Consider the following 112,810-nt stretch of genomic DNA (forward strand, 5'->3'; position numbering starts at 1 on the left):
GCCTGCTCAGCCGGTCGCCACCTCACCGGCCAGCCGGTTCATCTGCGGCGGCGTGAGCAGCAGACGGAAGCAGCTGCCGCCGCCGGCCACGCGCACGTATTCCAGCGACGCCTGGTTCGCTTCGGCCATCTGCCGGGCCAGGTACAGGCCCAGCCCGGTGCCGTATTCGTGGGTGGTGTAGAACGGCTCGAAGATCTGCGCGGCCACCTTCGGCGCGATGCCGGGGCCGCGGTCGGTCACTTCCAGGATCGGCTCGCCGTGCTCGCCGTTGCGCACGATCACCATCACCCGCGCCGGTTCGCCGGGCAGGCGGCCGTAGCGCAGCGCGTTCTGCACCAGGTTCCACATCACCTGCTGCAACTGCTGCGGATCGGCCATCGCCGCCACCGCGGTGGCGCCGCCCACCACCACGCGCAAGGTGTCGTTGCCGATGTCGTTGCCGAGCTTGTATTCGTCCACGAAGCCCTGCGCCCAGCGGCCCAGGTCCAGCGTTTCGGGCCGCGAGCGCTCGCGCCGCGACAGCTGCAGGATGTTCTCGATGATCTCGTTGAGCCGCACGCAGTGGTTGTTGATGATCTCCACCATGCGCTGGTCGGAGCTGTCCATCTTCTCCGACTCGGCCAGCAGCTGCGCCGAATAGCGGATCGCCGCGAGCGGGTTCCTGATCTCGTGCGCGATCGATGCGGACAGGCGCCCCAGCGAGGACAGCGTGAGCTCCTCCGCGCGGCGCGATACCAGCGAGGTGTCGTCCAGGAAGATCAGTACCAGCGAGTCGTCGTTGGGCGCCAGGCGGGAGAAGCGCGGCACCACCTCGGGCACGCCGTCGGCAAGCTGGGTGGCGGTCTCGTCCAGCTTGCCCGAGGTCATCCAGTGGTACAGGCGGCGCGACAGCTCCGGCGCCAGCCGGCCCAGGTCGCGCTGGTCGGCGCTGGGGTTGCCCAGCAGCATCCAGGCCGATTCGTTGATCTGGTGGATGCGGTTGGCGTCGTCCACCAGCAGCACGCCGGTCTTCATGCGGCGGATGATCAGCTCGTTGACTTGCGAGAGGTTGGCCAGGTCGGTGCTGCGCTGCTCGGCCAGCGCTTCGCTGGCACGCAGCTGGCGGCCCAGCACGTGGCAGAGCGTGGTGATCGCGAAATAGGCCAGGCCGAACAGCGCCGATTCCAGCAGGTTGCGGTCGCCGACATTGCTGCCGGGATGGGCCAGCAGCGCGTGGGCGAGCAGGCCCAATGTGGCCAGCGCGGCGAAGAAGCTGGACAGCCGCAGCGACAGGATCAGCGCGCCCACGCCCAGGTTCACCGCCAGCATCATCGCGATGCCTATGCGTGCATAGTCGATCGCGCTGAGCGCCAGCACCGCGGCGGTGATGTCCACCACCAGCCAGATCGACACGGTCACCTTCGCGTACGGCACGCAGCGCCCGGTCAGCGCCAGCGCCGCGATGGCGAACAGCAGGTAGGGCAGGGTGACCAGCAGGGCGAGTTGCGGCGAGGCCAGTGGCTCGCCGCCGATCTGCATCGGGGCGAACGCCAGCCCGATGTACATCAGCGCCTGGATCAGCCTGAACGCATTGAGGAACAGCATCTCGTGGCGGATCGCCGCCGGAACGGCACGCGGGGCGTTGAGCTGCGGCAGGACGGTGCTGGACACGGTGTACGGCACTCTGGGACGGTCACGGCGGAGTATAGGTAAAGGATCGCCTTCCCGAGAACTTCGGCCCGCCGGACCGGCTGCGGCGCCCCGGCAGGCGGGCGGCTGCGCGGTTCCGCCGCACCGGCGACAGGACTCGCCGCGGGCCGGTTCCGGGGCCGCCTCTTTCCATCGGGGGCCGCTTCCGCGAAAATGGGCGGCCGTTTCGCGCGGTTCCCGCCTTGTCGGGACATCGCCGCGTGCATCGCAAGCCGGCAGCGTCCGCGCCGTCCGACTCCCTCGCAAGCCCGCGCCGCGTCCCTTCCGCGCGAGGCCGTTTTCCCCGTTCGCTCGAGGCTATCGAATGAATTTCCACGAATACCAGGCCAAAGAACTGTTCGCGCAGTACGGCATCACCGTACCGCCGGGCAAGGTCGCCAACTCCCCCGATGCCGCCGTCGACGCCGCCAAGGCGCTAGGCGGTTCCCAATGGATGGTCAAGGCGCAGATCCACGCCGGCGGCCGCGGCAAGGCCGGCGGCGTCAAGTTCTGCCGCAGCCTCGACGACGTGCGCGCCGCCGCCAAGGGCATGCTGGGCACCAAGATGGAGACCTACCAGTCGGCCGGCCGGGCGCTGCCGGTGAACCTGGTGCTGGTCACCGACGCCACCGACATCGCCAAGGAGCTCTACCTCTCGGTGCTGGTCGACCGTGATTCCAAGGCCGTCTCCTTCATCGCCTCCAAGCACGGCGGCGTGGACATCGAGCAGGTCGCGAAGGACACCCCGGAGGACATCCACACCATCGTGGTGGACTTCGTGGAAGGCCTGCAGCCCTACCAGTGCCGCAACCTCGGCTTCGCGATGGACCTCAACGCCAAGCAGGTCGGTCAGCTGACCAAGATCATGCTGGGCCTGTACAAGCTGTTCAACGAAAAGGACCTCTCGCTGGTCGAGCTGAACCCGCTCGCCATCCTCGTCGACGGCAACCTCGCCGCGCTGGACGGCAAGGTGAACTCCGACGACAACGCCGAGTTCCGCCACCCGGACCTGGCCGCCATGCGCGACCTCACCCAGGAAGACGCCGCCGAGGCGGCCGCGGTGCAGAACAACCTCAACTACGTGACGATGGACGGCACCATCGGCTGCATGGTCAACGGCGCGGGCCTGGCCATGGCCACCATGGACGTGATCAAGCTGGCGGGCGGCGAGCCGGCCAACTTCCTCGACGTGGGCGGCGGCGCCACCAAGGAGCGCGTCACCGAAGCGTTCAAGCTGATCACCTCGTCCGACAAGGTGAAGGCCATCCTGGTCAACATCTTCGGCGGCATCGTCCGCTGCGACATGATCGCCGAGGGCATCATCGCCGCGGTGAAGGAAGTGGGCCTGAAGATTCCGGTGGTGGTGCGCCTGCAGGGCACCAACGTGGAACAGGGCCGTGCGCTGCTGGCCAACTCCGGCCTGGCGATCACGCCGGCCGACGATCTCAACGACGCGGCGCAGAAAGCCGTGGCCGCCGCGAAGTGAGGAGCGATAAGCAATGAGCGTTCTCGTCAACAAGAACACCAAGGTGATCGTGCAGGGCTTCACCGGCCAGCAGGGCACCTTCCACGCGCAGCAGGCGCTGGACTACGGCACCCAGGTCGTCGGCGGCGTCACCCCCGGCAAGGGCGGCAGCGAGCACATCGGCCTGCCGGTCTTCAATTCCGTGTCCGAGGCCGTCGACCAGACCGGCGCCGATGCGTCGGTGATCTTCGTGCCGCCGCCGTTCGCGGCCGACTCCATCCTGGAAGCCGTCGATGCCGGCATCCGCGTGATCGTGGCGATCACCGAGGGCATCCCGGTGCTGGACATGCTGCGCGTGAAGAACGTGCTGCAGCAGCATCCGGAAATCGTGCTGATCGGCCCGAACTGCCCCGGCGTGATCACCCCGGGCGAGTGCAAGATCGGCATCATGCCGGGCCACATCCACCAGCCGGGCAAGGTCGGCATCGTGTCGCGCTCGGGCACGCTGACCTATGAAGCCGTGTTCCAGACCACCAACGAAGGCCTGGGCCAGTCCACCTGCATCGGCATCGGCGGCGACCCGATCAACGGCCTCAACTTCATCGACTGCCTGAAGCTGTTCCAGGACGATCCGCAGACCGAGGGCATCATCATGGTCGGCGAGATCGGCGGCAGCGCCGAGGAAGACGCCGCCGAGTTCATCGGCGAGTACGTCAAGAAGCCGGTGGTCTCCTTCATCGCCGGCGCCTCGGCCCCGGCCGGCAAGCGCATGGGCCACGCTGGCGCGATCATCTCCGGCGGCAAGGGCACGGCGGCGGCGAAGTTCGCCGCGCTGGAGAAGGCCGGCGTCACCACGGTGAAGTCGCCGGCCGACCTCGGCAAGACGCTCGCCAGGCTGATGAAGAAGTAATCGGATCCGTCCGATCGATGCGAGAAGGGCCGCCTCGTGCGGCCCTTCTTGTTTTCGGCTCCTACGGGCCCGCGCGTGCAGGGCGCAGGCCCCGCTGCGCGGCAAGCAGCAGGGCGTCGGTGATCTTGGCCAGGGTGGCCGAGCGGATAGCCCAGTGCTGCCAGTACAAGGGCACGTCCAGCCAGCGCCCCGGCGCGATCGCCTGCAGCGTGCCGCGGTCGAATTCCTGCGCCAGCATCGATTCCGGCGCCATGGCCCAGCCCAGGCCCAGTGCCGCGCCTTCCACGAATGCGGTGGACGAGGGCAGGTAATGCATGGGCGGGTTCAGCCGGGCGCGCGTCACGCTGCGCATGAAGCGTCGCTGCAAGGCGTCCTTGCGATTGAACACCAGCATCGGCGCCGCCCCCAGCGCGGCGGCATGCAGGCCGTCGGCGAAATGCCGGGCGACAAAGTCCGGAGCGGCGATCGGCAGGTAGCGCATCACGCCCAGCTTCTGCACCGTGCAGCCCTGCACGGGGCGCGCATCGGCGGTGACCGCGCCGAGCACGGAGCCGTCGCGCAGCAGGTCGGCGGAATGGTCCTGGTCCTCCACCCGCACGTCGAACAGCAGCCCGTTGCGCCGGTGGGGCCCGGCCAGCGCTCCTAGGAACCACGTGGCCAGCGAGTCCGCGTTGACCGCGATGGCTACCGTGGCCGGCGCGGCATGCGCGGGGCCGACCGCGAAATCGTCCAGGGTCTCGGCTTCGAGCAGGCGCATCTGCTGCACGCTGCGCAGCAGCCGCTCGCCGGCAGGCGTGGCCCGGCTGGGCGACTGGCGCAGCACCAGCACCTGACCCAGGCGGTCCTCCAGCGCCTTGATGCGCTGGGAAATGGCCGAGGGCGTCAGCGAGAGCCGCCGCGCCGCGCCTTCGAAACTGCCTTCATCGAGCACGGCGACGAAGGCGGCAAGCTGGGGATTGAGCAGGCTCACGGGCGCCCCTCCGAAATTCAGAAGAACTTAATCGAGTTAAGAAGATTTAGTTTTACTGATGCAGACGGCTATTCGAAAGTGGCCTCCCTTCCGCGGGATTCGCCCATGCAACTGACTGCCTACCTGGCCGGACTCGGCACCGGCGCCGGCCTGATCGTCGCCATCGGGGCGCAGAACGCGTTCGTGCTGCGCCAGGGCCTGCAGCGCCTGCATGTCGGTGTAGTGGTGCTGGTCTGCGTACTGGCCGACATCGGGCTGATCGCGCTGGGCGTGGCCGGCATGGGGCTGGCGGTAAGGCAGCAACCCGGCTTGCTGCAGGTGCTGCGCTTCGTGGGTGCGGCCTTTCTCGCCGGCTACGGCCTGCTGGCGGCGCGGCGAGCTTGGCGAGGCGAAAGCGGCCTGCGCCCGGCCGATGCGGCGGCAGGCGGGCGTGGCCGCACGGTGCTGGCCTGCCTCGGCTTCACCCTGCTCAACCCGCACGTGTACCTGGACACCGTGGTGCTGCTCGGCAGCCTGTCCACCCATTACGACGGCGGCGGCCGCTGGTCCTTCGCCGCCGGCGCGGGCACGGCCAGCCTGCTGTGGTTCACGGCGCTCGGTTACGGGGCGCGGTTGCTGCTGCCGGTGTTCCGCAGTCCTTCCGCCTGGCGCGCGTTCGACGTGCTCGTGGCGGTGCTGATGTGGGGGCTGGCCCTGCTGCTGCTACGGCAACCGATGGCCTGACAGCGGCGACACCGGCCATCTGGAGAGGGATGCGGCGAGGCATTCGGGACCGCTTGTGCGGGCGGCGATGCACTACCATTTCCACCCCGACCCAGTTCCCCATCAAGAGCTTGATCCATGGCTGTCCTGAGACTGGCGCTGGCCCAGCACGATTTTCCGGTCGGTGCGGTGGCGGCGAATGCCGCGAAGATGGGCGACCTGATGGCGCAGGCCCGCAGCGGCGGCGCCGAACTCGTGGTGTTCCCCGAACTGGCCCTCTCTGGCTATCCGCCGGAAGACCTGCTGCTGCGCCCCAGCTTCCTTGCCGCCTGCCAGCAGGAACTGGAGGCGCTGGCGGCCGGGACGAACGGCCTGGCCGCACTGGTGGGCTTCCCGCACAGCGAGGGCGAGGTGTACAACGCCGCCGCGCTGCTGCGTGATGGGCGCATCGCGCAGGTTGCGCACAAACAGGCGTTGCCGAACTACGGCGTGTTCGACGACAAGCGCTATTTCCGGCCCGGCCATGCCAGTGCGGTGACCACGCTGGCCGGCGTGCGCATCGGCCTGCTGATCTGCGAGGACGTGTGGCGGCCCGAGCCTGCGGCCGCCGCGGCGCGTGCCGGCGCCGAGCTGATCGTGGTGGTCAACGCCTCGCCGTGGGACGACGCCAAGCAGGCCGAACGCGAGGCGGTGCTGATCGCGCGTGCGCGGGAGACCGGCTGCGCCTTCGTCTACCTCAACCTCGTCGGCGGCCAGGACGAGGTGGTCTACGACGGCGGCTCGCTGCTGGTGAACGGCGACGGCACGGTCGCCGCCCGCGCGCCGGCCTTCGTCGACGCGCTGCTGTGGGCCGAGTTCGATCCGGCCACCCGCACGCTGCAGGCCGAGATCTGGCCGGAGCCCGGCGATACCCGCGCCGAGGCGGTGCTATACGCCGCGCTGGTGCGCGGCATCCGCGACTACATCGACAAGAACGGTTTCCCCGGCGTGCTGCTCGGCTTGTCCGGCGGCATCGATTCCGCGCTGACCCTGGCGCTGGCGGTGGACGCGCTGGGTGCGGATCGCGTCACCGCGGTGATGATGCCGTCGCGCTACACCTCGCAGCTGTCGCTGGACGGCGCGCGCATGCAGGCCGAACGCCTGGGCGTGGACTACCACGTGATCGATGTGGAGCCGGCGGTGGGCTCCTTCATCCGCGCACTTGCACCTGCCTTTGCGGGCAAGGCGGCCGACACCACCGAGGAAAACCTGCAGTCGCGCAGCCGCGGCGTGATGCTGATGGCGCTGTCCAACAAGCACGGCCGCCTGTTGCTTGCCACGGGCAACAAGAGCGAGATGGCGGTGGGCTACTGCACGCTGTACGGCGACATGTGCGGCGCCTATGCGCCGCTGAAGGACGTCTACAAGATCGTGGTGTACCGGCTCGCGCGCTGGCGCAACGCGCAGGCCGGCGGCGAGGAGGCGATCCCGCAGGCGGTGATCGACCGCCCGCCCTCGGCCGAGCTGCGCGACAACCAGACCGACCAGGACTCGCTGCCGCCCTACGAAGTGCTGGACGCGATCCTCGCGCGTTTCATCGAGGGCGAGCAGTCGCAGGCCGAGATCATCGCGGCCGGTTTCCCCGCCGACGTGGTGCACCGGGTGGTGCGCCTGGTGCTGGTCAACGAATTCAAGCGTCGCCAGTCGGCTCCGGGCCCGCGCGTCACCACCCGCGCGTTCGGCCGCGAGCGGCGCTATCCGATCACGTCGGGGTGGCGCTGAAGCAGAAAGCCGGTGCCTGATTCATTGAGGCCGCAAGCGGCCTCAATGATGGCGCGCGAACGGCACCATCTTGCGCCAGATGGATACCTCGTGCGGCCACTTCGCATCCTTCAGGTAGGGATGGTCGGGATAGTTCAGCGCCAGCACCTGGCGCACCTGGGCCGCCTGCTTGTCCTGCCCCAGCGCGAGGTAGCTGCGGGTGAGGATGGCCAGCGCATCGCCCGTCTGGGGCGCCTGCTGGTAGTGCTCGATCACGTACTGCGCGCGGTCGGCCGCGCCGATGTAGACGCGGTTGAACAGGTAGAACTCCGCCACGTTGATCTCGTACTGCGCCAGCACGTTGCGCAGGTAGATCATGCGCTGGCGCGCGTCGGCCGAGTAGGCGCTGTTCGGGAACCGGCGCGACAGCTCGGCAAAGTCGTCGAAGGCCTGCAGGTTGTAGGCCTGGTCGCGGCGCGACTGCGCCTTCTTGTCGCGGGAGACGCGGTCCATGAAGCCCGTGGTACGGTCGAAGTTGATCAGGCCGCGCAGGTAATAGGCATAATCCACATGCCGGTTGGCCGGGTACGTCTTGATGAAGCGGTTGATCGTCGAGTAGGCGTCATCCGACTGGCCGTCCTTGTACTGCGCGTAGGCCAGCTCCAGCTGGGCCTGCTCGTTGTAGTCGCCGGACGGAAAGCGGGCGATCAGGCGCTGGTAGGCCTTGATGGCCGCCGAATAGTCGGCGTTCTCCAACGAGGTGTGCGCGTTGTTGTACAGGGCGTCCACCGGCATCGTGTCGATGTTGTCGCGCTTGTGGCCGAACAGCGAGCAGGCGCTCATCGTCAGCGCCAGGGCAAGCACGGCAAGCGTCCTGAGGCAGAACCGGGTGGTCATCGGCAGCTTGAGCGAGTCGATAGTTGGACGCATGTAGAGGATTCAGATGTTTGAGCGAAAAGGCATGATAGCCGAAACCGGCGCCACTCCGCGGCCTGCCGCCGCCCGCCACGCGGGGGACGGTGCATGACCGCGATACGCCACGAAGCCCGGGTACCGCTGGCGGCGTCCGGACGGAGGTTCGACCAGGCGCTGGCCGAGTTGTTCCCCGACTACTCGCGCTCGCGCCTCACCGCCTGGATCAAGTCCGGCGCGGCTACCTTGGACGGCACCACCGCGCCGCCCCGCCAGCTGCTGCGCGGCGGCGAGCACGTGCGGCTGGAGGCCGAGCTGGAGGCCGAGGTGGAAAGTGCGCCCGAAGCCATCGCGCTCGCCATCGTGCACGAGGACGCGCACCTGCTGGTGCTGGACAAGCCGGCCGGCCTGGTGGTGCACCCCGGTGCCGGCAATCCCTCCGGCACCCTGCTCAACGCGCTGCTGCACCACGAAGCGAAGCTGGCCGAACTGCCGCGCGCCGGCATCGTGCACCGGCTGGACAAGGACACCTCCGGCCTGATGGTGGTGGCGAAGACCCTGCCCGCGATGACCGCGCTGGTGGAGATGCTGTCGCGCCACGACGTCGAGCGCCAGTACGAGGCCGTGGTGCTGGGCAGCATGGTTTCCGGCGGCACGGTGGACGCGCCGATCGGCCGCAGCATGGGCGATCGCCTGCGCCAGGCGGTGCGCGACGAGGAAAGCGGCAAGCATGCCGTGACCCATTACCGCCTGCGTGAGCGTTTCCGTGCACACAGCCTGATCCAGTGCAACCTGGAAACCGGCCGCACCCACCAGATCCGCGTGCACCTCACCCATATCGGCCATCCGCTGGTGGGCGACCCGCTCTACGGTGGCGGCCTGAAGCTGCCCAGGCGTGCCGCGCCGGAACTGGCCGCCGCGCTGCGCGGCTTCCGCCGCCAGGCCCTGCATGCCGAGCGCCTGGCGTTCGAGCACCCGGTCACCGGCGAGGCCCTGGCCTTCGACGCCGAGCGCCCGGCCGACATGACCGCGCTGATCGCCGCCTTGCGCGACGACCTCGCCGCCCACGGCCACGACGGCGACTGAGCCGCCGCGGGACTCCCGCTCCCGCGCGCAGTGGGCTTGCCGCCGCGGTACGTGGCCCGCGTCCCTTCCCTGCACGCGGGGGTACAGGGCTCGATCTCCCTGTCTCGCCACGATTCGCCCGAGCTCCGCCGCCGCGAGTATGCGAAGCTTGCTGCTCCCCAGCCCCACCCGCGCGTCGAAGGACATGACCGATACCTGGATCTTTCCCGACTGGCCGGCGCCCGCGCGCGTGCGCGCGGCGGTGAGCACCCGCGAGGGCCCCGGCGTCTCCGCGCCGCCATTCGGCCGCTTCAACCTCGGCCTGCGCAGCGGTGAGTCCGCCGAGGTGGTGGGCAGCAACCGCAGCGTGCTGCAGCAGGCCCTGAACCTGCCCAGCGCGCCGCGCTGGCTGCAGCAGGTGCACGGCACCACGGTTGCGGAACTCGGCCCGCTGCCCGGCAACGCCGAACCGCAGGCCGACGCCGCGGTCTCGCGCATTCCCGGCACCGCGCTCGCCATCCTCACCGCCGATTGCCTGCCGGTGCTCTTCTGCGCCGATGACGGCAGCGCTATCGGCGCCGCCCACGCCGGCTGGCGAGGCCTCGCCGCCGGCGTGCTGGAAGCCACCGTCGAACAGATGCAAATCGCGTCCCCGCGCCTGCTGGCGTGGCTGGGGCCGTGCATTGCCGGCCCATCCTACGAAGTGGGCGATGAAGTGCGTGCCGCCTTCGTGGACCAGTCGACCGCGGCCGCCGCCTGCTTCGCGGCGACGCGGCCCGGACACTGGCACTGCGACCTCGTCGCCTTGGCACGGCAGCGGCTGGCGGCAGCCGACATTGCGCGCGTGCACGGTGGCGGGTTCGATACCTTCGCCGATCCGCGGTTCTATTCGTATCGGCGGGAGGGGGTGCGGAGCGGGCGCTTCGCCAGTCTGATCTGGCTGGCGGGCGGATGACTTCCGGCGCTTCGCTGCGTTTGCTGCTTTGTCTTTCCTGCGAAAGCAGAACTTTGGTGTCTTTGACCTCCCTGCGCGACAGATCGCAAAGGCGGGTATTCGCCCACGGCAGAGCAGTTTCGGACGCCTGCCGGCGCCCGAGCTACTCTCTCTTTGCGTGCTCAAAGAGAAAGTAGCCAAAAGAAAGAGCACCCCGGTTGGCACTTGCCGTCCATCCATGGACGGCAAGTGCGTGAGGCGGGGCCGGGCTTTTCGAGCGGGCCTCCTGCCCGCGCGAGAAGGCGAGCCCCTCCCTGGTCTCGCCCGTTGCGCGGCCTTCTCGTCCCCGCCTCACCGCCGCCCAGGGGCCCCGGAAGAGCAGGCGCGCATCGTGCGCGCCAGAAGCAAAAGCGCCGCAGCCCTGCAGCTCCTCGCTTCGCTTTGCTCTGCCGGTTGCTTCTGCGCGCCAGGAGCGTGCAGCTCTACCCGGGGCCCCCTTATGGCGCTGCGGGGTGGGCGAGGGAATGTCCGAAGGATGGCCCGCAAGGATGTGGGTCAGTTTTTCGCCGGCACAGGAAGTGCCGTCGAGAAACCCCCGTAGCCCGCCCGCGCACCCGGAAGGCAGGATGCCTGGAGGGCGCGCCATCGGGGTGTCGTTTCCTCTTGGTTACTTCTCCTTGACTCCGGACATCCTGCCCCCGCCCTTCGGGCCGGCTTCGCCGTTCGCACGCGCTCCTGCGCGTGCGTGGACAAGCAAAGGAGAGGTAACTCGGCCACCGGCAGGTGGACGAAACCGCTCTGTTCCTTGCGGCACGCACTCGAAACCGCCCTGTCGTTCCCTCAAGCGCGAACGCTCGCAAACCCATCCTGCATTTCGCCGCGCCACGCACCGCACGTAGGCCGGCACCCGCCGGCCATGAACCCTTGACGCCCGCTAGCCACCCCGCCTGCTTGAATCGCCGGGCGCCGTCCGCATTTCCCTGCCAGTGGCGGCGCAGCCGCCAAACCTTTGTGGGGATCGTTACCGATGCGTATGGACAAACTCACCTCGCGTTTCCAGCAGGCGCTGGCCGACGCGCAGTCGCTGGCCGTCGGCCGCGACCACAACATGCTGGAACCCGTCCACGTGATGGCGGCGCTGCTGAACCAGCAGGGCGGCTCGACCGCGCCGCTGCTCACGCACGCGGGCGTGAACGTGCCGGCGCTGCGCCAGCGCGTGAACGAGCTGCTCGACCGCCTGCCCAGGGTCAGCGGGCAGGAAGGCAATATCAACGTGGGCAACGACCTGAACCGCCTGCTCAACCTCACCGATAAGCTGGCGCAGCAGCGCGGCGACCAGTTCATCGCCAGCGAGCTGTTCGTGCTGGCAGCGCTGGAGGACAAGGGCGAGCTGGGCGCGGCGCTGAAGGCGGCCGGCACCACCAAGGCGAACCTGGAAGCCGCGATCGAGCAGGTGCGCGGCGGCGAGAAGGTGCAGAGCGAGAATGCCGAGGACCAGCGCCAGGCGCTGCAGAAGTACTGCATCGACCTCACCGAGCGCGCGGAGTCGGGCAAGCTCGATCCGGTGATCGGCCGCGACGAGGAGATCCGCCGCACCATCCAGGTGCTGCAGCGGCGCACCAAGAACAACCCGGTGCTGATCGGCGAGCCCGGCGTGGGCAAGACCGCCATCGTGGAAGGCCTGGCCCAGCGCATCGTCAAGGGCGAGGTGCCCGAGGGCCTGCGCGACCGCCGCGTGCTGGCGCTGGACATGGGCGCGCTGATCGCCGGCGCCAAGTTCCGTGGCGAGTTCGAGGAGCGCCTGAAAGCCGTGCTCAACGACCTGGCCAAGAACGAGGGCCAGATCATCCTGTTCATCGACGAGCTGCACACCATGGTCGGCGCCGGCAAGGCCGACGGCGCGATGGACGCGGGCAACATGCTCAAGCCCGCGCTGGCGCGCGGCGAGCTGCACTGCATCGGCGCCACCACGCTGGACGAATACCGCAAGTACATCGAAAAAGACGCCGCGCTGGAGCGCCGCTTCCAGAAGGTGTTCGTGGGCGAGCCCTCGGTGGAGGACACCATCGCCATCCTGCGCGGGCTGAAGGAGCGCTACGCGGTGCACCACGGCGTGGAGATCACCGACCCGGCCATCGTCGCCGCCGCCACGCTGTCCAACCGCTACATCACCGACCGCCAGCTGCCGGACAAGGCGATCGATCTGATGGACGAGGCGGCCTCGCGCATCCGCATGGAGATCGACTCCAAGCCGGAGGAACTCGACCGCTTGGAACGCCGGCTGATCCAGCTGAAGATCCAGCGCGAGATGCTGAAGAAGGAAAAGGACAGCGAGTCGAAGCAGCGCCTCGCCGACCTGGAAACCGACATTGCCAGGCAGGAGCGCGAGTTCTCCGACCTCAACGAAGTGTGGAAGTCGGAGAAGGCCGCGCTGCAGGGCACCACCAAGGTGAAGGAGCAGATCGAGGCCGCGCGGCTGGAGCTGGAAGCGGCGCAGCGCCGGCAGGACTACGCCACGATGAGCGAGATCCAGTACGGCCGGCTGCCGGAACTGGAGAAGCAGCTCGCCGCCGCACAGGCCGCGGAGCAGAAGGGCGAGTTCAAGCTGGTGCAGGACAAGGTTACCGCCGAGGAGATCGCCGAGGTGGTGGCGCGCTGGACCGGTATCCCGGTGTCGAAGATGCTGGAAGGTGAGCGCGAGAAGCTGCTGCACATGGAGGAGGACCTGCACAAGCGCGTGGTGGGTCAGGACGAGGCCGTGCGCGCGGTGTCCGACGCGGTGCGCCGTGCGCGTGCGGGCTTGTCCGATCCCCACCGGCCCAGCGGTTCCTTCCTGTTCCTCGGTCCCACCGGCGTGGGCAAGACCGAGCTGTGCAAGGCGCTGGCCGAGTTCCTGTTCGACACCCAGGACGCGATGGTGCGCATCGACATGAGCGAGTTCATGGAGAAGCACTCGGTGAGCCGGCTGATCGGCGCGCCCCCGGGCTACGTCGGCTACGAGGAGGGCGGCTACCTTACCGAGGCGGTGCGTCGCCGTCCGTACAGCGTGATCCTGCTCGACGAGGTGGAGAAGGCGCATCCGGACGTGTTCAACATCCTGCTGCAGGTGCTGGACGACGGCCGCCTCACCGACGGCCAGGGCCGCACGGTGGACTTCCGCAACACCGTGATCGTGATGACCTCCAACCTCGGCTCGCAGCTGATCCAGGAGCAGGCGGGGGACTCGGAAGCGGACTACCTGCAGATGAAGGCCGCCGTACTCGGCGTGGTGCAGGCGCACTTCCGTCCCGAGTTCATCAACCGCCTCGACGAGCTGGTGGTGTTCCGCCCGCTGGAGAAGAAGCAGATCCGCAAGATCGCGTTGATCCAGCTCACCGCGCTGGAGAAGCGCCTCGCCGAGCGCCAGTTGAAGCTCGAGATCAGCGAGAGGGCGCTGGACCTGCTCGGCAACGTGGGCTTCGACCCGGTGTACGGCGCGCGGCCGCTGAAGCGCGCGATCCAGCAGCAGCTGGAGAACCCGCTGGCGAAGGAGATCCTCGAAGGCCGTTATGCGCCGGGCAGCGTCATTGCGGTGGATGCCGCCGGCGGACACCTGGTGTTCCAGTCGGCTTGACCTGGTGGAAACGAAGAACCCCGGCGGTGCCGGGGTTCTTCGTCGCGTTCCTTGCGGGGCTGCCCCGTCACCAGCTGTAGCGCACCTTGCCGTAGGCGTAGGCGCCGTTGTAGCCGAACGGCGAGAACGTGGAATAGGGCAGGGTGCCGTTGTTGGTGTTGTTGGGGATGTTCTTGTCGGGATGGATGTTCAGCGCGTTGTCCACGCCCAGGGTGAAGGTCCAGTCCTGCCAGCGGTAGCTTCCCGACAAGTCGAAGATCCACTTGGGGCTGAAGGTCTGGTCGACGACGCCCTTCGCGGGCTTGTAGCTGGCCAGGCTGCTCACGTAGCTGGTGTAGCGGCCGTAGCGGGTCAGCGTGCCGTTGACGCTCCAGTTGCCCACCGTGTACAGCTCGTTCCATATCAGCTTGCTGCGCGGCGAGGAGTTGGCCAGGTAGCCCTCGATGTCCTGGCGGTTGAGGCGCACGAAGTTGACGCCCAGGTTGCTGAGCACCGCCGGGTTCGGCTTGACGCTGGTGACCTTGTTCTGGTTGTAGTTGGCGGTCAGCGTGCTGGTCAGCGTGCCGGCGCTGCCGAAGTCGGACACGTAGCTGCCCACGAAATCCACGCCGCGCGTGCGCGTGTTGCCCGCGTTGGTGAAATAGTTGACGCTGCTGTAGTTGAGGTTGCTGATGCCGTTGGCCGCGAGATAGCTGACCACGGTGGGCGACGTGGTGGAGATGGCGCCGGACAACGCGATGCGGTTGTCGATGGTGATCTGGTAGACATCCAGGCTGAGATTCAGCGTGTCGGTGGGGTTCCATACCGCGCCGAGGGTGAAGTTGCGCGACTTCTCCGGCTTCAGTGCCTCGGCGCCGAGCAGGGTGGCGATCTGGCTTCCCACCGGCACCAGGCCGCTGTTGTAGATGCCGGCCGGCAAGCCCGCCGAGTTGCCGTTGGCGAAGTACAGCGACGAGGTCTGCGAGAAGTATTCCTGGCCCAGCGCCGGCGCGCGGAAGCCGGTGGAGGCACTGCCGCGCAGCGCGAAGCTGTCGGTGAAGTCGTAGCGCGCCGACAGCGAGCCCGAGGTGGTGTTGCCAAAGTCGGAGTAGTCCTCGTGGCGCACCGCCAGCGAGGCGCCGAGCTTGTCGGTGAGGTTGGTTTCGAAGTCGAGGTACTCGGCCACGTCGTGGCGCGCGGCATTCACGGCGTTGACGGGCTGCCAGCCGGCGAAGCCCTGCGCGCCGCCTGGCGTGCCGGAGGTGCCCACGTACCAGGAGGCCAGATCGCCCGGGCTGATCTGGTAGCTCTGGCGCAGGTATTCGGTGCCGAAGGCCACGGTCACCGGGTTCGGCAACCAGCCCGGACGGAGGTCCTTGGCGATGTCGATGTCGAACGACTGCTGGTTGGCCTTGAGGATGCCGTCATGGAAAACCGCGGGCGAGGTGCCGAAATCGTGGAAATAAGCGAAGTTCATGCTGTTCTGCGTCTCGTAGGAGACGCGATTGCCGCCGGCGTTGGCCGAGACGTCCCAGCGCCAGCCGTCCAGCGTGCCGCGCAGGCCGGCCACCAGCGACTGGTCGAAGGAGTCGGCGTTCTCCAGCGGCAGGAAGCCGTCGGGATACATCGAGGCCATCAGCGGGCTCCTCGGCGACGGCGAGTTGAGCCCGTAGCGGAAGAACGCCGGCGAGATGCTGTTGCGGCGGCCGTAGTGGCCGAAGGCGTAGAACTGGACGTCCGGCGTGATGTCGTACTGCGTGTTGAGCAGCACGTTGTTGCTGTGCACCCAGGGGTCACCCTGGCGGAAGTTCACGCCCAAAGCCTGCCAGGCCGGCGAGCGGTTGTCCGGGCCGGCGCGGTTGGTGTTGTCCTCGTTACCGCTCTCCAGCGCGAGGCGCAGCCAGCCGCTGTCGCCGCCCAGCGGAATCCCGAAGTTGGCCGAGCCCAGCCACTGGCGGCCGTCGCCGGCGGAGTACTGGCCACCGCTGACTTCCACGTCGCCGCCTTTGGCGCCCTTCTTCAGGATCACATTGATCACGCCGGCGATGGCGTCGGAGCCGTACTGCGCCGAGGCGCCATCGCGCAGCACCTCGATGTGGTCAATCGCCGAGATCGGGATGGTATTGAGGTCCACCGGCTGCGAGCCGCGACCGATCACGCCGTTGTTCAGCAGGATCGCGCCGGGGTGCCAGCGCTTGCCGTTCACCAGCACCAGCACCTGGTCGGGGGAAAGGCCGCGCAGCTGCGCGGGACGCTGGGTATCGGCGGTGTCCGCCGCCGCCGGGCGCGGGAAGTTGAGCGAAGGGATGATGCGCGCCAGCGCGGTGGGCAGGTCGGTGGTGCCGGTCTGCTGCAGTACCTGGGCGGACACCACGTCGATCGGGGTCAGCGCGCTGCTTTCGGTGCGGTTGCTGGCGCGGGTGCCGGTGACGATCACCGTCTGCAGCTGTTTGGCCTTGGCGGGCGCGGTGGCACCCGTGCTGGTCTGGGTGTTGTCCTGGGCGGCGGCGGTGCCGGCGAGGGCCAGCAGCACGGCGGCCGCCAGTGCGGAAGGAAGCAGGGTGCGATGCGGCTTGTTCATGGTGTCTCCCCGGGGAATGGTTGGTGCGGCGCAACAAGTGCAGGCTAGTGCCATGATCGCAGCTCGTCAACAGCCGTATAGACGTCCAAATGAAACAGCTTGTGCATATCGGGGCACGTCGCGTCGTGGATGCGCAGTTCCCCTGCTGGCCAGCCTGACGCCATTCGCACCCACCTGTCCATGCGCCATGTGGCGCATTGAAAAGGACTGGCGCGACCCGAATAATGGGACGCTGCCGCGTCGCCCGTCCGGTCCGGGTGTGGCGATCCGGCGGTTCCGGAGTGCCCATGCCCATCTACGAATTCGAATGCAGCCAGTGCGGTCACCGCTACGATCGCCTGCAGAAACTGTCGGACGCCGACCCTGTCGATTGCCCCGCGTGCGGCGCGCCCAAGGTGCGCCGGCGCGTCAGCGCGCCCTCGTTCCGGCTGGCCGGCGGCGGCTGGTACGAGACCGACTTCAAGAAGGACGGCGACAAGAAGCGCAACCTGGCAGGCGACGGGGCGGGCGCTCCGGCCCCTGCGCCGGCCGCGGCGCCCGCCCCGGCCCCCGCTCCGGCTGCCGCGCCTGCGCCCAGTCCGGGCGACTGACCGCACAAGCTGAATCGCCGCATGCCGCGGCGTTCGTGCCGCGGTATCCGCCGATCGGCGGCTCGGTTACCGTGGCCACACCACCACGGACACGAGAAGGCCGTCATGCACATCGCGCTGAAGAAGGTGCTGGCTGTCGGCGTCTTGCTGCTCGCTTCGGGGTTCGCCGTGCGCGATGCGCAGGCCCAGCGCTACGGCGATGGCGGGCAGCGGCAGGTCTATTGCGCCAGCAACGACAGCCGCGGTTCGCGCTGCCAGATGCCGTGGCGCGACTCGGTGCTCGCCCAGCAGATGTCCAGGGCGGCCTGCATCGAGGGCCGGACCTGGGGCAGCGATCCCTACAGCGTCTGGATCAAGGGCGGCTGCCGCGGCAATTTCAGTGATGCGCGGGCCTATGGTTGGCGCGACCACGACCACGACCATGGCCGCCACGATCGTGATGACGACCGCGGTGGTCAGGAGGTCTATTGCGCCAGCAACGACAACCGCGGCACACGCTGCCAGATGCCGTGGCGCTATTCGGTGCTGTCGCGGCAGATGTCGGATGCCGCTTGCATCGAGGGCCGGACTTGGGGCAGCGATCCCTACAGCGTGTGGGTGAAGGGCGGTTGCCGCGGCCAGTTCCGCGACGCCCGCGGCGACCGGCCGCGCTGGTAGGCCTGCCGTCGTCGTCTCCGGCGCGCGTCGGCTGGCGCGGCCGAGATGCTAATATTCCGGGCCTTTCTTCCCGTTTCCCTGGGGCCACGGCCCGGAGTTCCAAGCGCATGCGCACGCACTACTGCGGCCTCATCGACGAGTCGCTGCTCGGCCAGACCGTCACCCTGTGCGGCTGGGTCAACAAGATCCGCCTGCAGGCCCACGTGGCCTTCGTCGACCTGCGTGACCACGAAGGCCTGGCGCAGGTGGTGGTGGAGCGCGAGAACGCCGATGCCTTCGGCGTGGCCGGCGAGCTGGGCTACGAATACTGCGTGCGCGTCACCGGTACCCTGCGCAAGCGCCTGTCGGTGAACGACAAACTGCGCACCGGCACGGTGGAAGTGCTGGCAGAACGGGTGGAGATCCTCAACGCCGCGAAGGACCTGCCGTTTGCGTTGCACGAGAATCCGAACGAGGACCTGCGGATGACCTACCGCTACCTCGACCTGCGCCGTCCCGAGATGCAGGCGATGATGCGCAAGCGCATCAAGCTGGTGCAGGCGCTGCGCCGCTACCTGGACGCGCGCGGCTTCCAGGACATCGAGACGCCGATCCTCACCAAGGCCACGCCGGAAGGCGCGCGCGACTACCTGGTGCCCAGCCGCGTGCATCCGGGCCAGTTCTACGCGCTGCCGCAGTCGCCGCAGCTGTTCAAGCAGATCCTGATGATGGCGGGCTTCGACCGCTACTACCAGATTGCGCGCTGCTTCCGCGACGAGGACCTGCGCGCGGACCGCCAGCCGGAGTTCACCCAGCTCGACCTGGAGTTCGCGTTCGTCGAGGAAAAGGATGTGCAGGACTTCGTGGAGGCGCTGATCCGCCACGTGTTCAAGGAAGTGCAGGGCGTGGAACTCGACGCCAGCTTCCCGCGCATGACCTGGGCCGAGGCCATGCGCCGCTACGGCTCGGACAAGCCCGACCTGCGCATCGCGCTGGAACTGGTGGACGTGGCCGAGGCGCTGAAGCAAGTCGAGTTCAAGGTGTTCGCCGAACCCGCCAACGATGCCGCCGGCCGCGTGGCCGCGCTGCGCGTGCCGGGCGGCGCGGCACTGTCGCGCAAGGAGATCGACGGGCTGGCCGAATACGTCGCGAAGTACGGCGCCAAGGGCCTGGCCTGGATCAAGGTGGAGGACCTCGCCAAGGGCCGCGAAGGCGTCAACTCGCCGGTGGCGAAATTCCTCGACGACGCGGCGCTGGACGCAGTGCTCAAGGCCACCGGCGCCGAGTCCGGCGACATCGTGTTCGTGGGCGCGGGCAAGTGGAAGGCCGTCACCGACTTCATGGGGGCGCTGCGGCTCAAGGTCGGCAAGGACCGCGGCCTGGTCGAGGATGGCTGGCGCCCGTTGTGGGTCACCGACTTCCCGATGTTCGAGTACGACGAGGACGAACAGCGCTACGTGGCCCTGCACCACCCGTTCACCGCGCCGAAGATCGACGATATCGCCGACCTGCGCACGCACGCCGCCACCGCGGTGAGCCGCGGCTACGACATGGTGCTCAACGGCAACGAGATCGGCGGCGGCTCGATCCGTATCCATCGCCCGGAGATGCAGAGCGCGGTGTTCGAGCTGCTCGGCATCGGTGCGGAAGAGGCCGAGATGAAGTTCGGCTTCCTGCTCAAGGCGCTGAAGTTCGGCGCGCCGCCGCACGGCGGCCTCGCCTTCGGCATCGACCGCATCGCCGCGCTGATGGCCGGCACCGAGTCGATCCGCGACGTGATCGCCTTCCCCAAGACCACCAGCGCGCAGGACCTGATGACCGATGCGCCGTCGACGGTGAGCGAGACGCAGCTCAAGGAACTGCACGTGCGCGTTGCTGCTGCGGACAAGCTGCACGGTTGATTCGCCGCAGGCCGGGAGCGGCCACGAAAGTCTGGTCTTGGCCTCCGCTCCCTGTTGGGGAGAGGATGGGGGCGAGGGATGCCCCCGCGCGAAAGCCGGCTCGGAGCCCGTTTCGACAAGGATTGTCGCAAGGCAGGCCCCTCACCCCAGCCCTCTCCCCCGGCGGGAAAGTGATCAGCGAAATCCGGAGCCATGACCGAACACGTGATCCTGCTGCACGGCCTGTGGATGCGCGGCTTCGCGCTGGGCATGCTGCATCGCCGGCTGATCGCCGACGGCTACCGCGTACACCGCTTCGACTACCTCAGCGTGGCCTCGTCGCAGCAGCGCATACTGGCGCGGCTGCAGGCGCGCATGAGCGAGTACGCGCCCGATCCGGTGCACCTGGTGGGGCACAGCCTGGGCGGCCTGCTGGCGCTGCGCGCCTGCCTGGACGCGGGTGCGCTGCCGCCGGGGCGCGTGGTCTGCCTCGGTTCGCCGCTCAAGGGCAGCGCCGCGGCGCGTGCCTTCGCCGCGTGGGGGCGCGGCGGCGAGGTGCTGCTGGGGCACAACCGCGATTTGCTGGAGCAGGGCTTCGAGCGCTGGGACGGTCCGCGCGAAGTCGGCGTGATTGCCGGTCGCCTGCCGCTGGGCCTGGGGGCGATGCTGGGCCAGCTGGCTGGCGAGCATGACGGCACGGTGGCGGTGGAGGAAACCCGGCTGCCCGGCGTGACCGACCACTGCGTGGTGGAGGCCAACCACACCGGCCTGCTGTTCTCGCAGGAAGTGGCGCGCCTGACGACCGCATTCCTGCGCGAGGGGCGTTTCGGGCCGGTGGCCGACTGACATCGGCACTGTCGGCTGCGGGCATGACATGCGGTAAAATCGCCTGCTTGTCCTTTTGAACCAAGTCCGGGTACCGCCATGGGTAGAGGTCCGTCCATCGAAGGCCGCAAGAACGCCGAGGACGCCAAGCGCGCCAAGGTGTTCACCAAGCTGATCCGCGAGATCACCGTCGCCACCCGTGCCGGCGTGGCCGATCCCGCCAGCAACCCGCGCCTGCGCGCGGCGGTGGACAAGGCGCTCGCGGCGAACATGACCAAGGACACCATCGAGCGCGCGATCAAGCGTGGCTCGGGTGCCGACGGCGCCGGCGAGGAGATGCGCTACGAAGGCTACGGCCCCGGCGGCATCGCGCTGATCATCGACTGCTTCACCGACAACCCGGTGCGCACCGTGGCCGACGTGCGCCATGCGTTGACCAAGCATGGCGGCAACCTCGGCACCTCCGGCTCGGTGGCGTTCCAGTTCACCCGCTGCGGCGAACTGGCCTTCGCCACCGGCGGTGATGAGGCGAAGGAGGAGAAGGTGCTGGAAGCGGCGCTGGAAGCCGGCGCCGACGACGTGGTGAACGAGGGCGGCGAAAGCACCGTGCTGTGCGCGCCGGAGAACTTCGAGGCGGTGCAGCAGGCGCTGATCGCGGCCGGCCTCAATGCCGAACACGCCGGCGTGGGCATGCGCCCGAACAACCGCGTGGCCGTCAGTGGCGAGGCGCTGGAAGCGCTCACCGCGATGCTGGACAAGCTCGACGGACTGGATGACGTGAGCGAGGTGTACCACAACGCCTTGCTGCCGGCCGAGGCAGGCGCGTAAGCGGCCATACGCCGCGCGCGCCTGCATCCCGTCATGACCCGCATCCTCGGCATCGACCCGGGCAGCCAGCGTACTGGCGTGGGCATCATCGACGTCGATGCCGCCGGCAAGCTCGCGCACGTGTTCCATGGCGCGCTGGCGGTGGCCGGCGAGGCCAGCTTCCCGCTGCGCCTGAAACGCATTTTTGACGAACTGAATGACATCATCGCCGCCCATCGTCCGGACGAGTGCGGCATCGAGCGCGTGTTCATGGCGCGCAACGCCGACTCGGCCCTGAAGCTGGGGCAGGCGAGGGGTGCCGCGATCTGCGCGGTGGTGAGCCGGGGAATCGCGGTGCACGAATACGCAGCGACGGAAGTCAAGCAGGCCGTGGTTGGCAGCGGCCGCGGCGACAAGAGCCAGGTGCAGCACATGATCGGCGTACTGCTCGGACTGAAGGGTCCGATCCAGGCCGATGCCGCCGATGCGCTGGCGATCGCGGTGGCGCATGCGCACACCCGTGCCAGCCTGCAGCGCGTGGGCATACCGCGCACAGCCTGGAGGCGGCGCTGATGATCGGTCGCCTGCGCGGAACGCTGGTTTCGAAGCAGCCGCCGTGGCTGCTGGTGGAAGTGGGCGGCGTCGGCTACGAGCTGGAGGCGCCGATGTCCACCATCTACGACCTGCCGGGGCTGGGCAAGGAAGTGATCCTGCTCACCCATTACGCGCAGAAGGAAGACAGCGTGGCGCTGTACGGTTTCCTGCAGGAGGCCGAGCGCGCGCTGTTCCGCAACCTGCAGAAGGTCTCGGGCATCGGCGCGAAGATCGCGCTGGCGGTGTTGTCCGGCGTGTCCACGAACGATTTCGCGCGGCTGGTGCACGCCGGCGACGTGGTGGCGCTGACCAAGATTCCCGGCATCGGCAAGAAGACCGCCGAACGCATCGTGGTGGAGCTGCGCGACCGCGTGGACGGCATGGCCACGAGCCTGCCGGGTTCCGCATCGGCCGGCGCCCCGCTCGACGCGGCCGGCGAGGCCGCCGTGGCCCTGCAACAGCTGGGCTACAAGCCCGCCGAAGTCACCCGGCTGGTGCAAAAGGTCGCCACCGACGGCGACGGCGCCGAAGCCATCATCCGCAAGGCGCTGCGCGCCGCGCTGGGGAGTTGATCGAAGTGAGTCAAGCATCAGTGCAGGGCGAGGCCGTGCCCGAAACCCGGCGCCGCCTCGCCGCCCTCGCGCTCGGCGCGATCGGGGTGGTCTACGGGGATATCGGTACCAGCCCGTTGTATACCCTGCAGACCGTGCTGGCCGAGAAAGGTATCACCGCCAATCCCCTCGATGTGCTGGGTGGCCTCAGTCTGATGTTCTGGTCGCTGATCATCGTGGTGACGGTGAAATACGTGCTGTTCATCCTGCGCGCCGACAACAAAGGCGAGGGCGGCGTGATGGCACTGATGGCGCTGGCCCAGCGCAGCGTGAAGGGAATCCCCAGGCTGGCCTTGCCGATCGCGGTGCTGGCCATCTTCGGTGCGGCGCTGATGTACGGCGACGGTGTGATCACCCCTGCGATCTCCGTGCTTTCGGCGGTGGAAGGCCTGGAGGTGGCGGCGCCCGGGCTGGAGAGCTGGGTGGTGCCAATCACCATCGTGATCATCATCGGCCTGTTCTGGTTGCAGAAGCACGGCACCGGAAAAATCGGCGTGGTGTTCGGGCCGGTCTGCGTGGTGTGGTTCCTGAGCATCGCCGCGCTGGGTCTGTACGGCATCACAAAGCACCCTCAGGTGCTGGCCGCGATGTATCCCGGCTATGCGGTGGAATTCTTCCAGTACAACCACGCGCGCGCGTTCTTCGTGCTGGGCGCGGTGGTGCTGACCGTCACCGGCACCGAGGCGCTGTATGCGGACATGGGCCATTTCGGCAAGCGGGCGATCCGTCTCGCTTGGCTGTTCTTCGTGCTGCCGGCGCTGCTGCTGAACTATTTTGGCCAAGGCGCCCTGGTGCTGGTCGATCCCAAGGCGGCGGCCAACCCGTTCTTCCTGCTGGTGCCGAAGCCGCTGCTGTACCCGATGATCGCGCTGGCTACGGCCGCCACGGTCATCGCCTCGCAGGCGGTGATCTCCGGCGCGTTCTCGATGACGCGGGAAGCGATCCAGCTGGGTTACGTGCCGCGCATGCGGGTAGTGCACACCTCGCACGAGATGTCCGGCCAGATCTACCTGCCGTGGGTCAACTTCACGCTGATGGTGATGGTGCTCTGCGCGGTGCTCGGGTTCCGCCACTCGACGAACCTGGCCGCCGCCTACGGCATCGCGGTGACCGGCACGATGGTGATCACTACACTGCTGGCGCTGATCGTGGCGCGGTTCCATTGGAAATGGCCCGTCCTTCCCGTGTTGGCCGTGGGCGCCCTGTTCCTCACCGTGGACGTCGCGTTCTTCAGCGCCAACCTGATCAAGGTCGAGCATGGCGGCTGGTTCCCGCTGGTGTTGGGCCTGACCGTGTTCGTGGTGATGACCACCTGGCGCCGTGGCCGCGAACTCGTGGTGCGCGAGATCAAGCAGGGCGGCCTGGCGCTGGCGCCGTTCATCGCGGCGATGCGCGAGCATCCGCCACTGCGCGTGCCGGGCACGGCGGTGTTCCTCACCGCGAACCAGTACGCGGTGCCGCACGCGCTGCTGCACAACCTGAAGCACAACAAGGTGCTGCACGAACGCAATGTGCTGCTCACCGTGGAGGTGCTGGAGACGCCGGTGGCGGACGCCGAGGAGCGCATCCGCATTGATGCGCTTGGTGACGAGTTCTACGGCATCGAGCTGCGCTTCGGCTTCGCCGAGGACCCGAACGTGCCGCTGGCCATGTCGCAGTGCGCGCGCTCGGGCCTGCCATTCGACATGATGGACACCACGTTCTTCCTGTCGCGCGAGACCATTGTGGCGGACAAGCGCCGACCCGGCATGGTGCTGTGGCGCGACAAGCTGTTCGCTTTCATGGCGCGCAACGCGATGCCCGCCACCGCCTTCTTCCAGATCCCCGGCAACCGGTTGATCGAACTGGGTGCGCAAGTGGAAATCTGATCCGCGGGCGGATCAGATTTCCGCTCGCGCACCCGCGGTCCACGGATGGGCCGCACGCACACCGATCGCTTTGCGATCGGTGTGCGGAGGGTGGACGGGCATAGCCCGTCCAGGCGAGCCAAAGACGGGCAGGAGAGCCCGTCTTTGGCTCATAAGCACGGCGCTCTCGCTCTTGCTTTTTGCTCCTTTTTCGGAGTCAGTGCCGCCATAATGGCGACATGACCGACTCCCGCCTCATCACCCCCGTCTCCCAGCTCGACGACGAGGCACTGGAGGCGACGATCCGCCCGCGCCGGTTCGCCGAATACCTCGGCCAGCAGGCGGTGCGCGAACAGCTGGAGATCTACATCGAGGCGGCCCGGAGAAGGGGCGGTGCGCTGGACCACGTGCTGGTGTTCGGGCCTCCCGGCCTCGGCAAGACCACCTTGAGCCACGTGATCGCCAACGAGCTGGGGGTGAGCCTGCGCTCCACCTCCGGCCCGGTGCTGGAGCGCGCCGGCGACCTCGCCGCCCTGCTCACCAACCTGCAGCCCAACGACGTGCTGTTCGTGGACGAGATCCATCGCCTGTCGCCCGCGGTGGAGGAAGTGCTGTACCCGGCGATGGAGGATTTCCAGATCGACATCATGATCGGCGAGGGCCCGGCCGCGCGCTCGATCAAGCTGGACCTGCCGCCGTTCACCCTGATCGGCGCCACCACGCGGGCCGGCATGCTCACCGCGCCCCTGCGCGACCGCTTCGGCATCGTGCAGCGGCTCGAGTTCTACACCGTGGACGAGCTCACTGCGATCGTGCGCCGTGCCGCGAAGATCCTCGGCATCGCCTGCGAGATCGACGGCGCGCAGGAGATCGCGCGTCGCTCGCGTGGCACGCCGCGCATCGCCAACCGCCTGTTGCGCCGGGTGCGCGACTACGCCGAGGTGCGCGCGGGCGGCCAGATCACTCTCGCCGCGGCGCAGGCTGCGCTGGACATGCTGAAGATCGATCCGGATGGCCTCGACGAGCTGGACCGCCGCCTGCTGGGCACCATCATCGAGAGCTTTGACGGCGGCCCGGTGGGCGTGGAATCGCTGGCCGCCGCCCTCAGCGAGGATCGCGGCACGCTGGAGGACGTGGTCGAGCCCTACTTGATCCAGCAGGGCTTCCTGGTGCGCACCGCGCGCGGCCGCATGGCCAGCGCCCGGGCCTGGCGCCACCTGGGTCTGGTCCCGCCACCGCGCCAGGCGCAGGCGGCCGACCTGTTCGCGGGAGGCGGCGCCGATGGCTGAGCGCGCGCCTTTCCGCTGGCCGGTACGGGTGTACTGGGAGGATACGGACGCCGGCGGCGTGGTCTACCACGCCAGCTACCTGCGCTTCCTGGAGCGGGCCCGCAGCGAATGGCTGCGGGCGCTGGGCATCGGCCAGATGGCGTTCAAGGAGGCCACCGGGCTGGCCTTCCTGGTGCGCGAGATGCAACTGGATTTCTTGCGCGCCGCCCTGCTGGACGATGAACTGTCGGTGACGGTGGCTGTCAAGGAACGGCGCGCAGCCAGTATCCTGTTCGGCCAGACGATCGAGCGTGCCGACGGTGCCTGCCTGGTCCGCGCCAGCGTGCGCGTGGCTTGCGTGGACACCCGGCGCATGCGCGCCGTGGCGATACCCGCGGAGCTGATCCTGGAACCTGCCCCCTGACCACCCAGCCGAAGCGGAGTACTCCAAGGCAATGAACGGCGGATTGAACGTTTTCGAGCTGATCGCGGGCTCCAGCCTGCCCGTGAAGGGCGTGCTGCTGATCCTGCTGGTGTTCTCCTTCATGTCCTGGGTGATCATCATCCGCAAGTACGGCCAGACCAAGGCCGCGCTGGAGAATGCGGAAGGCTTCGAGGAGCGCTTCTGGTCCGGCGGCGACCTGGCCCAGCTGTTCCGCGAAGTCAGCCATCGCGGCGCCGAAGGCGGCATGGAGAACATCTTCGAGTCCGGCTTCCGCGAGTTTGCCCGCCAGCGCCAGCGCAAGACCCACGACCCGCGCAGCGTGATCGAGGGTTCCGAGCGCGCGATGCAGGTGGCCGGCACCCGCGAGATCGGCCTGCTCGAACGCAACCTGGAATTCCTCGCCAACGTCGGTTCGATCAGCCCCTACGTCGGCCTGTTCGGCACCGTGTGGGGCATCATGGGCGCGTTCCAGGGCCTGGGCGACATGAAGGACGTCACCATCGCCGTGGTCGCGCCGCACATCTCCGAGGCGCTGATCGCCACGGCGATGGGCCTGTTCGCGGCGATCCCCGCGCAGTGGGCCTACAACCGCTACGCCACCAAGGTGGAGCGAATCGCCTCGCGCTACGACGTGTTCCAGGAGGAGTTCTCCTCCGTCCTGCAGCGGCAGATCCAGGCTGACGACGCAGCCTGAGCGGAGCAGCCGACATGCAGACCTCGCGGCGCCAGCGGCGCTACAAGCTGAAATCCGAGATCAACGTCGTGCCCTACATCGACGTGATGCTGGTGTTGCTGATCATCTTCATGGTCACCACGCCGATGCTGAACTCGAACGTCGACGTCAACCTGCCGCAGGCCAATGCCAAGGCGTTGCAGGGCAAGAAGGACTCGCTGGTCGTGCAGGTGGCGAAGGACGGCACGCTCGCCCTCGTCATCGGCAACGGCAAGCCGCAGCCGGTGGACGAGGCCGATCTCCAGGCCAAGGTCAAGGCCTTCAGGGACGCCAACCAGCAACTCAGCGTGCTGGTGGCCGGCGACACCGCCGGCAACTACGGCGGCGTCTACAAGGTGCTGGCGGACCTGCAGCAGGCGGGCGTCGACAAGGTCGGCCTGATGAGCACGCCTGGCGACGGCTCCGGCCAGGGTCAGGGGTCCCATGGACGACGGTAAGGCGACCCCGCGGGCAGTGGTGCTGTCCGCCCTGCTGCATCTCGGCATCGTGGCGTTCCTGTTCCTCGCGGTGCTGCCGTGCGCCAGCTACGAGGCGTTCTTCAACGCCTTGCACCTGCCGGCGTGGCTGAACCCGATCACCTGCTCCCGTCCGCTGGAGCTGAAGGGGCCAGTGATCGAGGCCACCCTGATCGGCCCCACCGGCAGCCCGCCGCCGAAGGCGGTGAAGACCAAGCCGATCCCGGACACCGTGCCGCCCCCGCCGGCGATACCGCCGCCCGTGCCGCCGCCGGTGGTGCAGCCCAAGGTCGCGCCGCTGCCCCCGCCGCCCGAGCACCCCGACCTCAAGGACCAGGAGCGCGTGGTCGAGCAGGGCCTGCAGCAGGCCGAGGAAAAGAAGCTGCAGGAGGAGAAGCAGCGCCAGCGCCAGGCCGAGCTGGATGCCCAGGCCGCGCAGAAGAAAAAGCAGGAAGAGCTGAAGAAGGTCGACGAGATGCTCGCCCAGATGGACGCGGCCTCGGCACAGACCAAGAAGGCGGACAGCAAGGCGAAACAGGCCAGGCAGCAGCTGGCCGACCTCAAGAACGCCCAGGAGAACGGCCAGGCCGACCTGCCCAACGCCGCCCAGCGGCAGACCGGCAACAACGCCCAGAACAGCAATCTTTCGGACGAATACGCCGCAGCCATTCAGAATGCGGTCACGCCGAATTGGTTAAGGCCGGATAACATGCCGAAAGTTGCGTGCAAGGTTCACATCGTGCAGCTCCCGGGCGGCGACGTGATGAGCGCCACGGTCGATTCCAGTTGCCCGTACGACGAGTCGGGGCGGCGGTCGGTCGAGAACGCCATCCTGCGCACCAAGACCTTGCCGTACAAGGGGTTCGAGAGCGTGTTCCAGCGCAACCTGACCTTCACCTTCATGCCGCAATGATGAGCCCCATGCGCAAACCGATTTCGCTGTACGCCGTTGTCCTGCTGCTCGCGGCGGCGCTGTTCGCCGGCCCGGTGGCCGCCCAGCAGTCCGGGCTCGACATCCAGATCGTCGGCGGCGTGAAGACCGCCACCCCGATCGCGGTGGTGCCGTTCGCCCAGCCCGGCGTGGCGCCGCTGCCCACCGACGTGGCGGACGTGATCCGCAACGATCTCAACCGCAGCGGCAAGTTCCGCTCGCTGGCCAAGAGCGACATCGTGGAGTTCCCCGCCAAGGGCGCGGACATCAAGTTCGCCACCTGGCGCCTGCTCAAGCAGGACTTCATTACCGTGGGCAGCGTCAGCGACGCCGGCGGCGGCATGCTGAAGATCAATTACGAGCTGTGGGACGTGAACAAGCAGCAGAACCTGCTGGCGGCGTCCTACACCGCGCCGGCGGGCGACCTGCGCGGCGTGGCGCACCAGATCGCCGACGCCATCTACCAGAAGATCACCGGCGTGCGCGGTGCGTTCTGGACCCGCATCGCCTACATCACCCAGGTCGGCCTGGGCAACAACACCATGTATTCGCTGGTGGTGGCCGACTCGGACGGCTACAACCCGCAGGTAGTGGCGCGGTCGCACGAGTCGCTGATGTCGCCGGCCTGGTCGCCGGACGGCAAGAAGATCGCCTACGTTTCCTTCGAGAGCGGCAATTCCCAGGTCTACGTGCAGGACCTCACCACCGGCGCCCGCCAGCTGGTGGAGTCGCATGCCAAGGGCATCAATGGCGCGCCGGCCTGGTCGCCGGACGGCCGCAAGCTGGCGGTGGCGCTGTCCTACGTGGGCAACCTCGAGCTGTTCGTGCTCGACGTGGCCTCTCGCCAGGAGACCCGGCTGACCCACAATCTCGCGATCGACACCGAGCCGGTATGGGCGCCGGACGGCCAATCCATCTACTTCACCTCCGATCGCTCCGGCCGGCCGCAGATCTACCAGATTCCGGCCAGCGGCGGCACCGCCCAGCGGATCAGCTTCCAGGGCACCTACAACTCCAACTGCAGCATCAGCTACGACGGCAAGGAACTTGCCATGGTGCAGGGCAACGGGAACGTGTATCGTATTGCGGTGATGGATCTCGGCTTGGGTGGTCAGGTGCATTTCCTCTCGCCGGGACCGCTGGATTTCGGTCCCAGCTGGGCGCCGAACGCCAGCATGCTGTTGTACGGCGCCACTGAAGGTCCACGCGGCGTGCTGTATGCCACCTCGGCTGACGGCATGGTGCGCCAGCGTCTTGCGCTCGCCAATGGCAGCGTGAGCGATCCTGCTTGGGGTCCGTATCGACAGCAATGAATTTTTGACCGTCGCACTCGCGTGCGGCGGTCGGTGCCGGGGACGGTCCGCGAGGGCCGCGCCCGGCGTGTTTTGCCGGCCGCAACGCCTTCGCGCGCCAGGGTCAGCCATTGAGGGCGCGCATCACACGCCGTTGATCTTGCAAGACCAGAATTAACAACAGCCGGCCCACCGGCGATTTCGTCCCGTAACCAGTCCGTCACTGTATGCCGGAACTCAACACGTTTGAAGGAACGTCACCATGAATAAGACCGTTCGCGTCGCCCTGGTCGCCCTGCTTTGCGTTGGCGCGGCCGCCTGTTCCAAGAAGCAGGAAGTCAAGCCGCAGGCTCCGGCCAGCGAGCCCGTTGCCCAGACCCAGCCGGCCGAGACCAGCGGCAAGTACACCCCGGCCGACCTCAACACTGACGCCTGCCTGCGCCAGCGCGTCGTGTACTTCGACTTCGACAAGTCCGAGATCAAGCCGGAGTTCCAGCAGATCATGGCTTGCCACGCCAAGTACCTGCAGGACCGCCCGATGGCCCAGATGCGCCTGGAAGGCAACACCGACGAGCGCGGCTCCAAGGAATACAACCTGGGCCTGGGCGAGCGTCGTGCGAACGCCGTGTCCAGCGCGCTGCAGGCCAATGGCGGTTCCGCCAGCCAGATCAGCGTGATCTCCTACGGCAAGGAAAAGCCGGTGTGCCGCGAGCACAACGAGGACTGCTGGAGCAAGAACCGTCGCGTCGAGATCGTCTACACGGCCGAGTAAGCGATGAAGCATCTGGCCGGCAAACTTGCAGCCAGGATCGGCATGGCGGGCGCAATCGCGTCCGCCATGCTTTTCGTGCTGCCGGTATTCGCGCAGGACTCGCGGCTCAGCCTCGCCGACCGCGTCTCCCTGCTGGAGCAGCGGGCACAGAACAAGGACCAGAGCAGCGCCGCGCTGGTCAACCAGCTGCAGCAGATGCAGTCGCAGCTGCGCGACATGCAAGGCCAGATCGAGGAACTGCAGCACCAGCTGCAGCAGCTCCAGGACAAGAGCAAGGACCAGTACATCGACCTCGACTCCCGCCTGGAACGCCTCGAGGCCGCCAGCAAGGGTGCGGCGCCAGCTTCCGGCAGCAGCGCCCCCGGCGCACCGGCGGCTGCCACCGCCACCGGCGCGGCCGCAACCGCGGGCAGCCCCGCAAGCACGACACCGGCCGCCAGGGCAATGCCCGCCAAGGGCGGGAAGCCGCTTTCCGCCGCCGACAATGCCGCGGCGCAGGCCGCCTACGACGCCGCCTTCAAGACCCTGCGCGGCGGCGACTACGTCGGCGCCTCGCGCGAGTTCCGCAAGTTCATCGAGCAGTACCCGGATCATCCGCTCACCCCGAACGCTTTCTACTGGCTGGGCGAGTCGTACTACGTCACCACCAACTACAAGGTGGCGCTGGAAGCGTTCCAGCACCTGCTGGCGCAGTTCCCGCAGAGCGAGAAGGCGCCCGATGCGCTGCTCAAGGTCGGCTACTGCCAGCTCGAGCTGAAGCAGGCGCCGGCCGCGAAGGCCACGCTCGAGTCCGTGGTCAGCAAATACCCCAGTTCCAAGGCCGCCAGCCTGGCGAAGGAGCGGCTGCGCCGCATCCAGGCCGGTTGAGGGCGTGGCCGTGAGCGACGCCATCACCCGCGCGGCTTCTGCCGCGCCCGCCATCGCCGCCGAGCGCCTGCGCGTCACCGAGATCTTCCATTCGATCCAGGGCGAGGCCGACGCGATCGGCTGGCGCACCGTATTCGTGCGGCTCACGGGTTGTCCGCTGCGTTGCGTGTGGTGCGACACCACGTATTCGTTCCACGGCGGCGAATGGCGCACGATCGACGACATCCTTGCCGAGGTCGCCAGCCATGGCGCGCACCACGTCTGCGTCACCGGCGGCGAGCCGCTGGCCCAGAAGCGCTGCCTGCTGCTGCTGGAACGCCTGTGCGACGCGGGTTATGCGGTCTCGCTGGAAACCTCCGGCGCGCTGGACGTGGCCGTGGTCGACCCGCGTGTGCGCAAAGTGATGGACCTGAAGGCGCCGGATTCCGGCGAAAGCGCGCGCAACCTGTGGTCCAACCTCGACCACCTGCTGCCGCACGACCAGGTGAAGATCGTGCTCGCCAGCCGCGCCGACTACGAGTGGGCGCGCGGCGTGGTGGCGGAGCATGCCATCGACCGGCGCTGCATGGTGTTGTTCTCCCCGGTCTGGGACAAGGTGGCGCCGCGCGAATTGGCCGAATGGATCATCGCCGACCGGCTGCCCGTGCGCTTCCAGCTCCAGCTGCACAAGCTGTTGTGGAACGACGCGCGAGGAAAATAGGGCAAGGAGAGAACGGAGCGGAGCGGGAGAAGGGCGCGTCATGCGCACTCCCGTTTCCCACTCCGCTTCCACCGCGACTTCTGCGCGCTGGGGCCTGTGCCGCCGCAAGCGCTTTCCGGCCGGTGACCGGCCGTACTCCAGTGGATGAATACCATGTCTGAAACACCTCCCCGCAAGGCAGTCGTGCTGGTCTCCGGCGGCATGGACTCGGCCGTCACGGTGGCCATTGCGCGCGAGCAGGGTTACCAGGTGCACGCGCTCAGCGTGGCCTACGGCCAACGCCACGGTTCCGAGCTGGAAGCTTCGGAGCGGGTGGCGAGGATGCTTGGCGCGGTCGAGCACAAGACCGTACACGTCGACCTGCGCAGCATCGGCGGCTCGGCGCTCACCGCCGACATCGCCGTGCCGCTGGACGACGACGCGCACGACGGCGACGGCCACATCCCGGTGACCTACGTGCCGGCGCGCAACACCATCATGCTGTCGATCGCGCTGGGCTGGGCCGAGGTGCTGGGTTGCAGCGACATCTGGTGCGGCGTCAACGCGGTGGACTATTCGGGCTATCCCGATTGCCGGCCCGCCTTCATCGAGGCCTTCGAGCGGCTCGCCAACGTGGCCACCAAGGCCGGCGTGGAAGGTGCGGGCATCCGCATCCATGCTCCGCTGATGCGCATGAGCAAGGCGGACATCGCGCGCGAGGGCGCGCGGCTGGGCGTGGACTTCACAACCACGGTGAGTTGCTACCAGGCCGACGCCGAAGGCCGCGCCTGCGGCCACTGCGACGCCTGCCGCCTGCGCGCGCAGGGCTTTCGCGAGGCAGGCCTGCCCGATCCCACGCGCTACGTCTGAGCCGGTTGTTGCTTGTGCGCCTGCGGCGCAGTCCCTAAAATCGCCAGTCCACTTGCGTGACGGGTCGTTAGCTCAGCTGGTAGAGCACTGGACTTTTAATCCATTGGTCCCGGGTTCGAGTCCCGGACGACCCACCAAGTTTTCTGGAGCGCCCATTGGGCGCTCCTTTTTTCATGGAACGCGCGGCCACGTACGGCTGCAGGTCGGCTTCTCGTGATCGGGGCGGGCGCAGAGTCTCAGCGCGCACCCACCACCAGCGCGGTGAAGTCCTTCACCGGCGCACCGCGCGGTGCCGGAGCGGCCGTCACCAGCCAGACGCGATGGGTGGCCCGGTCCAGCGCCATGGTGCGCGCACCGGCCTGGGTGGACACGTTCGCCACCACGCGGTAATGGTTGGCGTCGTCCTCGTGCACGACGGTCAGCGTGCCGTCGTGGTTGGAGCTGTAGACCAGCCGGGTGGCGGGGTCGAAGCGGGCGGCGTCCGGGCCCTTGCCGATCGCCACGGTGGCGACCTGGTGGCCGTCGGATGCATCGGTGACCACCATCAACCGGTTGTCGCAGACCGAGAACAGGCGGTGCGTCCGCGTGTCGATCGCCAGGCCACTGGGCGAGTCGCAGGGCGCGAGCTTCCACACCGCATCGACCTTGTTCGTTTTCGTGTCGATGCGCGCCAGTTCGTTCTTGTCCTCGAGATTGGCGTACACGTGGCCGCGGCCGTCGCTGACTGCGAACTCGGGACGGCCGGGCAGGGCGATGCCGGCGATGGCCTTGTCGCTGGCCGGGTCGATCACGCTGGCGTTGCCGCTGTGGCCGTTCATGGTCAGCACGTGGCCGCTGGCCGGGTCGAACACGATGGCGTCGGGGCCCTGGCCGCCGATCGGTATGTTGCGCAGGTCCTTCAGGGAGTCGAGATCGATCACGTGGACGCTGTTGGCGGCGCCGTCGCTGACATAGCCGCGCCGCAGCTTCTGCACCAGCGCGACGCCGTGGATGTGCTGCATGCCGGGGATCTCGCCGGCCAGCTTGCCGTCGCGGGTGTCCACCACCATCACGCGGTCGTTGCGGGCGATCAGCAGGTGGTGCGCGACGGGGTCGATGGTGAGGTAGTCCCAGCCGCCGCTGCCGCCCAGCGGGTGACGCTGCAGCACGGCGTAATCCGGCGTGGCGGCGAACGCCGCTGCCGCGGCGGCACTGCCGACGACGAGGAGGAACAACGAGGCGATGGACTTCATGGCGAGCTCCGGCGGAATGGGCTACACAAGCCCGCCAAGCATGCACGCCGGATGATTAGTGAACGCTGTGGCCGCTCAATCCCGCGGGTCCGGCGGCGGCAGCTGCCGCCAGCGCCGGGTAAGGCGTTCGATCGCCAGCGGCAGCAGCGCCAGAAGGGCCAGCGCGCCCATCGGCAGCAGCACCCCGGGTTGCAGGAACAGCCCGGTGTCGAGCGTGCCGTTGCGGCCCAGTGCTTCGCCCAGTCCCGCGCCGATCCAGCATTCGAATACCAGCGACACGGTGCCTCCCAGCCAGCTGGCGCCCAGGAACAGCCACAGCGGGCAGCGCAGCCAGGCCAGGCCCACGGTGACCGCGCCGAACGGCATCACCGGCACGAAACGCAGGAACAGCGTGTAGCTCACCGGATGGCGTTCGAAGCCATGGTGCAGCCGGGCCGCGAACGGCGGCGGCGGCCGCGTGCCGGCGCCGAAGGCGTAGCGGCTGGCGAGGTACAGGATCAGCGAGCCCAGGGTCAGGCCGGCTGAGGAACACAGCGTGCCGTCCACCAGGCCGAAGGCGAAGCCGCCGGCAAGGATGATCACGACGGTGCCTGGGATGCCGGTGGACATCGCCAGCGTGAGCAGACCGATGTAGGCCAGCCGGCTCAGCCAGGGATGTTCGGCGATGTGCGCGTGCAGCTCGTGCTGGTGGGCGACCAGGTGTTGCGGGCTCAGCCGGTCCAGCGCGCCCGAGGCGAACAGCACGATCCCGGCGAGCAGCAGCAGGATCAGCGGCAGGGCGGCGCGTAGGCGTTTCAATACGATGCGCCGCGGGTGCCGTAGCTGGCGAGCACGTCGCGCGCCTGGTCACGCAGGATGTCGCGGCGCACCGCGATACCGCGGCGTGCAAGCTCGCCGATCCAGTCGGCGGGCAGCGGGCCTTCGTCGAATTCGGTGAGTTCCTCGACGTCCTCGGCGCGGGCGCCGATCAGCAGCTCGTCGACGCCGGCCCACACCGTGGCGCCGTAGCACTGGCAGCAGGGCTGGGCACTGCTGGCCAGCGTGTAGCGGCCGCCGTCGGCGTTGAGGCGGAAGCTCGCAAGGCGCTGCTGCGCGCTCATGTAGGCCATCATCTCGGCGTGCGCCACCGAGCAGGTCTGCGGCACCACGCGGTTTACGCCTACCGACACCACCCGGCCATCCGCGTTGAACACCGCGGCGCCGAACGGGCCACCCGGTCCGTGCTCGATGTTGCGGCGGGAGAGCGCGATGGCGAGGCCCACGCGTTCCTCGTCGCTGGCGTAACGGCGGCCGTCGTCCACCAGTTCGGCTATCCACGGCGGCAGGGTGAGATGGATCTGCATCGGCAGGAACATGCTAGAGCCTGTTTACGATCTCCCCATGGCCCGCGCCGGGAGCTTTTTGCGCGCAGGCCAAGGAAGAACGAAGGAGTGGACGTCCGTCCACGACTGAGTGATGACGCGGGCATGTGGGCAAACAGACCCGGCCCTTCGGGTTGCCTTGCTGTGGCCGCCATGCGGCAGCGCGCAGCTTGGCCTGACGGCCAGTCAGGCCGGCGCTACGCGCCACCACCTGGCGACCGCGGCAAGACAATGCGAGCCATGGGGAGATCATAAATAGGCTCTCAGGCCTTCGCCGCCCAGGTGTCGCGCAGGGTCGCCACGCGGTTGAACACCGGTGCGTCGGCGCGATGGTCCATGCGGTCGGCCACGAAATAGCCCAGCCGTTCGAACTGGTAGCGCTGTTCCGGCTCGGCCCGCGCCGCGGCCGGCTCGATCCAGCCCCGCACCACGCGCTTCGCCTCGGGGTTGATGTGCGCGGTCCATGGCTGGCCGTCTTCCTCGGCGTCCGGCGCGGGTACGTTGAACAGGCGGTCGTAGAGACGTACTTCCGCGGCTGCCGCGTGCGGCGCAGCGACCCAGTGGATGGTGCCTTTCACCTTGCGGTCGGCGCCGGGCAGGCCGCTGCGGGACGCGGGATCGAGCGTGCAGCGCAGCGCGGTGACGTTGCCGGCACCGTCCTTCAGCACTTCCTCGCACTTCACGATGCCGACGCCCCGCAGGCGCACCTCGCCGCCGGGTACAAGGCGCTTCCAGCCCTTGGGCGGTGCTTCGGCGAAGTCCTCACGCTCGATCCACAGCGCGCGCGCGAACGGCACCTCGCGCGTGCCGAAGCTCTCGTCCTTGGGGTGGTTCGCGAAGACCAGCGTCTCGGCGTGGTCTTCCGGCAGGTTGGTGATGACGAGCTTCAGCGGATCGAGCACGGCCATGCGGCGCGGCGCCGTCATGTCGAGATCTTCGCGCACGCAGTTCTCGAGGATCGCGTAGTCGATCACGCTGTTCTGCTTGGAGACGCCCACGCGCTCGATCAGCAGGCGGATGCCAGCCGGGGTGAAGCCGCGCCGGCGCAGGCCGCGCAGCGTGTTCATGCGCGGATCGTCCCAGCCGTCCACGTGGTGCTCGGCGACGAGCTGGGCAAGCTTGCGCTTGCTGGTGATGCAGTAGCTGAGGTTGAGGCGCGAGAATTCGATCTGGCGCGGCTTGGCGGGCTTCGCTTCCAGTCCGGCGGCCACCACCGACTGCCACAGTTCCGGATGGTTCGGCAGGTCGACCTTGTCCACGCACCAGTCGTACAGCGGGCGGTGATCCTCGAACTCCAGGGTGCACAGCGAGTGGGTGATGCCTTCCATCGCGTCGGACAGTGCGTGGGCAAAGTCGTACATCGGGTAGATCGGCCACGCGTCGCCGGTGTTCTGGTGGGCGACCTTGCGGATGCGGTACAGCGCCGGGTCGCGCAGGTTGATGTTGCCCGAGGCCATGTCGATCTTCGCGCGCAGGGTGCGGCTGCCGTCGGCGAACTCGCCCGCGCGCATGCGCCGGAACAGGTCGAGGTTCTCCTCCACGCTGCGCTCGCGGTACGGCGAGTTGCGGCCGGGCGCGGTGAGCGTGCCGCGGTGTTCGCGCATCTCCTCGGCGCTGAGGTCGTCCACGTAGGCGAGGCCGTCCCCGATCAGCTTGAGCGCGGCGCGGTAGAACACGTCGAAATAGTCCGAGGCATGGCGCAACGCGTGCCATTCGTAGCCCAGCCAGTGCACGTCGTCCTTGATGCCCTGGACGAATTCCGGGTCCTCCTTGCCGGGGTTGGTGTCGTCCAGGCGCAGGTTGCACCAGCCGTTGAACTCACGGGCGATGCCAAAGCTCAGGCAGATGGCCTTGGCGTGGCCGATGTGCAGGTAGCCGTTCGGCTCGGGCGGGAAGCGGGTGTGGATGGCGACGTGCTGGCCCGTGGCCAGGTCCTCGCGGACGATCTGGCGGATGAAGTCGCGTGGGCCGTCGGCCGCTGCGGCGGCGTTGGCGGACTCGGCGGGGCTGGACGGGCTCGACATCGGGAACGACTCGCGGAAAGGGCGAAAGAATCCGCGAAGTTTACCTTGTCCCTGCCGGCGACCGCAGGCGCTGTCGCCCTGCCTCAGCGCGCCCCGGCTTCCGCCGGATGGACCCACACTTGGTTCCGGCCTCGCTCCTTGGCCAGGTACAGCGCGAGGTCGGCCTGCTTGATCCAGGCCTCCACGTCGGCGTGGCGTGGTCCGACCTCCGCCACGCCGAGGCTGAGCGTGCACGGCTGCACGGCCGAGCCGTCGCCGCGGCCGATCCGCTCGACCCGCTGGCGGATCCGTTCGGCGATCTCGCGGGCGCGCTCGAGGCTGGTTTCCGGCAGCACCACCCCGAATTCGTCGCCGCCGAGGCGGCCGGGCGTATCCACGCTGCGCAGGCTCTCGCGCAGCACCGCGGCCAGCTCCTTCAGCAGGATGTCGCCGGCGGCGTGGCCATGGTGGTCGTTGACCTGCTTGAAACCATCGATGTCGAGCAGGATCAGGGTGGCCGGCCGCTGGTTGCGTAGATAGCGATGCATCTCCCGCGCGGCCGTCTCCAGCCAGTGTGCTCGGTTGGCGAGGCCGGTGAGCGTGTCGGTGCGGTTGAGCTGCTCCAGCAGGCGGTTCTGCTGGCGGATGTGGCGGCCGAACCCGAAGTTCACCGTGCTCAACCAGACCGGGTAGATCACCATCATCGGGAGGCAGGCGGCGATGTCGAACATGTCGCTGGCCGGTTGCCAGGCGAAATCGGTCAGCCACGCGGTCAGCACGCAGGCGGTGACCTGCAGCAGCAGCGAGCGCAGCAGCACTCGCCAGCCGCCGGCGCTGATGCGGTCCATCGCCATCATCGAGGCCAGCATCACGCTGGGCAGCAGGTTGAACCGCATCGCCGCGACCCAGGCGCCGAGCATGACCGAGTCGGCCATAAGGTTGAAGTGCTCGCGCTGCACCGGCCGGGTGGCCCGCACGGCATGCAGCCACGCCAGGTGCGGCCACAACAGGCCGTTGGCGAGGAGCAACGCCCACAGCCAGCCCGGCGCCTGCTGCTGGTACAGCACGGCCGCCACCGGCAGCATGCCCAGCGCCAGCCCCAGCGTGCGCAGGCGATGGGCCAGGCGCACGAACTGCAGGCCTTCGTCCCGTTTCCCCATGGCTTGGCCGCCCCCGCGTTGCCGCGCGGCGCTACCGGCGCCGCTGGCGCGACGATAGAGCAGATGGCCGCCGTGCCGCTACTGGCGGCAGGCGAGGCGCGCCGGGGCTTGCCGTCGGCAGGCCACGGGGCTAGCTTGCGGCTCATGCATACCGTCTACCGCGCGGAAAACCTGTTCGACGCGCACCTGGTGAAGGATGCGCTGGAGCATGCGCAGATTCCCGCCTTCATCGCCGGCGAATACCTCACCGGCGGCGTGGGCCAGCTGCCGGCGCTGGACTATCTCTCGGTGATGGTGCCCGACTCCAGCCTGGGCGCCGCCGAGGGCGTCGTGCGCGAGGTCGAGGCGCGGCTGGCCGAGGCGCGCGAGGCCATGCGCGAGCTGGGCGACGATCCCGGCGATCCGCTGGCCGTGCCCTGCTGAGCCGCGCGTTGTCCGTTACCGCACCCGCTGCGCCGTTGCCGGCGGGCCGCACAGTGTCGCGCATGGCGGCCGGTGCGATGCTGCTGTCCACCACCGGCATTTTCGTGGTGCTGGCGCAGGTGCCGCCCACGGTATCGGCGTTCTACCGCATGCTGTTCGGTGGCGCCATGCTGCTGGGCTGGGTGGCGTCGACGGGGCGCTGGCGACCGGTCGCCCGGCGTGACCTGGCGCTGGCTGCGCTGCCGGCGCTGGGTTTCGCCGGTGACCTGCTGATGTGGCACCAGAGCATCCTGGTGGTGGGGCCGGGCGTGGCGACCTTGCTGACGAATTTCCAGGTGTTCCTGCTGGCCCTGGTGGGCCTGCTGTTCTATCGCGAGAGGCTGGGTCGCTGGTTCCTGCCGGGCTCGCTGGTGGCCCTGGCGGGGCTCTGGTTGCTGGTGGGGGCGCACTGGGCGCTGTTCAGCGCGGCCTACCGGCGCGGCGTGTGGCTGGGCCTCGGCAGCTGCGTCGCCTATGCGGTGTATCTCCTGAGTTTTCGCCACGCGCTGTCCGGGCGCACGCGCCAGTCGCCCGCGCAGTTTCTCGGCCTGATGAGCCTGCTGAGTGCCGTATTGCTGGGCCTGTGTGGCTGGATCCAGGGTGACGCATTCGCGCTGGACACATGGCGCAGTTGGAGCGCGCTGCTGGGCCTGGGCTTCTTCGGCCAGGTGCTGGCGTGGCTCTTGATGGTAGGTGCGATGCCGCGCCTGCCGGCTTCGCTGGTGGGACTGCTGTTGCTGTTGCAGCCGACGCTGGCTTTCCTGCTGGATGTGCTGCTGTTCGGCCGGCCGACCAGCGCTCTCGACTGGCTGGGCCTGACGCTGGCCCTGGCCGGCATCCTGCTCGGTGCCATGCGCCCGGCGCCGGCACCCGCCTGACCACGACTGGAGAGAACGATGCATGATTTCGCCGCCCTGATCCGCGCCGTGCCGGATTTTCCGCAAGCCGGGGTGATGTTCCGCGACGTCAGCCCGCTGCTGGCCGATGCCCGCGGTTTCGCCGACTGCATCGCTGCGCTGGCCGCGCCGTGGCGCGAAGCCGGCGTGCAGGCGGTGTGCGGCATCGAGGCGCGCGGTTTCATCTTCGGCGCCGCGCTGGCGCAGGCGCTGCGGGCGGGGTTCGTGCCGCTGCGCAAGCCGGGCAAGCTGCCGCCGCCGGTGCTGGCGGTGGACTACCAGCTGGAATACGGCAGCGACCGGTTGGAGGCGCGCAGTGATGCGCTGCAACGCGGCGAACGCGTACTGCTGGTGGACGACGTGCTGGCCACCGGCGGTACCCTGGCCGCGGCGCAGATGCTGGTCGAGCGCTTCGGCGCCGAGCTTGCGGGCGCGGCGGTGCTGGTCGAGCTGGAGGCCTTGCGCGGGCGCGAGCGCTGGCGCGGCGGCCAGCCGCTGCATGCGCTGCTTCGTTACTGATCACCCCGCTGCCGTGGACGTCCATGCCCGGCATTGGTGCCGCGAAATGGCGCCGGCCGCGTCGTGAGGAGGCACTGCCGTCGCGCTGACAGGCACTGCCGCCGACGCCGACACACCGGTGGCGCCCGGGCGGCTATGGCGGCGCGGATGGCGACGGCGCGCCCTGTCCAGAGGGCGCGGCGACCGACGTCACGTAGAACAGCTCACAGGCGCCGTCCCCGGTGTCGTCGCGGCTCAGCGAGGTGCGCCAGTGCCAGCCATCGGCGCGGTCGGCATCCACCAGGTAGCCGTCCAGCGCCAGCAGCTGGCCTACCCGCGTGCGTTCCAGCGCACGGCGCACCCCTGCATCGGCTGGGATCAGGTGCATGTTCGCGCTGTGCGTCTCGATCTCGCGGCGCGGGATCGGGAACCGCCGCACGCTCCAGTAGTAGAGGCGTGCGGACTGCGTGATGTCGATCTGCTTCAGCACGGCGCTGTCGGACATGCGCCCCCAGCCCAGCGCGAAATCCTCAGGCACCAGCGCGGCACCGGCGTCTAAGCGGTAATGCTCGGTGGACAGCACCCGCGCGGTGAGGTCGAACCGCGCGCGCGGCAGGAGCGTGAAGTCGCCCACGCGGACCGGCTCCATGGACCCGTCCAGCGGCGTCTGCAGGGGATCGTCCGGCGCCAGCACGCCCGGCGGCGGGTGCAGCGGACGTGCCTGCCGCCACGACCAGCCGCCCCACAGCGCGAGCAGGGTGGCCGCGAGCAGCCAGAGGCGGCGCATTCAGTCGAAGTCCGCGGCCAGCGTGTGGCGCTGCTCGGGTGTCAGCACTGCCTCGACCGGCATCGCCGCCAGGCTGCAGGACAGCGTCACCGGCGCACCTGCTTTCCACGCGGCGACGCGCGCCGCGGCCAGCGGAAAGCGCAGGAAATGCACCGCGGCGGTCTTCTCCTCGTTGCTGCGCTCCATGTCCTCGTCGGCCACCGCGATGCACGGTGCGTGGCCATCCACCGACAGCGCGATCGCATGCTCGATGCCGCGCAGGCGCACCAGCTCTCGCTTGCGCTGCTCCACGTCGTCGTACTCGATCAGCAAGGTGGCCTTGAGGTTGTCGCCGTCTGGGATAAGCGGGTTGTAGGCATCCAGCTCGTCCTGGATACCGGCGGGCTCGAAGATACGTTCGATGCGCAGCATCTCCTGCACCTGGTACTGGACGCTCAGGCGATCCTCGAAGATCAGCGTGAGGTGCCCGCCCAGGTGCACAGTGCGCTGCTTCTTGCGCGCCATCACGCGGGCGCGGAATTCGGCGCGTTCCAGCGCGTAGTTCTCCAGGCTGAGCAGGTCGCCGCGTTCGAGCTTGTCCATGGGAGTTCCCCGGTTTGCTTTTGTCCCCGTCCCTGCGGGAGAGGGTGCCCGAAGGGCGGGTGAGAGTACGGGCGGAGCGAGGCGTTGCCGGTTTTGCCGAACCCTCACCCAACCCCTCTCCCACAGGGAGAGGACTTCAAATGCCGTAGGCCTTGCGCAGCAGGCTGAGCGGATGTTCGGCCTGCGGCTGGTCGCCCAGCCCGTGCGCGATATGGCCGCCGGCCATCGGGCAGTCGCTGGTGAAGTGCGCAGCTTCGGCCTGCGCCACGCGATGCTCCACCGGCCTGGCCAGCTTGCGCGACAGTGCGTAGGTCGCGTGCTTCACGCCGTAGGTGCCGTCGTGGCCGGAGCAGCGCTCGATGGTGACGACCTCGGTGCCGGGCACCAGCTGCAGGATCTCGCGCGTCTTCGGGCCGATCTTCTGCACGCGCTGGTGGCAGGGCACCTGCCAGGCCACCTTGCCCAGCGCCGCCTTGAAGTCGGTCTGCAGCAGGCCGGCCTTGTGGCGCTCGGCGAGGTATTCGAACGGATCGAAGAAGCGCTCGCGTACCAGCGCCACGTCGGCATCGCCGGGAAACAGCAGCGGTAGCTCCTGCTTGAACATCAGCACGCAGGAAGGAATCGCCGCGGTGAAATCCCAGCCCTCGCGCGCCATCCTGGCCAGCACCGGGATGTTGCGCTCCTTGTACTTCTTCACCGTGTCGAGGTCGCCCAGTTCCAGCTTGGGCATGCCGCAGCAGCTTTCCTGCTCTACCAGCTTGCTGGGGATCCTGTTGTGCGCAAGCACCGCGGCGAGTGCCTCCACCACGCCCGGTTCGGAGTGGTCGCAATAGCAGGTGGCGAAGATCGCCAGCCTGCCGCGGGTGCGGCCGGCCGGCTGCGCTTCGCCGGCACCGTCGAGCTGTTTCAGGCGCTTGCGCGCGGTGGGTGCGTGGTACTCGGGCACGCGGGCATCCGCGTCCACGCCCAGCGTCTTCTCCAGCAGCTTGCGCGCGGCCTTGTTGCGGTTGGCGGCGTTGACCACCTCGACCAGCACCGGGATCGAGGCCAGCTTGCCCACGGCGCGCGTGTTGGAAAGGATCTTCGCCGACAGCGGCGCGCCGTGCCCGCGGAAATGCACCGCCTTGGCGCGCAGCATCAGGTGCGGGAAATCCACGTTCCACGGGTGCGGCGGCGTGTACGGGCATTTGGTCTGGTAGCAGAGGTCGCACAGGTAGCACTGCTCGACCACCTTCGGGTAGTTGGCCTTGGCCACGCCGTCGATCTCCATGGTCTTCGACCCGTCGATCAGGTCGAACAGGGTGGGGAAGGCGTGGCACAGGCTCACGCAGCGGCGGCAGCCGTGGCAGATGTTGAACACGCGCTCCAGTTCGGCGTCGAGCGCAGCCTGCTCCCAGAACGCGGGATCGTCCTGGCCCAGCGGGTGGCGGGTGGGCGCTTCGAGATTGCCTTCGCGGCTGCTGTCGACCGGTTCCGACATGATCGCGTCCTTGTCCGTGGGATGCGTGCCCCCCCGTCGCCATCCCCGCTGGCGCGGGGATGACGGACCCGGGTGCCCGGCTCAGCCCAGTTCGCCCAGCGCCTTGGTGAAGCGGTTGGCGTGCGAGCGCTCGGCCTTGGCCAGGGTTTCGAACCAGTCGGCAACCTCGTCGAAGCCTTCGTCGCGGGCGGTCCTGGCCATGCCCGGGTACATGTCGGTGTACTCGTGGGTCTCCCCGGCGATCGCGCTTTTCAGGTTGGCGTGGGTCTCGCCGAACGGCAGGCCGGTGGCTGGATCGCCGCACTGCTCCAGGTATTCGAGGTGGCCGTGGGCATGGCCGGTCTCGCCTTCGGCGGTGGAGCGGAACACCGCGGAGACGTCGTTGTAGCCCTCCACGTCCGCCTTGGCGGCGAAATAGAGGTAACGGCGGTTGGCCATGGATTCGCCGGCAAACGCGTCTTTCAGACTCTGCTCGGTCTTCGAGCCTTTCAGCTTGCTCATGACATCACCTCGTGGCGTCGGGCTGGGAGGGCAATGCGGGAGCGGCCAGTGGTCGCGACCGCCCGAGCGTAGCGCCGCGGCGGGCTTCGTTGAAATTGATTGTGCTTATCAGGACGATCGTTGCCGGCTATCGCGACGCGGCTTTGCGCGCGCGGTCGCCGCAGCCGCCGGCGCGGTCGCGCCATGTGGGTCGAGCAGGCCCTCGGGTAGCTCGCGGAACACGCCGGCGAGCTGCTTGAGGAAGCCGCCCATGGCCGAGCTCTTGCGCCACAGCATCGCGATGCGCCGGCTCGGCGGGTGGCTGCCGCGGAATTCGATCAGCTGCACGTTCGGCGCCTGCGCCACCGGCGGCTTCACCGCCAGCGTGGGCAGCAGGGTGATGCCCACGTCCGCCGCCACCATCTGGCGCAGCGTCTCCAGGCTGGTGGCGCGGAAGCCGCTCTTCTCGCCGGCACCGGCGAGGTGGCAGACCTCCAGCGCCTGGTCGCGCAGGCAATGGCCGTCCTCCAGCAACAGCAGGCTCTGGTCGCCGAGGTCGGACAGCTTCAACGAGGGCCGCCGCGCCAGCGGATGCGATTGCGGCACCGCGAGCAGGAAGGGCTCCTCGAACAGAAATTCCGCGTGCAGACTGTCATCGTGCACGGGCAGCGCGAGGATGCCGGCGTCGAGCCGGCCCTCGCGCAGGCGGCGCAGCACTTCCTCGGTCTTCTCCTCCACCAGCAGCAGCTCCAGCCGCGGAAAACGCTGGCGCACCAGCGGCACCACATGCGGCAGCAAATAAGGGCCGAGCGTAGGGAAGATGCCCAGCCGCACCGTGCCGGACTCGGGATCCAGTGTGCGGCGCGCGATGCCCTTGATCTGCTCTACCTCGTTCAGCACGTCGCGTGCGCGCGCCACGATCTCGCGGCCGACGTCGGTGAGCAGCACCTTGCGTGGCGTGCGCTCGACCAGCGCCACGCCGAGCTCCTCCTCCAGCTTCTTGATCTGGGTGGACAGCGTCGGCTGGCTGACGAAACAGGCTTCCGCCGCGCGCCCGAAATGGCGCTGCTCGGCGAGGGCCACCAGATAGTGCAGGTCGCGCAGGTTCATGGCCAGCCTTTCGATAGATCTGAACTATGAAAGATCATAGTAGCGATTGAGCTGCTTGACGCAAGCGAGTCTGTCCTCTGACGTCGACATGCCTTATGGCACTGTGTGGAAAGTCATGCCGGGCCTAGCGTGCGGGGTTGCCATCCACTCCATGGGGAACCTGCCATGCGCCGTCACGTCCGTCCTTTCCTGTTCACCGCGCTGGCTGCCAGCTGCGGCGTGGCCCTCGCCGCCGGCGCCGGGCAAGCGCCCAAGGGGCGCCTGCCGTCCTGGGCGGTGCCGCAGTCCTACCAGATCGCGTTCAAGGTGGATCCGGCGCAGACCGATTTCTCCGGCACCACCACGATCAAGGTGAAGCTGGCCAAGGCCTCCGACCACGTGTGGCTCGACGGCGCCGAGCTGAAGGTGTCGAAGGTGACGGTCGCCGATGCCGCAGGCAAGACGCACGACGCGAAGTACGTGGAAGCCGACCCGAAGGCCGGCGTGGTGCGGGTGGATTTCGGCAGCGTCCTGCAGCCCGGCGAGATCATCCTGAAGTTCGAGTACACCGCGCCGCTCAACGCGCAGTTGCAGGGCCTGTACAAGGTCACGGCCAAGGGCCAGCCCTACGCGATGACGCAGATGGAGCCGATCAGCGCGCGCTACGCGTTCCCCAGTTTCGACGAGCCCGGCTTCAAGACGCCGTTCGACATCTCGATCACCCTGCCCGAGAAGGATGTGGCGGTGGCGAACACCCAGCAGGTGAGCGAAAAGCCTGCCGGCAAGGGCTGGAAGACGGTCAACTTCGCGCAAACGCTGCCGCTGCCCACCTACCTGGTGGCCTTTGCCGTGGGCCCGTGGGACATCACGCCGACCGCGGAAATCTCGCCGGACGCCTACCGCAGCAAGCCGCTGCCGCTGCGCGGCATCGCCGCCGCCGGCGAGGCGCACCGCATGAGCCACGTGATCTCCGAGACGCCGAGCATCATCCACGCGCTGGAGAACTACTACGGCTTCGGCTACCCCTGGGACAAGCTGGACGTGCTTGCCGCGCCGGACTTCGCCGCCGGTGCGATGGAGAACGCGGGCCTGGTCACCTTCCGCGACTGGCTGCTGCTGCTCGACAAGGATTCGCCGGCGCGCAACGTGCGCGGTTCCTTCAATGTCACCGCGCACGAGCTGGCCCACCAGTGGACCGGCGACACCGTGACGCTGGCCTGGTGGAACGACATCTGGCTCAACGAGGCCTTCGCCACCTGGATGCAGCAGAAGGTCACCGAGGAAGTCCATCCCGAATACCGTGCCGACCTCGACCGCGTGCGCGGCGCGCAGGGCGCGATGAGGAACGACAGCCTGGTCAGCGCGCGCGAGATCCGCCAGCCGATCACCGGCAACGGCGACATCATGACCGCCTTCGACGGCATCACCTACCAGAAGGGTGCGGCCGTCATCGGCATGTTCGAAAACTACGTGGGCGACAAGACCTTCCAGAAAGGCATGCGCGCCTACATCCAGGCCCACAAGTTCGGCAACGCCACGGCGGATGACCTGGTCAACGCCATCGCCGCCGCGGCCGGCAAGGGCGACGCGTTCAAGCACGCATTCAAGAGCTTCCTCGACCAGTCCGGCGTGCCTTACGTGCAGACCATGCTCACGCACAAGGGCGGCCAGACCGTGCTGGAGCTGAAGCAGGATCGCTACCTGCCGCTGGGCAGCCACGGCGATGCCTCGCGCGTCTGGGGCGTGCCGGTGTGCGTGCGCTACGGCACCGCCGATGGCAGCAAGGTGGCCTGCGACATGCTCGACAAGTCGACCGGCTCGATGGTGCTCGCCGGCGCCAGCAACCCGACCTGGGTGATGCCGAACGCGAATGCCGCCGGCTACTACCGCTTCAGCCTGGACAAGAGCGAGCTGGACGCGCTGGTCAAGGAAGTGGCCAAGCTCAGCGACACTGAGCAGCTCGCCTATGCCGACGCGATCAACGCCAGCTTCCAGCACGGCGACCTCGACGCCGGCCAGGTACTCGTGGCACTGAAGCCGCTCACCGAATCCAAGACGAGCCAGGTGTTCACCGCACCGCTGGGCCAGCTGGACTGGATCTACCAGCACGTGGCGAAGACCGACGCCCAGCGCGCCCGCATCGCGGACTGGGTGAAGGCCGCCTACCTGCCGAAGCTCGAGGCGCTGGGCTACCAGCGCAAGCCGGGCGAGTCGGAGGACGACTCCCTGCTGCGCAGCACGCTCGCCAGCGCGCTGGCGTTCGACTTCAAGCTGCCCGCGGTGCGTGCAGCCCTGCTCCAGCAGGGCGAGGCGGCGTTGAAGAAGAAGGCCGACGGTCGCCTCGACCTCGCCGCCGCCAACCCCGACCTGCTGGGCGACGCGCTGGGCGTGGCGGTGCAGACGCAGGGCAAGCCTGCGGTGGATGCCTTGATCGCCGAATTGCCGCAGACCAGCGACCCGGCGCTGCGCAACGGCATACTCGGCGGCCTTGCCAGCGTCGAGGATCCCGCACTCACCGACCAGGTGCGCGACTTCGCGATCAGCAAGCCGGTCAAGGTGGGCGAGATGGCCTCGCTGCTGCGTTCTGGCCGCGATACCGTGGCGCAGCGTAATGCCATGTGGAACTGGTTCACCGGCCACTACCCGCAGATCCTCAAGCGCACCGGCAGCTTCGCCGGTGGCTATCTGCCGATGCTGGCCGCGGGCGGTGGCTGCTCTAGCGCCGAGGCACAGCGCTTGCAGGCGTTCTTCAAGCCGCGCATGAACGATGCCGCCGGCATCTCGCGTGGCCTGGCGCAGACCACCGAGTCGATCCAGCTGTGCTCGGCGCTGCAGGCGAAACAGGATCCTTCGTCGATCCTGCGCTGACCGTACCTGCGCGTCGTGCGACAAGCCCCGCTGCGGCGGGGCTTGTCATGTCTGGATCGTCATTCCTGCGTTGTGGGGTGGCAGGCGACGGTCCCCGTGGCCCGACTGTCGTAGCATGGGCGGGAACTCAACGCACCGGCATCGTCTGCAGGGGGACGAATGGTCGATCTGGAAATCCAGGCGCTCGCGCTGGAGCGCGAGGGCCTGCTCGTCGAAGTCGGCCGGCTGGCCGGCAGCTGCGGCTACACGCTGCTGCGGCAGCGCCTGGTGCAGGACCCGCATGGCATCCTGCTGACGATGGTGGTGCGCGGTTCGTGGTTCAGGAAGCGCGCCTTGCGCCGCGCACTGGAAGCCTCTGATCGCCTGGTCAGCTTCGAACTGGCGCCTTTCGTGGAGGGTGAGCCGCGGCCGCACTTCGCCGCCACGAACGCCTCCGTCTCCCATTACGTGCCGCCACCGGCACCACCGCCCGAGGTACCCGAAGAGGCGTCCGGGCAGGAAGTCACCGCCAGCGCGCCCGAAGCGGCGGCGCCTGTCGAAGCCGCGCCGAAGGTATCGCTGCCGGAACCGTTCGAGGATTTCCTCTCGATCCGTCCGCGCGCGCCGGCACCGGCGCCCGCCTCGGCGGAGCCGGCGTCCGCGCCGTTCGTCGAGGTGCCTGCGCTGGAAGCGGATGCGTCAGCCGTCGAGCACGCGCTGGCCACGCTGGAACACGACTACCCGCGCATCCTGCCGCGCCTGCTGGCGCTGGATCGCGCCGTCGCCGATGGCGCGCGCGAATCCTCGCTGCAACTGGCCGGGCGGCGCGTGGGCGCGTGGCTGTTCGCGCGCGAGTACGCGCTGGACACCGGGCTGACGCTGGAGGCGGCGCTTGCCGCGATCGGCGCGCCGGCGCTGCACGCCTTCGCCGAGGTCGATCTGCAGGACGGTCGGCTGCACGTCCGGCATAGCCCGCTGTGCGCTGAGGAGGGCCGCTCTGGCTGCAGCTTCTTCAGCGGCTTCCTCGAAGGCCTGCTGACGCCGGCCATCGCACCGGGCGGCCTGTCGATCTTCCCTGTCTGCTGCCGCAGCTGCGGAGCGGCCGAATGCGTGCTGGCGGTTTCGGAATGAGTCGGTTGGACTCCGGAAATCGCGGTGCAGAGGGCATCGCTTAGACTGCTCCGATGACCACGGTACGCCAGTCGCTCAACGAATCGATGGCAACGCTCGGCGAACGCGCCGATGCCGAAGCCCTGCTGCTGCACGTGCTCGGCCAGCCGCGCAGCTGGCTGTTCGCGCATGCCGGCGATGTGCTGGACCCGGACGTCCGGGCGGCTTTCGAGGCGCTGGTCGCCCGCCGCCGCGCCGGCGAGCCGGTGGCGTACATCACCGGCCGGCGCGGCTTCTGGACGCTGGAACTGGAGGTGACGCCCGCCACGCTGATCCCGCGACCGGAAACCGAGTTGCTGGTGGAGCTGGCGCTGGAACGCCTGCCGTGCGACATGGCTGGTCGGGTGGCCGACCTCGGCACCGGCAGCGGCGCGATCGCGCTGGCGCTGGCCAGCGAGCGTCCGCAGGCGCAGGTCGTCGCCACGGATGCGAGCCCGGATGCGCTTGTGGTGGCGCGTCGCAACGCGCAACGGCTGGGCGTCGGCAACGTGCGCTTCCTCCAGGGCGACTGGCTAGCGCCGCTGGCGGGCGAACGCTTTGCGCTGATCGTATCCAATCCGCCTTACATCGAGGCGGCCGACCCGCATCTCGCGCAGGGCGATCTTCGCTACGAGCCGGCTGCGGCGCTGGCTTCCGGTGCCGATGGCCTGGACGCCCTCCGCCGCATCGTCGCCGCCGCGCCCGCGCACCTCGAAGCCGGCGGCTGGCTGCTGCTGGAGCACGGCTGGAACCAGGGCGCGGCCGTGCGCGGCCTGCTGCACGAGGCCGGCTGCGCCGAGGTGTTCACCGCGCGGGACCTGGAGGCGCGCGACCGGGTGAGCGGAGGGCGCCGCGGCGATTGAGCGCCGGGGCCAGGGACGCCGCCCAGGCCGGTTCCGGCATGACCGGAATCAAGATGGGGCGTGCCGGACGGTGCAGGATATGACAGACCGGCGGCCTGCGCCGGGACCACGAGCTTGCGGAGTATCCAGCCATGAAAGAGATTCTGGTCCACATCCGGGAACACGAAGTGCACACCCCTGCGGCCTGTTATGCCGCCCGGCTGGCGGCTGCGCAGGGGGCGTCGCTGACCGGGGTTTTCGTCGTGCCGGACTATCTCGGGGCGACGCTGGAGCCGGAGTTGCTGGCCGAGCTCATGGGGGAAACGCGCCGCGCGGTGGAGGCCGCCATCGCGGCAAAGGCCTCGTTTCTGGACATGGCGACCTCGCTGGGCGCCGGTGCGGCGGACTGGGTGGTCGCCGAGGGTCGCGCCGACGAGGCGCTGGCGCAGGCTTCGCTGTGCCACGACCTGCTGGTGCTCGACCATGCCCGCGAGGATTCCGGTCGCATTTCGGATCTGCCCGGCATCGTCCTGCGCGCCGGTACCCCCTGCCTCGTGCTGCCGCGGGGCGAATACCACTGGCACCCGGTCGAGCGGGTCGCGATCGGCTGGAACGGCTCGCCGGAAGCGGTGCGCGCCGTGCATGCGGCACTGCCGTTCCTGCGCGACCGGCAGGTGTTGCTGGTGCTCGGCGAGGAGCGCGCGGCGTATCCCGGCCTGGTCTGGCATCCGCCGTTCGACATCGCGGCCTATCTGCGCGGCCATGGCGCCGCAGTCGAGGTGCGGCGCACGGAGGCGAAGGCCGATGCCGTCGGCAACGCGCTGCTGGAGGAGGCGCGACGCTTCCGCGCCGGCATGCTGGTGATGGGGGCCTACGGTCGCAGCCGCTTCAGCGAATGGGCACTGGGCGGAGCCACCCGCGACGTGTTGCAGCAGGCCGACCTGCCACTGCTGCTGCGGCATTGAGGCCAGCCATGCCTGGGCCGGACCCGGGCCGCATCGCCGCGCGCGCGCCGGGACGTCGCATCCGGTGCCGACGTTGGGGGGGTGCCGCCAGGGACGACCGGCGGCAAGCACGGTGAGCCGTGAGCGCGGCCCTGACCTCAGGCGCTGGCCTGGTTCGCCGCGCCGGCCAGGGGAAAGCGCACGCGGATGGCGTTGCGGATGCCGGGCAGGTCGAGGCCGGCCATGCTCAGCACTTCCTCGCGGCTGCCATGTTCCAGATAGACGTCCGGAAGGCCGAGATGGAGGATGGGCTTGACGATGCCGTGCGCGGCGAGGCACTCGGCCACGGCGCTGCCGGCGCCGCCGGCGATCGCGTTGTCTTCCAGCGTCACGAGGGCATCGTGGGTCTTCGCCAGCTCGACGATCAGCGCCTCGTCCAGCGGCTTCACGAAGCGCATGTTGGCGAGGGTGGCGTCGAGCTCGCCGGCGATCACCGCGGCGGGCGCCAGCATCGCGCCGAAGCTGAGCAAGGCCAGGCCGCGGCCGCGGCGGCGCAGTTCGGCCTTGCCGATCGGCAAGGTGTCGAGCTCGGGCCGGATCGCGATGCCGGGCCCGGTGCCGCGCGGGTAGCGGATCGCGGCGGGGCCGGCGTGCTGGAAGCCGGTACTCAGCATCATCCGGCATTCGTTCTCGTCCGCCGGCGCCATGATCACCATGTTCGGCAGGCAGCGCAGGAAGCTGAGGTCGAAGCTGCCCGCGTGGGTGGCGCCGTCGGGACCCACCACGCCGGCGCGGTCGATCGCGAAGGTCACGTCGAGGTTCTGCAGCGCGACGTCGTGGATGGCCTGGTCGTAGGCGCGCTGCAGGAAGGTGGAGTAGATCGCCACCACCGGCTTGGCGCCCTCGCAGGCCATGCCCGCGGCCAGCGTCACCGCGTGTTGCTCGGCGATCGCCACGTCGAAATAGCGCTCGGGGTATTCCCTGGAGAAGCGCACCAGGCCGGAGCCTTCGCGCATCGCGGGGGTGATCCCAAGCAGGCGCGCGTCGGCGGCGGCCTGGTCGCACAGCCAGTCGCTGAAGATGTCGGTGTAGGTGGGCCTGGCGGGTGCGCCCTTCTTGACCAGGCCGGCCTCGGGATCGAACGGCCCGACCGCGTGGTACTCGATCTGCGCCTCTTCGGCCGGGGCGTAGCCCTTGCCCTTGGTGGTGATCACATGCAGCAGCTGCGGGCCCGGCAGGTTCTTCACCGTGCGCAGCGCGGCCAGCAGTTGCGGGATGTTGTGGCCGTCGATCGGGCCGGTGTAGTGAAAGCCCAGCTCCTCGAACAGCGTGCTCGGCACGAACATGCCCTTGGCGTGTTCCTCCCAGCGCTTGAAGAAGCGGCCGGCGAACGACTGCTTGGGGATCGCGCGCTTGGCCTTCTCGCGCACCGCGTTGAGGCGGCGGCTGGCGAGCGCGCGCGACATCATGCGGGTCATCGCGCCCACGTTCTCGCTGATCGACATGCCGTTGTCGTTGAACACCACCAGCATGTCCGGTTCGACGTCGCCGCCGTGGTTCAGCGCCTCGAACGCCATGCCGGCGGTCATCGCGCCGTCGCCGATCACGGCGACCACCTTGCGGTCGTCGCCCTTGCGCTGGGCGGCGATGGCCATGCCCAGCGCGGCCGAGATCGAGGTGGAGGAATGGCCCACGCCGAAGGTGTCGTACTCGCTTTCCTCGCGGCGCGGGAACGGCGCGAGGCCGTCCTTCTTCTTGATCGTGGTGATGCGGTCGCGGCGGCCGGTGAGGATCTTGTGCGGATAGCACTGGTGGCCCACGTCCCACACCAGGCGGTCGGTGGGCGTGTCGAACACGTGGTGCAGCGCCACGGTGAGCTCCACCACGCCCAGGCCCGCGCCAAAGTGGCCGCCGGAGCTGGCCACGGCCTCGATCAGGTACTGGCGCAGCTCGTCGGCGACGGCAGGAAGCTCCTCGTCGGGGACGCGGCGCAGGTCGGCTGGCGACTCGATGGCCGCCAGGTGGGGGTAGCGTGCAGGATCCTTCATCCGCCTATTGTTGGCCCGGCAGCGGGGCAGGGCAAGGGCGGCGGGCTGGCCGTGATGTGGCCGCCGCCGGATCGTTCAGCTCATCGCCCGCCGGCGGTCGCGCGGCAGGTGGCTGACCAGGAATTCCATCTGGTCGGCCAGGATGTTGCGGTTGGACAGGATCAGATGCTCCACCCAGCTCGGCCGGTAGGGCACGGCCAGCAGGGGCATGTGGGCCTGCTGCGGGGTGCGGTTGCCCTTCCTGAGATTGCAGGTCAGGCAGGCGCTGACCACGTTCTCCCATTCGTCGCGGCCGCCCTTCGACACCGGCTGCACATGGTCGCGGGTCAGCTCACCGCGGTTGAAGTGCTCGCCGCAGTACAGGCACAGGTGGCGGTCGCGGGCGAACAGCGCGGTGTTGGTGAGGGCAGGGGCGGGGTCGATCGCGTGTTCGTGGCAATGGCCGGTGCTGGCCACGATCGGGTGCAGTTCAAGCAGGCTCTGCGCGCCCAGCATGCGGTTGTGGCCGCCGTGCACGGTGAGGCAGGGATCGCCCAGCGTCCAGGCCACCGCGCCGCGCACGTAGAGGCACACGGCGTCCTGCCAGCTGATCCAGTCCAGGATGCGGCCAGCGGCGTCCAGCGACAGCACGCGGGTCGAATACAGATCGGCCCGGTTCGTGACTTCCATCAGCATGCGGTTCGTCCTTCCTCATCAGAAAGAGCGCTGCGGCCATGCAACGGTGCTCGGATGCACCGCAGCATAGAACACTTTCATGGCAAAACGCATTGCGAAAGGCTTTGTCGTCAAACAGATAGGTCCCGGGTCCGCGGATTCGCGGACGGGCGTGGGCGCTGATATAGTAGTCGTTCATCTGTAGACCCGACGCCGGGTTTGGGAGGGGAAGCCGATAGTGGCAACCCCGGCACGGCGGGGCAGAGGTAAACGACGTGGCTGAAGTTCTTTTCTACGAGCGCCCGGTGCCGCTCAACCGCAACGACCACAAGGATCTGCGCCTGAGGCCGATCCCGAACATGAAGTTCGCGCTGGGTGCGCATTCCGTGCCGTTGACCGGCGTCGAGTTCGGCCTGGCCGCCCGTGACCTGCCGATCGTGTTTGCCGGCAACGACATCGCCGACGCCGGCCCCGTGGCGCTGCTGGGCCTGCGCCAGAACGAGAACCTGTTCGTCGACGCCGAAGGCCAGTGGGCGCCGAACGTCTACATCCCAGCCTTCGTGCGCCGCTACCCGTTCGTGCTGGCCGAGAAGCCGGCCGGCCAGGAGGGCGACGACTTCGCCGTGTTCCTTGACGAGGGCTACGAGGGCTTCGGCGCCGAGGGCGACCGCCTGTTCAACGAGGATGGCAGCGACACCGAACTGCTGACCCGCGCCGTGGGCTTCCTCGGCGAGTTCCAGCAGCACGTGGCGCGCACCCGCTGGTTCATGGACCAGCTGCGCAAGCACAACCTGCTCGAGGCCCGCAACATGAGTCTGCGCAAGGGCGCGCCGGACAGCCAGGATGGCCACGTGATCAACCTCAACGGCCTGTTCGTGGTCAACGAGGAGAAGCTGCGCCAGCTCGACGAGAAGACCGCCCAGGAGTTCCTGCGCGAGGGCGTCCTCGGTTGGATCTATGCGCACCTGATGTCGCTCAACAACATCGACCGCCTCGGCCAGCGCCTGGGCGAGCGCGAGGACCGCGAGGCCGCCGCCTCCAGGAACTGAGGCACCCGGGCGCCTTGTGCGCCTGAAAAGCAGACGCCGCGACGGGTGACCGTCGCGGCGTCTGCTTTTGCGATCGTCCTTGATCGCGGAGATCAAATGGGCGGCCATCCATGGCCGCACTTTTCAATGGCCTGAAGATTGACGGCAGCGCGATGCGCTTGCCGGGATCAGTGCGCCACCACCGGCAACGCGATGTAGCTGGCTTCGCCCGGCGCATGGTAGACGCGCTGGGTGGCCTTCACGTAGTCCGCCGGCTTGGCCAGGAAGATGTTCGGCACGAAGGTCTGCGGGTTGCGGTCGTACAGCGGGAACCAGCTCGACTGCACCTGCACCATGATGCGGTGGCCGGGCAGGAACACGTGGTTGGCGGCAGGCAGGTCGAAGCGGTAGGCCAGCGGCTTGTCCGGCGTCAGCGCCCCGGGTTTGTCCCAGCCGGTGCGGTAGCGGCCGCGGAAGATGTCCATGGCCACCGCCAACTGGTAGCCGCCCATCTCCGGTTGCTCGGCCACCTGGTCGGGGTAGACGTCGACCAGCTTCACCACCCAGTCGCTGTCGGAGCCGCTGGTGGAGGCGACCAGGTGCACCACCGGCACGCCGGCAATCGCCAGCGGCTTGTCCAGCGGTGCCGTCTCGTAGCTGAGCACGTCGGTGCGGCCGGAGGCCTCGCGCTGGTCGTCCACCAGCCATTGCGACCAGGTGAGGCCGTGGTCGTAGCCGATCGGCTGGATCGGCCGCGCGCGGAACGGTACCGGGTGCGCGGGATCGGAGACGTATTCGTCGTAGGCCTTGCCGCCGGTGGGCGCGTCGAAGCCCAGTTGCATGCCGGGCTCCAGGTACAGCGCGCGGCTCTGGTCGGGGCAGCCGCTGCTGCACGACAGCGGCCAGCGGTCCAGGCGCTGCCAGCGGTCGGTGCCGGTCTGGAAGGCGGTGACCGGGGCGAGGTTGGCCTTCGGCGCGCCATCCTTGAGGTACTGAGCCAGGAACGGGCGCAGGATGTGCTCGCGGAAGTACTTCGCCGTGTCGCTGCCGAAGCGGATCGCGCCCAGCGAGCTGCCTTCCTCGATTTCCTGGCCGTGGTGCCACGGGCCCATCACCAGCTTGACCATGTCGCCGGTGGTGTCCTTTGGCTTGATTGCGCGATAGACCGCCAGGGCGCCGTAGATGTCCTCCTGGTCCCACAGGCTGTGCACCAGCATCACCGGCACGGTGAGCGGCTGCGCGGCGAGCAGCTTGTCCACCGCCTGCTGCTGCCAGAACGCATCGTAGGCGGGGTGGGCGAGGATCTTGTTCCAGAAGCCGAGCTGCCGCATGCCGTAGGCGTCGCCCAGCGCGCCGGCGGAGCCGTAGTGCATGAACAGGTCGTACTCGTCGTGGTAGTTGGTCCACCACTTGTACTTGTTGTCGCGGCTGGCCTCCTGCTCGTAGATGTAGCTCAGGTTCTGCTGGCGGAAGGCGCCGTGGTGGAACCAGTCGTCGCCCATCCAGCCGTCCACCATCGGGTTCATCGGCACCGCCGCCTTCAGCGCGGGATGCGGGTGCACCAGCGACATCAGCGGCTCGAAGCCGTCGTAGGAGATGCCGATGGTGGCGACCTTGCCGTTCGACTCGGGGATCTTCTTCACCAGCCACGCTATGGTGTCGTAGGTGTCGGTGGCATCGTCCACCGGCGTGGGGTTGAGCGGGCCGTGCACCGGCCGGTTCATCACGTAGTCGCCCTCGGAGCCGTACTTGCCGCGGATGTCCTGGATCACGCGGATGTAGCCGTCCTCCGCGATCACGTCGGCGGCGTTGTCATAGCCCTGCAGCAGCGGCTCGATGTGGCCGCTCATGAAGTTGTGGCTGAGCTGGTGGGCATCGTAGGGCGTGCGGGTGAGCACGATGCCGGCGTGCTTCGCGCCTTTCGGGACCAGGATCACGGTGTTGAGCTTCACGCCGTCGCGCATCGGGATCATCACGTCGCGCTCGACGTAGTCGAAGCTGCCCGTGGCGGGCTTGAAGCCGGCCGGTGTCTCGCTGGGGTAGTCGGGATACTTCGGCGCCGCGTCTTGTGCGGGCAGCGCGCCGCTGGTGGCAAGCAGGAGGGCGAGCAGCGCGCTCTGCAGCCCGTTGGCGATGCGGCGTGAGGTCATGGCGATCCCCTGTGGGAAGTGACCGGCCCAGCTTACCGCGGCCCGGCCACGCGCAGGCGTGATAAGAAAGTGCTAAGCGCCCCCCGGCAAGCTGTGCCGATGACCGTCGACGCGCGCCCGCGCCCATCCCTCTGCGCCACCATGCTCGCCACGGCGGGCCTGCTGTGCGGCTGCGCCACCTACCACCCGCTGCCGCTGGGCCAGGGCGAAGGCGCCCCGGGCGCCGCCCGGCTCAGCGTGCCGGCCCGCGCGATGCCCGTGCCGGAACTGGCATCGCATCGCTTCGATCCTGCCGACGGCCTGGATGCCACCGAGGTGGCGATGCTGGCGGTGGCGAACAGCCCCGACCTCAAGGTGCAGCGCGATGCGCTGGGCATCGCGCGCGCGCAGGCCTTCGCCGCGGGCCTGCTGCCCGACCCGCAGCTGAGTTTCGGGGCGGACTTCCCGCACAACTCCGGCAGTGGCCTCACCAAGGCCTACAACCTCGGCCTCAGCGAAGACATCGGCGCACTGCTGCTCCGCTCATCGCGCAAGCGCGCGGCGAGCGCGCAGGCCGAGCAGGTGAACCTCGACCTGCTGTGGGCGGAGTGGCAGACCATTGCGCAGGCCCGCCTGCTGTTCGACCAGGTGCAGAGCCTGCGTGCGCAGCAGGTCGAACTCGACGCCGAGCAGCGGGCGCTGGCGCCGGTGGACAAGTCGGTGCAGGCGGCGCTCGCCGCGGGCAACCTCAACTACGACAGCGCCAGCGCGGGACTCAACGCGATGGCCGACGTGCGCAAGCGCGCGGTCGACAACGCGGTCGCCCTGCACCAGGCCGAGGGCGACCTGCGCCAGCTGTTGGGCCTCGCACCCACGGCGCCGCTGGACCTGGTGGGCGCGCCGTATGAAGCCGATCCCGACGCCGCGCAGCTTGCGAAGGCGTTGGCCGACCTGCCGGAGCGGCGCCCCGACCTGCTGGCCCTGCAGGCGGGCTACCGGGCGCAGGAGGCGACGCTGCGCGGCGCCATCCTCGCCCAGTTCCCCGCGATCACGCTGGGCCTCAACCGTTCGCGCGACACCAGCAACATCACCACCAACGGTTTCAGCGTCGGCCTCTCGCTGCCGTTGTTCGACCGCAACCGCGGCAACATCGCGATCGAGACCGCCACCCGCCAGCAACTGAAGGACGACTACGCGGCGCGGCTGCTGGCCACGCGCGGCGACATGCAGCGCCTCGCGGCCGATCTCAAGACGCTGGATGCGCAGCAAGCGGCGCAGGTTGCGCATGCGCGGCGTCTCGACGCGGCGCGCACCGCGGCGGAACAGGCCTGGCGCAAGGGCCTGCTGGACTGGCCCACCTATCTTGCCATCCGCGGCAACGCGCTCGCCGCCGACGCCGACCTGATCGCGCTGCGGCAGGCACGCTCCAGCGCGGCGATCGCGCTGGAGGCCCTGCTCGGCCGCACCGACTTCGTCAACCCACGGACGTCCAAACGATGAAACCAGGCTTGCTCGCGCGCTGTGCCGCGCTGGCCGTCACGGCCCTGCTGCTGGCCGCCTGCGGCAAGGGCGGCGACGACGACAATGCGGCCGACGACGCCAAGGGCGTAGCGCAGGTCACCACGGCGATGCCAGTGCAGCGCAGCTTCCACGACAGCGTGGCGGCCTGGGGCAGCGCGGTGGCCGATCCGCACCATGCGCGGGCGATCAGCCTCGCGCACGGCGGCCAGGTGATCGCGCTGCAGGTCAGCGCCGGGCAGACGGTCAAGCGTGGCCAGGCGCTGCTGACGGTCGCGCCCGATCCGACGGCGCGCAGCGCCTACCGGCAGGCGCAGACCGCGCTGGTCCTGGCCAGTGGCGAACTGCAGCGCACCGAACAGCTGGCCGCGCAACACCTGGCCACGCAGTCGCAGGTCGCCACGGCGCGCAAGTCGCTGGCAGATGCACAGACCGCGCTGGAGGCACAGCGCGCGCTCGGCGGCGGCACCGCCGAGGAAATCCTGTCCGCACCGGACGACGGCGTGGTCACCGCACTGACGGTGGCGCTGGGTGAACGCTTCGCCGCGAACGCGCCCCTGCTTGGCTTCATGCCTGCGCACGCGCTGATCGCGGCGCTGGGCGTGCAGCCCGACGCCGGCACCCGGCTGCGCGTCGGCATGCCGGTGGAATTGCATGGCGTCTACGGCGACGGCAAAGCGTTCGAGGGCAAGCTCAGCATGGTGGGGCGCGCGATCGACCCGCAGACCCACTTGTTGCCGGTGCAGGTCCAGATTCCCGCGACGGCCGACGCCGAACTGGTGGCCGGTGCCGCGTTGCAGGCCAGCATCCAAAGCGACGACTACACCGCCTGGGCGGTGCCGCGCGCTGCCGTGTTGCACGACGAGAAGGGCGATTACCTGTACCAGATCGACCAGGGCAAGGCGCATCGCGTGGACGTGCAGTTGCGTCAGCCCGCCGGTGACACCGTGGGGGTGCTCGGCAGGCTCGATAAGAAGCTTCCGGTGATCGTGCAGGGCGCCTACGAAGTCGACGAGGGCGCGGCAGTGCGCCAGGGGAAAAGCCAGGGCAACCGCGAGCCCAAGCCGTGAGCGAAGCACCGATGACGATCACCCAGTGGATGCACAAGCATCGTCGTTCGCTGCTGTTCCTCGCCCTCATCCTTGCCATAGGCGGTATCGCCAGCGCGTTCAGCCTGCCGGTTGCGCTGTTTCCCAACGTGTCGTTCCCGCGCGTGCGGGTGGCGCTGGATGCCGGCGACCAGCCTGCCGACCAGATGGTGGCGAGCATCACCCGCCCGGTGGAGGAGGCGATCCGGCGCGTGCGCGGGGTGCGCGAGGTGCGCTCCACCACCAGTCGCGGCAGTGCCGAGATCAATGTCGGTTTCGACTGGGGCGCCGATATGGGGCGATCGCTGCTCGATGTCGAGGCCGCGGTCAGTCAGGTCCTGCCCGAACTGCCCGCCGGGGTGAACGTGCGGGCCCGACGGCTGGATCCGACGATTGATCCGGTCCTGGCATACAGCCTCAATTCGAACACGCTCAGCTCCGCCCAGCTGCACGACATCGCGGAGTTCCAGCTGCGTCCGCTGCTGTCCGGCGTCACCGGCGTGGCGCAGGTGGACGTGCAGGGCGGTGACGTAACCGAATTCCACGTGGACGCCGATGCGGCGAGGCTGCGTGCGCAAGGCCTCACGCTCGCCGATCTCAGCCATGCGGTGGCGAACGCCGCCACCATCCAGGCGATGGGCCACCTGCAGGACCACTACCGCCTCTACCTGCTGCTGGCGAACAACCAGCCGGCCACCACCGCGGCGCTGGGCGACATCGTGCTGCGTGCCGACGCCCGCGGCGTGCTGCGCGTCAAGGACGTGGCCACCGTGGGCATGAGCCACCAGCCACAGTGGGTGCGCACCACCGCCGACGGCCACAACGCGGTGCTGCTGCAGGTGTTCCAGCAGCCCAGCGGCAACAGCGTGCAGATCGCCCGCGACGTGAAACAGCGCCTGGCCGACTACCAGAAGCAGGCGCCCCAGGGCCTGCACATCGCCAACTGGTACGACCAGACCCAACTGGTGCTGGGGGCGGCCGGCAGCGTGCGCGACGCGATCCTGATCGGCATTGTGCTGGCGGGGCTGGTGCTGTTCGTGTTCCTGCGCAACGCGCGGGTGATCCTGGTGGCGATGATCGTGGTGCCGGCCACGCTGGCGATCACCGTGCTGCTGCTGCACCTGCTGAAAATGAGCTTCAACATGATGACGCTGGGCGGCATGGCCGCCGCGGTCGGCCTGTTGATCGACGACGTGATCGTGATGCTGGAGCACATCATGCGCCGGCTGCGCGACGGCACCGGGCCCGTGCGTGAGCGCATCGCCGGCGCGGCGTGGGAATTCACCCGGCCGCTCACCGGCTCCAGCGCGGCCACGGTGGTGATCTTCCTGCCGCTGGCCTTCCTCACCGGCGTCACCGGCGCGTTCTTCAAGGCGCTGTCGCTGACCATGGCCAGCGCGCTGGTGATCTCCTACCTGCTCACCTGGGTGGCGGTGCCGCTGCTGGCCGAGTGGCTGATCGACGAGCGGCACGCCGCGGAGCATCCCCCGGGCCGCGTTTCGCAACGCCTGCTGGCGGGCTACGAGCGCACGCTGGGGCGACTGCTGCGGCGGCCGGCACTGGTGCTGGCCGGCGTGATCCCGTTGCTGCTGGTGGGCGTGCTGGCCTACCACCAGGTGGGCAGCGGCTTCATGCCGAACATGGACGAGGGCGGCTTCACGCTCGACTACCTCTCGCCGCCGGGCACTTCGCTGGACGAGACCGATCGCCTGCTGCAGCAGGTGGAGCGGATCATCAGTTCCAACCCCTACGTGGACACCTATTCGCGGCGCACCGGCCTGCAGTTGGGCGGCGGCCTCACCGAAGCGAACACCGGTGACATCTTCGTGCGCCTGAAGAACGGTTCGCGGCCGCCCACCTCCACGGTGATGGAGCAGATCCGCGAGCAGGTCGTGGCCCAGGTACCCGGACTGGACGTGGACGTGGCGCAGCTGATGGAAGACATGATCGGCGATCTCACCGAGGTGCCGCAGCCGATCGAGATCAAGCTCTACGGGGACGACCAGGCGCAGCTCGACGCCACCGCGAAGAAGGTGGCCGCAGCGATCGCCAAGGTCAATGGCGTGGCGGAGGTGCGCAACGGCATCAACCCCGCCGGCGATGCGCTGGACGTTCGCGTCGACCCGGTCAAGGCGGGCCTGTTCGGGCTCGATCCGGTGGCGGTGGCCCAGCAGGTTTCGGATGCAGTAGCCGGCAGCGTGGCGGCGCAGCTTCCACGGGGGCCGAAGATGATCGGCGTGCGCGTGTGGCTGCCGCCTTCCGCGCGTGCGCAGCTGGAGCAGCTGCAGGCCTTGCCCATCCGCGCTGCCGACGGCCACGTGGTGCCGTTGTCCGAGGTCGCCACGATCCAGGCAGTGCAGGGCCAGCCGGAAATCAACCGAGACAACCTGAAGCGCATGGTGGCGGTGACCGCGCGCATCGTCGGCCGCGACCTCGGTTCCACCGTGGCCGACGTAAAGCGGGTACTGGCGAAACCGGGCTTGCTGCCGCCGGGCATGTACCACGAGCTGGGCGGTTTGTACGCGCAGCAGCAGATCGCCTTCCACGACCTCAGCGTCGTGATGCTGGCGGCGATCGCGCTGGTGTTCACGCTGCTGCTGTTCCTGTACGAGAGCTTCCGCGTGGCGCTGGCGATCATGGCGGCGCCGCTGCTGTCGATGGCGGCGGTGTTCGTGGGGCTGTGGATCACCGGCATCGAACTCAACATCTCGGCGATGATGGGCATGACGATGATCGTGGGCATCGTCACGGAGATCGCGATCTTCTACTTCACGGAGATGTGCGAGGCGGAGAAGCGCATGCCGCTGCATGAGGCGCTGCAGTACGCGGGCCATCACCGCATGCGGCCGATCCTGATGTCCACCATCGCGGCGATCCTCACCTTGCTGCCGCTGGCGCTGGCGATCGGCCAGGGCTCGCAGATGCAGCAGCCGCTGGCGGTGGCGATCATCGCCGGCCTGCTGGTTCAGGTGCCGCTGGTGCTGCTGGCGATGCCGGTGATTTACGCCGTGCTGCGCAAGTCGCGGAAAGGCCCGCCCGGGGACGCCGAACCGGTTCCGGCCAACGTTCACTGACGTCCGCGTCCACTGGCACCAATGCGCCCGCTCCCTCAGGGAGCGGGCGCATTGGTCGTGCGGCCATCGGGACGGCAGCGATGCAAGGCAAGCTGACGGCGTCGCGTCGGACGCGATCAGGCGTGCGCCGTTCCACAGTGGCGTTTCCTGGGCTCTGGTTTTGCTTAGCCTGCACGCAAGAGCTGCCTAAGCGCTGCGGCATAGCCTGTGGATACCGTCGGCGTCGCAGGCATCGCGCGGCGGTACAAGCCAACCACCAAGGAGCAAACCATGCGCAAGTCCATCGTTCTGGCCGTATCGCTCGCCCTGTGCGGGCTCGCGTTCGCCGCGCAGGCGGAACCCCCGGCCCAGCTCGCCGCGCCGGCCAAGATCAGCATGACGCAGGCGCGCGAAATCGCCTTGAAGGCGGTGCCTGGCAAGGTCGTCAAGCAGGAACTGGAAAAGGAATCCGGCGGCAGCGGCCTGCGCTATTCGTTCGACATCAAGTCCGGCAAGGACACGCGCGAAGTGGGCGTGGACGCGAAGACCGGCAAGCTGCTGGAAAACTCGCTGGACAACAACGACGCCGATTGATGCCGGGTCCGGGCGTCACGACCGCAGTGACGCCCGCGGCAGCCGCGCGCCCTTCAGCGCAGCGGCTTGGCCAGCCGCAACAGGTCCACGTCGAAGCCCGCGGCCTCGTACACCTTGCGAGCGCGCTCGTTGCCGGGGAACACCGCCAGCGTCACCAGCTGGCACTGGTGCTCGCGCGCCCACTGCTCGGCATGCGCCAGCAAGGCCCTGCACACGCCGCGCCCCTGGTACGCAGGCACCACCGCAAGGTCGGAGATGTGGCAGTTGCTGCGCCCCGTGAAGAAATCCTCGGTGCGCTGCAGGTGCATGAAACCCACCCGCGTGCCGTCGGCGTCCTCGGCCACGAACAGGTGGCTGTTCGCGGGTTGATCCTCCAGGTGGCGCAGCAGGTCATCGCGGATGCCCTCGATGCATTCGTGGCGGCGCCGCCACGGCGGCAGCGGGAAATCCACGAAACGCGGCACGAGGGCCAGGATGAAATCGTCGTCGTCTTCGGCCAGACGGATCAGCAGGGACGGTTCGCTCATGGTCGTCGGAGGTACGGGAACTTTCGCCGGTTCTACACCGTCGCGGCGCGCGACGGAAGTGCGTCGCGCCGGCCGGCCGCGGCTATAGTGCCGCTTTCGCGCGCTGCCGCGCCCATGCCTGGGGTCCCATGCCCGCCACCCGCATCCGCCTGAAGACCGGCGCCGACACCACGCTGGCGCAGGGTGTCGCCGCGATCCAGCACGAAATGAAACTGCCGGGTGCGTTCCCGCCCGAGGTCGAGGCCGCGGCGTCGCGCGCGGCGGCGCAGCCGCGCCTGCCGGAGCTGGACCGCACCGATGTCCCGCTGGTCACCATCGACCCGCCCGGATCGATGGACCTGGACCAGGCCTTGCACCTGGAACGCCGGGGCGATGGCTACCGGGTGTATTACGCCATCGCCGACGTCGCTGCCTTCGTGGCGCCGGGCGACGCGGTGGATGCGGAAGCGCACCGGCGCGGAGAAACGCTGTACGGCGCCGACTCGCGCATCCCGCTGCATCCGGCGATGCTTTCCGAAGGCGCAGCCTCGCTGTTGCCGGACCAGCTGCGGCCCGCGCTGCTGTGGATGATCGACCTCGACGCGGCGGGCGAGATCGCCGCGATCGACGTGCGCCGCGCAAGAGTGCGCAGCCGCGCACGGCTCGACTACGCAGGCGTGCAGCAGCAGCTCGACGCCGGCACCGCCGACCCGCTGTGGTCGCTGCTGCGCGAGGTGGGCGGGTTGCGCCAGCGTCGCGAGCAGGCACGCGGCGGCATCAGCCTCGCGCTGCCGGAGCAGGAGATCAGCGTGGTGGACGGCCGGTGGCAGCTGGAATACCGCGCCAGCCGGCCGGTCGAGGACTGGAATGCCCAGATCTCGCTGCTCACCGGCATGGCCGCCGCGCAGCTCATGGTGAAGGGCAAGGTAGGCCTGCTGCGCACGCTGCCGGCGCCCGATCCGGCCGCCATCGCGCGGCTCAAGCTCACCGCGCAGGCACTCGGCATTCCCTGGGCCGCCACGCAGGGCTACCCCGATTTCATCCGCTCGCTCGATCCCGCGCGGGACACCCACGTGGCGATGCTCACCGCGTGCACCACGGTGCTGCGCGGGGCCGGCTACGTGGCCTTCGACGGCAGCTTGCCCATGCAGCCGGTGCAGTCCGCGCTGGCGGCGGAGTATGCGCACGCCACCGCGCCGCTGCGCCGGCTGGTGGATCGCTACGTGGGCGAGGTGTGCGTGGCGCTGTGCGCGAACCAGCCGGTGCCCGACTGGGCGCGCGCCGCCTTGCCGGGCCTGCCGGAACTGATGGCCGAAGCGGATCGCCGCGCGAAACACTACGAGCGCCAGGTGATCGACCTGGTCGAGGCGGTGCTGCTGGCGCCGCGCGTGGGGAATGCCTTCCAGGGCGCGATCGTGGAGGCGGACGGCGCGGAACGCGATCGCGGCAACGGCCATGGCAACGCTGCTGCAGCACACGGCGGCGTGGTGATGCTGCGCGATCCCGCGATCGAGGCGCGCGTCACCTCGGCCACGCCGCTGCCGCTGGGCCAAGAAGCGACCGTGCGGCTGACCGAGGCCGATCCGTTGCGGCGGGTGGTGCGCTTCGAGCTGGCCGGCTGAGCGCGGCCCGTCATCCGGCGCCCGCCAGTGCTGGAAGTTGAGGGCGCGCCCCTTGCGCACCCGCACGCGAGTGCCGATGCTAGCCCGTATCAGGGGAGAGGCCGGGCGGTAGTGGCATGCGCATGAGCGGCAGGGGTTTTGCGTGCGTGGCATGGCTGTCGTGCGGTCTGGCCGCGATCGCCTCCGCCGCGGCATCCGTCCCCGCCCCGCCCGCGCAAATCCGCGTGGTCGCGCCCGACGACTACCCACCCTTCCTGTCGCTCGATGCGGACGGCAAGCCGCAGGGCTACGAGGTGGACCGGTGGAAGCTGTTCCAGGCGCACACCGGCATCCGCGTCGAGCTGGTGACCATGGACTGGGCCGCCGCCACGCAGGCACTGCTGTCGGGACAGGCCGACGTGATCGACATGATCTACCACACGTCGGCACGCGAGGCGCAATACGACTTCTCCCCGCCCTACGCCACGCTGCCCACGGGCGTCTACGTCGACAGGAGCGTCGAGGGCGTGCACGACCTGCCCTCCCTGCAGGGCCTGCAGGTGGGCGTGGGGCGCGGCGATGCCTGCGGGCCCAAGCTGCGCTCGCTGGGCTTCACCGCGCTGCGCGAGTTCCGCGATGCGCACCAGTTGGTCCGCGCGGCGATCCGCGGCAGCCCGCGGGCCTTCTGCATGGACGAGAACCGCACGTATCGCTACCTGTCCGAATATGCCGCACTGGGCCGCTTCGAGCGGGCGTTCGTGCTCAACACCAGCCAGTTCCACTGGGCCGTGCGCAAGGGCAACACGGCGATGCTGCAGACGGTGGAGCGCGGCATGGCGGCGATCGCCCCGGCCGAGCTTGCGGCGCTCGACAGGCGCTGGCTGGAACACCCGCTCATCCCGGCGCCTTACCAGCGCGCTACCGGCATCGTGCTGGCGGCGGTGCTGGCGCTGATCGTGCTGATGCTGCTGTGGGTGTGGACGCTGCGCCGCACGGTGGCGGTGCGCACGGCCGCGTTGCGGGCGGAAGAGGGCAAGCTGCGCGCGATCTTCGACGCCAGCCCGGACGCGATGTGGGTGAAGGATCTCCAGGGTATCTACCGCGACGGCAACGATCGCGCGGTGGCCTTGTTCCGCGCCCCTTGCGAGTCGCCGACCGGCCGGCGCTGCGACGAACTGTTCGATGCGGCATTCGCGGCCAGGATGCGCGACCTGGACGGCGAGGCGGCGCGGCTCGGGCGCAATGCCGGCGCCCTGCTGGCGCTGACCGTCGGCAACGGCCAGAACCGGCAGTTCGAGGTGATCAGCGCGCCGCTGTTCACGCCGCAGGGCGAGCTCTACAGCGTGGTGAGCGCGGCCCGCGACGTCACCGAGCGGCAGCTGGCCGAAACGCAGCTGCAGCTGTGGGGGCATGCCTTCGAGAATGCCGCGTTCGGCGTGTACATCTGCGATGCACGGAGCAAGATCCTGATCTCCGCCAACCCCACCTTCGCCCGCGAGCACGGCTACACGCCGGCGGAGATGGTGGGCATGCCGGTGGATGCGCTGTATCCGCCCGACCTGGTGGCCGAGCGCGTGGCCTTGCGGGCGGCCTCGGACCGGCTGGACCACTACGTGTGGGAAACCGAGCAGGTGGCGAAGGACGGTCGCCGCTTTCCCGTGCGGCTGGACTGCTCGGTGTTCCACGATGCCGACGGTCTGGCGCAATACGTGCTCATCCACGCGCAGGACATCTCCGAGCGCAAGCAGGCGGAGAATGAACTGCGCCTTGCGGCCGTCGCGTTCGAGACGCAGGAGGCCTCGATGGTGCTGGATGCCGGCCAGGTCATCCAGCGCGTCAACCACGCCTTCACCAAGTTCACCGGATTCCGGCCCGACGAAGCGGTCGGGCAGCCGTGGTCGATGCTGCGGTCGCCGCAGCACGCGCCCGATGCGCACGACAGCCTGTGGGACGCGACGCGCCGGGTGGGCCGCTGGCAGGGCGAGCTCTGGATCCACGTCAAGCGGGGCCAGCCCAAGGTGGCGCGCGTCACGATTTCCGTGGTCCCGGGCAGCGGCGGCCAGCAGGACCACTTCATCTGCTCGATGATCGACCTGACCGGCGAACGCGAAGCGCATGCGAGCGTCGATCGCATGACCTACTTCGATCCGCTGACCGAGCTGCCGAACCGGCATTTCCTGCACGGCCGCCTGCAGCACCTGCTGGGCGAGGCCGCCACGCGCGGCTTCGCCCTGCTGCTGATCGACCTCGACCACTTCAAGCGGGTCAACGACCTGCGCGGCCACGCCGCCGGCGACCGCCTGCTGGCGCTGATCGCGCAGCGTCTGCGCAAGCTGCTAGACGAGGACTGCCTGCTGAGCCGTTTCAGCGGTGGCACGTTCGCGTTGCTGCTGCCCTGCCGCGCGGAGGATCCGCGGGCGCGCTCGCTGCGGGTGCACGATTCCGCCGAGCAGGTGCGGGAGGCGCTGCGGATGCCGTTCCAGCTGGACGATGGCATGCCGGTGGGGATGACGGTCAGCATCGGCTGGACCGAGCTGGTGCCGGGGCGCGATTCGCCGGAGTCGGTGCTCAAGCAGGCGGAGCTGGCGATGTACGCCGCCAAGGCGGGCGGACGCGACCAGCTCTGCCGCTACGAGCCGGCCATGCAGGACGAGCTGGTGCAGCGCGAGGCGCTGGTCGGCGACCTGCGCCGCGCGATCGACGACGAGGCGCTGGAGCTGCACCTGCAGGCGCAGGTCGACCGGCGCGGGCGCGTGGTGGGCGCCGAGATGCTGCTGCGCTGGACCCGTCCGGACGGCGAGTCGATGTCACCGGAGCGGTTCATCCCCGTCGCCGAGGAGAACGGCCTGATCCTGCCGCTGGGCGACTGGGTGCTGCGGCGGGCCTGCGCGCAGCTGGTGGCCTGGTCGGCGCGTCCGGCCAGGCGCGCACTCGCGCTGGCGATCAACGTGAGCGCGCGGCAGTTCGCCCAGCCGGGCTTCGTGGACGACGTGTGCCGGGTGCTCGCCGCGAGCGGGGCCGATCCCGCGCGGCTGACGCTGGAAATCACCGAGACCGCGATCCTGGGCGATCTCGCCGAGGCCGCCGCCAAGCTGGCGCGCCTGCGTGCGCAGGGTATCCGCATCTCGCTGGACGACTTCGGCACCGGCTATTCCTCGCTGGCCTACCTCTCGCGCCTGCCGCTGGACCAGCTGAAGATCGACCATGCCTTCGTGGCCCGCCTGCCGGAGGACGCCAACGACGCGATGGTCGTGCAGACCATCATCGGCATGGGGCGCGGGCTGGGCCTGGAGGTCGTGGCCGAGGGCGTGGAGACGCTGGCGCAGCACGACTTCCTGATGCGCGAGGGCTGCAACGGCTTCCAGGGCTACCTGCTCTCCCGGCCGATCCCGCCCGCGCTGTTCGAGCGGATGCTGGAGAAGCCCCTGGCCCCGGTGTGAGACCGGTGAAAAACGCCCGGCAGGCCGGGCGTTTTTCGTGGGCCGCGGAGGCCGGCGTCAGGACGTCGCCGGCGGCGCCGAGGCGACCGCGCCGGCGCCGGTGGAATCCACCGTCAGCGAGACGCGGCGATTGTCGGCACCGCGATCACGGCTGGCGCCCTTGACGACCTGGCGGTTCGCATCCTTGCCGTAGCTCACCGCACGCACCTGGTCGGCGCTGATGCCGTTCTGCACCAGGAAATCGCGCACCGCGTCGGCGCGCCGCATGCCGAGGCGATGGTTGTAGGCGCGCGAGCCGGCCGGGTCGGCGAAGCCTTCCACCGTGATCAGCACGTTCGGGTGGTACTTGCTGATCGTCTGGGCGAAGTTCTGCAGCGCCGGCTTGTCCTGGTCGTTCAGCGTGGCGCTGTTGAAGGCGAAGTGCGCCACGGTGTCCACGCTGACGCGGCCCTGCATCGCGGTGATCTGGGTGTCGTACTTGGAGAATTGCTGCTGCATCTGCTGCTTGATCGAGTCGATCTGCTGCTGCTGGTCCTGCTGTTTCTGTTGCAGCTGCTGGATGGCGGCGCTGAAGTCGTCCTTCTTCACGTACTGCGAACAGCCGGCCAGGCCGACCGCCAGCATGCTCGCCGCCAGCACGGCGATTCGGGGGGAGGGGAGGTTCATCGCGTGTCTCCTGGGTGCGTGCCTGCGACGTGGTTGACAGCGGTGTGCAGGTCGTTCGAGGAAGCGTGTGGGTGCTGCCGCTCCGACCCTACCCCATGTCGCGCGCAGCGGAGCATTTCGCGGCGCCGCTGCTGCGCTGGGGTTCAGGTACCTGTGCGGACGGTGAAGATGCGGCATCGTGCGCACGATGCGCCGTGCGGCGCCGGCACGGATTGCGCGATCCCGCGAAGCGGCATTCGGGCGGCTGGCTGATCCGCGACCGACCGCCTGCGGCCACGGCGGGAGGCCGCGGGTTCTCAGTGCCGCGGCGCGCGGATCGCCGCGGAGAAATCCTCGCCCGGCACGCTGGCGCGCGCACGCCCGGTGATGCGCGCGCGCGCGTTCCATTGCTGCAGCGTGAGGCGATGGTCCAGTACGCCGATCTGGTACAGGTAACCGGGCAGGTAGCCGGTGAGCAGCAGGCGCGGATCCAGCGGCAGGCCGGGATCGAGCTGGCGCGCCATGCGGAACACCATCGAGGCGCAGTTCGAGGTGACGGTGTTGTAGAACGCCGGCGTGGTCGCCAGCCGGTTCGCCTTGTCCAGGTAGGACAGGAACAGCGCGCGCATCGTCGTCCGCTTGATCGCCAGCGGGTAGAGGTAGTCGTTTTCGCCGCGCACGTTGGTGCGCACGCGGATAAGGTCGCTTTCCGGCGCGGCGATCAGGACCGCCTCGAAGTCCTTGAAGAAGCCGCCGATCGAGGAGAACTGCTGGCCGCGCCGCTTGCGGATCTCCACCGAGAACACCAGGTGGCGACCGTCGTCGAAGCCGAACGAGATCATCGCGTGGGCGATCGCCTTGCTGCCCCAGTGCGAGAGCACGGCATCGGCGGAAACCAGGTGGTCGAGGTCGTAGCGCTGCGTTTCCCAGCGCGCGTCGTAGTCGCTGTCGCTACGCCAGCGGAAGTCGCGCACGTTGTGCAGGACGACCACGTTGCCGTGCACCTCGCCAGTCAGCAGGCGCGCCACGTCGTCGGCCCAGGCCTGGTCGTTGCTGGGTGCGATGCCCGACCACCATGCGAGCAGCAGCGCGTACAGCAGCACGTAGCCGCCCAGCGGCCGCCAGGCGTGGCGCCGGATCGCCAGCGCGAACAGCGCCAGCGACAGCACCGTCCACAGCACGGCGCCCAGCGTTCGCAGCGCGATGCCGCCGGGCAACTGGTACCACAGCGCCAGCGCGCCCCAGGCGACGGAGACGAACGCGACCAGCGCGCCCAGCAGCAGTGCCAGGACGCGTCCTGTCGCGCGCAGGAGGTTCGTCATGCCTGTCCATGCCTTGCGGGATGCCGCCAGCCTGCCGCGGTGCGCGGGCGAAGGCAACGGGGCGTCGCCGGCTGTGACTACAATCGCCCCGTTGCCAGGGCGGAAGCGGGGCAGGGAATGCAAGGCGATTCGATCCGGTGGGTTTGCTTGCCGCGGCTTGCCATGACGGCCTTGCTGCTTTGCCTCAACGCCTGCGCCATGGTGGGCGTGAGCCGGATCAAGCCCAGCGACGTGGTGAGCGAGCGGCGCGCGGACGTGATCGGCAGCCGGCAGTTCAGCGACGGCACCGTGCAGACGCTAAACGTGCTGGCGCTGAATGCGAAGCAGTGCGTGCAGTCCTTCGGCAGCTGCACCGAAATCGTCGAGCACGCCAGCGGGCTGGACGAGGAGCGGCGCCTGTCCGCGTTGTCCGAACTGTGGCTGGACCGCGCATTGCGCGGCGACCGCCGGCCCGCGATCGACGACGCCACGCTGGACGCCTACCTGCAGAGCGCGCGCTACGCCTACGCCTATCTGTTCTACACCCGGCGCACGCCCGCCGAGCGCGTGTTCGACCAGCGCCAGGCCAAGGTGATCGCGTTCTACGACTACGCGGTGGAGCGCGTGGTGGGGCGCTGGTTCGAGGAACTGCCCCGGCTGAGCGCCGGCTGGACCCAGACCGAGCTGGCGGGCTGGACCGTGCTGCGGCCGGATTCCGACCTGCAGTTGAGCGCCGCGCCGACCGAGCTGATCCCCGCCGCGGCGCTGCGCTTCAAGGGGTTGCGCAACGTCTACCGGCGCGACGGTTTCGGCTCGGACTTCGTGGCGGTGGCGCCCCCGCTTGCGCCGGATGCGCCCGCCGAACCGTGGCGCGAACCGCGTTACGCGGCGATGACCGGCGTGCTGGTGTTCGGTGGCCACACGCTGGACGAGGTGCTGGGCACGCGGCAGGCACAGTTGCTGGTGCGCGATCCCTACCGCGATGCGGATGTCGCCATCGCCGGTCGCCGCGTGCCGCTGGGCGCGAACTTCACCGCGCCCTACGGCCTGTGGCTGGCCCGTTCCGGCTTCGCGAAGCAGTCGATCCGCTCGCTGCTGGGGCGCGAGGGCGGCATCAAGCAGCCGCGCGTGATCTTGATGCAGCCGTGGGATCCGGACCGCCTGACGGTGGTGATGCTGCACGGCTTGGCGAGCAGTCCCGAGGCCTGGGTCAACGTGGCGAACGAGGTGCTGGGCGACGAGCAACTGCGTCGCCATTACCAGGTGTGGCAGGTGTACTACCCCACCAACGCGCCGATCGCGGTGAACCTGCTGCAGATCCGCCGTGCGCTGGACGCTACCATCCGCCATTTCGACCCCGCCGGGACCACGCGCGCCACACACCACATGATGCTGGTGGGGCACAGCATGGGCGGCGTGATCGCGCGCCTGCTGGTGTCGTCCAGCGGCGACCAGCTGTGGAGCCTGGTGCCGGAGGGCGGGCGGCTCTCCGCCGCGAAGCGCGCGCGCCTGCACAAGGCGCTGGCGCCCTACCTGCAGTTCTCGCCGATGCCGCAGGTGGACGAGGCTGTGTTTCTCGCCGCCCCGCACCGCGGCACGCCGACGGCGCGGCATCGCCTTGCCCGCTGGGTAGCCGAGCTGATCCGCCTGCCGTTCAGCATGCTCAGGGAAATGGCCAGCATCTCCGACCTGCTCAAGGACGACAACGGCAAGGGTGCGCCGATGCACGTCTCCAACAGCGTGGGCAACCTCAGCGACGCCGATCCGTTCATCGTCGCCACCGCGAACCTGCCGATTGCGCCCGGGGTGCGCTACCACTCGATCATCGGCCTGTACAAGCCGCACGGCGACCTGGCGCAGAGCAGCGACGGCGTGGTGCCCTACGCCAGCGCGCATCTCGACGGCGCGGCGTCCGAGGTGGTGATCCCGTCCTGGCACAGCGTGCAGGAAACGCCGGCGGCGATCCTGGAGTTGCGGCGCATCCTGCGGCAGCACCTGGCGCAGGTGATGGGCCAATCGCGGTAGGCGATGCGCTGCTCCGCCGTCGACTCAATCGACCACGAAAAGCCGTGCGCCGGTGGGCGTGGACGAGCGATGCGCCGCGTCGCCGTGGTCGGAAACCTGGTAGCTCATGCCGGGCGTGAGAACAAACCGGCGGCCGTCGCGCAGCTCGCTGTGCAGTTCTCCCTCCAGCACGTACAGCACGTGGCCGCGGTCGCACCAGTGGTCGGCGAGGTAGCCGGGACTGTACTCGACCATCCGCACGCGCAGCTCGCCGACCTGCAACGTGCGCCACAGCGCCTCGCCGCGTTCGCCGGGATGGCGGGTTGCGGGCACGCTGTTCCAGTCCGTCACGGTGAAGGGCAGGGGCGGCAGTTTCATCGCGTGCTCCCGGGGAGGGTCTGGGGCAATCTGGCACGCCGGATGCGGGCGGGGATGTCCCGGAAGTCACCGCATGAAAACGAACGCCCGGAACCGGTCCGGGCGTTCGTTCGGCGCACATTTGCGGCGTGGATCAGGCGATGTCGGGCAGCGTCGCCACGCCGGCCTCGATCGCCGCCTTGTGCACCAGCGTGCGCGGCAGGATGCGGGCGAAGTAGAACGTGGCGGTGTCGCGCTTGGCCTGCGTGAACGCGTCGCCCTGCGCGCCGGCCTCGGCGGCGGCCACGCTGCGCGCCAGGAAGTAGGCCAGCGTGACGTAGCCCGAGTACCACAGGTAGTCCGTCGCGGCGGCGCCCAGTTCCTCCGGGCTGGCCTGCACGCGCTGCGCCAGCGCGAGCGTGAGTTCGCCCCACTGCTTCACCGCGGCGCCCAGCGGCGCGACGAAGGCGGCGAGCTTCGCGTCGCCCGCGTGCGCCTTGCAGAACGCGCCGATCTCGCCGGCGAAGTGCCTGAAGCCCACGCCCTGCAGCTGCAGGATTTTCCGGCCCAGCAGATCGGCGGCCTGGATGCCGGTGGTGCCTTCGTACAGCGTGATGATGCGGGCATCGCGCACGAACTGCTCCATGCCGTTCTCGCCGATGTAACCGTGGCCGCCGTAGATCTGCAGCGCTTCCTTGGTGCATTCCTGCGCGAGTTCCGTCACCACGCCCTTGGCGATCGGGATCAGGAAGGCGACCAGCTCGCCGGCCGCCTTGCGCGTGGCCTCGTCCGTGCCGCGCGCCTCGATGTCGGTCTGCAGCGCGGTGTAGTACAGCAGCGCGCGCGAGCCCTCCACGAAGGCGCGCTGGGTGAGCAGCATGCGGCGTACGTCCGGTTGCACCAGCAGGTTGTCGGCGGGCTTGTCGGGGAACTTCGCGCCGGACAGCGCGCGGCCCTGCAGACGCTCGCGCGCGTAGTTGAGGCTGTTCTGGTAAGCGCGCTCGGCCAGCGCCAGGCCTTGCACGCCCACCGACAGGCGGGCGGCATTCATCATGGTGAACATCGCCGCCAGGCCCTTGTGCGGCTGGCCGATCAGGAAACCTTCCGCGCCGTCGAAGTTCATCACACAGGTGGCCGAGCCCTTGATGCCCATCTTGTGCTCGATGGCGCCGGCATAGGCGCTGTTCCGCCCGCCCAGCGAGCCGTCCGCGTTCACCTTGAACTTCGGCACGATGAACATCGAGATGCCGCGGCTGCCGGCCGGCGCGTCAGGCAGGCGCGCCAGCACCAGGTGCACGATGTTCTCGGCGAGGTCGTGCTCGCCCGCGCTGATGAAGATCTTGGTGCCGCTGATCGCGTAGCTGCCGTCGGCGTTCGGCTCGGCGCGGGTCTTCAGCAGGCCGAGGTCGGAGCCGGCCTGCGGCTCGGTCAGGCACATCGTGCCGGTCCAGCGGCCTTCCACGATGGGCCTCAGGTAAGTGTGCTGCTGCGCTTCAGTGCCGTGCAGCTCCATCGCATGGCAGGCGCCTTCGCTGAGCAGCGGATACAGGCTCCACGACAGGTTGCCCGACTGGAACAGCTCGGTGGTGGCGATGCCCAGCACGCCCGGCAGCGCCTGGCCGCCGAATGCCTCCCTGGCGGTGAGGCCGGCCCAGCCGCCGTCGGCGAAGGCCTTGAAGGCCTCCTTGAAGCCCTTCGGCGTGGTCACCGTGTGCGTGGCCTTGTCGTAGTGGCAGCCTTCCTGGTCGCCCGGCCAGTTGGTCGGCGCCAGCACTTGCTCGGCGAGCTTGGCGGCTTCCTCCAGCACCGCGTCCAGCAGGTCGCGGCCGTGCTCGGCGCCGCCCTGCAGCTGCGTGAGAATGGCCTCGGCGCCCAGCAGGTCGAACAGGGCGAAGCGTTGGTCGGCCAGCGGGGCCTTGTAGATGGTCATGGTCGTTCTCTCGGCAAGAAGGGGTCAGCGGAAGGTGTTGGCGATGCCCGGCACCGGCGACAGGAAATCGTTGTGCTGGAACGGGAAGTCCTGCGCGTTCTTGTTGTCCGGGTGGTCGGCCAGGTCCGGCTGGGCGTGGACCGTGCCGCGGATGGCATAGGCCAGCGAACCCGCGCTGCCCTTGGCGGCCGCGGCGGCGAGCGCGGTGCCCATGGCCGGCGTCGGCAGCACGTCCACCGTGACCACGTCGCCGGCGAAGGAGGGGATGTCGAGGTCGAACGCGCTGTGCAGTCGTACCGGCACGCCGCCGGCGACCTGCAGCGTGCCGTCGATGGACTTGAAATCCATGCCGCCGTAGCTGTTGTTCTGGATGCGCACGGTGAGGCGCCAGGCACCGTCCGGCAGCACCTGCACCTGCTGCATGGTGAGCGAGGGCGGGAACACGCTCTTGCGCTGCGGGCCGCAGGCTGCAAGGCCGGCGGCGAGGGCAAGGAGCACGAGACAGCGGAGTAATCGCATGGTGCCACTCCTCAAACGATTGTTTGAATCTTGACCCGGGGCCGGCGCGCGCGTCAATGCCGGGAGGTTTCCAGCGCAATGGACTGCAGGCATCATGGCGCGTTCCCCACCGATACCGATTGCCATGACCCGTCGCATCGTCGCCCGCCGTTCCCCCATCCACGGCAATGGCGTGTTCGCCGTCGCGCCCATCAGGAAGGGCGAGGAAGTCATCCAGTACAAGGGCACGCTGATGACCCACGCCGAGGCCGACGACATGTACGGCGACGGCGGCGAGACCGGCCACACCTTCCTGTTCACGCTCAACGACGAGTACATCGTCGACGCGAACCGCCACGGCAACAGCGCGCGCTGGATCAACCACAGCTGCGCACCGAACTGCCGCGCGGTGGTGGAGGAAGCCGCCGACGGCGACCCGCGCCACGACAAGGTGCTGATCGAGGCGATCCGTGCCATCAAGCCCGGCGAGGAGCTCACCTACGACTACGGCATCATCCTCGACGTGCCGCACACCGCGCGCCTGAAGAAGCTGTGGAAGTGCCTTTGCGGTGCGCCCAACTGCACCGGCACGCTGCTCAAGCCCAAGCGCTGAGCCACCCGGCGGGCCGCGGTTTCCGGCCCCCGGCCGTCGCGTCCCGCGTCGAAAATTCCTGCTGTTGCGGCACCTAGCCAGCCGGCAAAAAGCGCCCCTATACTCCGCGGACACGCGCGTCGGGGGGACGGGCGGCCATGGACAGCAATCGGGGAAATGTATGGAAAGCAATCCGTACGCCGCGCCAGCCGCGGTGGTGGAGGACGTGGGCGGCCCGTACGTCGATGACCTGGAAGGCCGCAAGGCCGGGCGCGGCAAGCGCCTCGGCGCGGCGGTCATCGATGGACTGACCAATCTGCCCTGGTTCGGCCTGTTCGTCTGGGCGGGCGTGATGTACTACGGTGCGATCCGGCAGGGGTTTCCGACGCCGCACACCGCGGGCATGCTGATCTTCGTCGGTTTCCTGCTGATGCTCGGCCTGTTCGTGGTCAACTGCATGATGATCCACCGCAGCGGCCAGACCATCGGCAAGCGCGCGCTGGACATGGCCGTGGTGCGCAGCGACGGCAGCCCGGTCACCTTGCTACGGTACATCTTCCTGCGCGTGGTGCCGGTCGCGCTGCTCAGCCTGATCCCGCTGGTGGGGCGCTTCGTCGGCCTGATCGATCCGCTGCTGATCTTCGGCAAGGAGCGGCGCTGCCTGCATGACCTGATCGCCGACACCATCGTCGTCGACGTTTGATGCTGGACTCCGTCCGCGAGATCGAGACGCCCGAGGGCATCTCGCTGCGGTTGCGCGCGGCCGGCCCGCTGCCGCGCGCGCAGGCGTGGATGATCGACACCATCATCCGCCTCGTGCTGCTGATGCTGGCGATGATCCCGCTGACGCTGCTGGGCACCGGCGGCCGCGGGCTGGCGATGCTGGCGATGTTCGTCCTGCTGTGGGCGTACTGGGCGGTCTGCGAGCTGTGGCTGGACGGCCAGAGCCTGGGCAAGCGCGCGCTGGGGCTGCGCGTGGTCAACATGGACGGCACGCCGGTGACCTGGCTGCCGTCGGTGACGCGCAACCTGCTGCGCGTGGTGGATGCGCTGCCGGGCGTGTACGGCGTGGGCCTGGCCAGCACCCTGGTCGATCCCTGCGCGCGCCGGCTCGGCGACGTGGTGGCCGGCACCATGGTGGTGCACGTGAAAGAGGCGGCCTTCGGCCACCAGGTGCCGGCGGCCCCGGCGCAGCGGCTGCCCGTGCCGCTGGCGCCCGAGGAGCAGGCGGCGCTGGTGGATTTCGCCGAGCGCGCGGGCCAGCTCACCGTGCAGCGCCAGGAAGAACTGGCGAACCTGCTGGAGCCGTTGACCGGCCGTCGCGACACCGCCGCGGTGGAGCGCCTGCTCGGCTACGCCAACGGCTTGCTGGGGCGCCCATGAAGCAGGAGCGCTTCGTGGCCTTGCACGCCCAGGAGTGGGATCACCTGCAGGCCTGGCTGAGCGAGCTCGACCGCCAGCCGAAGCGCGGCATGCGCCGCGAGCAGGCGCTGGATTTCCCCGCCGCCTACCGCCGCGTCTGCCACCACCTCGCGCTGGCGCGCGGACGCGGCTACAGCCACGAGGTCACCGAGCGGCTGCAGTGGCTGGTGCAGCGCGGGCATCGCGTGCTGTACCGGCCGCCGCCGCCGCGCTGGCACCAGGCGGCGGCCTTCCTGGTCGGCGGGTTCCCGCGCCTGGTGCGCGCGCAGTGGCGCTGCATGGCGCTGGCGGCGGCGCTGTTCTACCTGCCGGCGCTGGCGTTGCTGGGCTGGCTGCAAGTGCATCCGGAGTTCGCGCACACGCTGTTCAGCAGCGCGCGGCTGGCCCAGTTCGAGCGCATGTACGACCCGGCCAACCCGCACCTAGGACGCAGCAGCGGCACCAACCTGCAGATGTTCGGCTTCTACGTGTTCAACAACGTCGGCATCGCCTTCCGCACCTTCGCCTCGGGCCTGCTGTTCGGCGTCGGCGCGATCTACGTGCTGGGCGCCAACGGCATCATCGTCGGCGGCGTGGCCGGCCATCTCGTCGCGATCGGCTACGGCGGCCCGTTCTGGCGCTTCGTGGTGACGCATTCGGCGTTCGAGCTGAGCGCGCTGGTGATTTCCGGCGGCGCCGGCCTGCAACTGGGGCTGACCCTGCTCGCGCCCGGCCGCCGGCGGCGCGGGCCGGCGCTGGTGGAAGCCGGCTGGATCGGCGCGAAGCTGGCACTGGGCGCGTTTGCCATGCTGGTGGTGGCGGCGTGCATCGAGGCGTACTGGTCGTCGCAGGCGTGGCTGCCCGATCCGCTGCGCTTCGGCGTGGCCGCGCTGGCGTGGCTGCTGGTGCTGGGCTGGCTGGGTTTCGGCGGCAGGACGGGCCGGCATGGAGCTTGAGCGGATCGGCGTGGCGCTGCGTCCGCGCGAGTCGCGCGAAGCCCTGGACCTGGGCGCCGCGATCCTGCGCGCGAACGCCGGCGCGGTATGGCCGGCATGGTTCGCCGTCACCCTGCCGCTGTTCGTGCTGTGCAATGCGCTGGGCCTGCTGCTCGGCCTGCCGTGGCTGGGCCTGTTGCTGATGTGGTGGCTGAAGCCGCTGTTCGACCGCGTGCCGCTGTACGTGCTGTCGCGCGCCGTATTCGACCACGCGCCGCGCTGGCGCGAGGCCGTGCGCGGCCAGCGCGCCATGCCGTGGGGGCCCACCGTGGCCGCGCTGACCTGGCTGCGCGTGGACAGCCACCGCGCGCTGCGCCTGCCGCTGGAGCTGCTCGAAGGCGCCTCGCGCCGGCAGCGCGCCGCACGCTGGAAGGTGCTGCGCCGCAAGCTGGTGGGCGAGGCCAGCCTGCTCACCTGGGGCTGCCTGCAATTCGAGCTGGTGCTGTTCCTCAGCGTCTGGCTGCTGGCGCTGTGGCTGCTGCCGGAGGAATGGCGGCCAGTCTCGTTCGCCAGTTTTTTCCGCCACGACCTGCACGGCGCCGCCACCGCCTGGACGCTGGCGGCGTCCGCCGTGGCCTACTTCGCGATGAGCGCGATCGAGCCGCTGTACGTGGCCTGCGGCTTCGCGCTGTACCTCAACCGGCGCACCCAGCTGGAGGCCTGGGACATCGACCTCGCGTTCCGCCGCCTGCGCGCGCGCCTGCAGGACCTGGGCAAGGCGCTGGGCGTGCTGCTGCTGTTTGCTTGCTGGCCGCTGGCCGGCCACGCCGCGACGCCGGCCGCCGCGGCGCCGGCGCCCACGGTGAGCGCGCCGCAGCAGGTGTTCCGCCAGCCGCTGGACGACGACGACCGGCGCTTCGCCGCCGCCGCCGCGCAGGTCTACCGCGATCCGCGCTTCGGCGGCGAGCGCCGTGTGCGGCGCTGGGAGCTGAGGTACGCGCGGCCGCCCGCGCAACGGGTGAACATCGGCTTCGCACCGCTGCGGCTGCTCTCCGGCGTGTTCAACCTCCTGCTCTGGCTGCTGCTGGCGACGGCGCTGCTGGCGCTGGGCTGGTTTGCCTGGCGCTGGCGTGGCCGCTGGCGCGAGGACGGCGCGCTGCCGCCAGAGCCGGCCCTGCCGGCGACCGTGGAGGAAGCGCCGGAAACCCTACCGCAGGACGTGGCCGGCGCCGCGCGCGCGCTGTGGCAGGCGCGGCGCCCGCGCGAGGCGCTGGCACTGCTGTACCGCGGCTGCGCCGAACGCATCGCGCTGCAGTTGCAGCTGCCGTTCGCGGCCGACGCCACCGAGGCGGACTGGCTGCGCCACGCCGCCGTGCTGGACGATCCGGCGCGCACGCGGCGCGCCGCTGCGATCGTGCGCACCTGGCAGTACGCCGCCTACGCCGGACGCTACCCCGACCAGGCCGCGTTCGAGCGCCTGCTCGAAGGTTGGCCGTTGCAGCAAGGGGCAACGGCATGAAGCATCGCGGCCTGCTCGTCGTCGGGCTGGTGCTGCTGGGCGTGGGCCTGCTGGCGGGTGCGTTCCTCACCGCGTTCCAGCGGCGTGAGGTGGTGGAGCCGACCCCGCCCCGCGGCGCGGCGTTGACCAATCCGTTCTTCGCGCTCGAACAAGTGCTGCGGGACGTGGGCGAACCGGCGGCGTCGCTGACCACGCTGGACCCGGGCCAGGTGCCGCTGCGGCCGGGCGACACGCTGCTGGTCGGCGCCGACGCGGGGCGCATCGATACGGAAACCGCCGCGCGGCTGCTCGCCTGGGTACGGCAAGGCGGCCACCTGCTGCTGGCGCCCGACGCCGGCGCGCGCGCGCCGGTGTTCGCGGCGCTGGGCCTGCTCGATCCGCACCCGGACACCTTCGCCTGCAGCCGCCTCGGCGGCGGGAAAACGGCCGCCAGCCTGTGTGGCCTGCGCTTCCGCCTGAAACCCGCGGCCGTGCAGGCGGTGGACGCGGCGATCGGCGACGCGGGCGAGGGCTACCTGTTCGCGCGCACCGCGGTCGGCCGCGGCCACGTCAGCCTGCTCGCCAGCTTCGCACCGCTGGAACGGCTGCAGCTGAAGCAGGTCGAGGCGCAGCGCTTCGCCTGGCGCCTGCTGGCGCCGAACCGCGGCCAGGGCCAGATCTACCTGGTCCATGCGCTGGACGGCCAGCCGTTCCTGCAGCTGCTGGCCACGCGGGGCTGGCCCGCCCTGCTGGCGCTGGCCGTGCTGCTGGCGGCGTGGATGGCCATGCGCAGCGCGCGTTTCGGCCCGCTGCTGCCCGCGCCCGCGCCGCATCGCCGCGCGCTGCTCGAACACGTGCAGGCCGCCGGTGAATTCCTCTACCGCCGCGATGGCGGCCGCAGCCTGCACCAGCTGGCCTGCCAGGCCGTGTTGGCGCGGCTGCGTCGGCGCGATCCTCGCGCCGCGCGCCTGCAAGGCGACGCCTTGTACCAGCGCCTGGCCGAACGCGGCGGCCTCGACGCCGCGCAGGTCGCGCAGGCCTTCCAGTCACCCGCGAACGCGCAGGCGTTCCGCGCCTCCCTCCTCACCCTGGCGCGACTCAGGAGCCGCCCATGACCACCGAAACCCTTGCCGCCCCGGCTGCCCCACCGGTCGCTTCGGCGCCGATGCCGATCGACCAGCTGGGCGAGCGCGCCCGCGCCCTGCGTGACCAGGTGGGGCGCGCCTTCATCGGCCAGCCCGAGGTGTTCGAGCAAGTGCTGCTGGCGCTGCTGGCCGCCGGCCACGTGCTGGTCGAGGGCGTGCCCGGGCTGGGCAAGACCTTGCTGGTGCGCGCGCTGGCGGCGGCGGTGGGCTGCAGCTTCGGGCGCATCCAGTTCACCCCCGACCTGATGCCGGCCGACGTCACCGGCCACGCGGTGTACGACCCCAAGGTCGAAAGCTTCCGCCTGCGGCGCGGCCCGGTGTTCGCCAACCTGCTGCTGGCCGACGAGATCAACCGCGCCCCGGCCAAGACCCAGGCCGCGCTGCTGGAAGCGATGCAGGAAGGGCAGGCCACCATCGAGGGCCGCCGCATGCCGCTGCCTGTGCCGTTCATGGTGGTGGCCACGCAGAACCCGATCGAGCAGGAGGGCACCTACGCGCTGCCCGAGGCGCAGCTCGACCGCTTCCTAGTCAAGGTGCTGATCGGCTACCCCGGCCTGGAGGACGAGCGCCGCATGGTCGCCGCGGTGGTCGACGGCAAGGTGGCCGCCGACCTCGACGTGTCCAACGTCAGCCAAGTGGTCGACCAGGCCGGCCTGCAGGCCATGCAGCGCGGCGTGGCCGCGATCCGCATGGACCCGGCGGTGACCGACTACGCCGTGCGCATCGTGCGCGCCACGCGCGAGTGGCCGGGCGTGATCGGCGGCGCCGGCCCGCGTGGCGGCCTGGCGCTGGCGCGGCTGGCCCGCGCGCGCGCCGCGCTGGACGGCCGCGACTTCGTGACGCCCGACGACGTGCGCTCGGTGGTGCTGCCGGCCTTGCGCCACCGCCTGCTGCTGGCGCCGGAGGCGCTGCTGGAACGCCAGCGCCCGGACGACGTGCTGGGCGCGCTCTTGCACAAGGTGGCCGCGCCGAAGCAATGAGGCCCGCACCGCTACTGCTGTGGCTGCTGCTGGCCTGGACCGTGCTCGGCGCGGCGGCCAGCCTCGGCCGGCTGCCGCTGTCGGCATGGCTGCTCGCCGGTGCCGCGCTGGCCATGCTGGGCATGCTCGACGCCTGGCGCCTGCGCCGCGCCGCCTCGCCCGAGCTGCGCCGCGAACTGGCACCGGTGCTGCCGCTGGGGCCGGAGGCGACGGTGGCGCTGCACCTGCGCAACCCCACCCGGCGCCGCCAGTCGCTGCGCGTGCACGACCTGCATCCCGGCGGCTGGGCGGTGCGCGGCCTGCCGCGCCGCGTGAGCCTGCCGCCCGGCGGCGCGCTGCGGCTGGACTACGCCGTCACACCGGATGCGCGCGGCCAGTTCCACTTCGGCGGCTGCCACGCGCTGCTGCCGTCGCCGTGGCGGCTGTGGCAGGCGCGGCGCGTGCTGGGCGAGCCGTCCTCCACGCGGGTGTACCCGAACTTCGCCGTGCTGGCCGAACTGGCCGGGCTCAGCGTGGAGCTCGCCTCGCGCAGCGTGGGCGCGCGCCTGCAACGCCGCCGCGGTGAAGGCACCGAGTTCCAGGAACTGCGCGACTACCGCGTCGGCGACAGCCTGCGCAAAATCGACTGGAAGGCCACCGCGCGCAGCCACCGGCTGATCTCGCGCGAGTACCGCGAGGAGCGCAACCAGCAGGTGGTCCTGCTACTCGACTGTGGCCGCCGCATGCTGGCGCAGGACGGCCCGCTGGCCCACTTCGACCACGTGCTCAACGCCTCGCTGGCACTGGCCGGCATCGCCCTGCGCGAAGGCGACGCCGTGGGCCTCATGGCCTGCCTCGGCCAACAGCAACGCTGGCTGCCGCCGCAGCAGGGCAGCGGCGGCATGGACCACCTGCTCGCCGCCGGCTACGACCTGCACGCCCAGCCGCTGGCCACCGACTACCTCGCCGCCGCCGGTGCGCTGCAGACCCACCAGCGCCGCCGCGCGCTGGTGATCGTGGTCACCAACGTGCGCGACGAGGACGACAAGGAACTGCGCATGGCCCTGGGCCTGCTCTCCCGCCAGCACCTGGTGGTACTGGCCAGCCTGCGCGAGCAGGCGCTGGACGATGCCGCCCATGAACCGGGTGCGACGCTGGAGACGGCGATCCGCAGTGCTTCGGCGATGCACTACCTCGACGAGCGCGAGCGGGTGCACGAGACGCTGCGGCGGGAGGGGGTGAATGTGCTGGATGTGCGGTGCAGCGAATTGTCGGGGGCGTTGATCGAGCGGTATCTGGCGATCAAGCGGGGGAATAGGTTGTGAGGAGCGCGATAAATGGCATGGATGCACGGCGAAATCTACGCTTGTCGCTACTTGTCTCCAGTGGCAGGATCGCCATGAGTCGAAATGATGAAGAAAAAAACGGCAGGACTGGGTAGGTGATCAAGGGGATTGATTTGCGCCGAGGCCTTCATTGATTGCGACACACTTTGCCAAATTTGGCTACTAAATTAGATCTCATTCAATAATCGAATTGGGTTATGGCGAAAAACTAGCGAAAGAGGATTGCGCAGCATGGAAACATACTTGGCGTGGGGCTTCAGTGGTAATCCCTTTAATGTCAGGTCGCTACCGCCGAGTGATCTGGGTGCTGAGCTCTTGGTGGGCCGATCGGCAGAGCTTGCGCTTCTGACGCGGCGTATCAACAATCCGCCAAAGCTTCCGACGCTGGAGGGGATGAATGGCGTTGGCAAAAGCAGCATTGTCAACGTGGCAGGATTTTCATGCTTCAATTCTTTCTTGGAGGATCCTGAAAAGTCGCTATACATTCCGTGTAGGAAAATATTTCAATTTACCACTTATTCAAATCGCGATTCTTTTATCATGGAAGTTCTCCTGGAGGTCGCCCAAACTCTACTAGATTATACCGCGCGCATTGAAGGCGACAGGCTTAAGAGTGTTGTTGAAGCAACGGGGCTCAGGAATTGGCTTAATGCCCCGCAAATGCGAGGTGTTCAAGGTAGCTTTGGGCCGATTGGCGCAGGCTCTTCAGTAGAGACGAATACTGGTGACGGATATACCCTCTCAGGATTCCCAAGCGCAGTTAAGAGCATTCTGTCAAGAGTTTTCCCCGGTGAATCTTCGGGTGGTATTATTTGCGTCATTGACAATCTTGAGTTATTGCAAACTTCGGAAGCCGCAAGAGACCTCTTAGAGGCGCTGCGAGATGAACTCTTCAATGTTCAGGGCCTGCGCTGGGTGCTCTGCGGCGCGCTAGGGATTGTTCGCGGAGTTACTGGCTCCCCTCGTCTCGACGGAATGATGTTTGAGCCAATTGACGTAAAGAAAATCCCTGACGAGTCCGTGGGGGAGATCTATCTGTCGCGTCTCGAAGCATTTCGGCATACTGGGACGCCCTACTTGCCTCTACTCAAAGTAGACTTTGTACGGCTTTACCAAATTCTTCTTGGCAACATTAGGGCGCTCTTGGGTCACACGGATGAGTTCTGTCAGTTTATAAGTGAACAGAACCTTCACCCGACATTGGATGCGGAAAAGACTGCTGCGTTTTCATCGTGGCTCGCTGATAAATGTCGCTCGGCGTACGACTCTGCTAGGGCAACAGTCGGAACTCGCGCCTGGGAGGTATTTAACGATGCAGTCATTCTTGAAGGGCTATTTGCGCCGAGTGACTTCGAGCATTTTCGGTTTAACAGTTCACAAGCATTTAGGCCGCATGTAAAAGATCTGGAGGATGCAGGTTTAGTGGTAAGCACAAAGGATGAAGGTGATCGGCGGCGTAAAACTATCCAGATAACGCCTCGTGGATGGTTGGTCAATCACCATCTCGGAAGTGGAGCCACTGCTTAAGGGCGGAGATGTTAGGTAAGCACATCCTGCTCGGGGGCTATTATGAAGCGCGTTGCCGGCATCCGAGGCATCTTCTCCAAGGCCGGGGGCGCGATGGCAAAAAGGGGGGGTAATAAAAAGCATAATTGCCTACTTTCATAAAAACTTAAGTCTTCCCAAGGATGCTGGCATGGCAAAAACAATTTTCGAGTTGAAGTGGCACTGGATTAAGTTCGGAACTACAGAAACATGGTCAGTTGTGCTGGGAAAGCTTAAAAGCCAGGGCATCAAAGAGCATCATCTAAGTCGCTGCGTGTACTCCATCCGCTTGGCGGCCAAGTTTGGAATCAAGTACCCCAATGGCGTTTCTCCAACGCTTTATGTTGGCGAAGGTAGGCTGAAACAGCGAGTCGAGTCGCATCGCAAATGGCTGAGGGAAATGGAGAAGACCTTTGGTTCTTTAGGTCTTCAGCTTGCGGTCGCGACACCTCGTGTCCAAAACAACAAGGTGGCTTACAAAGAGGCGGAGGCGGCGCTCATTCAGCACTTTCTAGAAAAGTACCATTCTGCACCATTTAAAAACTCGAATATCGAGTACCAGAAGTTCGGACACTCCTTCACCAAGGCAAGCCTTAATGAAGCGCTCACGCCAGGAAACGGCGCTCGTTATCACTGGGCGGTGGAGCCAACGCATATCAACCCCTTCCGTGACGTCTTTCGCAAGACCCACCGAACGGGCTAACCCCTCCTGTATGGATCGGTAAAGGGATCGTAAGTAATTCAGCGCATGTTGCTCGGAGGTTTGGCATGAAACGCGTTACCGGTATAGGCGGCATCTTCTTCAAGGCCAGGGATCCGAAGGCCCTGGCCGAGTGGTACCGGGTCCACCTGGGCGTACCGGTCCAGGCGTGGGGTGGGGCGGCGTTCCGCTGGGCGTCGCCGGACAACCCGTCCGGCACCGGGACGACGGCGTGGAATCCGTTCGCGGCCGACACGGACTACTTCGAGCCTAGCCAGGCGCCTTTCATGGTGAATTACCGGGTGGCCGATCTGCACGCCTTGTTGGCTGCCCTGCGCAGCGAAGGCTGCAACGTGATCGACAAGGTCGACGAGTCGGAATTCGGCAAGTTCGGCTGGGTGATCGATCCGGAGGGCAACAAGGCGGAGCTGTGGGAGCCGCCGGCCGGCCGGTGAGCCGGAGCAAGGGGAGCGGCACGAGCAAGCCCATTGCGGGCAAGTCGGGGCAGGGTGTTGCGCCTGCCCGCACGTCATTCAAAACCGATCAGGGGGAGTCATGGAAAATCCGTATCAGAGTCCGGATGCCGTGGTGGAAGACCGGGAAAAGCCGAGCTCGTCGCTGGGCGACGTGGCGTCCGGCCAGAAGCTGGTGATCTACGCGATCCTGCTGTACTTCCTCGCCGCCGCGCTGCGCACTGCGGTCGGCCCCATCGCCGCGCTGGCCTTGCTGGCCTGCCTCGTCATGTCGTGGGTCGGCATCTACAAGATCGCACGCGGCCTGGAGTATCCGATGGGGTGGCGGATCGTGCTGCTGGTGCTGATGCTCATTCCGCTGGTGGGACTGATCGAACTGCTCGTGCTGAGCTCCAAGGCCACCTCGCGGCTGCGCAGGGCGGGCTATTCGGTGGGCTTGCTGGGAGCTCGGGATTACTAGGCACAGGCTCGCCGATCCGGGCCGAACTCAAGCAAGATCGCGTGCCTGATGTCGAAAGCGGGCTTTCCTGCCCGCTTTCGACTCGCCGGGCCAAGGCCCGGCTCCGATGGATCAACCGCGATCGCGGTTGATCCACGTGCGGTCCATCCATGGAGCGCTAGTCCTCTTCGACCTTCGGTCGCCACGCCTCGCTAAGCTGCTTCTGCACCGGCGCCGGCACCGGCTCGTAGTGGCTGAGGTCCAGGCTGTAGCGGCCGCGGCCGCCGGTCATGGCCTTGAGTTCGGTGGGGTAGTCGGTGAGTTCGGCCAGCGGGGCCTGGGCCTTGATCATCAGCTCGCCGCCGCGCCGGCTGTCGGTGCCGAGGATGCGTGCGCGCTTGCCGGCGAGGCCGCCGGTGACGTCGCCCACGTCGCTCTCCGGGATCGCCACTTCCACGTCCACGATGGGTTCCAGCACGATGGGGCGCGCCTTGCCCACGGCGTCGAGGAAGGCCTTTTTGCCGGCGCTGACGAAGGCCACTTCCTTGGAGTCGACCGGGTGGTATTTGCCGTCGTACACGGTGACGCGCAGGTCCTGCAGCGGGTAGCCGGCCACCGCGCCGCGCTCCATCGCCTGGCGCACGCCTTTCTCGATCGCGGGCAGGAAGGTGCCGGGGATCACGCCGCCCTTCACCGCGTCCACGAATTCGAAGCCGGCGCCGCGCTCCAGCGGCTCCACGCGCAGGAACACCTCGCCGAACTGGCCGGCGCCGCCGGTCTGCTTCTTGTGGCGGTGGTGGCCCTCGGCCGGCGCGGCGATGGTCTCGCGGTAGGCGATGCGCGGCGGGTGGGTGAGCACCTCCACGCCGTAGCGTTCGCGCATGCGCTCCAGCGTCACCTTGAGGTGCAGCTCGGAGAGGCCGCGCAGCACGGTCTCGTTGAGCTCCTTGTGGTGTTCCAGGCGCAGGCAGGGGTCTTCCTCGGCCAGCCGCGCCAGCGCGTTCGCCAGTTTCTGCTCCTGGCCCTTGTGTTTCGGCTCCAGCGCAAGGCCGAACATCGGCTGCGGGAAGCGCATCGGTGCGAGGTGGATGCGGTCCTCCTCGTGCGCGTCGTGCAGCACGGCGTCGTAGTGGATCTCCTCCACCTTGGCCACCGCGGCGATGTCGCCGGGCACCGCCTGCTCGATCTCCACGTGGTTCTTCGCGTTGACGCGGAACAGGTGGCCGACCCGGAACGGCTTGCGGCCGTCGTCGACGAACAGCTGCGCGTCGCGTCGCACCGTGCCCTGCCACACGCGGAAGATGCCCAGCTTGCCCACGAAGGGGTCGTTGACGATCTTGAACACGTCGGCGATCACGTGCTGCGCCGGGTCGGCGTTGACGGTGATCGCCTCGCCCTCGCCGTTGACGAAGGGCGGCGGGTTGCCTTCGGCGGGGTTGGGCAGCAGGCGCTCCGCGACGTCCAGCAGCTCGGCCACGCCGGTGCCGTTGCGCGCGCTGACGAAACAGATCGGCACCAGGTGCCCTTCGCGCAGGCATTGCTCGAACGCGTCGTGCAACTGCTCGCGGCTCAGCGCGGCCTCGCCGTTGTCGAGGTAGGCGCCCATGGTGGCCTCGTTGATCTCCACCACCTGGTCGAGGATGCGCTGGTGCGCCGCGGCCAGCGAGGAGAAGTCCGTGTGGCCCTCGGTGTGGAAGAAGCAGTCCAGCACCTGCTTGCCACCTTGCGCGGGTAGGTTCACCGGCAGGCACTCGGGGCCGAACTCGTCGCGCAGCGCCTCCACCAGCGCGCCGAGGTGGGCGCCGTCGAAATCGATCTTGTTGACCACCAGCACGCGGGCGAGGCCGCGCGAGCGCGCGTGCTCCATCATGCGGCGCGTGCCGTGCTCGATGCCGTTGACGGCGTTCACCACCACCATCACGGTTTCCACCGCGGCGAAGGCGGACAGCGTGCCGCCGCGGAAGTCGTCGTAGCCGGCGGTGTCGATCAGGTTGATGTGGCAGCCGCCGCGGTCGATGCCGGCGAGGCAGCTGTCGATGGAATGGCCGCGCGCCTTTTCCTGCGCGTCGGTGTCCGACTGCGTGGTGCCGCGCTCCACCGAGCCCTGCGCCTGGATCACGCCGCCGGCGTGCAGCAAGGCCTCGAACAGCGTGGTCTTGCCGCTGCCGGCGTGGCCGGCGAGCGCGATGTTGCGGATGCTTTCCGTGGTGTAGGACACGATGCGACCCTCCTCTTGCAGAGGTGCGGGTCGCATCGGCATGAGCGGCGCCGCACGGAACCGCGCGTGGCGGCTGACGATGGCGGGCCGTCATGGTCGTCCGGGCGCGGACGCGGGGGCGGTCATGGCGGGTGAGTCCGGCGATGGTACGTCGCCGCGGGGTTAGCCGCGCGTCAACGCCGGCCTGGCCGGGTGCGGGAACCGCCGTGCGGCACTGCGGTCTTGGGGATACGGTTCAAGCAGCGCCGTCCATACTTGCCCATTCCCCCGGCGCAAAGGCATTCCCATCGTCCACCGCACGCAGGTCGCAACCCGCGTCACGCCGCCGCCCCGCCCCGACCGGGACGGCACGCTCGCGCTCGACATCGCGACCGCCGAGCGCCTGCGCCAGCTGCGCTGGCGCGAGCCGCCGCGCGGCTACCGGCTGGCGTGGCTGGTGCTCGCCGTGGTGCTGTTGCTGCACCTGCTGTTCGCGACGATGGTGTGGCTGGCGATGCGTCCGCAGCCGTCTCGGCAGGGGCCGGCGGCACCGGTCGCCGATATGCTGGAGGTGCGCTTCATTCCCGCCGCCACCGCGCCGGCCGCGAAGCTGCCACCGCCCGTTTCCATGCCGCCGCCGGTGCGCGCGCCGTCGAGGCGCACCGCCCAGCCGGCGGCGCGGAACGCGCTGAGCGTGCAGTTGCCGGCGCCCGCGCCCGCAGCCAGCGTGGCCGCGCCACGACTGTTCGACCGCAACGGCCAGGCGATCCTGCCCGCCGCCGGCAGCACGTCCGAGCCCGAATACGTGCAGCGGCTGCCACAGGGCGACACGCGGATCATGCGGCACGACAGCCCGGTGAAATACCAGGCCACCCGCTTCGACAAGGACTGGGGCAACGGCACCACCAATGCGATCGACGACGTGCTGCAGAAGGCGGTGAACAAGACCACGGTGAAGCACACCTTCCATCCGCTTCCCGGCCTCCGCATCCATTGCGCGGTCTCGCTGGCGATGCTGGCCGGCGGTTGCGGCGGCGATCCGCCGCCGCCGCCTTCGCCCAAGGACGGCGACGTGCGCCTGAACATGGCACCGGCGCCGCTGGCCCCCAATCCGAACGCGGCGAAGCCGCCGCCGCTGTCGGCATGTATCGCGCTGTATCGTGCCGGCAAGCCGCTCGCCAGCGGCTGCCCCAGCGACACGCCGATCCGTGCGGTGGACGAGGAGCTGCGCGAGCAGCGCGCGAAGCGGCCGAGGCCATCGGCGGGGCAGTGAAGTTGCGCTGCGGATGCCCTGATCGGCGTCGGCCGCGCCAGGGTCGATCAGGGCATCCTTCGTGCCCGCTACACTCGCCGCATGCCGCCGCCCACGGATCCGAACGCGCCGCGCCCGCCCGCCCAGCGGCCGGCGCAGGTGCTGCTGAACTCGCCGCTGGCCGCCTCCTCGCGCATGCTCAACCAGCAGGCGCGGAAGCGGCCCCGGCCGCCGGTGCTGTGGCGGCGGGTGTTCGCGCTCGCCGGCAGCCTGCTGGTGCACCTGGTGTTCCTGTTCGCCTTCATCCTCGGGCCGGCCTGGGAGCCGCCGCCGGTGGGCGAGGCGCCGCCGGCGAAGCTCACCCTGCGTTTCATCGAGCTGCCCGAGCTGGCGCCGCCCCCGCCGCCGAAGGGTGAGCCGCCACGCCGGACCGGACCGGTGCACCAGGGGCATGCGGCGGCGACCCCGCGCGCGGCCGTTGCGGCGAATGCCAGCGCCGCACACCGTGTGCCGCATCCACCTGCCGTCGCGGCGCAGGCCGCGGCGGTCCAGCCCGCGAAGGCGGCCGCCGCGCCGGTGCCGCCGCCCAGCCTGCCGCAACCCGCCCCCACGCCGCAGTTGCAGCCGGTGCCGCTGGCGAACCAGCCGCCGCCGGTGACGCTGCCCACGCCCAGCCTGCAGCCGCCGGTGCCGCCGAAGTTCCAGCCGCAACCGGTGCGCGCGCCTCAGGCCGAAGGCAACCAGCCGATGCCGCCGCCTCCTTCGCTGGCGCTGCCGACCCTGCCGCCGCAGGCGCCGCCGACCATCGCCGCGCCCAGCGTGGCGCTGGACCGCGTGGCGCCGGCCACGCAGGCGCCAGCCATCGCGCAGCCGATGCATGTGGACCTGCCCGCGGCGCCGCCGGCGCCCGAACTGCAGGCGGTGCCGCTGCCGGCACAGGTCGCGCCGCAGGTCAGCCTGCAGGCCGCCGTCGGCGTGCCCGCGCCGAACCTGCCGCAACACCTGCCCAGGCTGCAGGCGCCCGCACCGGTCCAGGCCGCGGAGCAGCCGCTCGCCGCGATACCGCAAGCGGCGCCTGCCACGCCCAGCGTGACGCCGGCGCCCAAGGCCGCGCTGGAGATCGCCAACGACCAGGCGCTCACCCGGATCAGCCTGCCGTCGCCGGTGGCGCTGTCGCCCGGCGAGAGCACGCCGGCGCCGGCCAGCGCCGCCACCGCCGCACCCGCGGCCGCCGCGTCCAGCGCCTCGAACGAGGCCGCCAGGCCGGGCGAGACGGGTACGCCCGACATCAGCGCCGCGCCGAACGCGAATCCGCAGGGCAGCGACACCGCGCGCCCCGGCGAACCGCAGGGCAGCACCCGTGCCAGCGAGACGGCCGCGGTGCACGGCAACGGTCCGCCGGCCTCGCATGGCCTGGGGCACGCGACGACGGGCGCCCCCGGCAAGGGCGAGGGCAAGGGCGAACAGCCCGGCACGCACGAAGGCAGCGCGACGGGCACCGCGGGCACGGGTGCCCAGTCCCCCGGCCAGGCACCGCCGGGCAACGTGCCGGAATACGTGCAGCTCAAGCCCACCGGCGACACCGCGGTGATGCGCCACCAGGTCAAGGGCATCAGCTACAAGCCCACCCGCTTCGATCCGTACTGGACGCCCGAAGGCGAAAGCTCGATTGACACCGCGCTGCGCCACGCGGCGGAAAAGACCACGCTGCAGCACACTTTCCACCTGCCGCGCGGCATCCGCATCAAGTGCAAGGTGATGCCGCTGGTGCCGGTGGCGCTGCTGGGCTGCGGCGGCGCCGACTCGCCGCCCGCCGCCGCGGCGCCGAAGGTCTACGACCGGCTCAACCTGCCGGCCGTGGCCGGCGGCAGCGTACCCAGCGTGCCGCCGCCCGCACCGGCCGCCAGCGCGGCGCCGCCGGCGCGCGTGGTGCTGGACAACAGCGTGCAGTGCGCCGAGGCGCGCGTCGCCGGCGGGCCGCCGCCGCCCGGCTGCCCGCCGACCGGGCCAGTGGTGAAGCGCTACGTGCCCGCCACTTCGTCCAGCTCCTGGGTGCCGGCCAGCGACCAGTTCCATTGATCAGGCGGAGGGAGTGACGATGGGCGATACATCCGTGGATGCCTTCGACGGCGGCTGCGACTGCCGCGCGGTGCGTTACCGCATGACCGCCACGCCGCTGTTCGTGCACTGCTGCCATTGCCGCTGGTGCCAGCGCGAAACCGGCAGCGCCTTCGCGCTCAACGCGATGGTCGAGGCGGACCGCGTGCTGCTGCTGGGAGGCGAGCCCGAGCGGGTGGCGACGCCGTCCAGCAGCGGCCGTGGCCAGCGGATCGCGCGCTGCCCGCATTGCCGCGTCGCGCTGTGGAGCCATTACAGCGGCGCCGGCGACGCGGTCAGCTTCGTGCGCGTGGGCACGCTGGACGACCCCGACCGCTTCCCGCCCGACATCCACATCTTCACCGCCTCGAAGCAGCCATGGGTGCTGCTGCCTCCCGGCGTGCCGGCAATGGCGGAGTACTACGACCGGGAGCGGCATTGGCCGGCGGCGAGCCTGGCGCGCTGGCGGGTACTGCGGGCGCGGCACTGATCTGCTACAAGCATCCCGGGATAGGGAGGAAGGGGAAGCCGATGTCCGTGCGCCGTTCGCTGCCCGCGTTGCTGGCCGCCGTGCTGGCCGGGTGTTCCATGTCGGCCGACGTAGGGCTGGCGGAAAGGCAGGTCGTGCAGTTCCACCAGCAGTTGGATGCAGGGCAGTCGCAGCAGATCTACGCCGAGGCTTCGGATCGCCTGCGCAGGGCGACCAGCGAGCAGGACATGCAGAACCTGCTGGCCGCGGTGCACCGCAAGCTCGGCGATGTGAAGTCCAGCGTGCGCGGCGCCTGGAGCGTCCATGCCGGCACCACGGGCACCTTCATCTCGCTGTCCTACCAAACGCATTTCAGCGAGGGCGATGCCACCGAACGTTTCGACTACCAGCTCGAAGGCGACAAGGCCTTGCTGGCGGGCTACCACATAAACTCGAACGCTCTGATCGAGAAATAGGCGGTCGTGCGCAGCCCCCGGCATCTTTCGCCGCAGCCGTCGAAACTCCCGAATCAGCGAGCCTGGCATCATGCAGGTATCGGCGCTTTTCGTGCTGACGATGTTTCTCTCGTTTTTCGACGTGTTCTTCTTCGCGGCGCGCTTCGTAATCTTTTCGTCACGCTATTTCGACAAGAGCCATCCCGAGTACGAACGACTCACGATGGGCAACCAGCTCAATGCGGTGCTTTTCAGCCGATTGCTGACGGATGCCGGAAACCGTCAGCGAGCCATGGTCGGCAAGGTCCTCGGCGCGATATGGGGACTCTTTGTTCCTGCTGCGCTGATCGTGTCGGGGTTGGGGGCAAGGTGAATGTGTCCACGAGATAGTTCGCCTGCGGAGGGCTTTCGGACGCCTGCCGGCGCCCGAGCTACTTCTCTTTTGCTTGTCCAAAAGAGAAGTAGCCAAGAGAAAACGACACCCCGATGCGGCGCTCTCCGGGCATCCCGCCCTCCGAGTCCGTGAGGCGCGGCCGGGCTTTTCGGCCGGGCATCCTGCCCGGTCGAAAAGGCATCGCCGTCCATGGCGATGCCCGCTGCGCGGCCTGATCGTCCACGCCTCACCGCCGCACAGGGGCCCTCAAGAGCAGCGCGCTCCCGGCGCGCAGAAGCAACGGCCAGAGCGAAGCGCCACGGGACCCGGCTCCTGGCTCTCGGACGCGGCGCCGCATGGTCGTGTCGCGTATTGCCTACGTCACGACAGCCGCTGGAACTCCTTCATCAGCGGCAGCCGCCGCACGCGCACCGCGCTGACGCGGAACACCGCGTTGGCGAGCGCGGGGGCGGCGGTGGGCATGGCGAGGAAGCTGGCGCCGGTGGGCGGGCGGTCGCCGCCGTCGACCACGATCACGTCCACCGCGTTCGGCAGCTGGGCCATGCTGGCGAGCGGGTAGCTCTTCCAGTCGCGCTGCCGGACCTGGCCGTCCTTGGTGGTGATGGCGAGGTTGAGCGCGGTGGAGAGCGCGTCCAGCGTGGCGCCGGCGACCTGCCCCTCGAGGCCGAGCGGGTTGATCACGCGGCCCACGTCCACCGCGCAGACGACGCGCTCGATGCCGAGCTTGTCGCCCTGCAGCGAGGTTTCGATGGCGTGCGCCACGTAGGCGCCGTCCATGTGCCAGCAGGCGATGCCGAGGCCGTTGACGCTGCGCAGCCAGTTCTTCCACTCGATGCGGTCGGCGACCAGCTGCAGCACGTTGCGCAGGCGGCCGGTGTCGAGCGTGCCGCCGTTCTTCAGCGCGATCGTGCGCGGCTCGCCGAGCAGGCGCAGGCGGGTTTTCAGCGGGTCTTCGCGCAGCTGGTGCGCGAGTTCGTCGATGAAGCTTTCCGCCGCGAACGCGTTGGCGAGATGCGGCATCGCCCGGTGCGGCCCCCGCGGCAGCGCGGACTCCAGCGCGTACCAGTCGCTGCGGAAGTTCGGCACCAGGCCGGCGGGCAGCTGGTCGGGCAGCACCTCCGAGCTCCACAGCCGGTCGGCGGGCACGCCGCGGCCGCTGAGCGCGGAGGCGCTGGCGAGGCGCTGGTTCCAGGCGATCAGGTTGCGCCTGCCGTCGATGATCGCGCTGATCTTGTGCACGCTGGCGGAGCGGTACCAGTCGTGGGCGAAGTCCTGGTCGCGCGTCCACAGCAGGCGCACGGGCTTGTTCACCGCCTTGGCCAGCATCACCGCCTCGGCCACGTAGTCGTGGTCGAGGCGGCGGCCGTAGCCGCCGCCCACGCGCGGCACCCGGATCTCGATCTTGTCGGCGGCGAGGCCGGTGAGGCGCTGCGCCACGGCCCAGGCCTGCTGCGGCGCCTGGGTGGGCACCACGAGGCGGGCGTGGTCATGGTCGACGTGCGCGAGGCAGTTCATCGGCTCGGGACAGGCGTGCGCCAGCCAGGGCTGGTAGTAGCTGGCCTCGAAGCGGCGCGCGGCGTGCTTGCCGGCCTTGTCCACGTCGCCGTCGTCGCGCACCCGGGTAGTGGGCGCGGACTGGCTGTCGAGCAGGGCGGTGGCCTGCTGCTCCAGCGCGCCGCTGTCGGCTTCGGCGGTGGCGCCGGGCTTCCATTCCAGCTTGAGCTGGTCGCGGCCGGCGAGCGCGGCCCAGGTGTTCTCGGCCAGCACCGCCACCGCGGGCGCAATCACGGTATGGCCCGGCGGCTGGCCCGCCTCGGGCTTCAGCTGCATCACCTTGACCACGCCCTTCACCGCGAGCGCGGGCGCGGTGTCGATGCGCGCCAGCGAGCCGTCCGGCCACGGGCAGTGCAGCAGCACGGCGACCAGCGCCTCGGCCTCATGGTGGTCGATCGCGTATTTTGCCTGGCCGGTGACGATGGCATGCGCGTCCACGTCGCCGACCGGCCTGCCGATCAGGGTGTAGCGGTCCGGGGCTTTCGGCGCCGGCGCCTGCGCCGGCAGATCGACCTTGCCGGCGTCGTCGACCAGGCTGCCGTAGGTCACCCGGCGGCCGTCCGGCGCGATCACCGTGCCGGCCTCGCAGCGCAGGCGGTCGGCGGCGATGCCGAGTCGGCGCGCGGCGGCCTGGGTGAGCAGCCAGCGTGCCAGCGCGCCGGCCTGGCGCAGGTCGGCCCAGGCGGCGGGGATGGAGTCGCCGGTGCCGCCGCGCTGGCGGCCGTAGCTCCAGTGCGGCTGGCCGTTGTCGTTCGCACTGACGCCGAGGCCCAGCGGCACCACGCTGACGCGGTTCCAGTCGGCATCCAGTTCGTCGGCGATGATCAGCGGCAGCGCGGTGGCGACGCCGGTGCCGGTGTCGGGATCGCGCGCGCCGATCAGCACGTTGCCTTCGGCGTCGATGCGCACGTAGGCGCCCAGCTCCTGGAAATGGTTGCCCAGCCATTCCGGCGGCAGCGGCGGCTCGTCGGCGCAGGCCAGGCGCACGCCCACCACCAGCGCGCCGGCGGTACCGGCGAGCACCTGCAGGAAGCGCCGGCGCGACAGCCGGATGCCGGTCGGGGTGTTCGCGCTCATGCCTGGCCCGCCTTGCCGGCGGCGGCGCGCTTGATCGCGGCGCGCACCCGGGTCTGGCAGCCGCAGCGGCAGGTGTTGGTCAACTGGTCGATGTCGGCGTCCGTGGGTTGCGGCTTGCGCTTCAGCAGGTCCACGCCGGCGATCAGCCAGCCCGGCGTGCAGTAGCCGCAGCCGATCGCGTCCTCGTCGATGAAGGCCTGCTGCAGCGGGTGCAGGGCGCCGTCGTTCGCGGCCAGCCCTTCCACCGTGGTGACGCGCTTGCCGTCCAGCTTCGCCATCGGCTGGGTGATCGCGGATACCGGCCTGCCGTCCACCAGCACCAGGTCGGAGCCGTTCTCGCCGTGCGCGCCGCCGTACTTGGTGCCGGTGAGCCACAGCACGTCGCGCAGGTACCACAGCAGCGGCATCTGCGGGTCGCCGGTGTGGACGAAGTGCTCGCCGTTGATCTCGACCGCGATGCCGCTGCGCACCGCCGCGGGCACGATGCCGCCGTCCGGAGCGACCGGCACACCGTGGGCTTGGGCTGGCGCCATGCGGGATCTCCTCAAACGTGTCCGCGCATTGTGGCATTGCCGCGGGCGGCTAGGAATGCACCGCGCTGAACAGACGCCGCCAGATCCAGTACACCGGCACGCCGGCAAGCATGATCAGCACGCCGATGCCGGTGTTGCGCGGGCTGTCGTGCAGGCTCTGCAGCACGACCAGCGCCACCGTGCCGATGAACAGCAGCGGGGTCAGCGGGTAGCCGGGCACGCGGTAGCCGGGCGGGTCCCGATCGCGGCGGCGATACAGGAACAGCGTGGCCACGGCGATCGCGCAGGCCAGCCAGTCGCCGAAGGTGGCGTAGTCCAGCAACTGGCCGTAGCTGCCCGACAGCGCCAGCAGGATCGCCCAGCCCGCAAGCAGCAGCAGCGCGACATTCGGCGTGCGGTGGCGCGGATGCAGCCGGCCGACCACGCGGAAGAACAGCCCGTCCTCGCCCATCACCTGCAGCACGCGCGCGCCGGCCACCAGCGTGATGTTGCAGAAGCCCAGCGTGGAGATCGCGATGCCGACGGCGATCAGCTTCGCGCCCGTGCCGCCGGCCACGCGCTGCATGACGTCCGCCGCCGGCGTGTGGCTGGCGGCCAGCCCGGCGTGGCCCAGCACGGCGAGGTAGGCCACGTTGACCAGCGCGTAGGCGGCGATCACGACGAGCATGCCCAGCAGCAGCGCGCGGGGCAGGGTGCGCTGCGGTTCGCGCACCTCGCCGGCGAGGTTGTTGAGGTAGGTGAAACCCGAGTAGGCGAACAGCACCGGCAGCGCCGCGCCCATGAAGCCCGCGCCCGCGTGCGCCGGGTCCGCGGCGAGCACCGGCGCGCCCGCGCCGGCGAGGAACAGCCCGCAGGCCACCAGCGCCGCCACGGCCAGCAGCTTGAGCACGGTGAACAGGTTCTGCATCTGCACGCCCAGCCGCAGGCCGAACAGGTTGATGCCCGCCACGAACACCAGCGCCGCCACGGCCAGCGGTGTCGTCGCCGCGGCCGGCAGGCCGAACACCGCCGCCGCGTAGCTGGCGAAGATGGTGGCCACCGCCGCGGTGGAGCCGGAATAGATCACCAGCAGCATGGTCCAGCCGAACAGGAAACCCGCCAGCGGCCCGAAGGCTTCCCGCAGGTAGACGTAGCTGCCACCCGCCCGCGGCCGGCGCGCGCCCAGCTCTGCGTAACACAGCGCGCCAAGCAGGGTGAGCACGCCGGCGCCGACCCACATCGACAGCAGCGCCAGGCCCGAGCCGGTGCGCTGCGCGGCGATGCCGGGGTTGAGGAAGATGCCGCCGCCGATGATGCCGCCCATCACCACCAGCGCGGCGTCGCGCAGGCCCAGGCGGCGCAGGTAGCCGCCAGACGTCGGAGATGCGCTCATGGAAAACCGCCCCGGGAAATTGCAGGCGAGGATGGCGTGAGCCAGGTCATGCGGCAAGTCCCGGTGTCATGCGCGACGCCGGGACCTGCCGGGTGCCGGCCGAACGGGCGGCCGGCCGATGCGGGCCTCAGCGGCCGCCCAGGAACAGGTTGAGGTTGGCCACGTTGAGCGTGCCGATGCCCGAGCCCGGCGTGTAGTGCGGCGCACCGTAGTAGAACCAGTTGTCGCCCGCCCTCACGCTGTTGAAGGCCGACCACGGGCCGTAACCGAAGATGTTCTGCAGCAGGTACACCTGCGGATTCCAGAAGCCCACGCGGTGTCCCGTGCTCTGCGTCAGCAGGGCGCTGATGCCGTTGAGCTGGGGCGCCACGAAGCTGGTGCCGCCTTCGGCGATCACGCCGCCGTCGGAGCTGGACACCACGATGTAGCCGGTCTCGGGGTCCGCGTTGAGCGAGATGTCCGGCACGTTGCGGCCGCGGAAGTTGGCGGGCAGGTCGAGCAGCGGCGTGGGGCCGGCACTGGGGTCGTTGTAGACCAGCGACTGCTTGCGCTCGCTGCGCCGGACGCCGCGGGTGAACCACTGGTAGAACGGCTCGTTCCAGTACACGCTCACGCCGCCGCCGCCGCCGACCGAGAACAGCTGGGCACGCCAGCCGCCGGTGATCGGATGATTGGCGTCGAGGTAGGTCTGCAGGTAATCCCAGCCCCACACGCTTTCCTGCGTGAGCGAGGCGCTGGGGCCGCCGAAGAAGCTGTAGGTGTACGGCACGGTGGTGCCGCCGGCGGCGGTGATGTACGGATCGGAGGCGGGCGAATCCACCGTGAGCGGCGCGCTGAACTCGCCCGGGCCGGTGCCCGTGCCCAGCCCGCGCACGGTGTCGTAGGCGCCGGAGTCGCCGGAGGCGGCGAACACCGACTGTCCCTGCGCGGCGGCCTCCATCAGGACCTGGTGGAAGGCGCGCAGGTCACCCACGTCGCTGGTGTCGGTGATGCTGGCGCCGGGCGTGTTCAGCGCGGCGAAGTTGTAGATCTCCGGCGCGCCCCAGCTGGTGGAGATGCTGTCCGCCTTGTTGTCGGCGACCGCCTGCGCGAACGCGTCGATGAAGCCGTTGCCGGCGTTCGGTGCGTCGTACACGATGATGTCCGCCCACGGCGCGAGGCCGCCGGACTGTTCCACGTCCAGCGCGGTTTCGCCGCTGCCGCCGTCGATGGCGCCGCCGCCGTCCACGTGCACCTGGGTGATGCGGTTCGGCTTGGTGGCCAGGCCGATGGTGTCCCAGTAGGTCTGCGCGTCGGCCGGGTAGAAGTTCGACAGGGTCACGATCGCCACCGTCGAGCCTTTGCCGTTGATGCCGTGCTGGTAGAGGGGATTGATGTTGTACAGGTCAGCCACGTCGCCCACGGTGTAGTTGCCCGGCTGGCCGGTGGCGGTGGGGTTGCCGGCGGTGGTCTTGCTCAGCGCCTTCAGCGTGAGCGCCGGCTGCGGCGTGGCCGGCAGCTGGGGTGCGCGGATGCGGTGCGAGAGGAACTGCCGCTCGTTGCTGAGGCCGCTGGCGAAGATCACGCTGCCGGCGAGTGCGGCGGGCATCTGCGGCGCCGCCGCCGGGCGATGGAAGTGCCGGCCGCTGCGTGGCGAGACGTATTCGTGGATCGGCGTCTGGAAGATCGTGCCGAACTGGGCGAGCGTGCCGCTGGTCTCGATCGCCAGGTGGCTGGCCAGCACCGTGCCGCTCAGGCCGTGCTGGCGCAGGAAGGCCTGCACCCGCGCGATGTCCGCGTTGCTGGCGCCGTAGCGGCTGGCGAATTCGGCGGTGCTGAGGAACTGGCGGTAATGCGCGCTGCCGGGCGTGATGGTCTGCCGGATGTAATCCTGCAGCGCGGCCTCGTTGCGCAGCTTCAGCATCAGCGTGACATGCACGGGCTGGCTTGAAGTGGCCATTCCCATGTCGATGCTGGGCCGCACGTCGGCGGCGAAGGTGGTGCCGCCGACGCCTGCAAACAGCAGGGCGAGGCAGCCGGCCAGGGACTTGCGATGCAGCTTCGCGAACATTGCACTTTCTCCTGATGGCAAAGATTCGGGCGTGCACGGGCGACGACGCGTCGCCGCGACGCCTCACGGTCGTTCCGCAAGAGCGTTTCGTCGAGACGAGCAGTGAAATCCGGGTTTCCCCGCGACGCCGTCGGCCTCCCCCTGGCGACTGGCGTAGCGCCGCCGGGCGAGCCTACTCCGGCACTCCGGGTGCCGGTAGCCCTGCAAGAAATTGCGGGACTGGCGCGCGTTTGGGTGCGCGTGCCGGCTGCGGCACAATAGGGAGTTGCCGTCGCGGATCCCGTGCCGCGGCGCTCCTCATCCCCGCCGAAGCCATCGCCATGACCGCCATCAAGCAAGCCGACCTGATCCAGTCCGTCGCCGACGCCCTGCAGTACATCAGCTACTACCACCCGGTGGACTACATCAAGGCGCTGGCCGCGGCATACGAGCGCGAGGAATCGCCGGCCGCGAAGGACGCGATGGCGCAGATCCTGATCAACTCGCGCATGGCCGCCGAGGGCCATCGCCCGCTGTGCCAGGACACCGGCATCGTCACCGTGTTCCTGAAGATCGGCATGGGCGTGCGCTGGGACGACGCCACCATGGGCGTGGAAGAGATGGTCAACGAAGGCGTGCGCCGCGCCTACAGCCATCCGGACAACAAGCTGCGCGCCAGCGTGCTGGCCGATCCGGCCGGCAAGCGCACCAACACCAGGGACAACACGCCGGCGGTGGTGAACGTGTCGGTGGTGCCGGACGACACCGTGGAGGTGATCGTGGCGGCCAAGGGCGGCGGCTCGGAGGCGAAGTCCAAGTTCGTGATGCTCAACCCCTCCGACTCCATCGTGGACTGGGTACTGAAGACCGTGCCGACCATGGGCGCCGGCTGGTGCCCGCCGGGCATGCTCGGCATCGGCATCGGCGGCACCGCGGAGAAGGCGATGCTGCTGGCGAAGGAATCGCTGATGGAGCACATCGACATCCAGGAGCTGATCGCGCGCGGCCCGCAGAACCGCGTCGAGGAACTGCGCATCGAGCTGTACGAGAAGGTCAATGCGCTGGGCATCGGCGCGCAGGGCCTGGGCGGCCTCACCACCGTGCTCGACGTGAAGATCAAGGATTACCCGACCCACGCGGCGAACCTGCCGGTGGCGATGATCCCGAACTGCGCGGCGACCCGCCACGCGCACTTCACCTTGGACGGCTCGGGCCCGGCGACGCTGGATCCGCCCTCGCTGGAAGACTGGCCCAGGCTCACCTACAACCCGCAGAACGCGCGCCGGGTAAACCTCGACACCATCACCCGGGAAGAAGTCGCCGGTTTCAGGCCCGGCGAGGTGCTGTTGCTCAACGGCAAGCTGCTCACCGGCCGCGATGCCGCGCACAAGCGCATGGTGGAGATGCTCAATCGCGGCGAGAAGCTGCCGGTCGACTTCAACGGGCGCTTCATCTACTACGTGGGCCCGGTCGATCCGGTGCGCGAGGAAGTGGTCGGCCCCGCCGGCCCCACCACCGCCACCCGCATGGACAAATTCACTGAGCAGGTGCTGGCGCAGACCGGCCTGCTCGGCATGGTCGGCAAGGCCGAGCGCGGCCCCGCGGCGATCGAGGCGATCAAGAAACACCGGTCCGTCTACCTGATGGCGGTGGGCGGCGCCGCCTACCTGGTCTCCAAGGCGATCAAGGCGTCGAAGGTGCTGGCCTTCGAGGACCTGGGCATGGAGGCGATCTACGAGTTCGAGGTGAAGGACATGCCGGTCACCGTGGCGGTGGACTCGGCCGGCACTTCGGTGCACCAGACCGGGCCGAAGGAGTGGCAGGCGCGGATCGGCAAGATCCCCGTGGTGGTGGCGTAATACCGCCCGCCTTTTTCCTATCTTCTCTGGGGAGAGGGCAGGGCCCGCTTTTTCCCTCTCCCCTCTGGGACGCGGGGAAGGGCCATCGATGGCCCTGTTCTGAGGAGCGGGGAAGAGGGCAGGGTGAGGGGCGGGTGCTCGCGAGGAAGCTTCATCAGAGTTCTTCGCCAGATTGCCCCTCATCCCAACCCGCTCTCCGCTGCTCAAGGCTGCGGCCATCCATGGCCGCTCTCCGCGTGCCCTGGCGGGAGAGGGAGTGAATCGCGCAGCGCCGTCAGCGCATCGAGCAGGCATTCCGGCTCCCGCAGTGCCTGCCGCGCCGTGCCCACCGCGCGCCGCACGTTGCCCGGCGTGGTGCCTGTTTCGATCAGCGCCACGGCGGACGTGCGACAGCCGGCCAGCGCATCGATCCAGTCCGCGGGCTGGCGCCAGTGCCGACGGAGGCCGAGCCCGCGGGCGGCACGAAAGGCCGGCGCCAGCGCCTCCACCGCATCGAGCTCGTGGATGAAGCGCACGGGGCTGCGCTGCGCGGTCGCCGGGTCCAGCGCCTCGCCCAGCGCGGCCAGCGCATCGGCCAGGCGCCGCCGCAGCACGTCGGTGGAACGCACCGGCAACAGCAGCCATCCCGTGGCCACGCCGATCGCGGCGCCGGTTGCGATGGCCGCCAGGCGCAAGGTCATCTCCGACGTTGCGGGCAGCCCGGCGTAGTTTTGCAGCAGGGCCAGCGCCACGGTGACGAACAGCGCCCACCACGCATAGTTGAGCGGCCGCAGCCAAGTGCCCAGGAATACCGCGAGGAGGATCAGCGCTGCGGTGCTGCCGCCGTGCATGCCGGCCGGCAGGGACAGCACGGACAGCCCGGCCGCGGCGAGGGTGCCGCCGAGCGCGCCACCCAGGCGCAGCAGGCTCTTGTACGCCACCTCCAGCCGGCCGCGGTTGCCGCTGTGCACGATGAACGCGGTCAGCACCACCCACGGCCAGTGCTGGCCGAAGCCGGCATGGCCCACGGCGAAGGCGGCGGCCAGCGCCGCCGCCATCTGCAACGCCATGCGCGTGGTGGCCGCGGGACGCATCCGGTTCGGGGTCGCCCGCCCCCGGGCAGCGACGGGCGGGCGATGCGCCGGCGTCGCCACGTCCGGCAACAGGCGCAGCCGACGGCCCAGTACGTCCAGCAGCGAGACCCAGGCCAGCGCCAGCAGCGCCACCACCACCGGCACCAGCACGGCCGGTAGCGGGCCGTGCTGCACGCCGGACAGGTGCGGCACGGTGAGCACGGTGACGAACGGCAACGCGATCAGCCGGCTGGCGCGCCGCGCCGGCTCGCCGAACTGGCGCAGCCACACCGACGAGGCCACGCCGAAGGTGAACGCCGCGGCGCCGAGCCAGGGCGCGTCGCGCAGCAGCAGGCCGACGCCGGTGGCGGCCAGGCCCACCAGCGGCAGGGCCACGGCCGCTTCCATCCGGCCGCGGCGGTCGCGGTCGAGCCGGCTGCGGGCAAGCGAGAGGCTCAGCACCACGGCCAGCACCGCGCTGCCCGGGCCGGGCGCGAACGGCTGGGCGCAGGCCAGGGTGAGCAGGGCGGCGGCCATCGCCAAGGCCGCCTCGGGCAAGGCCTGCAAGGCGGCGGCACGCGCGAGGGCGGGGGACGCGTTGGTCATGCGCGGGCGGGTTCCGTTCCTTCGAGCGCGCAGTCTAGCAGCGCCGCGGACCGCTTCCGGCCGGTCCGGCAAGTGGACGTATGGACGTCCAAACGGCTGCGGATGGCGGTAAGGTTGCATTCGCGTTGCCGCAGCGCAACACTGGCGGGATTGCTTCCCACCCAACCAGCCAAGAGACCCGTGAACCCCAACGCCCCCGCGCCGCTGCCCGCGGACGCCCCCGCTTCCGACAAGCCCTGGATCGTGATGAAGTTCGGCGGCACCAGTGTCGCCACCTTGCCGCGCTGGCAGAACATCCGTGAGCTGGTCGCCAGCCGCCGTGCCGAAGGCGCGCGCGTGCTGGTGGTCGTCTCCGCGCTCACCGGCATCACCGACGCGCTGAAACAGCTGTGCGGCGAGGGCGACCAGGGCAAACGCAAGGCGGCGGCCGGCGCGATCGCGCAACGCCACTACGACCTGCTCGCGCACATGCAGTTGCCGCTGCCGGCCACGCTGGGCGCGCGCCTGGACGAGCTGGCGGCGCTGGCCGCGGAGGGCCCGGCGCGGCTAGGCGAGCTGGCCTGGTCGGCACTGGTGCAGGCGCACGGCGAACTGATGTCCAGCGCGCTGGGCGCGGCCTTCCTCAGCGAGAGCGGCCTGCCCACGCGCTGGCTGGATGCGCGCGATTGCCTCGCCGCGGCCGCGCTGCCGAACCAGAACGAGCGCACCCGCCTGCTGTCGGCGATGGTGGAGGCCCGGCCCGATCCCGCGCTCAACGCACGCCTCGGTGCGTTGGGCGAGGTGTTCATCACCCAGGGCTTCATTGCCCGCGAGCCCATCTCCAACGGGAGCGGGGGCCGCACGGTGCTGCTGGGTCGTGGCGGTTCCGACACGTCGGCGTCCTACTTCGGGGCGCTGCTGAAGGCGGCGCGCGTGGAGATCTGGACCGACGTGGCTGGCATGTTCACCGCCAACCCGCGCCAGGTGCCCGGCGCGCGCCTGCTGCAGAAGTTGGACTACGAGGAGGCACAGGAAATCGCCTCCACCGGGGCCAAAGTGCTGCACCCGCGCTGCCTGTCGCCGCTGCGCGAACCGCGCGTGCCGCTGCTGATCAAGGACACCAACCGCCCCGAGCTGGAAGGCACGGTGATCGGCCCCGAGGTGCGCGACCACGCGCCCTCGGTGAAGGCGATCAGCGCGCGCAAGGGCATCACCCTGGTGTCGATGGAGTCGGTGGGCATGTGGCAGCAGGTCGGCTTCCTCGCCGACGTGTTCGCGCATTTCAAGCAGCACGGCCTGTCGGTGGACCTGATCGGCTCGGCCGAGACTAACGTCACCGTGTCGCTGGACCCCACCGAGAACCTGCTGGATTCCGACGCGATCGCCGCACTGGCCGGCGACCTCGCCAAGGTGTGCCGGGTCAAGGTGATCGCGCCCTGCGCGGCGATCACCCTGGTCGGCCGCGGCATGCGCTCGATGTTGCACACGCTGTCCAGCGTGCTGGCCGAGTTCGACCAGCTGCGCGTGCATCTGATCTCGCAGTCGTCCAACAACCTCAACCTCACCTTCGTGGTGGACGAGGACGTGGTGGACGACCTGCTGCCGCATTTGCACGAGCTGCTGATCGCCGCCGGCGCGCTGCGCACGGACGACAGCGTGTTGTTCGGTCCCAGCTGGCAGAACCTCTACGGCAGCGGCGAAGCGACCCTGTCCGCCGCCTGGTGGCGCGAGCCGGCGCAGCGCCAGCGCCTGCTCGACATCGCCGCCGAGGCCACGCCGCGCTACGTCTACCACCTGCCCACCGTGCGCGCCCAGGCGTGCGAGCTGAAATCGCTGGCGGCGGTGGACCGGCTGCACTACGCGGTGAAGGCGAACACCCATCCGGCGGTCCTGCGCGCGCTGGCCGCGGAAGGCTACGCCTTCGAATGTGTGTCGCCGGGCGAGCTGGAAGCGGTGTCGGCGGCAGTGCCGGAGAGCGCGCCGCTGCTGTTCACGCCGAACTTCGCCTCGCGCGAGGACTTCCAGCGCGGCCTGGCCTCGCGCGCCACTGTCACGCTCGATGCGCTGTACCCGATCGAGCACTGGGGCGAGCTGTTCCGCGGCCGCGAGATCGCGTTGCGCCTGGACCTCGGCCGCGGCCTCGGCCACCACGAGAAGGTGCGCACCGGCGGCAGCGGCAGCAAGTTCGGCCTGCCGCTGGAACAGCTCGACGCCTTCCTGCGGCATGCCGACGCGCACGGTGTCACCGTGCGCGGCCTGCATGCGCACCTCGGCTCGGGCGTGCTCGATGCCAGGCACTGGGGCGAGGTGTACGGCCAGCTCGCCAGCCTCGCCGAACGCATCGGCAGCATCGCCTTCCTCAATATCGGCGGCGGCCTGGGCGTGCCTTCGCACCCGGGCGAGGCGAGGCTGGACATCGCCGCGCTGGACAAGGTGTTGCGCGAGGTGAAGGCCGCTTATCCGCATTACCAGTTGTGGATGGAGCCGGGCCGCTACCTGGTGGCCGATGCCGGCGTGCTGCTGGCGCGCGCCACCCAGACCAAGGGCAAGGGCAGCTGGCGCTACCTCGGCGTGGACACCGGCATGAACAGCCTGATCCGCCCTGCGCTGTACGACGCCTGGCACGAGATCGCCAACCTCACGCGGCTGGACGAACCGGCCACCGGCCTGTTCCAGGTGGTCGGTCCGATCTGCGAGAGCGGCGATGTGCTGGGCAGCGACCGCCGCCTGCCGGAACCGCGGGAAGGCGACGTGATCCTGGTCGCCCAGGCCGGCGCCTACGGCAAGGTCATGTCCTCGCCGTACAACCTGCGCGGCGAGACTGAGGAGGTCGTGATCGATTGACCGCATTCTGCCCGGCCGGTGCCATGCGCCGGTCGGGCAGGGCGACAGTCGTCGACGCTAGAATCTGCGTTCCTGTCGCGACGAGCGACGGGCGATGGAGACCGATGTGAGCAACACGATTCAACCGCGCCTGACCCAGGTGTTCCGCTTCCTGCACGCGCGCTACGCCGACGGCGTGGCCGAGCTGGCGTATGCCTTCGACGACGGCGAGGCGATGGTGGAGCGCATCCGCTTCCCGCATGCGCCGGCGCTGCCGCGCGAACGGCAGGCCGCTTTCGACGCGGCGCTGAAGCTTTTGCACCTGTTCGCCGGCGTGAGCTACTACAAGGCCGGCGTGCCGCCGAAGATCGAGGTGGCGGACGGTCCGCTGGACGACGCCACCGCGGACCTGCTCGACGCGCTCTACCTGCACGGCCTGGCCGAGTTCGCGTATCGCAACGGGTTGGACTTGCGCGGCCGTATCAGCTTCCCGCGGCTTTCTCCCTCTCCCCTTCCGGGCACGCGGGGAGGCGCCATGGACGGCGCCGGCTTTGAGAAGCGAGGAGAGGGGCGGGGTGAGGGAGCAGCCTCGCTGCAAGCTCCATCGCTTGGCTTGCCCAAGCGCACCCTGGTCCCCATCGGCGGCGGCAAGGATTCCCTCGTCGCGGTGGAGGCGATCAAGTCCATCGGCGGCGGCGCCACGGCCGTATGGGTCGGCAGCTCGGCGCTGATCGCCGCCTGCGCCGGGCGCACCGGCCTGCCCACGCTCAACATCCAGCGCGAGCTGGCGCCGGCGCTGTTCGAGCTCAACCAGCACGGCGCCTGGAACGGGCACATCCCGGTGACCGCGGTGAACTCCGCGATCCTCGTCGTGGCCGCGATCCTGTACGGCCACGACTCCATCGCCTTCGCGAACGAACGCTCGGCCTCGGCCGCCACCCTGGAGTACGACGGCCAGCAGGTGAACCACCAGTGGAGCAAGGGCTACGCTTTCGAGCAGCTGCTCGGCGACTGGCTGCACACGCACGTGGCCGCCGACCTCGATTACTGCTCCCTGCTGCGGCCGTATTCGGAGCTGGCGATCACCCGCGCGTTCGCGAAGCTCACGCCGTACTTCGACGCCTTCTCCAGCTGCAACCGCAACTTCCGGCTGCTCGGCCCCAAGCCCGCCGACCGCTGGTGCGGGCAATGCCCGAAGTGCCATTTCGTGTTCCTCGCGCTGGCGCCGTTCCTGCCCAAGCCGCGCCTGCTGGGGATCTTCGGCCGCAACCTGCTCGACGACGAGACGCAGGCGGCGGGTTTCGACGCGTTGCTGGAATACCAGGACCACAAGCCGTTCGAATGCGTCGGCGAGGGTGCCGAGGCGCGCGCTGCGATGTACGCGCTGAGTCAGCGCCCGGAGTGGCGGGAGGATGCGCTGGTGGCGCGCTTCCGCGACGAGATCCTGCCCCAGCTCGACGCGACGCAGCTCGCGCTGGAGCCGTGGCTGCAGCCGTCCGCCGAGCATCGCGTGCCGGCCCGCCTGCAGGCGGCGTTCAAGGCGATCGACGCGTGAACGCCTGCAGGAGCGCACCCTGTGCGCAACCGCCTTGTGCTTTGATCAAGGCGAAAAGCCATCGCGCACTCGGTGCGCTCCTGCAGGCGAGGGATGCCCATGCGCATTGCTGACCTGGCGAACAGGCGCGTCGCCGTGTGGGGTTTCGGCCGCGAGGGCCGCGCCGCGGTCCGCGCGATCCGTGCGCAACTGCCGCAACAGCCGCTGGCGCTGTACTGCGGCGAAGGCGAGGCCGACGCAGCCCGCGCGTTCGATGCCGCACTCGCCGTATACGGCCACGAGCCCGACGCGGTGGCGTTGTCCGCCTATGACGTGGTGGTGAAGTCGCCGGGCATTTCGATCTACAAGCCTGCGGTCACCACCGCGCAGGCGCAGGGCACCGTGTTCACCTCCGGCACCGCGCTGTGGTTCGCGGAGAATCCGTACGCGCGCGTGGTCGCGGTCACCGGCACCAAGGGCAAGAGCACCACCACCGCCCTCGTCGCGCACCTGGCCCGCGCGCTCGGCGTGCGCACGGCGCTGGCCGGCAATATCGGCCTGCCGCTGCTGGAGCTGCGGGGGCAGTCGGCCGACTTGTGGGCGATCGAGCTGTCCAGCTTCCAGACCGGCGAGGCGGGTCCGCTGGAGCTGGGCGTGGTCACCAGCCTGTACGAGGAGCACCTCGACTGGCACGGCTCGCGCGAACGCTACGTGGCCGACAAGCTGAAGCTCGCCGACGCGGCGCGCTCGCTGCTGGTCAACGCCACGCAGCCGGCCTTGCTGGAGCGCGTGCAGCGGCACCCCCGCCTGCTGCGCTTCGGCCACGACGCTGGCTGGCACGTGGCCGACGGCCACATCCGCCGCGGCACCCAGGCGGTGTTCCCGCTCGCGCGCATGGCCGCGCCGGGCGCGCACAACGCGCTCAACGCCTGCGCCGCGCTCGCCGCGCTCGCCGACCTGGGCATGGACGCGCTGGCCGCCGCGCCCGCGCTGGCGACCTTCCACCCGTTGCCGCACCGCTTGCAGCCGCTGGGTGCACGCGACGGTCTGGACTGGATCAACGATTCCATCAGCACCACGCCGCAGGCCACGCTGGCGGCGCTGGACAGCCTCGCCGGGCGCGAGGTCACGGTGATCGCGGGCGGCCACGACCGCGGCCTGGACTGGTCGGACTTCGTCCTCGCGGTGAAGGATCGCGGCGACCTGCGCATCGTGACGCAAGGTGCCAGCGGCCCGCGCATCGCGCAGGCGCTGCGTGCCGCCAGGGCCAGCGTGCCGCTGGGCGAGGCCGAGGATTTCGCCGATGCGGTGGCGATGGCCTGTACCGTGACGCCCGCCGGCGGCGTGGTGCTGCTGTCGCCAGGCGCGCCCAGTTTCGACCAGTTCAAGGACTATGCCGAGCGGGGCCGGCGCTTTGCCGAGCTGGCCGGTTTCAACGACGCGGCCAACCCGGGCATCGAGGGGCTCGGGGTGGCGTAAGCCAGCGGTGGACCCGCGTCGCGCCGCAAGCGTTGCGGGACATTTTTCGAGGAGACATTGCCGTGATCCAACCCATCGAACCCGGCCCGCGCATGTCCGAGGCCTGCATCCATGGCGGCCTGGTCTATCTGGCCGGGCAGGTGCCCGAAACCAGAGGCGCCGACATCGAGACCCAGACCCGCGAGGTGCTGGCGGCGATCGACGCGTTGCTCGCCGAGGCGGGCAGCGACAAGACGCGCATCCTGCGCGCGCAGATCTTCCTGGCCGACATCGCCGATTTCGCCGGCATGAACCGCGCGTGGGATGCCTGGGTGACACCGGGCCACGCGCCGGCGCGCGCCACCGTGGAAGCGCGCCTGGCCGATCCGGCATGGAAGGTGGAGATCGTGGTGACGGCCGCGCTGCAGCCGTAGCCGCCGCTTCGGCTCAGGCGCCGGATTCGCGCTCCTCGCGCCGGCGCGGTTCCTCTTCCACGTCGAGCGGCCAGAACGGCCGCAGTTCGATGCTGCCAAAGCGGGCCATCGGGTGGCGCGATGCGATCGCGACCGCCTCGTCGAGGCTGGCGCATTCCAGCAGGTCGAAGCCGGCGATCCATTCCTTCGTCTCGGCGAACGGGCCGTCGCTGGTTAGCAGCTTGCCGCCCCGCATGCGCACGGTCTTCGCGTGCGACGGCGGCCGCAGCCGGTCGCCGGTGATCCGCACGTCTTTCGCCGTGGTGTCGGCCACCCATTCGGCGATGTTGTCTTCCTCGGGGACGTAGGGTTCGGCTGCGGGGTCCGACACCACGAACATCATGAACTGCATGGTCCTCTCCTCGACGCGTGTGGATGGTGATGCGACGAGCGGGGGAGCGCGGAATCGACACGCGGGGCAACGGCCGCTGGCACAAAACGGCGCTTGCGATCCTGCCACGCATCGGCATCCGTGCCAGAAACGGATGCGCGACACATCCGCGCGCATCCCTGGCGACTGCCCGATGGAAGAAAGATCGGCACGAGCGGGCCGATGCGCAATGCGCGCGAGCCTTGCATCGCCGGTGTAAAGACAGGGTAAATCGATCCTTTTCAGGTCGCCATTCCATACACCTTCATGAATTCCGCTTGACCGCGAGCGTCGGAGTTCACGCGAGTCTCATCCCTCGCGCCTTACCAATGGACATGCTTTTTTTCGCCTTGCATACCGCGATTGCGGATGAAAGCGCCAGGTAAATCACAGGGTTTTCGCCGGGGCATTCGCATGCCGTTGGCCGAAGCATTCCTTTCACGGCCCTGCGGCGAAAACCGATTTTCGGTATGGAGGATTCCATGAAGACATCGACAGCCATCGCTTCCGCTTTTCTGGCCCTTGCCGCGGGTGCGGCTTCGTTTGCCGGAGCGGCGCAGGCACAGTCCACCCAGCCCACAGGCGAGCATTCGGCGAACCTCGCGCAGGCGGGAGGTGACGCCTGGATCACCACCAAGGTGAAGACCGAACTCGCCACCACCAAGGGCGTTTCCAGCACCGAGATCTCGGTGAGCACCGTGGATGGAGTGGTGACGCTGACCGGCGTGCTTCCCAGCAAGCTGGCGGTCAAGAAAGCGGTTGCGGCCGCCAAGAGCATCAAGGGCGTGAAGAGCGTCGATGCCTCCGGCCTGAAGGTGAAGTGACGCACCGGCTCGTCCGGTCCGGCACGGACCCGTGGCCGCCGGCAGGGGGCAACCCATTCCTGTGAGGAGGACAGAACATGAACGACGACAAGATCAAGGGCCAGTGGAAGCAGCTCCACGGCAAGCTCAAGGCGCAATGGGGCAAGTTGACCGACGACGACCTGAAAATCGTCGACGGCAATTCCGAGTACCTCGTTGGCAAGCTGCAGGAGCGTTACGGCATCGCCAGGGACGAGGCGAGGAAGCAGCTCAAGGAATTCGATGCGAGGCTGTAACGAGCCGCGTCGCGTGACGGCAGATCGCGGTTTTCATCCTGTTTGACGCCGCGGCAAGGACGCATTGCGTCGCGCCCGCCATGAAGGCGACTGCCGGCGTTTGCACATCGTCTTGCACATCGTCCGGACATGGGAGCAGCTCATGCTTTATTACGCACTCGTCTTCCTGATCATTGCGCTGGTTGCAGGTTTCTTTGGCTTCTTCGGCATCGCCGGGCTCGCCGCGAGCATTGCGAAGATCCTGTTCGTGGTATTCATCATCCTGTTCGTCGTGTCGCTGCTGTTCGGGCGTCGCCGGCCGCCGGGCTGATCCGGGCGCGTCCACGGCCCGCATTGCGGTCGCGCCGGCAGGTGGCGAGCGGCCACCTGCCGGCGCATGGGGATCACCAGATCTTCACCCGCTGATCCGGCGCCAGGTACAGCTTCTGCCCCGGTTGCACGTTGAATGCCGGATACCACGCGTCCAGGTTGCGCACGGTGAGCGCGCGGAACTGCGCTGGCGCGTGCACGTCGGTGGCGATGCGCTGGCGCAGGGCGGCGTCGCGCATCTTCGAGCGCCAGGCCTGGCCGAAGGCGAGGAAGAAGCGCTGGTCGCCGCTCAGCCCGTCGATCACCGGCGCAGGCTTGCCGCCCAGCGACTTGTGGTAGGCGAGGTAGGCGATGGTGAGTCCGGAAACGTCGGCGATGTCCTCGCCCAGCGTCTGCTCGCCGTTGACGTGCAGGCCGGGCAGGGCTTCGTACTGGCCGAACTGCTTGGCGAGCTGCGCGGTGGCGCTCTTGAAGTGCGCCTCGTCGGCCGGGGTCCACCAGTTCTCCATCTTGCCCTGGGCGTCGAAATCGGCGCCGGTGTTGTCGAAGCTGTGGCTGATCTCGTGGCCGATGATGGCGCCGATCGCGCCGTAGTTGGCGGCGGCGTCGGCCTTGGGATCGAAGAACGGCGCCTGCAGGATCGCGGCGGGGAAGTTCAGCGCGTTCTGCAGCGGCAGGTTCACCGCGTTCACCAGCTGCGGGGTCATCCACCATTCGCCGCGGTCCACCGGCTGGCCGAGCTTGGCAAGCTGGTGCTGATACTCGTGCTTCACCGCGCGCAGGTGGTTGCCCAGCGGGTCGTCCGCGCTGATCTTGAGCGTGGAGTAGTCGCGCCACTTCTCCGGATAGCCCACGCCGACCTTCAGCGTGACCAGCTTCTCCTTGGCCTTGGCGCGGGTGGCCGGGGTCATCCAGCTCAGCGTGTCGAGGCGCTCGTCGAAGGCGGCGATCAGGTTCTTCACCAGCTGCTGCACCTCGGCCTTGGACGAGGCGGGGAAGTACTTCTGCACGTAGAGCTGGCCCACCGCGTCGCCGAGGTCGACGTTGGTGGCGCCCACCGCGCGCTTCCAGCGCGGCTGCTGCTCGGGCGTGCCCTGCAGGGTGCGGCCGTAGAAACCGAAGTGCAGGTCGGCGTAGGCCTTGGGCAGCAGCGGCGCGGCGCTGTCCAGGGTGTGGAAGACGAGCAGGTCCTTCCAGGCGTCCAGCGGCTCACTGGCGACCAGCGCGGCGAGGCGGGTGGTGGCGGCAGGCTGCCACGCGTCGATCTGCTTCTGGCCGTCCAGGCCGGCGGCCTTGAAATAGGCGGCCCAGTCCAGGCCCGGCGCCTTGTGCGCGAAGTCGGCCATCGTCCACAGATTGTTCGCCTTGTGCACGTCCTGGCTGTCGATCAGGCTTTCCTGGGCCTTCGCGATCTTGGTCTCCAGGCCGATCACGGTGTCCGCCTTCGCCGCGGCGTCGGCGACGCCGGCCTGCTTCAGCAGCGCCGCCACGTAGGCGTGGTACTGGGTGCGGAACGCCGCCATGTGCGGATCGGTGGAAAGGTAGTAGTCCCGACTGGGCATGGCCAGGCCGCCCTGCAGCAGGTAGGCGATGGTGTGCGAGGGATCTTCCAGTCCCTGGGTCACGAACAGGCCGAACAGGTTCTCGGTGTGGAAGTTGGTGGCGTTGACCGGGTCCACGTCGGCGCGCAGGCGGCTGCCCAGCACGCGGGCGAGGTCCTCCTTCGAGGCGACCGCGTCGATCGCGGCCAGTTCGGGTTTCAGCGGCGCCAGCCCATGTTTGGCGATCGCGGCCTCATCCATGAAGGCCGCGTAGTAGTCGGCGATCTTGCGCGCGTTGCTGCCCGCGGCGGGGTGGCTCTTGCCGGCGTTCTGGATCAGGTCGGCGGTGTGCTTTTCGGTGAGCTCGAAGATCTTCAGGAAGGTGCCGGTGCTGGAGC

Annotated in this window: 96 protein-coding genes and 1 tRNA gene (1 of these 97 running past the window's edge); 66 read left to right on the top strand and 31 right to left on the bottom strand. The window is 69.2% G+C overall.

Features of this window, described 5'->3' with window-relative positions; genetic code table 11:
* Positions 1 to 6 precede the first annotated feature (6 nt).
* The gene (locus AC2EWF_RS13775; RefSeq protein WP_483639954.1) at positions 7 to 1,650 is read right to left on the bottom strand and encodes a sensor histidine kinase; all 1,644 of its coding nucleotides are present in this window, start codon (positions 1,648 to 1,650) and stop codon (positions 7 to 9) included.
* Between the two features lie 343 nt (positions 1,651 to 1,993).
* Here AC2EWF_RS13775 and sucC point away from each other — a divergent pair, with 343 nt between their 5' ends.
* The gene (gene sucC / locus AC2EWF_RS13780; protein ID WP_483639955.1) at positions 1,994 to 3,154 is read left to right on the top strand and encodes an ADP-forming succinate--CoA ligase subunit beta; all 1,161 of its coding nucleotides are present in this window, start codon (positions 1,994 to 1,996) and stop codon (positions 3,152 to 3,154) included.
* Positions 3,155 to 3,167: 13 nt separating this feature from the next.
* Positions 3,168 to 4,043 carry a succinate--CoA ligase subunit alpha gene (gene sucD / locus AC2EWF_RS13785; RefSeq protein ID WP_483639956.1) on the top strand — a complete coding sequence of 292 codons (876 nt, stop codon included), beginning with the start codon at positions 3,168 to 3,170 and terminating at the stop codon, positions 4,041 to 4,043.
* A gap of 61 nt (positions 4,044 to 4,104) precedes the next feature.
* Here sucD and AC2EWF_RS13790 read toward each other — a convergent pair whose 3' ends face one another.
* The gene (locus AC2EWF_RS13790) at positions 4,105 to 5,013 is read right to left on the bottom strand and encodes a LysR family transcriptional regulator ArgP (RefSeq protein WP_483639957.1); all 909 of its coding nucleotides are present in this window, start codon (positions 5,011 to 5,013) and stop codon (positions 4,105 to 4,107) included.
* Between the two features lie 105 nt (positions 5,014 to 5,118).
* On the opposite strand from AC2EWF_RS13790, the gene AC2EWF_RS13795 reads away from it, so the two are divergent.
* Both AC2EWF_RS13795 and AC2EWF_RS13800 read left to right on the top strand, forming a co-directional pair.
* Positions 5,119 to 5,736, top strand: coding sequence for a LysE/ArgO family amino acid transporter (locus AC2EWF_RS13795; protein WP_483639958.1), 618 nt, complete (start codon positions 5,119 to 5,121; stop codon positions 5,734 to 5,736).
* A gap of 117 nt (positions 5,737 to 5,853) precedes the next feature.
* On the top strand, positions 5,854 to 7,476 hold the full coding sequence (locus AC2EWF_RS13800; RefSeq protein WP_483639959.1) for an NAD+ synthase: 1,623 nt from the start codon (positions 5,854 to 5,856) through the stop codon (positions 7,474 to 7,476).
* Between the two features lie 42 nt (positions 7,477 to 7,518).
* Here AC2EWF_RS13800 and AC2EWF_RS13805 read toward each other — a convergent pair whose 3' ends face one another.
* Positions 7,519 to 8,385, bottom strand: a complete 867-nt coding sequence (locus AC2EWF_RS13805; RefSeq protein WP_483639960.1) for an outer membrane protein assembly factor BamD — start codon at positions 8,383 to 8,385, stop codon at positions 7,519 to 7,521.
* A 93-nt stretch (positions 8,386 to 8,478) separates the two neighbouring features.
* On the opposite strand from AC2EWF_RS13805, the gene rluD reads away from it, so the two are divergent.
* The 3 genes from rluD (at position 8,479) to clpB (ending at position 13,979) form a co-directional block, all read left to right on the top strand.
* A complete protein-coding gene (gene rluD / locus AC2EWF_RS13810) occupies positions 8,479 to 9,453 on the top strand; it encodes a 23S rRNA pseudouridine(1911/1915/1917) synthase RluD (protein WP_483639961.1) in 975 nt (324 codons plus the stop codon).
* A gap of 184 nt (positions 9,454 to 9,637) precedes the next feature.
* Complete coding sequence (gene pgeF / locus AC2EWF_RS13815; protein ID WP_483639962.1) at positions 9,638 to 10,387, top strand: peptidoglycan editing factor PgeF; 750 nt, start codon at positions 9,638 to 9,640, stop codon at positions 10,385 to 10,387.
* A 1,006-nt stretch (positions 10,388 to 11,393) separates the two neighbouring features.
* Positions 11,394 to 13,979, top strand: a complete 2,586-nt coding sequence (clpB, locus tag AC2EWF_RS13820; protein WP_483639963.1) for an ATP-dependent chaperone ClpB — start codon at positions 11,394 to 11,396, stop codon at positions 13,977 to 13,979.
* 67 nt (positions 13,980 to 14,046) lie between these two features.
* Here clpB and AC2EWF_RS13825 read toward each other — a convergent pair whose 3' ends face one another.
* On the bottom strand, positions 14,047 to 16,539 hold the full coding sequence (locus AC2EWF_RS13825; RefSeq protein WP_483639964.1) for a TonB-dependent receptor plug domain-containing protein: 2,493 nt from the start codon (positions 16,537 to 16,539) through the stop codon (positions 14,047 to 14,049).
* Positions 16,540 to 16,826: 287 nt separating this feature from the next.
* On the opposite strand from AC2EWF_RS13825, the gene AC2EWF_RS13830 reads away from it, so the two are divergent.
* From AC2EWF_RS13830 to AC2EWF_RS13920, 19 genes are all read left to right on the top strand, one after another.
* Entirely contained in the window at positions 16,827 to 17,129 is a 303-nt protein-coding gene (locus tag AC2EWF_RS13830) for an FmdB family zinc ribbon protein (RefSeq protein WP_483639965.1), read from the top strand.
* Positions 17,130 to 17,234: 105 nt separating this feature from the next.
* Positions 17,235 to 17,786: a DUF3011 domain-containing protein gene (locus AC2EWF_RS13835; RefSeq protein ID WP_483639966.1), complete on the top strand. Its 552-nt coding sequence runs from the start codon at positions 17,235 to 17,237 to the stop codon at positions 17,784 to 17,786.
* A gap of 107 nt (positions 17,787 to 17,893) precedes the next feature.
* Complete coding sequence (gene aspS / locus AC2EWF_RS13840; RefSeq protein ID WP_483639967.1) at positions 17,894 to 19,666, top strand: aspartate--tRNA ligase; 1,773 nt, start codon at positions 17,894 to 17,896, stop codon at positions 19,664 to 19,666.
* 192 nt (positions 19,667 to 19,858) lie between these two features.
* Positions 19,859 to 20,491 carry an alpha/beta fold hydrolase gene (locus AC2EWF_RS13845; RefSeq protein ID WP_483639968.1) on the top strand — a complete coding sequence of 211 codons (633 nt, stop codon included), beginning with the start codon at positions 19,859 to 19,861 and terminating at the stop codon, positions 20,489 to 20,491.
* Positions 20,492 to 20,569: 78 nt separating this feature from the next.
* The gene (locus tag AC2EWF_RS13850) at positions 20,570 to 21,298 is read left to right on the top strand and encodes a YebC/PmpR family DNA-binding transcriptional regulator (protein ID WP_483639969.1); all 729 of its coding nucleotides are present in this window, start codon (positions 20,570 to 20,572) and stop codon (positions 21,296 to 21,298) included.
* 33 nt (positions 21,299 to 21,331) lie between these two features.
* A complete protein-coding gene (ruvC, locus tag AC2EWF_RS13855) occupies positions 21,332 to 21,850 on the top strand; it encodes a crossover junction endodeoxyribonuclease RuvC (protein WP_483639970.1) in 519 nt (172 codons plus the stop codon).
* Entirely contained in the window at positions 21,850 to 22,443 is a 594-nt protein-coding gene (gene ruvA / locus AC2EWF_RS13860) for a Holliday junction branch migration protein RuvA (RefSeq protein WP_483639971.1), read from the top strand. Before ruvC ends, ruvA begins: the two co-directional genes overlap by 1 nt.
* A gap of 5 nt (positions 22,444 to 22,448) precedes the next feature.
* Entirely contained in the window at positions 22,449 to 24,350 is a 1,902-nt protein-coding gene (locus AC2EWF_RS13865; RefSeq protein ID WP_483639972.1) for a potassium transporter Kup, read from the top strand.
* Between the two features lie 218 nt (positions 24,351 to 24,568).
* Positions 24,569 to 25,618 carry a Holliday junction branch migration DNA helicase RuvB gene (gene ruvB / locus AC2EWF_RS13870; RefSeq protein ID WP_483639973.1) on the top strand — a complete coding sequence of 350 codons (1,050 nt, stop codon included), beginning with the start codon at positions 24,569 to 24,571 and terminating at the stop codon, positions 25,616 to 25,618.
* Complete coding sequence (gene ybgC, locus AC2EWF_RS13875) at positions 25,611 to 26,021, top strand: tol-pal system-associated acyl-CoA thioesterase (protein WP_483639974.1); 411 nt, start codon at positions 25,611 to 25,613, stop codon at positions 26,019 to 26,021. The genes ruvB and ybgC overlap by 8 nt, the downstream gene beginning before the upstream one ends.
* Before the next feature lie 31 nt (positions 26,022 to 26,052).
* Entirely contained in the window at positions 26,053 to 26,736 is a 684-nt protein-coding gene (gene tolQ / locus AC2EWF_RS13880; RefSeq protein ID WP_483639975.1) for a protein TolQ, read from the top strand.
* Between the two features lie 14 nt (positions 26,737 to 26,750).
* Positions 26,751 to 27,212: a protein TolR gene (gene tolR, locus AC2EWF_RS13885; RefSeq protein ID WP_483639976.1), complete on the top strand. Its 462-nt coding sequence runs from the start codon at positions 26,751 to 26,753 to the stop codon at positions 27,210 to 27,212.
* Positions 27,199 to 28,143 (top strand): cell envelope integrity protein TolA, encoded by a 945-nt coding sequence (tolA, locus tag AC2EWF_RS13890; protein ID WP_483639977.1) that lies wholly within the window; start codon positions 27,199 to 27,201, stop codon positions 28,141 to 28,143. The genes tolR and tolA overlap by 14 nt, the downstream gene beginning before the upstream one ends.
* An 8-nt stretch (positions 28,144 to 28,151) precedes the next feature.
* A complete protein-coding gene (gene tolB / locus AC2EWF_RS13895) occupies positions 28,152 to 29,474 on the top strand; it encodes a Tol-Pal system beta propeller repeat protein TolB (protein ID WP_483639978.1) in 1,323 nt (440 codons plus the stop codon).
* A gap of 241 nt (positions 29,475 to 29,715) precedes the next feature.
* On the top strand, positions 29,716 to 30,225 hold the full coding sequence (gene pal, locus AC2EWF_RS13900) for a peptidoglycan-associated lipoprotein Pal (RefSeq protein ID WP_077482362.1): 510 nt from the start codon (positions 29,716 to 29,718) through the stop codon (positions 30,223 to 30,225).
* A 3-nt stretch (positions 30,226 to 30,228) separates the two neighbouring features.
* On the top strand, positions 30,229 to 31,092 hold the full coding sequence (ybgF, locus tag AC2EWF_RS13905) for a tol-pal system protein YbgF (RefSeq protein WP_483639979.1): 864 nt from the start codon (positions 30,229 to 30,231) through the stop codon (positions 31,090 to 31,092).
* Between the two features lie 22 nt (positions 31,093 to 31,114).
* On the top strand, positions 31,115 to 31,792 hold the full coding sequence (gene queE / locus AC2EWF_RS13910; protein ID WP_483640437.1) for a 7-carboxy-7-deazaguanine synthase QueE: 678 nt from the start codon (positions 31,115 to 31,117) through the stop codon (positions 31,790 to 31,792).
* Positions 31,793 to 31,945: 153 nt separating this feature from the next.
* A complete protein-coding gene (gene queC, locus AC2EWF_RS13915; protein ID WP_483639980.1) occupies positions 31,946 to 32,641 on the top strand; it encodes a 7-cyano-7-deazaguanine synthase QueC in 696 nt (231 codons plus the stop codon).
* 61 nt (positions 32,642 to 32,702) lie between these two features.
* Positions 32,703 to 32,778, top strand: a tRNA-Lys gene (locus AC2EWF_RS13920).
* A gap of 99 nt (positions 32,779 to 32,877) precedes the next feature.
* Here AC2EWF_RS13920 and AC2EWF_RS13925 read toward each other — a convergent pair.
* The 5 genes from AC2EWF_RS13925 to AC2EWF_RS13945 all read right to left on the bottom strand — a co-directional run bounded on the left by AC2EWF_RS13925 (position 32,878) and on the right by AC2EWF_RS13945 (position 38,397).
* Positions 32,878 to 33,873, bottom strand: a complete 996-nt coding sequence (locus AC2EWF_RS13925; protein ID WP_483639981.1) for a YncE family protein — start codon at positions 33,871 to 33,873, stop codon at positions 32,878 to 32,880.
* A 75-nt stretch (positions 33,874 to 33,948) separates the two neighbouring features.
* On the bottom strand, positions 33,949 to 34,671 hold the full coding sequence (locus AC2EWF_RS13930) for a TVP38/TMEM64 family protein (RefSeq protein ID WP_483639982.1): 723 nt from the start codon (positions 34,669 to 34,671) through the stop codon (positions 33,949 to 33,951).
* The gene (locus AC2EWF_RS13935) at positions 34,668 to 35,228 is read right to left on the bottom strand and encodes a nucleoside deaminase (RefSeq protein ID WP_483639983.1); all 561 of its coding nucleotides are present in this window, start codon (positions 35,226 to 35,228) and stop codon (positions 34,668 to 34,670) included. The genes AC2EWF_RS13930 and AC2EWF_RS13935 overlap by 4 nt, the downstream gene beginning before the upstream one ends.
* 269 nt (positions 35,229 to 35,497) lie before the next feature.
* Positions 35,498 to 37,258 (bottom strand): glutamine--tRNA ligase/YqeY domain fusion protein, encoded by a 1,761-nt coding sequence (locus tag AC2EWF_RS13940; RefSeq protein ID WP_483639984.1) that lies wholly within the window; start codon positions 37,256 to 37,258, stop codon positions 35,498 to 35,500.
* Between the two features lie 83 nt (positions 37,259 to 37,341).
* A complete protein-coding gene (locus tag AC2EWF_RS13945) occupies positions 37,342 to 38,397 on the bottom strand; it encodes a diguanylate cyclase (protein WP_483639985.1) in 1,056 nt (351 codons plus the stop codon).
* 144 nt (positions 38,398 to 38,541) lie between these two features.
* On the opposite strand from AC2EWF_RS13945, the gene AC2EWF_RS13950 reads away from it, so the two are divergent.
* From AC2EWF_RS13950 to AC2EWF_RS13960, 3 genes are read left to right on the top strand one after another with little or no spacing between them, the layout of a single operon-like run.
* The gene (locus AC2EWF_RS13950; RefSeq protein WP_483639986.1) at positions 38,542 to 38,820 is read left to right on the top strand and encodes a putative signal transducing protein; all 279 of its coding nucleotides are present in this window, start codon (positions 38,542 to 38,544) and stop codon (positions 38,818 to 38,820) included.
* Between the two features lie 8 nt (positions 38,821 to 38,828).
* On the top strand, positions 38,829 to 39,737 hold the full coding sequence (locus AC2EWF_RS13955; RefSeq protein ID WP_483639987.1) for a DMT family transporter: 909 nt from the start codon (positions 38,829 to 38,831) through the stop codon (positions 39,735 to 39,737).
* Between the two features lie 18 nt (positions 39,738 to 39,755).
* The gene (locus AC2EWF_RS13960; RefSeq protein WP_483639988.1) at positions 39,756 to 40,274 is read left to right on the top strand and encodes an adenine phosphoribosyltransferase; all 519 of its coding nucleotides are present in this window, start codon (positions 39,756 to 39,758) and stop codon (positions 40,272 to 40,274) included.
* Between the two features lie 133 nt (positions 40,275 to 40,407).
* On the opposite strand, the gene AC2EWF_RS13965 is transcribed toward AC2EWF_RS13960, so the two are convergent.
* From AC2EWF_RS13965 to oxyR, 5 genes are all read right to left on the bottom strand, one after another.
* Positions 40,408 to 41,040 (bottom strand): hypothetical protein, encoded by a 633-nt coding sequence (locus AC2EWF_RS13965; protein ID WP_483639989.1) that lies wholly within the window; start codon positions 41,038 to 41,040, stop codon positions 40,408 to 40,410.
* Positions 41,041 to 41,622 (bottom strand): DUF3501 family protein, encoded by a 582-nt coding sequence (locus tag AC2EWF_RS13970; protein ID WP_483639990.1) that lies wholly within the window; start codon positions 41,620 to 41,622, stop codon positions 41,041 to 41,043.
* A gap of 136 nt (positions 41,623 to 41,758) precedes the next feature.
* Entirely contained in the window at positions 41,759 to 43,102 is a 1,344-nt protein-coding gene (locus tag AC2EWF_RS13975; protein ID WP_483639991.1) for a heterodisulfide reductase-related iron-sulfur binding cluster, read from the bottom strand.
* Positions 43,103 to 43,183: 81 nt separating this feature from the next.
* The gene (locus tag AC2EWF_RS13980) at positions 43,184 to 43,603 is read right to left on the bottom strand and encodes a rubrerythrin family protein (RefSeq protein WP_483639992.1); all 420 of its coding nucleotides are present in this window, start codon (positions 43,601 to 43,603) and stop codon (positions 43,184 to 43,186) included.
* A 108-nt stretch (positions 43,604 to 43,711) separates the two neighbouring features.
* Positions 43,712 to 44,692, bottom strand: a complete 981-nt coding sequence (gene oxyR, locus AC2EWF_RS13985) for a DNA-binding transcriptional regulator OxyR (protein ID WP_483639993.1) — start codon at positions 44,690 to 44,692, stop codon at positions 43,712 to 43,714.
* A gap of 165 nt (positions 44,693 to 44,857) precedes the next feature.
* Between oxyR and AC2EWF_RS13990 the strand changes: the two genes are divergently transcribed.
* The 4 genes from AC2EWF_RS13990 to AC2EWF_RS14005 all read left to right on the top strand — a co-directional run bounded on the left by AC2EWF_RS13990 (position 44,858) and on the right by AC2EWF_RS14005 (position 50,474).
* Positions 44,858 to 47,539 (top strand): M1 family metallopeptidase, encoded by a 2,682-nt coding sequence (locus AC2EWF_RS13990; protein WP_483639994.1) that lies wholly within the window; start codon positions 44,858 to 44,860, stop codon positions 47,537 to 47,539.
* Between the two features lie 159 nt (positions 47,540 to 47,698).
* Positions 47,699 to 48,649: a hypothetical protein gene (locus tag AC2EWF_RS13995; protein WP_483639995.1), complete on the top strand. Its 951-nt coding sequence runs from the start codon at positions 47,699 to 47,701 to the stop codon at positions 48,647 to 48,649.
* Between the two features lie 53 nt (positions 48,650 to 48,702).
* The gene (gene prmC, locus AC2EWF_RS14000; protein ID WP_483639996.1) at positions 48,703 to 49,530 is read left to right on the top strand and encodes a peptide chain release factor N(5)-glutamine methyltransferase; all 828 of its coding nucleotides are present in this window, start codon (positions 48,703 to 48,705) and stop codon (positions 49,528 to 49,530) included.
* A 131-nt stretch (positions 49,531 to 49,661) separates the two neighbouring features.
* Positions 49,662 to 50,474, top strand: a complete 813-nt coding sequence (locus AC2EWF_RS14005; RefSeq protein ID WP_483639997.1) for a universal stress protein — start codon at positions 49,662 to 49,664, stop codon at positions 50,472 to 50,474.
* A gap of 137 nt (positions 50,475 to 50,611) precedes the next feature.
* Here AC2EWF_RS14005 and dxs read toward each other — a convergent pair whose 3' ends face one another.
* On the bottom strand, positions 50,612 to 52,501 hold the full coding sequence (gene dxs / locus AC2EWF_RS14010; protein ID WP_483639998.1) for a 1-deoxy-D-xylulose-5-phosphate synthase: 1,890 nt from the start codon (positions 52,499 to 52,501) through the stop codon (positions 50,612 to 50,614).
* A 75-nt stretch (positions 52,502 to 52,576) separates the two neighbouring features.
* Positions 52,577 to 53,176 (bottom strand): HNH endonuclease, encoded by a 600-nt coding sequence (locus AC2EWF_RS14015; RefSeq protein WP_483639999.1) that lies wholly within the window; start codon positions 53,174 to 53,176, stop codon positions 52,577 to 52,579.
* A gap of 254 nt (positions 53,177 to 53,430) precedes the next feature.
* On the opposite strand from AC2EWF_RS14015, the gene AC2EWF_RS14020 reads away from it, so the two are divergent.
* Complete coding sequence (locus AC2EWF_RS14020; protein ID WP_483640000.1) at positions 53,431 to 54,204, top strand: SapC family protein; 774 nt, start codon at positions 53,431 to 53,433, stop codon at positions 54,202 to 54,204.
* A gap of 167 nt (positions 54,205 to 54,371) precedes the next feature.
* Here the strand turns inward: AC2EWF_RS14020 and AC2EWF_RS14025 are convergent, their stop codons facing one another.
* Entirely contained in the window at positions 54,372 to 56,333 is a 1,962-nt protein-coding gene (locus AC2EWF_RS14025; RefSeq protein ID WP_483640001.1) for a CocE/NonD family hydrolase, read from the bottom strand.
* Positions 56,334 to 56,432: 99 nt separating this feature from the next.
* On the opposite strand from AC2EWF_RS14025, the gene AC2EWF_RS14030 reads away from it, so the two are divergent.
* The 4 genes from AC2EWF_RS14030 to AC2EWF_RS14045 all read left to right on the top strand — a co-directional run bounded on the left by AC2EWF_RS14030 (position 56,433) and on the right by AC2EWF_RS14045 (position 62,565).
* Positions 56,433 to 57,812, top strand: a complete 1,380-nt coding sequence (locus AC2EWF_RS14030; RefSeq protein WP_483640002.1) for a TolC family protein — start codon at positions 56,433 to 56,435, stop codon at positions 57,810 to 57,812.
* Complete coding sequence (locus AC2EWF_RS14035) at positions 57,809 to 58,900, top strand: efflux RND transporter periplasmic adaptor subunit (protein ID WP_483640003.1); 1,092 nt, start codon at positions 57,809 to 57,811, stop codon at positions 58,898 to 58,900. The genes AC2EWF_RS14030 and AC2EWF_RS14035 overlap by 4 nt, the downstream gene beginning before the upstream one ends.
* A gap of 11 nt (positions 58,901 to 58,911) precedes the next feature.
* On the top strand, positions 58,912 to 61,992 hold the full coding sequence (locus tag AC2EWF_RS14040) for an efflux RND transporter permease subunit (RefSeq protein WP_483640438.1): 3,081 nt from the start codon (positions 58,912 to 58,914) through the stop codon (positions 61,990 to 61,992).
* Between the two features lie 270 nt (positions 61,993 to 62,262).
* Entirely contained in the window at positions 62,263 to 62,565 is a 303-nt protein-coding gene (locus AC2EWF_RS14045) for a PepSY domain-containing protein (protein ID WP_483640004.1), read from the top strand.
* 53 nt (positions 62,566 to 62,618) lie between these two features.
* Here AC2EWF_RS14045 and AC2EWF_RS14050 read toward each other — a convergent pair whose 3' ends face one another.
* Positions 62,619 to 63,092 (bottom strand): GNAT family N-acetyltransferase, encoded by a 474-nt coding sequence (locus tag AC2EWF_RS14050; RefSeq protein WP_483640005.1) that lies wholly within the window; start codon positions 63,090 to 63,092, stop codon positions 62,619 to 62,621.
* Between the two features lie 128 nt (positions 63,093 to 63,220).
* On the opposite strand from AC2EWF_RS14050, the gene AC2EWF_RS14055 reads away from it, so the two are divergent.
* The gene (locus tag AC2EWF_RS14055; RefSeq protein WP_483640006.1) at positions 63,221 to 64,693 is read left to right on the top strand and encodes an RNB domain-containing ribonuclease; all 1,473 of its coding nucleotides are present in this window, start codon (positions 63,221 to 63,223) and stop codon (positions 64,691 to 64,693) included.
* Between the two features lie 224 nt (positions 64,694 to 64,917).
* Positions 64,918 to 68,112: an EAL domain-containing protein gene (locus AC2EWF_RS14060; protein WP_483640007.1), complete on the top strand. Its 3,195-nt coding sequence runs from the start codon at positions 64,918 to 64,920 to the stop codon at positions 68,110 to 68,112.
* A gap of 57 nt (positions 68,113 to 68,169) precedes the next feature.
* Here AC2EWF_RS14060 and AC2EWF_RS14065 read toward each other — a convergent pair whose 3' ends face one another.
* Both AC2EWF_RS14065 and AC2EWF_RS14070 read right to left on the bottom strand, forming a co-directional pair.
* Positions 68,170 to 68,778: an OmpA family protein gene (locus tag AC2EWF_RS14065; RefSeq protein WP_483640008.1), complete on the bottom strand. Its 609-nt coding sequence runs from the start codon at positions 68,776 to 68,778 to the stop codon at positions 68,170 to 68,172.
* Positions 68,779 to 69,074: 296 nt separating this feature from the next.
* On the bottom strand, positions 69,075 to 70,079 hold the full coding sequence (locus AC2EWF_RS14070; RefSeq protein ID WP_483640009.1) for an Lnb N-terminal periplasmic domain-containing protein: 1,005 nt from the start codon (positions 70,077 to 70,079) through the stop codon (positions 69,075 to 69,077).
* 162 nt (positions 70,080 to 70,241) lie between these two features.
* Here AC2EWF_RS14070 and AC2EWF_RS14075 point away from each other — a divergent pair, with 162 nt between their 5' ends.
* Positions 70,242 to 72,083 carry an esterase/lipase family protein gene (locus AC2EWF_RS14075; RefSeq protein WP_483640010.1) on the top strand — a complete coding sequence of 614 codons (1,842 nt, stop codon included), beginning with the start codon at positions 70,242 to 70,244 and terminating at the stop codon, positions 72,081 to 72,083.
* 24 nt (positions 72,084 to 72,107) lie between these two features.
* Here the strand turns inward: AC2EWF_RS14075 and AC2EWF_RS14080 are convergent, their stop codons facing one another.
* The 3 genes from AC2EWF_RS14080 to AC2EWF_RS14090 form a co-directional block, all read right to left on the bottom strand.
* On the bottom strand, positions 72,108 to 72,440 hold the full coding sequence (locus AC2EWF_RS14080) for a DHCW motif cupin fold protein (protein ID WP_483640011.1): 333 nt from the start codon (positions 72,438 to 72,440) through the stop codon (positions 72,108 to 72,110).
* 133 nt (positions 72,441 to 72,573) lie between these two features.
* Positions 72,574 to 74,349: an acyl-CoA dehydrogenase C-terminal domain-containing protein gene (locus tag AC2EWF_RS14085; RefSeq protein WP_483640012.1), complete on the bottom strand. Its 1,776-nt coding sequence runs from the start codon at positions 74,347 to 74,349 to the stop codon at positions 72,574 to 72,576.
* Positions 74,350 to 74,373: 24 nt separating this feature from the next.
* Positions 74,374 to 74,868 carry a hypothetical protein gene (locus AC2EWF_RS14090; protein ID WP_483640013.1) on the bottom strand — a complete coding sequence of 165 codons (495 nt, stop codon included), beginning with the start codon at positions 74,866 to 74,868 and terminating at the stop codon, positions 74,374 to 74,376.
* Between the two features lie 124 nt (positions 74,869 to 74,992).
* Between AC2EWF_RS14090 and AC2EWF_RS14095 the strand changes: the two genes are divergently transcribed.
* From AC2EWF_RS14095 to AC2EWF_RS14150, 12 genes are all read left to right on the top strand, one after another.
* Entirely contained in the window at positions 74,993 to 75,460 is a 468-nt protein-coding gene (locus AC2EWF_RS14095) for an SET domain-containing protein (protein WP_483640014.1), read from the top strand.
* A gap of 160 nt (positions 75,461 to 75,620) precedes the next feature.
* Positions 75,621 to 76,142 carry an RDD family protein gene (locus AC2EWF_RS14100; protein ID WP_483640015.1) on the top strand — a complete coding sequence of 174 codons (522 nt, stop codon included), beginning with the start codon at positions 75,621 to 75,623 and terminating at the stop codon, positions 76,140 to 76,142.
* The gene (locus AC2EWF_RS14105; protein WP_483640016.1) at positions 76,142 to 76,822 is read left to right on the top strand and encodes an RDD family protein; all 681 of its coding nucleotides are present in this window, start codon (positions 76,142 to 76,144) and stop codon (positions 76,820 to 76,822) included. Before AC2EWF_RS14100 ends, AC2EWF_RS14105 begins: the two co-directional genes overlap by 1 nt.
* The gene (locus AC2EWF_RS14110) at positions 76,819 to 77,796 is read left to right on the top strand and encodes a stage II sporulation protein M (protein WP_483640017.1); all 978 of its coding nucleotides are present in this window, start codon (positions 76,819 to 76,821) and stop codon (positions 77,794 to 77,796) included. The genes AC2EWF_RS14105 and AC2EWF_RS14110 overlap by 4 nt, the downstream gene beginning before the upstream one ends.
* Positions 77,786 to 79,294 (top strand): DUF4129 domain-containing protein, encoded by a 1,509-nt coding sequence (locus tag AC2EWF_RS14115; protein WP_483640018.1) that lies wholly within the window; start codon positions 77,786 to 77,788, stop codon positions 79,292 to 79,294. Before AC2EWF_RS14110 ends, AC2EWF_RS14115 begins: the two co-directional genes overlap by 11 nt.
* Positions 79,291 to 80,388, top strand: a complete 1,098-nt coding sequence (locus AC2EWF_RS14120) for a DUF4350 domain-containing protein (RefSeq protein WP_483640019.1) — start codon at positions 79,291 to 79,293, stop codon at positions 80,386 to 80,388. Before AC2EWF_RS14115 ends, AC2EWF_RS14120 begins: the two co-directional genes overlap by 4 nt.
* Complete coding sequence (locus AC2EWF_RS14125) at positions 80,385 to 81,398, top strand: AAA family ATPase (protein WP_483640020.1); 1,014 nt, start codon at positions 80,385 to 80,387, stop codon at positions 81,396 to 81,398. The genes AC2EWF_RS14120 and AC2EWF_RS14125 overlap by 4 nt, the downstream gene beginning before the upstream one ends.
* Positions 81,395 to 82,702, top strand: coding sequence for a DUF58 domain-containing protein (locus AC2EWF_RS14130; RefSeq protein WP_483640021.1), 1,308 nt, complete (start codon positions 81,395 to 81,397; stop codon positions 82,700 to 82,702). Before AC2EWF_RS14125 ends, AC2EWF_RS14130 begins: the two co-directional genes overlap by 4 nt.
* A 252-nt stretch (positions 82,703 to 82,954) precedes the next feature.
* Positions 82,955 to 84,250, top strand: coding sequence for a hypothetical protein (locus AC2EWF_RS14135; RefSeq protein ID WP_483640022.1), 1,296 nt, complete (start codon positions 82,955 to 82,957; stop codon positions 84,248 to 84,250).
* A 169-nt stretch (positions 84,251 to 84,419) separates the two neighbouring features.
* Complete coding sequence (locus AC2EWF_RS14140; protein ID WP_483640023.1) at positions 84,420 to 84,971, top strand: hypothetical protein; 552 nt, start codon at positions 84,420 to 84,422, stop codon at positions 84,969 to 84,971.
* A gap of 65 nt (positions 84,972 to 85,036) precedes the next feature.
* Positions 85,037 to 85,423, top strand: coding sequence for a VOC family protein (locus tag AC2EWF_RS14145; RefSeq protein ID WP_483640024.1), 387 nt, complete (start codon positions 85,037 to 85,039; stop codon positions 85,421 to 85,423).
* A gap of 100 nt (positions 85,424 to 85,523) precedes the next feature.
* The gene (locus tag AC2EWF_RS14150; protein ID WP_483640025.1) at positions 85,524 to 85,901 is read left to right on the top strand and encodes a hypothetical protein; all 378 of its coding nucleotides are present in this window, start codon (positions 85,524 to 85,526) and stop codon (positions 85,899 to 85,901) included.
* 157 nt (positions 85,902 to 86,058) lie between these two features.
* On the opposite strand, the gene fusA is transcribed toward AC2EWF_RS14150, so the two are convergent.
* The gene (gene fusA / locus AC2EWF_RS14155; protein ID WP_483640026.1) at positions 86,059 to 88,098 is read right to left on the bottom strand and encodes an elongation factor G; all 2,040 of its coding nucleotides are present in this window, start codon (positions 88,096 to 88,098) and stop codon (positions 86,059 to 86,061) included.
* Between the two features lie 436 nt (positions 88,099 to 88,534).
* Here fusA and AC2EWF_RS14160 point away from each other — a divergent pair, with 436 nt between their 5' ends.
* The 5 genes from AC2EWF_RS14160 to AC2EWF_RS14180 all read left to right on the top strand — a co-directional run bounded on the left by AC2EWF_RS14160 (position 88,535) and on the right by AC2EWF_RS14180 (position 92,723).
* Positions 88,535 to 89,350: a hypothetical protein gene (locus tag AC2EWF_RS14160; RefSeq protein ID WP_483640027.1), complete on the top strand. Its 816-nt coding sequence runs from the start codon at positions 88,535 to 88,537 to the stop codon at positions 89,348 to 89,350.
* A gap of 81 nt (positions 89,351 to 89,431) precedes the next feature.
* Positions 89,432 to 91,408: a hypothetical protein gene (locus AC2EWF_RS14165; protein WP_483640028.1), complete on the top strand. Its 1,977-nt coding sequence runs from the start codon at positions 89,432 to 89,434 to the stop codon at positions 91,406 to 91,408.
* A gap of 19 nt (positions 91,409 to 91,427) precedes the next feature.
* The gene (locus AC2EWF_RS14170; RefSeq protein WP_483640029.1) at positions 91,428 to 91,916 is read left to right on the top strand and encodes a GFA family protein; all 489 of its coding nucleotides are present in this window, start codon (positions 91,428 to 91,430) and stop codon (positions 91,914 to 91,916) included.
* Positions 91,917 to 91,957: 41 nt separating this feature from the next.
* The gene (locus tag AC2EWF_RS14175) at positions 91,958 to 92,371 is read left to right on the top strand and encodes a DUF4019 domain-containing protein (RefSeq protein ID WP_483640030.1); all 414 of its coding nucleotides are present in this window, start codon (positions 91,958 to 91,960) and stop codon (positions 92,369 to 92,371) included.
* 70 nt (positions 92,372 to 92,441) lie between these two features.
* Positions 92,442 to 92,723, top strand: coding sequence for a hypothetical protein (locus AC2EWF_RS14180; RefSeq protein WP_483640031.1), 282 nt, complete (start codon positions 92,442 to 92,444; stop codon positions 92,721 to 92,723).
* Between the two features lie 381 nt (positions 92,724 to 93,104).
* Here the strand turns inward: AC2EWF_RS14180 and AC2EWF_RS14185 are convergent, their stop codons facing one another.
* From AC2EWF_RS14185 to AC2EWF_RS14200, 4 genes are all read right to left on the bottom strand, one after another.
* The gene (locus AC2EWF_RS14185) at positions 93,105 to 95,375 is read right to left on the bottom strand and encodes a xanthine dehydrogenase family protein molybdopterin-binding subunit (RefSeq protein WP_483640032.1); all 2,271 of its coding nucleotides are present in this window, start codon (positions 95,373 to 95,375) and stop codon (positions 93,105 to 93,107) included.
* Positions 95,372 to 95,908 carry a (2Fe-2S)-binding protein gene (locus tag AC2EWF_RS14190; RefSeq protein ID WP_483640033.1) on the bottom strand — a complete coding sequence of 179 codons (537 nt, stop codon included), beginning with the start codon at positions 95,906 to 95,908 and terminating at the stop codon, positions 95,372 to 95,374. Before AC2EWF_RS14190 ends, AC2EWF_RS14185 begins: the two co-directional genes overlap by 4 nt.
* A 49-nt stretch (positions 95,909 to 95,957) precedes the next feature.
* Positions 95,958 to 97,280, bottom strand: coding sequence for an APC family permease (locus AC2EWF_RS14195; protein ID WP_483640034.1), 1,323 nt, complete (start codon positions 97,278 to 97,280; stop codon positions 95,958 to 95,960).
* Positions 97,281 to 97,407: 127 nt separating this feature from the next.
* On the bottom strand, positions 97,408 to 99,330 hold the full coding sequence (locus AC2EWF_RS14200; protein ID WP_483640035.1) for a S53 family peptidase: 1,923 nt from the start codon (positions 99,328 to 99,330) through the stop codon (positions 97,408 to 97,410).
* A gap of 320 nt (positions 99,331 to 99,650) precedes the next feature.
* On the opposite strand from AC2EWF_RS14200, the gene AC2EWF_RS14205 reads away from it, so the two are divergent.
* Positions 99,651 to 101,168, top strand: a complete 1,518-nt coding sequence (locus tag AC2EWF_RS14205) for a fumarate hydratase (protein ID WP_483640036.1) — start codon at positions 99,651 to 99,653, stop codon at positions 101,166 to 101,168.
* 203 nt (positions 101,169 to 101,371) lie between these two features.
* Here AC2EWF_RS14205 and AC2EWF_RS14210 read toward each other — a convergent pair whose 3' ends face one another.
* Positions 101,372 to 102,826 carry an FUSC family protein gene (locus AC2EWF_RS14210; RefSeq protein ID WP_483640037.1) on the bottom strand — a complete coding sequence of 485 codons (1,455 nt, stop codon included), beginning with the start codon at positions 102,824 to 102,826 and terminating at the stop codon, positions 101,372 to 101,374.
* Between the two features lie 204 nt (positions 102,827 to 103,030).
* On the opposite strand from AC2EWF_RS14210, the gene AC2EWF_RS14215 reads away from it, so the two are divergent.
* From AC2EWF_RS14215 to AC2EWF_RS14230, 4 genes are all read left to right on the top strand, one after another.
* Positions 103,031 to 105,649 (top strand): bifunctional aspartate kinase/diaminopimelate decarboxylase, encoded by a 2,619-nt coding sequence (locus AC2EWF_RS14215; protein WP_483640439.1) that lies wholly within the window; start codon positions 103,031 to 103,033, stop codon positions 105,647 to 105,649.
* A 106-nt stretch (positions 105,650 to 105,755) separates the two neighbouring features.
* Positions 105,756 to 107,183: a UDP-N-acetyl-alpha-D-muramoyl-L-alanyl-L-glutamate epimerase gene (gene murL / locus AC2EWF_RS14220; protein WP_483640038.1), complete on the top strand. Its 1,428-nt coding sequence runs from the start codon at positions 105,756 to 105,758 to the stop codon at positions 107,181 to 107,183.
* Positions 107,184 to 107,282: 99 nt separating this feature from the next.
* Positions 107,283 to 108,641 (top strand): UDP-N-acetylmuramoyl-L-alanine--D-glutamate ligase, encoded by a 1,359-nt coding sequence (murD, locus tag AC2EWF_RS14225; protein ID WP_483640039.1) that lies wholly within the window; start codon positions 107,283 to 107,285, stop codon positions 108,639 to 108,641.
* Between the two features lie 92 nt (positions 108,642 to 108,733).
* Complete coding sequence (locus AC2EWF_RS14230; RefSeq protein ID WP_483640440.1) at positions 108,734 to 109,054, top strand: RidA family protein; 321 nt, start codon at positions 108,734 to 108,736, stop codon at positions 109,052 to 109,054.
* A 13-nt stretch (positions 109,055 to 109,067) separates the two neighbouring features.
* Here the strand turns inward: AC2EWF_RS14230 and AC2EWF_RS14235 are convergent, their stop codons facing one another.
* Positions 109,068 to 109,445, bottom strand: coding sequence for a YciI family protein (locus AC2EWF_RS14235; protein ID WP_483640040.1), 378 nt, complete (start codon positions 109,443 to 109,445; stop codon positions 109,068 to 109,070).
* Positions 109,446 to 109,945: 500 nt separating this feature from the next.
* Here AC2EWF_RS14235 and AC2EWF_RS14240 point away from each other — a divergent pair, with 500 nt between their 5' ends.
* The 3 genes from AC2EWF_RS14240 (at position 109,946) to AC2EWF_RS14250 (ending at position 110,872) form a co-directional block, all read left to right on the top strand.
* Complete coding sequence (locus tag AC2EWF_RS14240; RefSeq protein WP_483640041.1) at positions 109,946 to 110,287, top strand: BON domain-containing protein; 342 nt, start codon at positions 109,946 to 109,948, stop codon at positions 110,285 to 110,287.
* 77 nt (positions 110,288 to 110,364) lie between these two features.
* Entirely contained in the window at positions 110,365 to 110,562 is a 198-nt protein-coding gene (locus AC2EWF_RS14245) for a CsbD family protein (RefSeq protein ID WP_483640042.1), read from the top strand.
* A 142-nt stretch (positions 110,563 to 110,704) separates the two neighbouring features.
* Complete coding sequence (locus tag AC2EWF_RS14250; RefSeq protein ID WP_483640441.1) at positions 110,705 to 110,872, top strand: DUF1328 domain-containing protein; 168 nt, start codon at positions 110,705 to 110,707, stop codon at positions 110,870 to 110,872.
* A gap of 73 nt (positions 110,873 to 110,945) precedes the next feature.
* On the opposite strand, the gene AC2EWF_RS14255 is transcribed toward AC2EWF_RS14250, so the two are convergent.
* Positions 110,946 to 112,810 carry the 3' portion of a M13 family metallopeptidase gene (locus AC2EWF_RS14255; RefSeq protein ID WP_483640043.1) on the bottom strand. 199 nt of this gene lie beyond the right edge of the window, so the window shows 1,865 of its 2,064 coding nt (coding positions 200–2,064); its start codon lies off the right edge, out of view; its stop codon occupies positions 110,946 to 110,948.

This window comes from Rhodanobacter sp. sgz306013, from assembly GCF_057031145.1.

What these genes read in the sequence shown, in the direction of transcription:
- sucD (WP_483639956.1), top strand. Translation starts at nt 3,168, where the DNA reads ATGAGCGTTCTCGTCAACAAGAACACCAAGGTGATCGTGCAGGGCTTC.
- AC2EWF_RS13935 (WP_483639983.1), bottom strand. Translation starts at nt 35,228, where the DNA reads ATGTTCCTGCCGATGCAGATCCATCTCACCCTGCCGCCGTGGATAGCC.
- AC2EWF_RS13795 (WP_483639958.1), top strand. Translation starts at nt 5,119, where the DNA reads ATGCAACTGACTGCCTACCTGGCCGGACTCGGCACCGGCGCCGGCCTG.
- AC2EWF_RS13990 (WP_483639994.1), top strand. Translation starts at nt 44,858, where the DNA reads ATGCGCCGTCACGTCCGTCCTTTCCTGTTCACCGCGCTGGCTGCCAGC.
- sucC (WP_483639955.1), top strand. Translation starts at nt 1,994, where the DNA reads ATGAATTTCCACGAATACCAGGCCAAAGAACTGTTCGCGCAGTACGGC.
- murD (WP_483640039.1), top strand. Translation starts at nt 107,283, where the DNA reads ATGCGCATTGCTGACCTGGCGAACAGGCGCGTCGCCGTGTGGGGTTTC.
- AC2EWF_RS14250 (WP_483640441.1), top strand. Translation starts at nt 110,705, where the DNA reads ATGCTTTATTACGCACTCGTCTTCCTGATCATTGCGCTGGTTGCAGGT.
- AC2EWF_RS14120 (WP_483640019.1), top strand. Translation starts at nt 79,291, where the DNA reads ATGAAGCATCGCGGCCTGCTCGTCGTCGGGCTGGTGCTGCTGGGCGTG.
- AC2EWF_RS14045 (WP_483640004.1), top strand. Translation starts at nt 62,263, where the DNA reads ATGCGCAAGTCCATCGTTCTGGCCGTATCGCTCGCCCTGTGCGGGCTC.
- AC2EWF_RS14065 (WP_483640008.1), bottom strand. Translation starts at nt 68,778, where the DNA reads ATGAACCTCCCCTCCCCCCGAATCGCCGTGCTGGCGGCGAGCATGCTG.
- AC2EWF_RS14105 (WP_483640016.1), top strand. Translation starts at nt 76,142, where the DNA reads ATGCTGGACTCCGTCCGCGAGATCGAGACGCCCGAGGGCATCTCGCTG.
- AC2EWF_RS14190 (WP_483640033.1), bottom strand. Translation starts at nt 95,908, where the DNA reads ATGGCGCCAGCCCAAGCCCACGGTGTGCCGGTCGCTCCGGACGGCGGC.
- AC2EWF_RS14150 (WP_483640025.1), top strand. Translation starts at nt 85,524, where the DNA reads ATGGAAAATCCGTATCAGAGTCCGGATGCCGTGGTGGAAGACCGGGAA.
- AC2EWF_RS14005 (WP_483639997.1), top strand. Translation starts at nt 49,662, where the DNA reads ATGAAAGAGATTCTGGTCCACATCCGGGAACACGAAGTGCACACCCCT.
- AC2EWF_RS14080 (WP_483640011.1), bottom strand. Translation starts at nt 72,440, where the DNA reads ATGAAACTGCCGCCCCTGCCCTTCACCGTGACGGACTGGAACAGCGTG.
- ybgF (WP_483639979.1), top strand. Translation starts at nt 30,229, where the DNA reads ATGAAGCATCTGGCCGGCAAACTTGCAGCCAGGATCGGCATGGCGGGC.
- AC2EWF_RS13995 (WP_483639995.1), top strand. Translation starts at nt 47,699, where the DNA reads ATGGTCGATCTGGAAATCCAGGCGCTCGCGCTGGAGCGCGAGGGCCTG.
- ybgC (WP_483639974.1), top strand. Translation starts at nt 25,611, where the DNA reads ATGGCTGAGCGCGCGCCTTTCCGCTGGCCGGTACGGGTGTACTGGGAG.
- AC2EWF_RS14130 (WP_483640021.1), top strand. Translation starts at nt 81,395, where the DNA reads ATGAGGCCCGCACCGCTACTGCTGTGGCTGCTGCTGGCCTGGACCGTG.
- AC2EWF_RS14170 (WP_483640029.1), top strand. Translation starts at nt 91,428, where the DNA reads ATGGGCGATACATCCGTGGATGCCTTCGACGGCGGCTGCGACTGCCGC.
- AC2EWF_RS13830 (WP_483639965.1), top strand. Translation starts at nt 16,827, where the DNA reads ATGCCCATCTACGAATTCGAATGCAGCCAGTGCGGTCACCGCTACGAT.
- AC2EWF_RS14095 (WP_483640014.1), top strand. Translation starts at nt 74,993, where the DNA reads ATGACCCGTCGCATCGTCGCCCGCCGTTCCCCCATCCACGGCAATGGC.
- AC2EWF_RS14195 (WP_483640034.1), bottom strand. Translation starts at nt 97,280, where the DNA reads ATGAGCGCATCTCCGACGTCTGGCGGCTACCTGCGCCGCCTGGGCCTG.
- AC2EWF_RS14200 (WP_483640035.1), bottom strand. Translation starts at nt 99,330, where the DNA reads ATGTTCGCGAAGCTGCATCGCAAGTCCCTGGCCGGCTGCCTCGCCCTG.
- AC2EWF_RS13845 (WP_483639968.1), top strand. Translation starts at nt 19,859, where the DNA reads ATGACCGAACACGTGATCCTGCTGCACGGCCTGTGGATGCGCGGCTTC.
- AC2EWF_RS13825 (WP_483639964.1), bottom strand. Translation starts at nt 16,539, where the DNA reads ATGAACAAGCCGCATCGCACCCTGCTTCCTTCCGCACTGGCGGCCGCC.
- AC2EWF_RS14100 (WP_483640015.1), top strand. Translation starts at nt 75,621, where the DNA reads ATGGAAAGCAATCCGTACGCCGCGCCAGCCGCGGTGGTGGAGGACGTG.
- AC2EWF_RS13805 (WP_483639960.1), bottom strand. Translation starts at nt 8,385, where the DNA reads ATGCGTCCAACTATCGACTCGCTCAAGCTGCCGATGACCACCCGGTTC.
- AC2EWF_RS13925 (WP_483639981.1), bottom strand. Translation starts at nt 33,873, where the DNA reads ATGAAGTCCATCGCCTCGTTGTTCCTCCTCGTCGTCGGCAGTGCCGCC.
- AC2EWF_RS14205 (WP_483640036.1), top strand. Translation starts at nt 99,651, where the DNA reads ATGACCGCCATCAAGCAAGCCGACCTGATCCAGTCCGTCGCCGACGCC.
- AC2EWF_RS14210 (WP_483640037.1), bottom strand. Translation starts at nt 102,826, where the DNA reads ATGACCAACGCGTCCCCCGCCCTCGCGCGTGCCGCCGCCTTGCAGGCC.
- AC2EWF_RS14050 (WP_483640005.1), bottom strand. Translation starts at nt 63,092, where the DNA reads ATGAGCGAACCGTCCCTGCTGATCCGTCTGGCCGAAGACGACGACGAT.
- rluD (WP_483639961.1), top strand. Translation starts at nt 8,479, where the DNA reads ATGACCGCGATACGCCACGAAGCCCGGGTACCGCTGGCGGCGTCCGGA.
- prmC (WP_483639996.1), top strand. Translation starts at nt 48,703, where the DNA reads ATGACCACGGTACGCCAGTCGCTCAACGAATCGATGGCAACGCTCGGC.
- dxs (WP_483639998.1), bottom strand. Translation starts at nt 52,501, where the DNA reads ATGAAGGATCCTGCACGCTACCCCCACCTGGCGGCCATCGAGTCGCCA.
- AC2EWF_RS13945 (WP_483639985.1), bottom strand. Translation starts at nt 38,397, where the DNA reads ATGGGGAAACGGGACGAAGGCCTGCAGTTCGTGCGCCTGGCCCATCGC.
- AC2EWF_RS13950 (WP_483639986.1), top strand. Translation starts at nt 38,542, where the DNA reads ATGCATACCGTCTACCGCGCGGAAAACCTGTTCGACGCGCACCTGGTG.
- AC2EWF_RS14140 (WP_483640023.1), top strand. Translation starts at nt 84,420, where the DNA reads ATGGCAAAAACAATTTTCGAGTTGAAGTGGCACTGGATTAAGTTCGGA.
- AC2EWF_RS13800 (WP_483639959.1), top strand. Translation starts at nt 5,854, where the DNA reads ATGGCTGTCCTGAGACTGGCGCTGGCCCAGCACGATTTTCCGGTCGGT.
- tolR (WP_483639976.1), top strand. Translation starts at nt 26,751, where the DNA reads ATGCAGACCTCGCGGCGCCAGCGGCGCTACAAGCTGAAATCCGAGATC.
- AC2EWF_RS14110 (WP_483640017.1), top strand. Translation starts at nt 76,819, where the DNA reads ATGAAGCAGGAGCGCTTCGTGGCCTTGCACGCCCAGGAGTGGGATCAC.
- AC2EWF_RS14230 (WP_483640440.1), top strand. Translation starts at nt 108,734, where the DNA reads ATGTCCGAGGCCTGCATCCATGGCGGCCTGGTCTATCTGGCCGGGCAG.
- tolA (WP_483639977.1), top strand. Translation starts at nt 27,199, where the DNA reads ATGGACGACGGTAAGGCGACCCCGCGGGCAGTGGTGCTGTCCGCCCTG.
- AC2EWF_RS13960 (WP_483639988.1), top strand. Translation starts at nt 39,756, where the DNA reads ATGCATGATTTCGCCGCCCTGATCCGCGCCGTGCCGGATTTTCCGCAA.
- AC2EWF_RS14185 (WP_483640032.1), bottom strand. Translation starts at nt 95,375, where the DNA reads ATGAGCGCGAACACCCCGACCGGCATCCGGCTGTCGCGCCGGCGCTTC.
- AC2EWF_RS13980 (WP_483639992.1), bottom strand. Translation starts at nt 43,603, where the DNA reads ATGAGCAAGCTGAAAGGCTCGAAGACCGAGCAGAGTCTGAAAGACGCG.
- AC2EWF_RS14125 (WP_483640020.1), top strand. Translation starts at nt 80,385, where the DNA reads ATGACCACCGAAACCCTTGCCGCCCCGGCTGCCCCACCGGTCGCTTCG.
- tolB (WP_483639978.1), top strand. Translation starts at nt 28,152, where the DNA reads ATGCGCAAACCGATTTCGCTGTACGCCGTTGTCCTGCTGCTCGCGGCG.
- queC (WP_483639980.1), top strand. Translation starts at nt 31,946, where the DNA reads ATGTCTGAAACACCTCCCCGCAAGGCAGTCGTGCTGGTCTCCGGCGGC.
- AC2EWF_RS14135 (WP_483640022.1), top strand. Translation starts at nt 82,955, where the DNA reads ATGGAAACATACTTGGCGTGGGGCTTCAGTGGTAATCCCTTTAATGTC.
- ruvA (WP_483639971.1), top strand. Translation starts at nt 21,850, where the DNA reads ATGATCGGTCGCCTGCGCGGAACGCTGGTTTCGAAGCAGCCGCCGTGG.
- pgeF (WP_483639962.1), top strand. Translation starts at nt 9,638, where the DNA reads ATGACCGATACCTGGATCTTTCCCGACTGGCCGGCGCCCGCGCGCGTG.
- AC2EWF_RS14165 (WP_483640028.1), top strand. Translation starts at nt 89,432, where the DNA reads ATGCCGCCGCCCACGGATCCGAACGCGCCGCGCCCGCCCGCCCAGCGG.
- AC2EWF_RS14175 (WP_483640030.1), top strand. Translation starts at nt 91,958, where the DNA reads ATGTCCGTGCGCCGTTCGCTGCCCGCGTTGCTGGCCGCCGTGCTGGCC.
- AC2EWF_RS14245 (WP_483640042.1), top strand. Translation starts at nt 110,365, where the DNA reads ATGAACGACGACAAGATCAAGGGCCAGTGGAAGCAGCTCCACGGCAAG.
- AC2EWF_RS14240 (WP_483640041.1), top strand. Translation starts at nt 109,946, where the DNA reads ATGAAGACATCGACAGCCATCGCTTCCGCTTTTCTGGCCCTTGCCGCG.
- AC2EWF_RS14040 (WP_483640438.1), top strand. Translation starts at nt 58,912, where the DNA reads ATGACGATCACCCAGTGGATGCACAAGCATCGTCGTTCGCTGCTGTTC.
- AC2EWF_RS14115 (WP_483640018.1), top strand. Translation starts at nt 77,786, where the DNA reads ATGGAGCTTGAGCGGATCGGCGTGGCGCTGCGTCCGCGCGAGTCGCGC.
- AC2EWF_RS13850 (WP_483639969.1), top strand. Translation starts at nt 20,570, where the DNA reads ATGGGTAGAGGTCCGTCCATCGAAGGCCGCAAGAACGCCGAGGACGCC.
- AC2EWF_RS14035 (WP_483640003.1), top strand. Translation starts at nt 57,809, where the DNA reads ATGAAACCAGGCTTGCTCGCGCGCTGTGCCGCGCTGGCCGTCACGGCC.
- pal (WP_077482362.1), top strand. Translation starts at nt 29,716, where the DNA reads ATGAATAAGACCGTTCGCGTCGCCCTGGTCGCCCTGCTTTGCGTTGGC.
- ruvC (WP_483639970.1), top strand. Translation starts at nt 21,332, where the DNA reads ATGACCCGCATCCTCGGCATCGACCCGGGCAGCCAGCGTACTGGCGTG.
- AC2EWF_RS13975 (WP_483639991.1), bottom strand. Translation starts at nt 43,102, where the DNA reads ATGTCGGAACCGGTCGACAGCAGCCGCGAAGGCAATCTCGAAGCGCCC.
- ruvB (WP_483639973.1), top strand. Translation starts at nt 24,569, where the DNA reads ATGACCGACTCCCGCCTCATCACCCCCGTCTCCCAGCTCGACGACGAG.
- AC2EWF_RS14085 (WP_483640012.1), bottom strand. Translation starts at nt 74,349, where the DNA reads ATGACCATCTACAAGGCCCCGCTGGCCGACCAACGCTTCGCCCTGTTC.
- AC2EWF_RS14030 (WP_483640002.1), top strand. Translation starts at nt 56,433, where the DNA reads ATGACCGTCGACGCGCGCCCGCGCCCATCCCTCTGCGCCACCATGCTC.
- AC2EWF_RS14055 (WP_483640006.1), top strand. Translation starts at nt 63,221, where the DNA reads ATGCCCGCCACCCGCATCCGCCTGAAGACCGGCGCCGACACCACGCTG.
- AC2EWF_RS14235 (WP_483640040.1), bottom strand. Translation starts at nt 109,445, where the DNA reads ATGCAGTTCATGATGTTCGTGGTGTCGGACCCCGCAGCCGAACCCTAC.
- AC2EWF_RS13835 (WP_483639966.1), top strand. Translation starts at nt 17,235, where the DNA reads ATGCACATCGCGCTGAAGAAGGTGCTGGCTGTCGGCGTCTTGCTGCTC.
- tolQ (WP_483639975.1), top strand. Translation starts at nt 26,053, where the DNA reads ATGAACGGCGGATTGAACGTTTTCGAGCTGATCGCGGGCTCCAGCCTG.
- AC2EWF_RS13965 (WP_483639989.1), bottom strand. Translation starts at nt 41,040, where the DNA reads ATGCGCCGCCTCTGGCTGCTCGCGGCCACCCTGCTCGCGCTGTGGGGC.
- AC2EWF_RS14075 (WP_483640010.1), top strand. Translation starts at nt 70,242, where the DNA reads ATGACGGCCTTGCTGCTTTGCCTCAACGCCTGCGCCATGGTGGGCGTG.
- AC2EWF_RS14015 (WP_483639999.1), bottom strand. Translation starts at nt 53,176, where the DNA reads ATGCTGATGGAAGTCACGAACCGGGCCGATCTGTATTCGACCCGCGTG.
- AC2EWF_RS13940 (WP_483639984.1), bottom strand. Translation starts at nt 37,258, where the DNA reads ATGTCGAGCCCGTCCAGCCCCGCCGAGTCCGCCAACGCCGCCGCAGCG.
- clpB (WP_483639963.1), top strand. Translation starts at nt 11,394, where the DNA reads ATGCGTATGGACAAACTCACCTCGCGTTTCCAGCAGGCGCTGGCCGAC.
- AC2EWF_RS14180 (WP_483640031.1), top strand. Translation starts at nt 92,442, where the DNA reads ATGCAGGTATCGGCGCTTTTCGTGCTGACGATGTTTCTCTCGTTTTTC.
- AC2EWF_RS14070 (WP_483640009.1), bottom strand. Translation starts at nt 70,079, where the DNA reads ATGACGAACCTCCTGCGCGCGACAGGACGCGTCCTGGCACTGCTGCTG.
- AC2EWF_RS14090 (WP_483640013.1), bottom strand. Translation starts at nt 74,868, where the DNA reads ATGCGATTACTCCGCTGTCTCGTGCTCCTTGCCCTCGCCGCCGGCCTT.
- AC2EWF_RS13970 (WP_483639990.1), bottom strand. Translation starts at nt 41,622, where the DNA reads ATGGACAAGCTCGAACGCGGCGACCTGCTCAGCCTGGAGAACTACGCG.
- aspS (WP_483639967.1), top strand. Translation starts at nt 17,894, where the DNA reads ATGCGCACGCACTACTGCGGCCTCATCGACGAGTCGCTGCTCGGCCAG.
- AC2EWF_RS14025 (WP_483640001.1), bottom strand. Translation starts at nt 56,333, where the DNA reads ATGACCTCACGCCGCATCGCCAACGGGCTGCAGAGCGCGCTGCTCGCC.
- oxyR (WP_483639993.1), bottom strand. Translation starts at nt 44,692, where the DNA reads ATGAACCTGCGCGACCTGCACTATCTGGTGGCCCTCGCCGAGCAGCGC.
- AC2EWF_RS14145 (WP_483640024.1), top strand. Translation starts at nt 85,037, where the DNA reads ATGAAACGCGTTACCGGTATAGGCGGCATCTTCTTCAAGGCCAGGGAT.